Genomic DNA, 114,291 nt, shown 5'->3' with positions numbered 1-114,291 from the left:
TCGCCGATATGTCGTGCCTGTCAGCTTTATCCCGACCATAAGTGCAAGATCGCGGGCGCGGGCGCGGGCGCGGACGCGGGGGGGAGGGCGCGGGGAGGGGGAGGGTAGGGGTTAGGGGGGTGGGCTGGGGAGGCGGGGGCGGAAGGGGCGGAGGAGGCGGCCGAGGAGGCCGCGGAGGGTGCCGCGGCCGGGGCGGGCGGGTGCGCCGGCCAGCATGCGGGCCAGGGTGGCGCACTCCGGGTCGAGGCCGGGGGTGGCCAGCGCCAGGTGGGCGAGGGAGACGGTGACCGGTAACGGTCCTGCCCGGTCGCTGGCCGCAGCCGCGAGCCGTTCGGTGACCACCTGGGCCACGTCGGGTCGGATCGACGGGTCGACCCAGGCTGCCGTCACCAGGGCGAACAGGGCCGCTTCGGCGATCTCCGCGGCCTGGGCCAACTCCACCAGCACCTGCCGGCGGGTCGAGGAGGGCCAGGGTTCGTCGGTGCGGTGGTGCAGCAGGCCGAGGCAGGTCCACACCTGCACGCACCGTACCCACAGGGCGGGGTCCTGGCCGGAAAGCACCCGTCCCAGCGCGTTCTCCGGGGTCTCGGGCGGATGCGCCAGCAGGCCGAGCAGGTCGGTCAGGTCGAGGGTGGCCAGCGCCACCGCCGTGTCGTACGCGGCCGGTGGGTGTGGCCAGGCCAGGTGCGCCAGTTGGCGCAGCCGGCGGGTGGCTTCCGCCGACGGGGGCGGGGTGCCCGGACGTCCTGTCGACGGTTCGGCGCTGGTGAGGGGCAGGGGTTGGGGGCGGACCGTCGGTGGAGTCAGCTGCCCCAGCCACGGGCGACCACGGCAGCATTCGGCCAGATCGGCGTGCTCGTGCGAGTCGTCCGGGTTGTCGCGGATGTAGTCGGCCAGCGCGACCAGGTGACGGACGTCGCCGTCGCGCTGGAACCGCAGCCGGTGGGCGGTGTGCACCGCGCAGTCGAAGGACGGGTTGCGTGCCAGGGCCCGCTCGATCCAGCTCAGCGCCTCGTCCAGCCGGCCGTGATCGGCCAACGTGCCGGCGATGTCGGCGTACACCGCCAGGTCGTCCGGGTCGTGGTCGACGGCGCGGCGGAGTGCGGCGAGGCCCTCACGGGTCCGGCCGGCGCTGCGCAGCGCGTACCCGAGCCAGACCTCGCCCATCTTGGACGGTGCGGCGCGTACTCCCCGGCCGGCCCAGCGCACCGCGAGCGGCACCTCGCCCGCGCGCCGGGCCAGCGCGGACGCCGTGCCCAGCAGCAGGGCGTGCTCGGGGTGAATGGTGATCGCGTTGCGGGCGAGCGTGAGGTACGGCGTCAGGGCGGCCCGGTCGGACCGGGGCACCGGGTCCGGGGCGGCGGCGCAGACCTGCATCAGCACCCGGGCCACCTGGTCCGGGCCGATCCGCTCGGCCAACTCGGGGGAGGTGACCCAGGGTACGCCCGCCCAGTCCGTGCCGGGTGCGTGTGCGGCGGCGGCGACCAGCAGGTCGAGCCCTTCGGCCGGGCGACCGGCCGCGGCCAGCAGGTGTGCCCGGGCGACCACCGCCCCGACGAAGGTGTGATGGTGCAGCGGGAAGAGGTCCAGACCGCCGGAACCGCCGGCCGTGGCCACCCGGGCGAGCGTCTCGTGCACCTCGGGCAGGGTCGGCGCCCGGGCGAGCGCGTTCGCGACATGGTCAGCGGCACGCGTCAGGTCACCGGCGTTCAGGGCCTCTCGGGCCAGGGCCAGTTCCTCCGTCGCCGGCAACGCCCGATCGTCCGTTCCCTCGGCCACGTCGTCCTCTCACTTGTCGGTACCGGTTGGCGGTGCGGCCGAGTCAGCGTAGGTGACGGCATCGACTTTTGGTGATTGGCTGCGCGATCCTGCTCATTAAATTGCATCTGAACGCCTAAAGGTGCAAGACTGAGCAGGAAGCGCGCGAGTATCGCGCAGGGGAGGAGTTTTCGTGACGCGCCCAGGAATCGGCATGGCCGCCGACATCGACGAGCAGCCGGCGGGTTACGAGCGACTGCTCTCCGCCGAGTACGCCGCACCCATCGCCCGCGTGGCGGCAGCCATCGCCGAGCGCCGACCCCGGCACGTGGTCTTCACCGCGCGGGGCACCTCGGACCACGCCGCGCTGTACGGCGCCTACCTGGCCGAGATCCGGCTCGGCCTGCCGGCCGGTCTCGCCTCCCCGAGCGCGATCACCCTCTTCGGCGCCCGACCGGACCTCTCCGACGCGCTGGTCGTCGGAGTCAGCCAGAGCGGCGGCTCACCCGACCTGACCGAGGTGCTGCGGGTCGCCCGCGAGGCGGGCGCGCTCACCCTCGCGGTGACCAACGCGCCGGACTCCCCGCTGGCGGCGACCGCCGAACTCGGCGTGGACATCGCAGCCGGGCACGAGCGGGCGGTGGCGGCCACCAAGACGTACACCGCGGAACTGCTCGCCCTGCTGCTGCTGGTCGAGGGCATTCGGGCCGGCGACGGTGTGCTGCCCGAGGAGGAACGCCGGGCCGTGGCCGAGCTGCCCGAGTTGGCCGCCCGCACGCTGGCCGACCCCACCGCGAGCGAACTCGCACCGCGCTACCGGTTCGCCGGGCAACTGGTCACCACCGGCCGGGGGTACGCGTACCCCACCGCACGGGAAGCCGCGCTGAAGCTGATGGAGACCTCATACCTGCCGGCCCTGGCCTTCTCCGGCGCCGACCTGCTGCACGGCCCGCTGGCCATGACCGACCCGGACGTGCCGGTGCTGGCCGTGGTCGGTTCGGGCCCCGGCGGTCAGTCGATGGGCGAGGTGCTGCCCCGGTTGGGCGAGCGGCGGGCCGACGTGGTCGTGGTCGGCTCCGCCGAGGTCGCCGGCGCCACCCGGATCGCGGTGCCCGAGGTCGACGAGCGGTACGCCCCGCTGCTGGACATCCTGCCGCTGCAACGGTTGGCCCTAGCCCTGGCGCTGGCCCGGGGTGAGGATCCGGACGCGCCACGAGGGTTGAAGAAGGTCACCGCGACGATGTGACCGCTCGCATGGCACGCTGGGCGGCGTGTCCACGCTGCGCGACCTCGTCGAAGAGCACACCCGTCTGCGCCCGGCCGACATCGACCACCTGCACCGGATAGCGGGTGACTGGCAACTGCTGTCCGACCTCTCCTTCGCCGACCTGCTGCTCTGGGTGCCGGTGGACGGGGAGGGCGCCTTCCTCTGCGTCGCCCAGGTCCGTCCGACGACCGCGCCCACCGCCTACCAGGACGACCAGGTGGGGCGGATCGTCGGCGGGCCGGAAGTGGCGCACCTGGAGGTCGCCTACGGGCAGGGGCGGATCTGGCGGGAGGGCGACCCGGTCTGGTACGGCGACGTGCCCGCCCGGCACGAGGCGATCCCGGTCCGGCTGCGGGCCGCCGACGGTGAGTCCGGCGAGGTGATCGCAGTGGTGGGTCGCGACACCAACCTCTCCACCGCGCGTACCCCAAGCCAGCTGGAGCTGAACTACCTGACCACCGCCGACGACCTGGCCCAGATGATCGCCGACGGCACCTTCCCGCCGCCCCGGCATCCCGGCGAGACCACCTCGGCGCCACGGGTCGGCGACGGTCTGGTCCGGCTGGACGCCGGTGGCAAGGTCACCTACGCCAGCCCGAACGCGCAGTCGGCGTACCGGCGGTTGGGCTACGCCTCCCACCTGGTGGGCGAGGATCTCGCGGCGCTGAACCGCCGACTGGCAAGCGATCCGCTGGAGGGCACGGAGGCGGCCAACGGCATCCTCGCCGCGCTGCGCGGCGAGGCGCCACCCCGGCGGGAGATCGACGCCCGCGGCGCGACCATGCTGACCCGGGCCCTGCCGCTGATGCCCGCCGGAGTGCCGATCGGCGCGCTGGTCCTGGTCCGCGACATCACCGAGGTACGCCGCCGCGACCGGGCGCTGATCACCAAGGACGCGACCATCCGGGAGATCCATCACCGGGTGAAGAACAACCTCCAGACCGTCGCGGCCCTGCTGCGCCTGCAGGCCCGTCGGGTCGGCATGCCCGAGGCCAGGGTCGCGCTGGAGGAGTCGGTACGCCGGGTCGCGTCGATCGCCCTGGTGCACGAGACCCTCTCCATGTCCAGCGACGAGGCGGTCGAGTTCGACGGGATCGTGGACCGGGTGGCCAGCGCGGCGACCGAGGTGGCGGCGACCGAGGTGTCGGTCGGCATGCGGCGCGAGGGCAGCTTCGGCGTACTCCCCGCCGAGATCGCCACGTCACTGGTGATGGTCCTCAACGAACTGCTGCTCAACGCCGTCGAGCATGGTTTTCCGCCGGCCGACGAGGGCGGGCCGGAGCCGGTGCCGCAGGAACCACTGGCACCGCCGCAGGTCGTGGTCACCGCGCACCGGCTGCGCAAGACACTGCACGTCACGGTCGCGGACAACGGTCGGGGACTGCCGGCCGGGTTCGACTCCGAGGGGGGTGCCAAGCTCGGGCTGCAGATCGTCCGGGCGCTGGTCACCGGCGAACTCCGCGGCAGCATCGAGTTGCGTCCCGGTGCCGAGGGCGGCACCGAGGCCGTCCTCACCGTCCCTCTGGCCCGGGCTAGCGGGTGAGCAGGGCGACGGTGAGACCGGGGCGGGGCCAGATCCGCTCGACGCTGTAGGCGGCGCGCAGCGCGTCGCCCTTGGCACCGGGAACGGTGTCCAGCGGTCCGTCGCCCCGGCCGGCGACGACCAGCCAGACCCGGTGCACGTCGGTCAGGCAGTCGGCCGGGCGGTCGCACTCGGCGGCCCACAGGTCGCCCCGATGCTGCTGCCCCTCGGCCAGCAGCGCGTCGCGAGGTGTCTGTTCATGCAGGTGGTAGCGCACGCCGAGGTCGAGGAAGAGCCAACTGTCGCGGGGGTGGTAGACCACCGCGTCGCCGGCACGCTGGCCGGCGGCGATGATCTGTGCCGCGCCCCGGTAGTCGACGGTGGCGGTACGCGGCCACTCGTGCGTACGACGGAGCGCCACGTGGTCCGGCAGGCCGAGCAGGCCGGCCAGGCTCACCACGACGAGCGCGACCCGGAAACGCGCCGAGGCCAACGCGGCACCGGCCAGCAGACACCCGAACGGCACCACGAAGATCAGGTAGCGGGGCACCCACAGCGGGACGACAAGTCCGGCGGCGAACAGCAGCAGCACCGGCAGCAGCAGGCAGGCCACCGGCAGCGACGCGCGTCGACCGAGTCGTCCGGCGCCGAGTACCGCGAGCGCCACCAACAGGCCGCCCACCGCCGCGGTCTGCGCCAGCCCGCCGGGAAGCGCGGCCAGGTCGCCGAGCCGGGCGGTGTCGACCCAGTCGAGTTGCCGCTCCCGCTGCTCACGGGCGCGCAGGGCCAGCGGCGTGACCAGCACCGCCGTCGGCACCAGCGCGAGGAGGAAGGGCCCGAGCGGCCCGAGCCGGCCCGCCCGCCCGCGACCGGCTGGCGCGTAATGGGCCGGCGGGTGGCCGGCCGGAGCGTGGTCGGTCGGCGGGTGGCCGGCACCCGTCGGTGCGGCGGTTCGCGGCCGGTACGTGAAGACCACGACGGCGTGCGCGACGACAAGCGTCAACGCGATCAGGTGGGTCAGCCCGAGGGCGGCCGTCGCGACGGCGTACGCCACCCACCGACCCCGGCCGGGCCGGCGCAGGGCGTCGACCAGCAGCAGCGTGCTCAACAAGGCGAGGGCGGTGGCCAGGGCGTACGGTCGGGCCTCCTGTCCGTACCGGGCGGTGGCGGGCAGCACCGCGAAGAGCAGACCGGAGAGCGTGCCGACGCGGGTGTTCCACAGCCGTTGACCGAGTACGGCGGTGAGTCCGGCGGCCGCCGTCATCGCCAACGCGGACGGCAGCCGCAGTGCGGCCACCGTGTCGCCCGCGACCAGCAGCCAGTAGTGCATGAACAGGTAGTACGGCCCGGTCGCGGCGTCGATGGTGCCGGCGAGCCGGAACAGGCCGGCCACTCCGCGGCTGGCGGCGCTCCAGGTCGCCAGCTCGTCGCGCCACGGCTGTGCGGCGTCCAGCCCGACCAACGTGACGAACATGGTGAGGGCCGCCGGCACCAGCCACACCGGCAGCGAGCGCAGCCGCCACCCGGTGAGCCGTACGCCCGTCCCGGCGGTCGGAATCGACCTACCGGACAAATCACCCATGACGTGAGCCTGCCACACGGTCGTGCCCGCCGATGGCGGCAGCGATCGCCCGTGATGTGGGATCTCGCACGCACTCATTGGCCGGCCTGTCGGCGGTGTGGCAGCATGAGCCTCATGACTGCCGCCGTGGTACGCCGCCTCGTGGCTCGCCGCCACGTTGATTACGGCCGCGTGCGCAGCGCCATCTGTCCGGCCCACTGACGACGCCCGACCATTCTGCCTCGGGTACGCAGCGCGCCGGCCGCCCAAGACACCGTTGTCCACGGCCCCACCGGGAGCCGGTCGCTATGTCCGCGTACCCATGCGAGGCACCGCAGACAACGGAGGACGCCGCGATGGCGGTCAGCGACATTCCGGCCCGCACGGGGAACCTATCGGCGCGCCCGCCCCGGGCACCACGCCGTGCCCGCGGTGAGGGTCAGTGGGCACTCGGACACCGCGAGCCGCTCAACCCCAACGAGCGGATCAAGAAGGACGACGACCCGCTGAACGTGCGGGACCGCATCGAGAACATTTACGCCCATCGTGGTTTCGCCTCCATCGACCCGCAGGATCTGCGTGGCCGCTTCCGCTGGTGGGGTCTCTACACTCAGCGTAAGGCAGGGATCGACGGTGGTCGTACCGCCGTGTTGGAACCGCACGAGCTCGAAGACGAATACTTCATGCTCAGAGTGCGGGTCGACGGTGGTCAACTCGATCTGGCGCAGCTGCGGACGATCGCCGAAATCTCCCGGGATTTCGCCCGGGACACCGCCGACATCACCGACCGGCAGAACATCCAGTACCACTGGATCCGGGTCGAGGACATGCCGGAGATCTGGCGGCGACTGGAATCGGTCGGCCTGCAGACCACCGAGGCGTGCGGTGACTGCCCCCGCATCGTGCTGGGCAGTCCGGTCGCCGGGGTGGCCGAGGCGGAACTGGTCGATCCGACTCCCGCGATCGACGAGATCGTCGCGCGGTACGTGGGCGACAAGCAGTACTCCAACCTGCCGCGCAAGTTCAAGTCGTCCATCTCCTGGCTGGTGGACACCCCGTACGAGGCCAACGACATCGCCTTCCTCGGTGTCGACCACCCCGAGCACGGCCCCGGCTTCGACGTGTGGGTCGGCGGTGGGCTGTCCACCAACCCGATGCTCGCCCAACGGCTCGGCGTGTGGGTGCCGCTGAGTGAGGTGCCGGACGTCTGGGCCGGAGTGGTCGGCATCTTCCGCGACTACGGCTACCGCCGGCTGCGCCACCGGGCCCGGCTGAAGTTCCTCGTCGCCGACTGGGGCGTGACGAAGTTCCGCGAGGTGCTGGAGAAGGAGTACCTGGGCCGGACGCTGCTCGACGGGCCCGCCCCCCAGCTGCCGGACAAGCCGGTCGACCACATCGGCGTGCACCGGCAGCGGGACGGCCGCAACTACGTCGGCGCCGCCCCGGTGGTCGGTCGGGTCTCCGGCACCCAGCTCGCCCAGTTGGCCGACGTGGTGCAGGCGCACGGCAGCGATCGGGTGCGGCTGACGCCGTACCAGAAGCTGCTGGTGCTCGACGTGCCGCCGGAGCGTACGGAGTCCCTGGTCGCGGGCCTGCGCGAGATCGGCCTGGAGGCCCGCCCCTCGGCCTGGCGGCGCGGCACCATGGCCTGCACCGGTATCGAGTACTGCAAGCTGGCAATCGTCGAGACCAAGGCGCGCGGCGAGGAGCTGGTGGCCCGGCTGGAGCAGCAGCTGCGCGACTTCGACGCGGACATCTCCATCCACATCAACGGCTGCCCGAACGCCTGCGCCCGTACCCAGGTTGCCGACATCGGCCTCAAGGGGCAGCTGGTCACCGGGCCGGACGGCCGCCAGGTCGAGGGCTTCCAGGTGCACCTGGGTGGCGGGCTGGGCATGGCCGAGGGACAGACCGCCGGCTTCGGCCGCAAGCTGCGCGGATTGAAGACGACCGCCGACGAGCTTCCCGAGTACGTCGAGCGGCTGGCCCGGCGCTATCTGGCGGGCCGCACCGAGGGCGAGACCTTCGCCAACTGGGTGATCAGGGTCGACGAGGAGCAACTGCGATGAGCGAGGTGACGCGATGAGCAGCGAGACCCGTGCCGCACCGCTGTACTGCCCGTACTGCGGTGAGGAGGACCTGCGACCGAGCGAGACCGGGCACGGCGCCTGGGAGTGCCACGCCTGCGCCCGGGTGTTCACCGTCCGGTTCACCGGCCTGCTCTCCCGGGCGGTGCAGCGATGAGCGCGCTGGTTTCCGCCGCCGGCCTGGGGCTGGTCGGCACCGCACCGACTGCGACCAGCGGTGGGCGACGTGGCCCCGAGCAACTGCGGGAGCTGGCCGAGCGCGCCGGCCGGGAGTTGGAGGGCGCGCCCGCGCTGGAGATCGCCCGGTGGGCCGCGGAGACCTTCGGTGACCGGTTCTGCGTGACCAGTTCGATGGCCGACGCGGTACTGGCCCACCTGGTGTCCCGGGTGGCGCCGGGGGTGGACGTGGTCTTCCTCGACACCGGCCTGCACTTCCCGGAGACCCTCGCCGTCCGGGACGCGGTCGCCCGCACGCTGCCGGTCAACGTCCGCTCCATCCGGCCCCGGCTCACCGTCGGCCAGCAGGACGGCGAGTACGGGCCACGACTGTTCAACAAGTCGCCGGACGAGTGCTGCCAGCTGCGCAAGGTGGAGCCGCTGGAGCGGGCGCTGGCCGGATACGACGCCTGGGCCGCCGGGCTGCGGCGGGACGAGTCGCCGACCCGGGCCAACACGCCGGTGGTGACCTTCGACGCCCGTCGGGGCAAGGTCAAGGTCAACCCGATCGCGGCCTGGAGCCAGGCGGACGTCGATGCGTACATCGCCCGGTGGAACGTGCCGGTCAACGAGCTGTTCCGGCGCGGCTACGGTTCCATCGGCTGCTGGCCGTGCACCCGGCGGACGAAGGCCGGCGAGGACCCGCGGGCCGGCCGCTGGGCGATGTTCGAGAAGACCGAGTGCGGACTGCACCTCTGACCGACCAGGCAGAGGCACCCGCCGATCCGGCCCGGTCGGGCGACCGGGCCGGTGGCGTAGCTGCGTCCGCCGAGCCGGTGGTCCTGGTCGCTCACGGCAGTCGTGATCCTCGGGCGGCCGAGGCGATCCGGGGTCTGGCCCGGGCGGTCTCGGTCGCCCGGCCGGGGCAACCGGTGCTGGCCAGCTGGCTGGACCACACCGAGCCCGATCCGACCACGGTCCTGCGTGAGCTGGCTGCCGCCGGGCACTCCCGGGCGATCCTGGTGCCGCTGCTGCTCACCGCTGCGTACCACCGGCGGGTGGACATCCCCACGGCGGTGGAGGCTGCTCAGCGGTCCGGGCTGACGATCCGGGTGGACATCACCGATGTGCTCGGCCCGGTGGGCGACGAGGTGGACCCGGCGCTGCTGGCCGCGCTGCGACACCGGCTGGCCGAGGCGGATCCCGGCCGGTTCGACGCGCTGGTGCTGGCTGCGGCCGGCACCAGGGATCCGGCGGCGCGGGCGTCCGTGGGTCGGGTGGCCCGGGCCCTCGGTGCCGTCCTCGACATGCCGACCCGTGTCTCGTACGCCTCTGCGGCACCCCCGGCCGTCGACGTGGCGGTGCAGCGGCTACGGGCCGCCGGTGCGCAACGCGTCGCCGTGGCTGCGTACTTCCTGGCCCCCGGGCTGTTCCACGATGCGGTGACGACCGCGGCCCGTGCCGCCGGTGCCATCGCGGTGTCGGCCCCCCTGACCACTGCCCCGGACCTGGTGAACCTCATCCTCCACCGCCTCTCCCAACCACCCCACGCTCTTGTCGAGCATGAGGTCGACGGCAGTCGCTGATCTCTGAACCGCCGCTGAACGGGGGCCTGGGGGGTACGGGAGAGCAGGGGAGCAGCAGGACGCCCCGGCGGGCTTGGGGCCGGCCGGGGCGTCCTGGGTGTAGTCGGTCAGGCGGAGTGAGCGCGCAGCACCCGGAGGCCACCGCGCCGCTTGACAGCGCGCCGCTCCTCCTCGCTCATCCCGCCCCAGACGCCAGCGTCCTGACCGGACTCCAGCGCCCACTGCAGGCACTGGTCGGTCACGGAGCAGCGCCGGCAGACGGCCTTGGCCTGCTCGACCTGCAGGAGAGCCGGACCGGACGTCCCGATCGGGAAGAACAGCTCCGGGTCCTCGTCGCGGCAGACAGCATGGTGACGCCAGTCCATGGCGGCAACACTCCTCATTCTGGATGGGTGGCAGATGTTGCTGTTGGTGCTTTTCTTATATGCATCCGCAATGTCGACAGTGACGGTTTGCAACCATCAATTCGGCAATGCGTGAGCAGGCTGCTAGCTCCGGGACCTGCTGGAACGACTCAACCTGTTGAGCGTGTCCAGGACATGTCCCGGTAACTCAAGTTCGCTTGTGAATACTTTCACGAACTTACGCAATGTCAAGGGTGGCGCTCGGAAAAACTCCGCGCGGTGAGCAAGCCCACAACCCATTTGTCCGGGTTATGGATCACTCCAGGCACCCGGGCTTACCACAGTCGAGAATCAATATAGTACAGTCCGCCGGACAATGCTGACATTTCCGGCATCGTTCGGGGTGTCGCGGTCGTCACGCGCTGGGGGGCGCTGCGGCCAACTTCCACCCGGTGGTACCGGAGACCTAACAGATTACTCTGAGTGCGGCCGGAACGGAGGTGAATCTGACTTTTTCCCGCTCGCCAAGATAGTCCCCGTCGAGCTGGAACGCTTGCGGACGGCTCGCGACCAGCGTGAACTCCGCTACGTCATGACGCCGTACAAGTTGGCGACCGTGCGGATTGGGCGTGGCGGAGAGGAATTGCCTCACGGTGCGTGTTGTACTGGCGACGCCAAGCTGACGAAAGGCCAGTACGTCCAGCCCGAGATCGAACGACGCCTCCGGGTTCGGGTTGGCCTCCCGATCCCCGACGAACGTCCAGGGGGCGGTGTTCTGCACGATGATGCTCGCCAGGTCACCCTCTGTCGCCTCGCCCGGCTGCTCCAGCCGGATCGCCGGGTGTCGCCGTTCGGCACCGAGCAGGAACTGTGCGGTGAAGGCGCGGAAGTAGAGCCCCGGCGAGGGGACGCGGCCCCGGCGACGGGCCTCCTCCACCCGGTGGATGACCGCAGCGTCGAGCCCGAGCCCCGCGCAGAACGTGAAGTAGCGGTCGTCGGCGCGGCCGAGGCCGATAGTGCGGCGACGACCCAGCCGCAGCCCTTCCATGATCATGCTGGCGCCTTCGGCCCACTCCTTGGGCAGGCCCAGCGCCCGGGCGAAGACGTTCGTCGAGCCGCCCGGCACCGTCGCCAGGGCGGGCAACCGCTCGGCGGTGGGCGGCTGCCCGGCGACGCTGGTCGCCGTCATCAGCCCGTTGACCACCTCGTTGACCGTCCCGTCGCCACCGAGTGTGACCACGACGTCGACGCCCTCCACCGCGGCCTCTCTGGCCAGATTGGTGGCGTGGCCACGCCGGCGGGTGTACCGCACGGAGAGGTCGACTTCGCTGCGCAGCGCCCGGACCAGTACGTCCCGCGCGCGCTCGCTGGTGGTGGTGGCCTTCGGATTGACCAGCAGGACGGCCCGCATGGGCCGCACTGTACCGCGCGACGGCACGGGTATCGTGACCCGCGTGACCATCGACTCCAACCCGACCCCCGTCACGCTCCGTTGGGCGGTCCGGCTGCTACGCGTCGAGGCGGTCGCCGTCGGGCTGGTCGCCGCCTGGCTGATCGTGGCCGACCTCACGGCCAGTACCACCGACGTGACGTCGGCGTTGTTGGTCACGGCCTTCGCCATCGGTGCCGCGGTCGCGCTCTGGGCGTTGGGAAGCGCGCTGGTGCGCCACCGGGCCGGTGCCCGCGCTCCCGCCATCGTGCTTCAGCTCATGCTGCTGCCGATCGGCTGGTTCATGATCCAAGGCGGTCTGGGCTGGCTCGGGGTGCCGCTGATCGCGCTCGGGCTCGGCGTCACCTGGCTGCTGGTGAGCCCGCCCACGACCCGTGCCCTCGGATTCGAGTGAACCGGCCGTCACCAGCCTGACGCGCGGCGGGTGAGCAGAGAGATGGTGGCGCGGCCGTCGGTCGCGGTCGCCGACGCCGACGTGGTGAGCGCCGTGAGCACCTTCCACGCGAACGAGGACTCGGCGGGGAGCCGGGCGTCCCGCACGGTGGGCACGGTCACCTCGACGGTCAGCGCGTCCTCGGTGACCGCGAAGCGGCAGTCGAGTTCGGCCCCCCGGGGCGCGATGGCCAGCAGCATGGCGCACGCCTCGTCGACGGCGATGCGCAGATCCTCGATCTCGTCGAGCGCGAACTGCAGGCGGGCCGCGAGGCCGGCGGTGGCGGTACGGAGCACGCCGAGGTACCCACCGTCGGCGGGCACGGTGAGGTGCACGATGTCGTCGTCGGTCGTCGGTTGGCCGGTCAGTTGAGTCACCACTCATCCCCCCGGTCGGGGACTCTACCCGCTGAGTCGGTCATCCGGTCGACTCGCATCGTGTCGCCGACCGGCGGGCACCGGAATCAGCGGTCACGCACCTGGTCGCGGCGGCTGCACGCGCCGTCAACGGCGGCGTACGCCCGGTGCCGGAAGACGGAATTCGAGTTCCACGACGGCGTACGTCCAGTGCCGGAACGACGGAATCCGGGCGATGTGGCGGGGTGCGCGCTGCGCCGGGACGACGACGGCCGGCCCGCCCCGGAAGGGGTGGACCGGCCGTCGAGGGCGGGCACTCAGGCCTGCTTGGTCTCCCAGAAGATCTTGGAGATCTCGTCGATCTTCTGGAGCAGTTCGTCGGCCTTGGCCGGGTCGGTGGCACCCTTGGCACCGGCGGCCCCGGCCAGCTTGGTGGCCTCGTTGAACAGCTGGTGCAGGTGGGGGTACTTCTCGAAGTGCGGCGGCTTGAAGTAGTCGGTCCACAGCACCCAGAGGTGGTGCTTGACCAAGTCAGCCCGCTGCTCCTTGATCAGGATGGCGCGGGTCCGGAACTCCGGGTCGGTGTTGGCCTGGTACTTCTCGCAGATCATTTTCACCGACTCGGCCTCGATCCGAGCCTGGGCGGGGTCATAGACACCGCAGGGCAGGTCGCAGTGCGCGCTGGCGGTCAAGCGAGGCGCGAGGATGCGGGCAAGTCGCATCAGGATCCTCCATAGGACGTTTGCGATGATCCAAGACGACATTACTCCTGGACGAGGTCCCCGAGAGCGGTGGAGGCGAAACCGGTGTCCGTGCTGCGGTTGCGATGGCCACTGTCGCCCGTACTCGTGACCGGTCCCTCCATGTCGCCGACGCTGCGGCACGGCGACGCGGTGCTGGTCCGCCGCGGTGGTCGGGAGATCCGGCCCGGCGACGTGGTGATCGCCGTCTTCCGTAGCCGCCCTGACCTGCTGGTGGTCAAGCGCGCGGTCCGTCCGACCGACGGCGGGTGGTGGCTGTACGGCGACAACGACCTGGTCACCGACGACTCCCGGGCGTACGGGGTCGCCGACGTGCTCGGCCGGGTGGTGGCCCGGTACTGGCCCCGCCCCGGGCGGGTACCGCCTCGACCGTTATGACCCTGCCCACATACTGGGCCGCTCGACCCCACTATGCTCGGAAGCGCCCGGGTGACCCCCCGCACCACGCGCCGCCGCTCGTCGCCTCACCGTGCGCCCCGACCGGCTGGCCTCTGCTCGACAGAACCTGGAGTCACCATGCCTACGTCCACCGTGGACCCTGCTGATCCCGTCTTCCAACTGCACCGGGGCGGCAAGATGGCCGTCGTCTCGACCGTCCCGCTGACCAGCCGTGACGACCTCTCCCTCGCGTACACCCCGGGGGTGGCCCGGGTCTGCGAGGCCATCGCCGCGGAACCGGCGCTCGCCCACGACTACACCTGGGCGTCGAACACCGTCGCGGTCGTCACCGACGGCACGGCCGTACTCGGCCTCGGCGACATCGGCCCGCGCGCCGCGCTGCCGGTGATGGAGGGCAAGGCCGTGCTGTTCAAGCAGTTCGGCGGGGTCGACGCGGTACCGGTCTGCCTGGACACGCAGGACGTCGACGAGATCGTGGCGGTGGTCAAGGCGCTCGCGCCCTCGTTCGGTGGGATCAACCTGGAGGACATCAGCGCACCCCGCTGCTTCGAGGTGGAACGCCGACTCGACGAGGCGCTGGACATCCCGGTCTTCCACGACGACCAGCACGGTACGGCGATCGTCGTGCTGGCCGCCCTGCGCAACGCGGCCACCCTGCTCGACCGCAAGCTCGGCGACCTGCGGGTGGCGGTCAGTGGGGCCGGCGCGGCCGGGGTGGCGGTGACCAAGATGCTGGTGGCCGGGGGAGTGGACCCCGACCAGGTGGTGGTCTGCGACTCCAAGGGGATCATCTCCGCGTACCGCACCGGACTGACCGGCACCAAGGCGGAGCTGGCCGAGCTGACAAACGCCGACGGGCGGCAGGGCGACATCGCCCAGGCGCTGCGCGACGCCGACGTGCTGATCGGCGTCTCCGGCGGGCAGATCCCCGAGCACGCGGTGGCCGGGATGGCCCCCGGGGGGATCGTCTTCGCGCTGGCCAACCCCACCCCGGAGGTGCACCCCGAGGTGGCCGCGCGGCACGTCGCGGTGGTCGCCACCGGCCGCAGCGACTTCCCGAACCAGATCAACAACGTGCTGGCCTTCCCGGGTGTGTTCCGGGGCGCGCTGTCGGCACGGGCCACCCGGATCACCGACGCGATGAAGGTCGCCGCGGCCGACGCCATCGCCTCGGTGGTGGCCGAGGCGCTGACCCCGGAGGCGATCGTGCCCTCTCCGCTGGACCCGCGCGTCGCCCCCGCCGTCGCCGAGGCGGTCGCCGAGGCCGCCCGCCGCGACGGCGTCGCCCGCGCCTGAGGCGTAAGGAAGGTGCCCTTCTTAACGCCTCGTGCATAGGAAGGGCCCCTTCTTAACGGGCGCTCAGCTTGTTACCGTGCGGATCATGCGTGCCGCCTTCGCCTCCCGATTCGACGACGCCGACCCGCTCGCCGCGCTCACCGTCGGTGAGCAGCCCGAGCCGAGCCTGCCTGACGACAGCTGGGTGACGCTGCGTGTCACGGCCAGCTCGCTCAACCACCACGACCTGTGGTCGTTGCGCGGCGTCGGGTTGCGCGCCGAACAGCTACCGATGATCCTCGGCTGCGACGCGGTGGGCATCGACCCCGACGGCAACGAGATGGTCGTGTACCCGATCGTGCCGACACCCGGTGACCCGCGCGGCATGTCCATCCTCTCCGAGCACTTCCCGGGGACCCTCGCCGAGCGGGTGGCCGTACCCCGGTCGAATCTGCTGCCGCTGCCGGCGGGGCTGGCGGCGACCGACGCGGCGTGCCTGCCGACGGCCTGGCTGACCGCGTGGCGGATGCTCACCACCAAGGGCCGCGTCGATGAGGCCGAGGCCGTGCTGGTCCAGGGCGCCGGGGGCGGTGTGGCCACCGCAGCGGTCGCGCTCGCCGCCGCGATGGGCAAACGGGTGTACGCGACCAGCCGCGACGCCGCCAAGCGGGAGCGGATCGCCGAGCTGGGTGCGACGGCCTTCGAGCCGGGTGCGCGACTGCCCGAACGGGTCGACGTGGTGGTCGAAACCGTCGGAGCGGCCACCTTCGACCACTCCCTCAAGTCCGCCGCCCCCGGGGCACGGATCGTCGTCTGCGGCGCGACCGCCGGCCACGAGCCGAAGGTCAACCTGCGCCGGGTCTTCGCCATGCAGCTGGAGATCCTGGGCACCTCGATGGGCACCCCCGCCGACCTGGCCGACCTGCTCGCCTTCTGCGCCGAGCGGAACGTGCGACCGGTGGTGGACAGCGTGGTGCCGTTCAGCCGGGTCGCCGACGCCTTCACCCGCCTGCACTCCGGAGAGGTCTTCGGCAAGATCGTCATCGACCACGGCGCGTGACTCAGGCCGTGCTGGTGCGTGCCGGTGTGGTGGTGTGCTGCTGGGCGGTGTTCGGTGGTCAGGCGGGGATCCGTTCTCCGGTCACAGGTGGTTGTCGAGGGTGGCGACGTCGTCGCGGGCTGCGGCGCTGGCGATGCGCTCCTTCGCGTCGGCGTCGCCGTAGAGCGTCCAGCGCAGGAACTCGGTGGTGGTGTCGGCGACGACCCGTAGCGAGGTGCTGTTGCCCAGCAGGGCACGACCGTGGTCACCGTTGGGCAGGCTCAGCATCGCCTTCGGCCAGGGCACCTTGTCGTACACCGCCTTGCCCGCCGCGTACTCCACCACCTCGTCGGCCTCACCGTGCACGAACAGTTGCGGTGCCGCCGCACCCGCGAAGGCGGTCCCCACCCCCAGCGCGGTGCCGGCGAAGACGATCCCGGCGGTCAGCCGCTCGTCCCGCCCGGTGGTGAACAGCCCGATCGTGGTCACTCCGCCCGCCGAATGCCCGGCGGCAGCGACCCGGTCGGTGGCCAGCCGGCCGCGCAGCACGTCGCCGTCGCGGGCGTCCAGGGCGAGCACCTGGCTCAGCGCGTACGACACGTCGGCCGGCTGGTTGAGCACGTCGAGCACGTTGGGCTGGCCCGACCCGGAAGTGTGCGGGAACATCGGCGCGGCCACCACGAAACCGGCCGCCGCCCAGCGAGTCAGCAGCGCCTGGTAGTCCTTGGGCTGACCGCCCAGCCCATGGCTGAACATGACCACCGGGAACCGCCCGTCAGCCGCCCGAGCCGACTCCGTCGGCTTCCCACCCGCCCGGCCCGCCGCCGGATACCAGACCGTGATCGGAAGCGGCCGGTCGCCGTCCCGGTTGCGCTTGAGCTGTCGTACGCCGACCGCGAAGCTGTCAGCCGGCGCGTTACCGGCCGGAATCGCCGGAGCCGACGCGCTGGCCGAGGGCGCTGCCGTGGCCGTCGGCGTGTCCGTGGCACTCGTGGCTGTCGTGCCTGCCAGCGGGGCCGACTCGGGATCAGCGGAGCACCCCACCACCCCAGCCGCAACCAGTGCACCCACAAGCAGAACCGAAACCCCACGACGCCCCATGCCCCCGATTCTGCCCTCCCCATGCCCTCCCCACCCCATGCCCTCCCTCCCGACCCCTCCCCACCCACCCGCCCCCGCCTCGCACCCCGCGCACCCCGCTCCTCGTGGCGCGACCCGCCTCGTGTCGGCGATCTTGCACTTTCGGTCGCTGATACGCGCCTTTCGAGCGTTATGCGGCGACACAAAGTGCAAGATCGCCGCGCCTCGGCGGTGGACGGACGCCGTAATGCACCCCTCGCCCTGTGCTGCGCTTGCCCTGTGCTGCGCCCGCGCTGCGGTGCGCGTCGATCTTGCATTCTCGGTCGCTGATATGCCCTCTTTAGGGCTTATGTGGCGACGGAAAGTGCAAGATCGACGCGGGGCCGGGCAGGGCGGGAGGGGAGGGGCGGGGAGGGGCGGGCAGGGCGGGCGGGGTGGGGGGGTTAGGAGGGGTGGCGGGTTTCTAGGGTGGTGATGTTGGGGGGATGGGCGTGGGTGGGGAGGCGGCGGGCGGCCTGTTGGTCGCCGTAGAGGGTCCAGCGGAGGAAGTCGGTGGTGGCGCCGAGGACCTGGGTGAAGCCGGGGCGGCCGGGGATGAGGTACTCGCCGTGTCCTTGGCCGAGCAGGCTGAGGAAGGTGGACGGTCCGGTCGTACGGCGGTAGGCGGCATGGCCGACGCTGAGGGGTACCACCGGGTCGGCGGTGCCGTGCACGAAGAGCATCGGCGCGGGTGGCTCCGCGAAACCGCCCGCCATTCCGCCGCCGGCGATCACGATGCCGGCGCGCAGCCGGGCGGGGCGGCCGCTGGTGAACATGCCCGAGGTGGTGAAGCCACCCGCCGAATGACCGGCCGCAGCGATCCGCTGCACGTCGAGGTGGCCGGCGAGCGGATCGGCGGCCCGGCGGTCGAGCCGGACCAGGTGCCGGATCACCCGCCAACCGTCGGCGGGCTGGTGGCGTACGTCGGCGCGGGAGAACGTGGCGGCACCACGCCGGGTGTGCGGGTACGCCGGGGCGGCCACCACGAAACCGGCGGCGGCCCATCGGGCGGTCAGGCCGGCGTGCAGTTCGGGCAGGCTGGCCAGGCCGTGGCTGTAGAGCACCACGGGGAACCGTCCGTCGGCGATCCGGGTGCCCTGGGTCGGGTACCAGAGGGTCACCGGCAGCGGTCGGGCCGAGCCGGGGTCGACGACGAACGTCCGAACGCCGACCGCGTACGGCACCTGTGGGGCGGCACCGCTCGGTGCCGGCTGGCCGGGCGGGTCACCGGGCGGGGCGCAACCTGTCAGCCACGCCAGCAGCAACGTTACCGCCGACGCGGCGAACCGCCGTCTGATCATGCCCACGACATCACGGTAGAGCCAGCGATCACCCGTCCGGGTCCGGTTGCCCGGTGCCGTACGCGAGCCGTTCGGCCGACCAGCCAGGGCCGTCCGACCGGTCCGGCTTCGCTAAGGTTCCGGCATGGCTGAGAACTACACCGACCCCAGCGGCAACACCCAGGCATTTCGCGCCTTTGCCGCCGACACCGCCGACACACCGGCCGAGTCGTCCTCCCGCACCGGCCTGATCATCGGAGTGGCCGTGCTCGCGGTGCTGCTGATCGCCGTCGCCGGCTGGATCGCCCTCAGCTGACCTCGGACCGTCGCGCCCCGCTGATCCTCGGGCCGGTCAGGTGGCGTTGACGACTGCGCGGGCCGCTCGGGCGATTTCCCGCTCCTCGTCGGTGCCGATCACGCAGACGGCGACCTCGGCGCCGTCCGGCGAGATGAGGCGGTCGCCGCTGCCGGTGTTGCGGTCCGCGTCGACGGTGATGCCCAGCCGGGTGAGGCCGGTCAGTGCGGCGGCCCGTACCGGGGCGGCGTGTTCACCGACGCCGGCGGTGAAGGTGACCGCGTCCACCCGTCCGAGCAGCGCGTAGTACGCCCCGACGTATTCGGTGATCCGGCGGCAGTAGACGTCGAAGGCGAGCGTTGCCGCCTCGTCTCCGTCCGCCCGCCGGGCCAGCACCTCGCGCATGTCGTTGACGCCGGTCAGCCCGAGCAGGCCGCTGCGGTGGTTGAGCAGGTCGTCGATCTCGTCGACCCCCAGGCCACCCTCCCGGCGCAGGTGGAACACGATTGTCGGATCCAGATCGCCGCTGCGGGTGCCCATCACCAGGCCCTCCAGCGGGGACATGCCCATCGAGGTGGCGACGCTGCGGCCACCGGCGATCGCGCACGCGCTGGCCCCGTTGCCCAGGTGCAGGCTGATCGTGTTGACCTCGGCGTACGGGCGGTTCAGCAGTTCCGCCGTGCGCCGGGAGACGTACGAGTGCGAGGTGCCGTGGAAGCCGTACCGGCGCACGCCGTACCGCTGCGCGGTGTCACGGTCGATCGCGTAGGTGGCGGCGGACTCGGGCAGGGTGTGGTGGAACGCCGTGTCGAAGACGGCGACCTGCGGCACCTGCGGCAGTGCCGCGCGCGCCATCTCGATGCCGGCGAGGTTCGCGGGGTTGTGCAGCGGGGCCAACGGCACCAGGTCGGCGATGGCGGCCAGCACCGCGTCGTCCACAAGCGCCGGAGCGGTGAAGCGTCGGCCGCCGTGCACCACCCGGTGCCCGACGACAGTGAGCCCGCTCAGGTCCAGCCCGGCCAGGATCTGCCGGACCGCGGCGGCGTGGTCGGGCGGGCCGCCGTCGCGCTCGCCGACCCGTTCGACGGTGCCCTTGGTGAGCACCCGGTCGTCGTCGTACAGCCGGTATTTGACCGACGACGACCCGCAGTTGAGCACCAGCACCTTGCTCACGACGTCGCCCCGTTGTCGGTAAGCGTGGCGGCCTGGATGGCGGTGATCGCCACGGTGTTGACGATGTCCGGCACGGTAGCCCCTCGGGAGAGATCGTTCACCGGCCGGCGCAGACCCTGCATCACCGGCCCGACGGCCACCGCTCCGGCCGAGCGCTGCACCGCCTTGTACGTGTTGTTGCCGGTGTTGAGGTCCGGGAAGATGAAGACGGTGGCCCGGCCGGCGACCGTGCTCTCGGGCAGCTTCGTCGCCGCCACGGCCGGGTCGATCGCGGCGTCGTACTGGATCGGTCCCTCCACGGCCAGGTCGGGCCGGCGCTCGCGGACCAGCGCGGTGGCCTCCGCGACCTTCTCCACGTCGGCACCCGCGCCGGAACTGCCTGTCGAGTACGACAGCATCGCCACCCGGGGTTCGAGGCCGAACCGGGCCGCCGTGTCGGCCGACGAGATCGCGATGTCGGCGAGCTGGGCGGCGTCCGGGTCGCGGTTGACCGCGCAGTCGCCGTAGACCAGCACCCGGTCGGCCAGCAGCATGAAGAAGACGCTGGAGGCGACGGAGACCTCCGGCATGGTCTTCACGATCTCGAACGCGGGCCGGATGGTCGCCGCCGTGGTGTGCGTGGCGCCGGAGACCATGCCGTCGGCGTAGCCGGCCCACACCATCATGGTGCCGAAGTAGTTCGGCTGGGCCACGATGTCGTACGCCAACTCCACGGTGACGCCCCGATGGCCGCGCAGCTTCGCGTACGCCTCGGCGAACTCGTCGCGCCACTGGCTGTCGGCCGGATCCACCACCCGGGCCGTGCCGATGTCCACGCCCACCTCGCGGGCCCGACGGGCGACCTCGTCGGGGCGGCCGAGCAGGGTCAGGTCGGCCACTCCGCGCCGCAGCAGGATCTCCGTGGCGCGCAGGATCCGCTCGTCGGTCCCCTCGGGCAGGACCACGTGCCGGCGGCGACTACGCGCCCGGTCGATCAGGTCGTACTCGAACATCAGCGGGGTGACCCGGGTGGAACGGCTGACCCGCAACCGGCTGGCCAGCTCGGTGGTGTCCACGTGCGCCTCGAAGGCGCCGAGCGCGGCCTCCACCTTGCGCGGGTTGGCGGCGCTGGGTCGGCCCTCGATGCGGCTCGACGCGGCCACCGTGTGGAAGCTGTCGGTGGGCACCGAGAGTACCGCGAGGCGGGCGTTGAGCGCCTCCACCAGCTGCATCGCCCGGGGGTCGGGGGCCACGCCTAGGGTGAGCACCAGCCCGGCCAGCGACACCTGACCGGCCACGTGCGCCGCGCTCGCGGCCACCAGAAGATCGTCGCGGTCACCCGGCATGATCAGCAGAGCGCCCTCGGTCAGGTGTTCCAGCACGGTCGGCACGTGCGCCGCGCCGACCACGTAGTCGAGCACGTCGCGGGCGAGCGCGGTGTCGTCGCCGGCCAGTCGGGTGGCGCCGAGCGCCGCCGCCACCTCGGCCACCGTCGGCGCGGAAACGCTTGGCACCTCGGGAATCGCGTACGCGGGCACCGGCAGCCGGGGCAGTCGCATGCTGCCCGGCACCCGGTTGGCGAGCACGGCGAGCACTGTCGCGCCGAGGTCGACCACGTCGTGGTACGCCCCCCGGCTGGCCGCGGTGATCGCCGCCGGCTGCTGCCCGAACCCGTCGACCACGGGCACCACGACACTGCCGAACTCGGTGGCCAGCCGGGCGTTGAACGCCAGCTCGCGCGGCCCGGCACCGTCCCCGGCGTCGGCGAAGTCGCTGCCCACCACGACCATGGCCGGGAACCGTCGTTCCACGTCCCGGTAACGCTCGACGATCCGGCTGATCAGTTCTTCCCGCCGGCCGTCGGCGACGAGCGCGGTCGCCTCGGCGTACGTGGTGCCGGAGAGGTCGGCCACCGGCAGCCCGACCCGGTACCGCTCGCTGAGCAGGGCGAGGATCGGGTCCGGCCGGTCCGACGCGACCAGGGGACGGAACACGCCGATCTGGCCGACCTGGCGGGACAACAGTTCGGCCAGGCCCAGGGCGATGGTCGACTTCCCCCCGCCCGAGCCGACACTGGTCAGGTACACGCTTCGGGCCACGGAACTCACGCTACAAGATCCAGGTGGCTCCCGCCCGGGTCCTCGTACCCGGGCGGTCGGGCCCTCCGGCGGTGTGTCAGTCGTCGTCTTCGTCGTCGAGTCGAGCCAGCCAGGTGGCGAAGCGCTCGATCGGCGTCTCGAACTCCGGGTTCAGGTCGACGAAGTCCCGCAGCCGCTCGCCGAGCCACTCCAGGCTGACCTGCTCCTCGCCGCGCCGTTCGACGAGTTCCTCGATGCCCCGGTCGGTGAAGTACATCCGCCTACTCGCTTCCCTCACCGGTGTCGTACCGGTGCAAGCCGGCCGGTCCCGCCCCACCTTCAGATGGGACGGGACCGGGATGGTTCTCGTCAGGGTCGGGGAAGTGCCGCTTCGAGGAGCGCGACCTGCTCGACCTCGTGCATCTTCGCCGAGCCGACAGCCGGGGCGGCGGCAGCGGGGCGGGAGATGCGGCGCAGCCGTACGCCGTCGAGGTGCTCCAGCAGGTTGAGCGCCACGAACGACCAGGCACCCTGGTTGGCCGGCTCCTCCTGCACCCAGGCGAAGTCCTCGGCGTTCGGGTACTGGGCGAGAGCCGCCCGGATCTCCTCCACCGGCATCGGGTAGAGCTGCTCCAGCCTGATGATCGCGGTGTCGGTGACGCCGCGCTCCTGCCGGGCCTGGAACAGGTCGTAGTAGACCTTGCCCGAGCAGAGCAGCACCCGCTTGACCTGCTCCGGCGCCGGAGCGGCCGGGTCGGCCAGCACCGGGGCGAAGGTGCCGGTGGTGAAGTCGTTCACCGAGGAGACGCAGAGCTTGTGCCGCAGCAGCGACTTCGGCGTGAACACCACAAGCGGCTTGCGCTTGGGCGACAGCGCCTGACGGCGCAGCAGGTGGAAGTAGTTCGCCGGGGTGGTCGGGATGGCCACCCGCATGTTGTCCTCGGCGCAGAGCTGGAGGAACCGCTCCGGGCGGCCGGAGGTGTGGTCCGGACCCTGCCCCTCGTGGCCGTGCGGCAGCAGCAGGGTCACCGCGGAGCGTTGACCCCACTTCACCTCACCGGAGGAGATGAACTCGTCGATCACCGACTGGGCGCCGTTGACGAAGTCGCCGAACTGCGCCTCCCAGCAGACCAGGGCGTTGAGGTTCTCCACCGAGTAGCCGTACTCGAAGCCCATCGCGGCGTACTCGGACAGCAGCGAGTCGTGCACGAAGAACCGGGACCGCTCGCCGTCACCGGTGAGCGACTGCAACGGCAGGTAGTCGTCGCCGGTCTCGGCGTCGACGATGGAGGCGTGCCGCTGCACGAAGGTGCCGCGACGCGAGTCCTGCCCGGCCAGTCGGACGGTGACCCCGTCGTGCAGCAGGGAACCGAAGGCGATGATCTCGCCGAAACCCCAGTCGATGTTGCCCTCGACGGCCATCTTGGCCCGCCGGTCGAGCAGCTGCTGGATCCGCTTGTGCGGCGTGAAGCCTTCGGGCAGGTTGACGTGCGCCTCACCGATGGCCTTTATCACCGACGCGTCGGTGGCCGTGTCGACCTGCGGCTCCGGCTCGTCCTCGCGGGGCGGCCGGCTGAGCTGGCGCGGGGTGGTGGCCGCGTCACGGGTGGCCTTGAAGACCCGCTCCAGCTGGGACTGGTAGTCGCGCAGCAGCTCCTCCGCGTCTTCCACGGTGATGTCGCCGCGGCCGATCAGCTCCTCGGTGTAGAGCTTGCGGACCGAGCGCTTCGAATCAATGATCTTGTACATCTGGGGGTTGGACATCGAGGGGTCGTCGCCCTCGTTGTGCCCGCGCCGCCGGTAGCAGACCATGTCGATCACGACGTCCTTGTTGAACGTCTGCCGATACTCGAAGGCCAGTCGGGCGACCCGGACCACGGCCTCGGGGTCGTCGCCGTTGACGTGGAAGATCGGCGCCTGGATCATCCGGGCCACGTCGGTGCTGTAGAGGCTGGAGCGGCTGTACTCCGGCGCGGTGGTGAAGCCCACCTGGTTGTTGACCACCACGTGGACCGTTCCGCCGGTGCGGTAGCCGCGCAGCTGGGAGAGGTTGAGCGTCTCGGCCACCACACCCTGACCGGCGAAGGCGGCGTCACCGTGCACCGCCAGCGGCAGCACGGTGTAGCCCTCCAGCTTGAGGTCGATGCGGTCCTGCTTGGCCCGGACTATGCCCTCCAGCACCGGGTCGACCGCCTCCAGGTGCGACGGGTTCGCCACCACGGAGACCTTGACCGAGTGGTCGCCGTCGGGGGTGGTGAACTTGCCGCTCTGGCCGAGGTGGTACTTCACATCGCCGGAGCCCTGCGTGGAGCGTGGGTCCAGGTGCCCCTCGAACTCCGAGAAAATCTTCTCGTACGGCTTGCCGACGATGTTGGCCAGCACGTTGAGCCGGCCCCGGTGGGCCATGCCGATGACGACCTCGTCCAGGCCACCCTCGGCGGCGGACTCCAGGACCTCGCCGAGCAGCGGGATCAGCGACTCGCCGCCCTCCAGCGAGAAGCGCTTCTGGCCGACGTACTTGGTCTGCAGGAAGGTCTCGAAGGCCTCGGCCGCGTTGAGCCGGTTGAGTACGTGCTTCTGCTCGTCGGCCGGCGGCTTCTCGTACTTGCGCTCGACCCGCTCCTGGATCCAGCGACGCTCGGCCGGGTCCTGGATGTGCATGTACTCGATGCCGACCCTCCGGCAGTACGAGTCCCGCAGCACGCCCAGGATCGAGCGCAGCTTCATCCGCTGCTTGCCGGCGAAGCCGTTGACCGGGAAGGTGCGGTCCAGGTCCCACAGGGTCAGCCCGTGCTGGAGCACGTCCAGATCCGGGTGCTTGCGGATCTTGAACTCCAGCGGATCGGTGTCGGCCATCAGGTGACCGCGGACCCGGTAGGAGTGGATCAGCTCGTGCACCCGGGCGGTCTTGTTGATCTGGCCTTCGCTGTCGACCGCGACGTCGCGCATCCAGCGCACCGGCTCGTACGGGATGCGCAGCGAGGTGAAGATCTGGTCGTAGAAGCCGTGCTCGCCGAGGAGCAGCTCGTGCATGACCTTGAGGAACTCGCCGGACTGCGCGCCCTGGATGATCCGGTGGTCGTACGTGCTGGTCAGCGTGATGACCTTGCTGACCGCCAGCTCGGCCAGGGTGGCCTCGCTCATGCCCTGGTACGGCGCCGGGTACTCCATCGCGCCGACCCCGATGATCGCGCTCTGGCCCTGCATCAGGCGCGGCATCGAGTGCACGGTGCCGATGCCGCCCGGGTTGGTCAGCGAGATCGTGGTGCCGGAGTAGTCGTCCATGGTCAGCTCGTTGCGGCGGGCGCGCCGGACCACGTCCTCGTACGCCTGCCAGAACTGCCGGAAGTCCATCTGCTCGCAGCCCTTGATGGAGGGGACCACCAGGTTGCGGCTGCCGTCCGGCTTGGCCAGGTCGATGGCGATGCCCAGGTTGACGTGCTCCGGGCTGACCATCGTCGGCTTGCCGTCGACCTGGGCGTAGGAGTTGTTCATCTCCGGGTGCGCGACCAGCGCCCGGACCAGGGCGTACCCGACCAGGTGGGTGAAGCTGACCTTGCCACCGCGGCCCCGGGCCAGGTGGTTGTTGATCACGATCCGGTTGTCCACCAGCAGCTTCGCCGGGACGGCGCGCACGCTGGTCGCGGTCGGCACGGCCAGCGAGGCGTCCATGTTCTGGACGATCTTGGCGGCCACGCCGCGCAACGGGGTGGTCTGCGGACCGGTGGCGGTCGGCGCGGTCTTCGCCGGGGCGGCCTTGGCCGGCGCCTTCGCCGGTTCGGTCCGGGGCTGGGCCTTGACCGGCGCGGTCTTCGCCGGCGCGGTACGCGACTCGGTCTTGGCGGGCTCGGTCTTGACGGCCGGCTCGGCCTTGGCGGACTCGGTCCTGGTGGCGGTCGCGGCCTTGGCCGGGGCCGACTCCTTGCGGGCAGGCTCGGCGGCGCTCGTCGACCGGCCGGCGCCCTCACCGTCGCCCTTGGCCGCACCCGGCCCGGGCCGGTAGTCGGCGAAGAAGTCGTGCCAGGCCGGGTCGACGCTGCTGGGGTCGGCGAGGTAGCGCTGATACATCTCCTCGACGACCCACTCGTTCGGGCCGAAACCCGCCAGTGGGTTCTCCTGCGAAGTCTGCTGGGTCGACACGGCCGGTAATCGCCTCTTTCACGCGGGTTTGTGTGTCACGCGGTCGTCCGCCAGCGCCGGGACGGGCGCAGAGGACGGATCCCAGGCTACGCCGTGCCGATCGCCAAGGCATTTCCGCCTCCGCCGCGTGGCCCGATTCACAGAAGATGCTAGAAGTTCAGTTGGCCCCGCGTGTCCAGTTGCTGACGGTAACGGCCTGATGGGCCCGGTTGTCCGACCGTTCGCCGGTGCACCGGGCCCATCGTGGGACCGCTGAGACGGGTGGGTCGCACCCGTGAGCGTCAGGAGATGTCGCGCCGCCGGGTGAGCAGCAGGCCGACGATGCCGCTGGCCAGCGCGTAACCGACAAGCACGAGCGCGCCCACCCACCAGGGCGGGAACATCTCGCTCTCGCCCGGCGTGATCATGATCTGGGACGCGGCAGCCGGCCAGATCACCTGCCACTTGAGCACGGCCATGCTGTCCAGCCAGCTCGACAGCAGCAGGAAGAGCACGCCGATGACCTGGGTGCCGATCAGGTAGAGCACCGAGGCGGTGATCACCGCGCCCAGCTGGTTGGTGATCAGGGTGCCGATGCCGACGCCGAGCACGGTCCAGATGGCGTACGCCATCAGGTTGAGCAGCAGCGCCCGTTGGACCTCCCACTCGCCGAGCAGGGTGCCGTGGTCGTTGAGGGCCAGGAAGGCGGCCCCGGCACCGAGGTCGATCACCGTGGTGACCAGCCAGAACGCGAAACCGAGCAGGCTCGCCGCGATCAGCTTGCTGACGATCACCGCGGAGCGCCGCGGGGTGGCCAGGAAGGTCGTGGTCGCGGTCTGGTGGAAGAACTCGTTGGTGACCATCAGGATGCCGATCAGCATCACGAACAACAGGCCCAGGTACTGGCCGGAGGTGTAGAGGTTGGCCGCCTGGGCCGGAGCGGACGCGGCGTCGCCGGTGACCCCCAGCTCCTCGCCGCCGCCGTCGACCGTCGTGTTGAACAGCCAGGCGTTGAGCGGGAAGGCCATCGCGATCGACAGGAGCGCCCCGATGGCCAGCCACCACCAGGTGCTGGTCGTGCGGATCTTGAGCAGTTCGGAGCGGACCAGGTTGCTCATCGAATGCCCGCCTTTCCAGCCGTCAGCTCCAGGAACACGCGTTCCAGGTCGGGTCGTTCGGTGGTCAGCTCGTGCAGCTCGACACCGGCGGTCAACGCCACCCGGCCCACCGTCGGGGCGTCCACCCCGCCGATCAGCAGCACGCCGTGCTCGTCGGTCTGCACCGTGGCCGGCCCGTCGGCCAGCGCCGTGGTCAGCGCCTCCGCCTGCGGGGTACGCACCCGGACCCGGATGCTCTGCGCCATCGAACCGATCACCTGCTCGACCGGACCCTGCCGGACCAGCTGACCCGCCGCGATGATCACCACGTCGTCGGCGAGCAACTGCATCTCCGACAGCAGGTGGCTGGAGACCAGCACCGTACGACCCTCGGCGGCCAACGCCTTGAGGAACCCGCGCATCCACCGGATGCCCTCCGGGTCCAGACCGTTGGCCGGCTCGTCGAGGATCAGCACCCGCGGGTCACCGAGCATCGCCGCGGCGATGCCGAGACGCTGCTTCATGCCGAGTGAGTAGCCCTTGAACTTGCGCTTCGCCGCCGGGGTCAGGCCGACCAGCGCGAGCGCCTCGTCGGCCCGCTGCCGGGGCAGCCCGGCCGCGGCGCAGATCACCCGCAGGTGGTTGATCCCGGTACGGCCCTTGTGCGCGCTGGACGCCTCCAGCACCGCACCGACGTGCCGCAGCGGCTCGGTCAACTCCGGGTACCGGCGTCCGCCGATGGTCGCGGTACCGGCGGACGGGGTGACCAGGTTCAGCAGCATGCGCAGCGTAGTGGTCTTACCCGCGCCGTTCGGCCCGAGGAAGCCGGTGACCCGGCCCGGCGCGACCGTGAACGACAGGTTGTTGACCGCCAGCACGTTGCGGTACTGCTTGGTCAGGCCGGAAACCACGATCTGCGCGTCATTGGTGGGGCGTGACTGCCCGTCGGACATCATTCTCCTCCCGTGGCGCCGAGATGCGCCGTTGCACAGCGTGACGGTAGCGGTCAACCAAATCAATCGGGCGCACTCCGGAGATCGCCATCCGCCCCAGGCAGGAGTCGCCTCATCCCCAGGGACGACGGGATCGACAGTCTTTACTGGCGGCCGATCCAGGTGGCGCGGGCGTGACCGAGCAGGGCGCCGTCCGGCCCGTACAGGCTGGTGCGCACCAACGCCTTACGCCCCATGGCTTCCACCACCGCGCCGGTCACCACACACTCGTCGCCGGGCCGGGGCAGCGCCTCGACGTGGGCCGCGATCCGGCCCAGCACGTACGGTCGACCGGCCTCGATCACCGCCCAGCCGCCGGGGCAGTCCAGGGCGGCCCAGACCGTGGCGACGCTCACCTGCGCGGGTGCCTGGAACGGTGCCGCGGTCCGGCCGTCGGGCAGCCGCCCGGGGAAGATCCGAAGCCCGTCGAGGCGCTGCGGCCCGCAGACGTAGCAGCCGGGAAACGGGTGGTCGGTCAGGCCGGGGTACGCCGCCGAGGCGGCCCGCGCGGTCGCCGGATCGACCGGCGGCACGACGTCGTCGAGCTCCTCCGCCGGACGGAGTTGGGCGATCACCTCCCCATCCGGGTCGTGCACCTGGTCATCGGTCAACGTCAGCGGGGTGTCCAGCGGCGGCGGTCGGCGCAACGTCACCTCGACCGGGCGCTGCCCGCCGTACGCGGTGGCGAAGACGCCCGCACTCCAGCCGCCGTTGCCCGTGCCGGGCGGTCCGTTGAACCGCGCCTCGATGATCATCGGATTCCTCCCGCCGTACCGGCCGGTCGTCGGCCACCCGGGCAGCCTCGCACGACCCGCGCCGGGGCGGCGGAGGTGGGCCAGCGCCCGATCGCCGACCGGCGTTCACCGGATCGACACCGCCATCCACCAGGGCCGGCAACCCGCCGGGCGCTACACAGTGGGCATGGCCGCGCTACCCGCCGCGCAGGTGACTCTGACCACCAGCGGCTACGCCCTTTCCCTCGCCGACGACCACGACCAGGTCGAGGCCGCGCAACGCCTGCGTCACCAGGTGTTCGCCGCTGAACTGGGTGCCACCGGAATCACGGACCCGACCGGTCTGGACCGGGACGCCTTCGACCCCTACTGCGACCACCTGCTCGTACGGCAGGAGAACACCGGGGAGGTGGTCGGGACGTACCGGCTGCTGCCGCCGGGCCGGACCGTTCGCCGCTACGCCGAGGGTGAGTTCGACCTGACCGCACTCGACCCGTTGCGCGCCCATCTGGTGGAGGCGGGGCGCTCCTGCGTACACCCGGACCACCGCAACGGAGCGGTGATCAACCTGATGTGGGCCGGCATCACCCGCTACCTGCACCTGCGCAACCTGCGGTGGCTCGGCGGCTGCGCCTCGACGCCGGTGGCCGACGGTGGCCTCGCCGCCGCCGAGGTGTGGGCCCAGGCCCGGGCCCGGCACCTGGCACCGCCGCCGCTGCGGGTGCGCCCGCTGCGACCCTGGTTCGCCGAACCGGGCGTACCGCAGGAGCCGGTGGCCGCAACGGCCCGGCTGGTCCCCCCACTGCTGCGCGGGTACCTGCGGCTCGGCGCCTGGATCTGCGGCGAGCCGGCGTACGACCCGGACTTCGGGGCCGCCGACTTCTACGTACTGCTGTCCATGGACCGGATGAACCCCCGCTACCTGCGGCACTTCCTCGGCGAACAGCCGTGAGCACGGCGGCGCACCCGCTGTGGCGGCCGGTCTCCGGCTGTGGTCCGGACTGCCTGCCGCTACCCGGACACGCACCGACCGTGCCGCCGGCCCGGCAACTGGGGCGGGCCGTGGCCCTGCTCGGGATGCTCGGGCTCGGCATCGGGCTGGCGGCGGTGCTGCCGGTGCTGCCCGCCCGGGAGCGGCACGCCGCGACCCGTGGCTGGGCGCGGGCGACGGCGCGGGCCTGCGGCGTACGGCTGACTGTTCGGGGCAGGCTGCCCCGGCGTCGGGCGCTGGTGGTGGCCAACCACGTCTCGTGGTGGGACGTCCTGGCGATCCTCGCGGTCGCGCCGGCCCGACTGGTGGCCAAGCGGGAGGTGGGCCGCTGGCCGCTGATCGGCCTGCTGGTCCGCGCCGCGGGCACCCTCTTCGTGGACCGGTCCCGCCCCCGCAACCTGCCGGCGGCCGTGGCCCGGGTCGCGGCCGCGCTGCGCGCCGGACGGACCGTCGCGGTGTTCCCGGAGGGCACCACCTGGTGCGGCCGGCAGACCGGGTGCCGGCCGGTCACCGGCTTCCGGCCGGCGATGTTCCAGGCCGCGATCGACGCCGCGGCCCCCGTGGTGCCGGTACGCATCGGCTACTGCGACGCCATGACGGGCACCTCGACGAGTGTCGGGGCCTTCATCGGCGACGAGACCCTGCTGCGCTCGGTACGCCGGCTGCTGGCCGCCCGGCACCTGCAGGTCACCGTCGAGATCGGCGCAGCGCTGCACCCGGGCCGCGACACCGACCGCCGAGCCCTGGCCCGGGTCGCCGAATCCGCTGTCCACCTGGTGCCGGCCGCGGCGGGAGCGCCGCCCCGCACGGTCGACCCGGTGCCGGCGGCACACCGTCCGACACCGGCCCGGTTGCCGGCCGATCCGTCCGGTCGAGGGTTGTCCCTGGCAGCCTGAGCAGTGCACAGGCTTTTTTCAGGTACCGCCCAGCGCAGGCGCAGCGATGACGCGGATGATGGGCGGCATGGCGGCTACCCAGACCGAGGCGCGACTGCTCGTCGTCGAGGACGACCCCAACATCCTCGAACTGCTCTCCGCGAGCCTGCGCTTCGCGGGTTTCGACGTGGCCACCGCCACCAGCGGCAGCGCGGCGCTCAACGCGGCCCGTGACCACCGGCCCGACCTGGTGGTGCTCGACGTGATGCTGCCCGATCTCGACGGCTTCGAAGTGATCCGGATGATGCGCGAGGGCGGCACCCGTACGCCGGTGGTCTTCCTCACCGCCCGCGACGCCACCGACGACAAGATCCGTGGCCTGACCCTGGGCGGCGACGACTACGTCACCAAGCCGTTCAGCCTGGAGGAGCTGACCGCCCGGATCCGCGCGGTGCTGCGCCGCACCAGCACCGGTGAGCAGGCACCGGCCCGGCTCACCTTCGCCGACCTCGAACTGGACGAGGAGACCCACGAGGTCTACCGGGCCGGCCAGCGGGTCCAGCTCTCGCCGACCGAGTTCAAGCTGCTGCGCTACCTGATGCTCAACGCCAACCGGGTGCTGTCCAAGGCACAGATCCTCGACCACGTGTGGAACTACGACTTCCGGGGTGACGACAACATCGTCGAGTCGTACATCTCGTACCTGCGGCGCAAGGTCGACAACGTCGAGCCCCGGCTGATCCACACCCTGCGTGGGGTCGGTTACGTGCTCCGCAAGCCGGCGGCGTGAACGCGCTCCAGCAGGGCAAGAGCCGGCTGCGCGCGGTACCGCTGCGGGTCAAGCTGGTCGCGGCCGTCCTCGCCCTGGTCGCCGCCGCGCTGCTGGTGATCAGCTCGCTGACCACGTTCTTCCTGCGCAGCTACCTGGTCGGCGAGGTGGATTCGGAGCTGGCCACCGCCACCCGCAACATCGAGCAGGTGGCGGCCCTGGAGCAGCCCGAGGCGCAGATCCCCACCGACTACCTGCTGGCCACCACCGACCCGCGTACCGGCGCCGCCGACTGGGTCTTCTTCGACAAACGGCGCTTCACCACCGCCGACCTGCCCCGCTTCCCCCACGACGCGGCCGGATTCGATCACCTGGCCGGCGAGCCGCGCACCGCCCGGGCCCAGGGCAGCGAGGTGCGCTGGCGGGTTCTCTACACCCAACTGCCCAACGGACAGCGGGTCGCGGTCGCCCAGCACCTCATCGACGTCGATCGGGCGGTCACCCGGCTGGTCTGGATAGACGTACTTGTCGGTGGGGCGGTGTTGATCCTGTTGGCCTCCATCGGCGCGGCGATCGTCCGGACCAGCCTGAAACCCCTTGTGGAGATCGAACGCACCGCCGCCGCCATCGCCGGTGGTGACCTCAGCCGCCGGGTCCCCGACCCGGAGCACGGGCAACCCTGCCCCACCTCGGAACTGGGTCGGCTCTCCCGGGCGTTGAACGCGATGCTCAGCCAGATCGAGATGGCCTTCACCGCCCGTGCCGCCTCGGAGAGCGCCGCCCGCTCGGCCGAGGCCGCGGCCCGGGACGCCGCCGAGGCGGCCCGCGCCTCCGAGGCCCGGGCCCGCCGATCCGAGGAACGGATGCGGCAGTTCGTCGCGGACGCCTCACACGAGTTGCGTACGCCGCTGACCACCATCCGCGGCTTCGCCGAGCTGTACCGGCAGGGTGCCGGCCGCGCCCCCGAGCAGACCGCTGACCTGTTGCGTCGCATCGAGGACGAGGCCGCCCGGATGGGCCTGCTGGTCGAGGACCTGCTGCTGCTGGCCCGGCTGGACCGTGAGCGTCCGCTCTCCCTCGCCCCGGTCGAGCTGCCGGTGCTGGCCGCCGATTCGGTGGCCGCGGCCCGGGCGATGGCGCCGGATCGGCGGATCGAGCTGGACATCGCGCCCGGTTCGGGGCCGTTGGTGGTCCGCGGCGACGACGCGCGGCTGCGGCAGGTGATCGGCAACCTGATGACCAACGCGCTGCGGCACACGCCGCCGGAGGCGTCCGTGACGCTGCGACTGCGCTCCGAACCGGGCAACTTGGCGGTGATCGAAGTGGCCGACACCGGCCCGGGACTCACCCCGGATCAGGCGGAGCGGGTCTTCGAGCGCTTCTACCGGGCGGACGCCTCGCGGACCCGACGGGTGGGCGGAATCACCGGCACCGGGCTCGGCCTGGCCATCGTCGCCGCGCTGGTGACCGTGCACCAGGGCACCGTGGAGGTGACCGACACACCGGGCGGAGGTGCTACCTTCCGGGTCCGACTGCCGCTCGCCCCGGACATCGACGGCGAGCCCGAGTGACTTTCAGCGAACGCTCAGGCCAGGCTAAGGCGGAACGCAGAGCGATGGGAGAAGGTGGGGACATGACCGAGTACGAGTCCGACCCGCGCCGGCCGGCCCCCACCGACGCCGAGCCGTCGCATCCCGAGCTGCCCCGCGCCGAATACGCGCGGTCCGACTCCCCGACCGAGCCGGTGGTCGGCAGCAGCGCCGATCCCACCGCCGAGTCCCCGACCATCCCGGTCCATGCCGTCGAGACGTCTCCCGCCGGCAACCAGGACGCCGAGCCGACCATGGTGGGCCTGCCCGTCGCCGGCATGCCCCCACCGCCGCAGACCGGCCCGTCCAGCCCGGCTCCGGGTCAGCCCGCACAGGCCCCCGATCAGCCTGCACCGCAGGCTCCCGGTCAGCCCGCGCCGCAGGGACAGCCGGTCGCCGGCCAGCATCCCTGGGGTCCGGCCGGCTCGCAGCCGTACCAGCCCGGGTCGCGTTATCCCGCTGCGCCCTGGTACCCGGGCCAGTCCGGCTGGGCCGGGTCGCAGCAGCCCTCGCCGGGTGGGCACCCCGGCTACCCCGGCCAGCCGTCGGCCGGTTACCCCGGACAGCCGGGCGCGCAGACGGCCGGTTACCCCGGCCAGCTGCCGCCGTGGGCGGCACCGCAGCAGTCCGTCGCCGGGCCCCGGCCGGGCCGGATCGCCAAGTTCGTCGGTGCCGGCGTCGCGGTGTTCGCGCTGATGCTCGGCAGCGGTATCGCCGGCGGCACGCTCGCCCTGGCACTGAGCGATGGCGGCACGGTCACCCGCACCTTCTCCGCCGCTCCCGTGATCGACGGTGCTGATCTGCCGCGCATCGCCGCGGCGGTGCAGGACAGCGTGGTGTCGATCACCACCGGCAGCGGCGAGGGCTCCGGCGTGGTGCTCACCGCCGACGGGTACGTGCTGACCAACAACCACGTGATCGCCGAGGGCGGTGACACCGTACGGGTGATCTTCGCCAACGGCACCAACGCCCAGGCGGACGTCATCGGCACCGACCCGCGTACCGACCTCGCGGTGTTGAAGGCCAACGGGGTGAGCGACCTCAAGGCCGCCACCTTCGGCGACAGCGACGCGATGCAGGTCGGCGACCAGGTGCTCGCCCTGGGCAGCCCGCTCGGCCTCCAGGGCTCGGTGACCGCCGGCATCCTCAGCGCCCGGGACCGCACCATCCAGGCCGGCAGCGGTGACCGGCTGCCCGGTCAGGCGGTCAGCTCGATCTCCGGGCTGCTCCAGACCGACGCGCCGATCAACCCCGGCAACTCGGGCGGCGCCCTGGTCAACACCCGCGGCGAGGTGATCGGCATCAACACCGCGATCGCCACCGCCGGGCAGGGCAACACCGGCAACATCGGCGTCGGCTTCGCCATCCCGAGCAACAAGGCGAAGGACATTGCAGACAAGCTTCAGCGGCGTGAGAAGATCAGTCACCCGTCGCTCGGGGTGAGCGTGACCGGCACCAGCGACGGCGGGGCGCTGATCAACGCCGTCACGCCGGGCAGCGCGGCCGAGCGGGCCGGGCTGGAACGCGGTGACGTGATCACCCGGTTCGGCGACAAGGTGATCAATGACTCGAACGACCTCGTCGGTGCCGTACAGGCCGGCAAGGTCGGTGACCAGGTCGAGGTGACCTTCCAACGGAATGGTGCCGAGGCGACGGCAACCGTGACGCTCGCCGAAGCGTCATAGTCACAGACCTGCCTCCCTACCGGGCGGCGGGTGGCGCGGCCAAGGGGGTTGGTCGCGGCACCCGCCGCCCTTCCTTTCGCCCCCACCCCGACTGCTGTCTTCACCCGAGTGCTGTCTTCACCCGAATCGGGTGAGCCCGGCTCACCCCGGGTGCGGGCAGCGTTCGTGGAGAAGACCGCAGAGCCATGGGGGTGACATGACCGCCACCGCGTCCGCCGTACGGACCGACGACCAGATCCAGCGGGACGTCCTCGATGAACTCAGCTGGGACCCGCGCGTCCTCTCGACCGACATCGGCGTCACCGTGCACGACGGCGTGGTGACCCTTACCGGCCAGGTGGACGGGGCGGCGCGCAGGTGGGCAGCGGTACGCGGCGCGCAGCGCGTCCGTGGCGTACGGGCGGTCGCCGACGACATCGAGGTGATCCCGGTCGGACCGGTCCCCGTCACCGACGGCGCGCTGGCCATCGCGGCCGGCCGGGCGCTGGAGTGGAACAGCTTCGTGCCGGCACAGCGGCTGGACCTCACCGTCGCCAACGGTTGGATCATGCTGCGCGGCGAGGTGGAGTTCGGCTGGCAGCGGCGTACCGCCGAACGGGAGCTACGCCGCATCCGGGGCGTACGCGGGGTGACCAACCTGGTCGAGGTTCGGCCCTCCGCCCGCCCGGACGCCGACCGGACCCGCCGCGACCTGCAGCGGGCGTTGCTGCGCGGCATCGGCACCGAGCGGGTGACGGTCGAGGTGCACGGCGACACGGTGACCCTCAGCGGGGTGGTGCGTACCTGGTGGGAACGGGATCAGGCGGACCGGGTTGCCTGGTCGGCCGAGGGCGTCTGCGCGGTACGCAACGAGCTGCTGGTGGGCGGCTGAGCACCGGTCGTGTCCGGTTTGCCGTTACCCGGAAACGGGAAACCGCTTCGACCCCCCGGCCCGCGGAGTACGGCGGACCGGGCCGACGCCACAGACCGACGGGGAGGACTCGTGTCCCACAACCACGGTGCGGGCGAGCGCCAGTTGCGGATAGCGATGGTGGTGCCACCCTGGCTGTCGGTGCCGCCACCCGGCTACGGCGGGTTGGAACAGGTGGTGGCCAGCCTGGTGGACGCGCTTGTCGACCGGGGACACGAGGTGACGTTGATGGGTGCCGGTGGCGAACACGGCACCACTGGCGATTTCCTGGCCACCCTGGACGAGTTGCAGTACGACCGGCTCGGTGAGTCGCTGCCCGAACTGGCCCATCTGGCCCGGGTGAACCATCTGCTCAGCGCGGCCGACTTCGACCTGGTCCACGACCACAGCACGATCGGTCCCCTGGTCGCGGGGCGGCGCGACGTACCCACGCTGGCGACCGTGCACGGCAACCCGGTGGGGGAGTACGGCACCGTGCTCAGTGACACCGACCGGGGCGTCGGTCTGGTGGCCATCTCGCACGCCCAACGTCGGCTGAACCCGCGCCTGCCATGGGTCGGCACGGTGCACAACGCGATGGACATCGGCGACTTCCCGCGCAAGCAGCGACCCAGTCACGGGGCGGTGCTGTGGCTTGCCCGGTTCAGCCCGGACAAGGGGCCGGAACTGGCCATCGAGGCGTGCCGGGCGGCGGGACTGCCGCTGGTGCTGGCCGGCAAGTGCAACGAGCCCGCCGAGCGGCGTTACTACCACGAGGTCATCGTGCCGATGCTCGGACCGGATGTCACCGTCGTGCTCGACGCGGACCGGGAAGCCGTACTGCGGCTGCTGGTGGAGGCCCGTTGCCTGATCATGCCGATCCAGTGGGAGGAGCCGTTCGGCATCGTGATGCTGGAGGCGATGGCCACCGGTACGCCGGTGGTGGCGTTGAACCGGGGGGCGGTGCCGGAACTGGTCCAGCCGGGCGTGACCGGGCTGATCTGCGAGCGACCCGAGGAGTTGCCGGCGGCACTGGCCGAAGCACCGCACCTCGACCCGGCGGACTGCGTGGCCCACGTCGCGCGGACCTTCTCCATCGAGCGGATGGCGGCCGGCTACGAGGAGGTGTACCGCCGGTTCCTGGTGGCGGCGACGCCGCGGTCGGCGATGCGGGAACCAGCGCGGATCACCCCGGGCTGAACCGCCCGGTCAGACCCGCGCCGCACTCAGCGCGGTGATCGCCGCGTCCAACTGCCGGGCGTACGCCGGGCTCAGCCCTTCCTCCCGGAGCCGGGTGGCCACCTTCTCGCGCAGCCGGGCCACCCCGGGGCCGAGTTCACCCTCACCGAGGCTGACCGCACGGGTCAGATTGCGTACCTCGTTGCGCAGGTCGAGGCCGACGTCCTCGCGGATGCCGCCGTCGGCGAGCCCGGAGCCGATCAGGTCTTCGAGCCGGCTCGCCGCCTCGACCAGCGTGTCCCCGGTGGTTTGCGTGGGCGGTGCCACCGTCGGTGGCGGTGGTGCGGCAGGGCTCGACGCCGGTGGCGGCGACGGCTGCGGCTGGGCGCTCTCGGTGGGCGTGGTGGTCGGCTCGGGGGACTCGGTCGGCTCGGTGGTCGGCAGCGCGGCGGGTGGCTCGCTGTTCTTCGGCCACAACGCCGGCACCACCAGCGCCGCCCCGAAGAGCAGCACCAGGACCGCGAGGACCGGACGCAGCCACGACCGACCGTTGCTCGGCTCGTCGCCGGCGCGGGGGGCCTGGGCGTCCGTGGTGGAGCTGCCCGCCTCCGGTACGCCGACGACCGGCGCCCCGGTGGCCACTGCCACGGCCGACGCGTCGACGGCCGCCGGACCGGACCCGGCACCGCCGTGGGCGGATCCGGCGGGCGGCGGTGGCATGACCGCGGGCAGGGTGACCGTCGGGGCGAGCATCGTGATCGCCTGCGGATCGGCGGGCAGCATCTGCTCGCGCAGCACGGTGGCGACCTGGCGGGCCGTGGGCCGGTCGGCCGGGTCGCGGGACAGGCAGCGCAGGCAGATCTGGGCCACCACCGGCGGTAGCCCGGGCACCTCGGTGAGCGTAGGTGGCGGGCGGTCGGCCAGCGCCGCGCTCAGCTCCTCCCAGGTCTCCGCCGGGTACGGCACCCGGCCGGTCAACGTCTCGTGCAGCAGCACACCGAGCGAGTAGACGTCGGTGGCCGGCTGCGCGGGTGCTCCGTCGAGCCGCTCCGGGGCGACGTAGGCGGGGGTGCCGAAGGTGGCGCCGTCCTCGTCCTCGTCGGGGGCGCCGATGCGGGTCGCGATGCCGAAGTCGAGCACCTTCGCCCCGACCTGGGTCATCATCACGTTGGCCGTGGTGACGTCCCGGTGCACGATGCCGAGCCGGTGTGCGGCGGCGAGTGCGTCGGCGACCTGCGCGGCGATCTCCACCGCCTCCGGCCAGGGCAGCGGACCCTCGGTGAGCCGGAACTCCAGTTCCTCACCGGAGAGCAGTTCCATCACCACGAACGAGGTGATGGTGCCGTCCGGCGACACGGTCTCGCCGTAGTCGTGGACCGATGTCACGTGTGGATGGACGAGCTGCGCGGCGGCTCGTGCCTCCTCCCGGACCATGTCGCGGAACCGGGCGTCGGCGGCCAGCGACGGGGCGAGCACCTTCAGCGCCACCACCCGGTCGAGAACCTCGTCGTGGGCCCGCCAGATGACCGACATGCCACCGGCACCGATCTGGTCGATCAGCCGGTATCGGGTGGCCAGCAACCGACCGGGCTGCAGTGCTGGCTTCACGTTTTGCACCTGCCTCGTAGCGGGGAGCGGTATCAGGTTGCGCGAATGTTGCTGCGCTGTCAACGGTCTTGGACCGGCACCGGCTTCCGTACCAGGGTGAACGGGGTGCGGTCCGGGCGTGCCAGGATGAACGGCATGGCACGGGGACCGGTGGCGTTCGTGCTCGGCGGCGGGGGTGTGCTGGGCGCGGTCGAGGTGGGCATGTTGCGGGCACTGTTCCGGGCGCGGATTCGGCCGGACCTGGTGCTGGGTACGTCGATCGGCGCGGTCAACGGTGCCCTGGTCGCCGCCGACCCGTCCGAGGCGGTCACCGACCGGCTGGTTCGGCTCTGGGCCTCGCCGGAGGCCAGCGAGGTGTACGGCGACTCGGTCGCCCGACAGCTGCGACGCTTCGCCGCCCGTACCCATCTGCACTCGCCCCGACCGTTGCGCAAGCTGCTGGAGAACGAACTGGGCGCGGAGACCACCTTCGCCGACCTGTTGGTGCCCTTCCGCTGCTGTGCGGCGAACATCGAGCGGGCCGCCGAGCACTGGTTCGTCAGCGGCCCCGTGGTGCCCGCCGTGCTCGCGTCGGCCTCGGTGCCCGGGTTGCTGCCGCCGGCACGCATCGGGGACCAGCACTACGTCGACGGCGGGATCGTCAACTCGATCCCGATCGGCGAGGCGGTCGCGGCCGGGGCCACCCGCATCTTCGTACTCCAGGTGGGCCGGATCGAGCGGGCGCTGACCCCGCCCCGGCGGCCCTGGGAGATCGCCCAGGTCGCGTTCGAAATCGCCCGCCGGCACCGGTTCGCCCGGGAGATGGCCGCCCTGCCCGACGGGGTGGAGGTGCACGTGCTGCCGACCGGCGGCCTGGAGCCGCGCGACGACACCCCGTGGGCGTACCGGGACATGGCGGCGGTCGGCCGGCGGATCAGCCGCGCGTACGCGGCGTCCCGGCACTACCTGGCGAACCTGGAGCGCTGATGCCGCTTCCGCCCAGGTGGCTGCGCCGGCTGTTGCTGGCGCCCGGTGCGGTGCTGCTGGCCGTGCTGCTGGTGATCACGGTGCCGTTCTGGGCCCTGCTCGCGCTGGCCGTCTCGCCGTTCGTGCCCGGGCGGCTACGCCCGCTGCGACTGCTCTGGATCGGCTGCTTCTACCTGCTCTGGGACGCGGCGGCGCTGGTCTGCCTGTTCGCGCTCTGGGTGGCCAGCGGGTTCGGCGCCCGGGTGAACTCGCCCGCCTTCCAACGCGCCCACTACGTGCTGGCGGGCTGGTTCCTGCGGGTGTTCTTCTGGCAGGCCCGGTGGGCGCTGCGGCTGAGCATCGAGGTGGTCGGCACCGACCCGGACACCGCCCTGCCGGGCCGTCCCGAACTGGTCGTCAGCCGGCACGCCGGGCCAGGTGACTCGTTCATCCTGATCCACGCCCTGGTGAACTGGTTCCAGCGGGAGCCACGCATCGTCCTCAAGGACACCCTGCAGTGGGATCCGGCGATCGACGTGCTGCTCAACCGGCTGCCGAGCCGTTTCATCGCGCCCGGACAGGACGGTCGGGGGACGATCAGCGAACAGGTCGGCCATCTGGCCACCGGGCTGGATGACGATGACGCCTTCGTGATCTTTCCCGAGGGCGGCAACTTCACCCCGAGGCGTCGACTGCGGGCCATCGAACGGCTGCGGGACCGGGGACACCACCGGATGGCGGTGAAGGCGGAGGCCATGCGGCACGTGCTCGCCCCGCAGCCCGGTGGGCTGTTGGCGGCGCTGGATGCCGCGCCGGACGCGGGGGTCATCTTCGTGGCGCACACCGGGCTGGACAAGATGCTCACCGTCGCCGACGTGTGGCGGGAACTGCCGATGGACAAGCAGTTGGTGATGCGCTTCTGGTCGGTGCCGCCGGAGGAGATCCCGGCCGGGCGGCAACAGCGAATCGACTGGTTGTACGACTGGTGGAGTCGGATAGACGCGTGGATCGCCGCCAATCGCGACGGTGCCGCGTAGGGTTCGTGGATGGACCAGATCAGCGTGGTGACGACGGTGGTCGACGCGCGTTCGGTCGCGGACCTGCTGGCCGCCGCTGCGGTGGCCGGACGGCAGGCGGCCTGCGCACAGGTGGGCGGTCAGGTGGAGAGCACGTACTGGTGGCGGGGCGGGGTGGAGACCAGCACCGAATGGTCGGTGCAGTTCAAGACCGCACCGGACCGGGTCAACGCCCTGGTGGAGCAGATTCGCGCCAGCCATCCGTACGAGGTGCCGGAGATTCTGGTCAGTCAGGTGTACTGCGGTCACCCTGAGTACGCCGCCTGGGTGTTCGAGCACACCCGTCCCTGAGTATCCGGACTCTGGTGCGGCTGGCCGCGCGGGTCAAGGATGACTGCGTGACTGGCTACCCCTGCCCGGCGTGTGGTGCGCCGGCGAACCTCGCCTCGGGCTGCTCCGGATGCGGCCGGCCGCCGTACCCGGCCGCCGCCGAGGTGATCCAACTCGACCGTGAGATCGTCGAACTCGGCGCTGCGACGCGACAGGCGCGGGCGACGTACGAAGGGTTGGCCGGTCGGCTCCTGACGGCGCAGCGACGCCGCGCCGAGTTGGCCGCCGCGATCCGCACCGAGTTCCCGACGCCGACCCCTCCGGCCAACGTGGCCGGGGCGGTGCCGTCCGCTGCGAAACCGGTCGCGGTGCCGGCCGGGCCGGGCGGGGCGCTGCCGGCGGGGCCGGGCGGGATGCCGCCGGTCGGGCCAGGTGGGGCGGGGTCGGGCGGGTGGCCTGGCATGACGCCGGTCGACCCGGCGGCGCGGCCGGGTGGGGCGGAGGCCTCGACCCGTACCGTGCAGGGGTTGCTGTTCGTCCTGGGTGGACTGCTGCTGGGCACCGCGGCGACGGTGTTCACGGCGGTGGCCTGGGCGTCGGTGGGCGTCACCGGCCGGGCGCTGATCCTGCTGGCGCTCACCCTGCTGCTGCTCGCCGTGCCGCTTGTGGCGCGCTGGCGCGGGTTGCGGGGCACCGCCGAGACGTTCGCCGCCGTCGGGCTGCTGCTGGTGGTGCTCGACGGGTACGCCGCCTGGTCGGTGGACCTGTTCGGGGTGACCGCCTGGCCGGGCAGCCTGTACGCGGCAGTGGTCGCGGCCGTCAGCGCCGCCCTGGCCGCCGGGTACGCCCGGCTCAGCCGGCTGACCGTGCCGTGGTTCGCCGCACTGCTGGCCGGGCAGCCGGTGCTGCCGCTGGCCGTCGCCGAGGCGCGGCTCGGGCCGGGCGGGCTGGCGGTGGTCTTCGTCGGGGTGGCGCTGGCCGACCTGGCGGTGCTTGTCGCGCTGCGGCGGCCGAGGGACGTCGCGGGCGAGGGGGCCACGACGACCTCGGCGGTACGGATCGCCGGCCAGGTGACCGCCGGTGCCGGGTACGCCGTGGCGCTGCTGCTCGCCGCGGGCTGTGCGTTGGTGCCGCTGCTCGTCGGCCGGGCCGGCGGGGTGGCGGTGCTGGCCGGCGTACCGATGCTGCTGGTGGCGCTGGCCCTGCTCGGTGCGGCGCTGCTGCTCGGCGGTGCGGTTGCGCGGGCGGTGACGGCCGGTGCGCTGGTGCCGGTGCTCGCCCTGGCGCTGATCCGCCCGGTCGGGGAGCTGCGCGGATCGGTGGTGCTGGTGGCGGCGGCCCTGGTGGTGGCGCTGCTGGCCGGTGCGGTACGCCTGCTTCCCGCTGGCTGGCAGCCCGGTCCCCGGATCGGTGCCGTGCTGGTGGCCGCCGCCACGGCGACGCTGACCACGTTGTGGGCGGTGGTGCTGGCGGGCGCGACGGTGGGCCGCTCGTTGCCGCCGTGGCGGGGGGCCACGGCCGGGCCGGACTACCCCTGGGGCTGGCAGTTGCCTGTCGCGTTGGCGTTGACCGTGGCGACGCTGGCCTGGCTGCTGCCCCGGGTGGCCCAGCCGGCGATCGCGGTGATCGGCGTCGCCGCCACGACGCTCGCCCTGCCGGCGGCCTGGGCCGCACCGTGGCCGGTCGTGGTCGCTGTCGACCTGCTGGTCGCGGTGGCGCTGCTGGCGGTGTCGGTGGCCCGCCCGGTGGGCCGGGCGACGGTGCTGGCCTCGGCACTGGCCGGCGCCGTGCTGCTCGGGCACGGGCTGCTGGTCGGCCTGGCCGGCCCGGCGGGGGCGGGTGCGGCGTGCGCGGTGGTGCTGGTCGCCGGCCTCGGCGTGGCCGCGGTGGGTCGCCGGGGCGGGCCCGAGCAGCGCGTGGTGGCCGGGTTCGCGCTGCTCGCGGCGGTGCTCGTGGTGCCGGCCGGTGCGGCGGTCGCGCTGATCGGCGCCGGTGCACCGCCCTGGTGGCAGTCCCGGGCGGCACTGGCCGCCCTCGTACTGCCGGCGGTCGCGCTGGTCACCCTCCGGACACACTGGACCGACCTGCGGGCGTACGCCTCGACCGGGTTCGCCGTGGCGGCGACCCTGACCGGGCTCGTGTCGGTCGCCGTACCGGGTGACGAACCGTTGACCCTCTACGCGGCCGGTACGGCGCTGCTGGTCGCGCTGGCCGGGTTCCGGTCCCGTCCCTCGGTGGCGTTGACGGTGGCGGGTGTCGGGCTGGCCGCCGTGGCGGTGCTGGCCGCTGTCCCGGTGGCGCTGACCGCGCTGGTGACCCCGTACGGTCCGCCGCCCGCCATCTGGTCCGGCGCACCGGCGGTCCGGTCGGTGGTGGGCGCGGTGCCGGTGGGAGTGGCCCTGTCGGTGCTGGCTCTGGCGGCGGTACTGGCGACCTGGCCGACCGGTCGGGCCGGCGGCAGGTGGCGTCTGGCGGCGGCGGTGCTGCCGTTCGTGGCGCTGGCCGGGCCGGTGCTGCTGGTGGCCGCCCGGGCACCCTGGCCGGTGGTGCCGACCGCAGCGCTGTTCGGCGGCGTCGCCCTGCTGCTGGTCATCGCGGTGCGGCCGGTGGACGCCCCGTTCGTGGCGGTCGGCGTGCCGGTGGGGCTGGTGCTGATCGGGGCGGGACTGCTCAACCTCCAGGCCACCCGGGCCGGGACGCTCGCCGGGCTGGGTCTGCTGGTGGTGGCGGCGACCGTGGCGGGGGTGGCCGCCCGGCGGCATCTGGTGCGGCTGGCCGGCTGGCTGGTCGCGGTCGCGGCGGCGACCGGTCTCGCCATCACCGCCTCGCTGGCCGCCGGGCAGCCACTGCGGGTGGCGGCCTTCGCGGTGCTCGGCGTGGCCGCCGTCGCACTCGCCCTGGCCGCGATCGTTTCCGGCATCTCGGCGCTGTCGGGTCGGGTGCTGGACGCGGCCGCGCAGGCGGTGGCGCTGGTCGGGATCCTGCTCACCATCGGTGCGGCTCGGCACGCCGCCACGGTCTGCGTGCTCTGGGCCGTCGCGGTCGGGCTGCGGCTGCTGCGCCGGGGCGAGTCGACCGCGCGGCGGTGGGTCTTCGCCGCGATCTCCGCCGGCAACGTCCTGCTCGCAGTCTGGCTGCTGCTGGGGTCCGGTGGGGTGACGGTGCTGGAGGCGTACACCGTGCCGTTCGCGGTGTTGGCGCTCGGCGCGGGCACGGTGGTGTTGCGTACCCGACCGGGGTTGACCAGCTGGCTCGCGCTCGGCCCCGGTCTGGCCGCGGTGCTGTTGCCCAGCCTGGCCGCCGTGCTGTTCGGCGCGGACCCGCAACCGTGGCGGCGGTTGCTGCTCGGCGCGGCCGCGCTCGCCGTGACGCTGCTCGGGGCGATCCGACGCTGGCAGGCACCGGTGGTGCTCGGTGGGTCGACGCTGGCCGTGCTCGCCGTGCACGAGCTGGTACGCAGCTGGGACCTGCTGCCCCGGTGGGCCTACCTGGGCACCGCAGGACTGGCCCTGATCGCCCTCGCCACCACCTACGAACGCCGTCGCCGCGACCTGCTCCGCCTCCGCGCCACGGTCAGCCGCATGAGCTGAGTGGCCGATCTTGGTACGAAAGCGCCCCTCCAAGGGCACTTTCGTACCAAGATCGGGCGGCAGGGTCAGTTGAGTTGGGAGAGTTGCTCGGTCAGGTCCTTCGGGGCGTCCATCACCTCAGCGGCGGCGGGCGGAGTGATATCCGGCGTGGCCCCGAAATCGCCGAAGGCGACCGTGACGGCGCCGAGGCTCATGTCGACGTCGCTCAGGCGCAGGGTCAGTTCGGTCAGTCGCCCCTCGGCATCAATCTGCGCTTTGAAGGGCAGCGACCGGAGCGTTTCGGCCGTGGATTCCGGCAGCTCGGTCAGCGCGACGGACGAGGTGTGGGTGAGGTCGAGCGTGCCCGAAAAGTGTCCGGGCGCTTCGCGTCGTACCTCGACGATCTGTCCCACAAGCTTGCCAATCTCTCCCGGATCGCCATTCGGCATGATGTCCAGGCCGATGGTCGTCAGGACATCCGCTGAGGGCATCCGCAGCCAGCGGCCATCCCACAGGTCATCGAAGCGAAGGAACGCGCTGTCGTTCACGGCGGTCATCGCCCATCGGGTCACCTTGCCGTCGGCGGTCACCTCGGCGGTGACGGCGAAGTCGCCGGCCGCGGGGTCCACCGCTGCGGTGGCGGTGAAGAGCAGCGACAGACTGGTCCTGCCCATGGTCATCGTCGAGGTGGTCTGTCTGGTCAGCTCGGCTGCGGCGACCAGTACCGCGCGTGGGTCGGGCGGCAGGCTGGTGACCGTCGCAGCCGGAGGTGCCGGCGCAGCGGGAGCACAACCGGACAGGCAGAGGGGCACCAGCGCGAGTGCCGTACACACGGTCGCCAGCGTGCGGTTGCGCATGATGTGTCTCCATGTCCGGCCGGCGACCATCGTCTGATCCGGCGGTCAGTGTAGGGGTGAGGGCCGGCGGAGTTGTTGGTCGACGCCGTGCTGGCGGTCAACGGTAGGGTCTGGCCATGGCAGAGGTGCTCACCGCTGAGGCGGTACGAGACGAGCTGGGTGGGCTGGCAGGGTGGTCACAGGACCCGGCCGGGATCACCCGTACCGTGGAGCTGGCCAGCTTTCCGGACGCCATCGGGCTGGTCGACCGGGTCGCCGCCACGGCCGAGGAGCTGGATCACCACCCGGACATCGACATCCGCTGGCGCACCGTGACCTTCCGCTGCGTGACCCACTCGGCGGGCGGCGTCACCCGGCGGGACATCGAGCTGGCTCGGCGGATCGACGAGATCGTGGGAGGCACCCGATGAGGTTCGAGATCAGCAAGGTGCTGGACGCCATCGAGGGGCGGGTCTGCACCGATCCGCAGTTGGCCCGCGCGGTGGTCGACCTGGCCGAGATCATCCGTTACCAGGACCTCGACGGCGGACGTCCGGCCAGCACGTTGCGCCTCGGCATGGTCATCGACGCGCTGGCGCGCAGCCTGGAGGAGGACAACGTCCCGGTCTACGCGGTGGTGCACCGGGGGGTGCTCTCCGACGCCGACCTGACCTCCAACGAGCGGATGGTGGTCCGCCGCTGGGCCGACGACGGCCTGGTCGAGGTGCTCGACAACCCCGGTGACCGGATGCTTGAGGTGGCCGACCTGCTCGGCCTGCCGGTGCTCAGCCGGGTGCGCTTCGACGGCCTGCGCGGGCGGTTCCCCTGGCTGGTCGAGCAGCCCGGTCGGGTGGTCGCCCCGGTGCCGGGTGCCGGCGGACCGGTGTTCATCGCCCACGTCGGTGGCGGTCACACGCCGGTGGCCGGGCCGCCGTCGCCGGCCGCGGCGCAGCTGCTCGCCCGCGAATGGCGCTGCTCGGAGTCGGGCTGCAACCTGTTCGGGGGAGGTGGTGGCGGTGGCGCCTTCGCCGACCTGGCCCGGGTGGATCGTGCGCCGACCGGTCAGCCGCCACCGTCGCTGCGCAACGGCGTGCCGACCTGCCCCCGGCACGGCAGCCGGCTGCGCGACGCCGGACCTCGGCCGCGCAGCGAGGTCCTCGCGGTGCGCGTCGGTGGCCTGATCCGGCGTCGATTCGCGCTCACCGAGGAGCAGCCGGTGCTGGTCGGCCGGGCCCCGGAGGGCAGCGGCGGCATCATGCTCGGGCAGTGGCTCAACGACGAGGCCCGCCGCTGGATCAGCCGCAGCCACCTGCGGTTGGAGTTGCGTGGCAGCGACGTGATGGTCACCGACGTGAGCACCAACGGCTCCGGCATCCGTCCGGCCGGGTCGCTGGCCGACGCGGACCGCATCCCGCTGGCCCCGCAACAGTCCCGCGTGCTGGCCGGCGGCGACATGGTGGAGCTGTACCCGGGGGTGCAGATCGGCCGGCCGGCCGACCTGCCGTCGGGTGCGCCGTACAACCCCGACTCGGTGATGTCCGAGGCCCCGACGATGGCGATGCGCCTGCCCCGCTGAACCCGACGCCGTGACGCGGGTGGGCGCCCGGGACCTGGCACCCACCCGCGTCGGTACGGCTGCTCAGCCGGCCAGTACCGCCGCCAGCTGTGCGACCGCGTGGTCGATCTCCTCGGCGGTGATCGTCAGCGGCGGGGCGAGCCGGATCGTCGAGCCGTGGGTGTCCTTGGCCAGCACGCCACGCTCCATCAGACGCTCGCACGCCTCCCGGCCGCTCATCAGCGCCGGGTCGATGTCCAGTCCGGCCCACAGACCCCGACCGCGTACGGCGACCAGGCCCTTGCCGATCAGGGCGTGCAGCCCGGCGTGCAGCCGTTCGCCCAACTCGGTCGAGCGGCGCTGGAACTCGCCGGTGGCCAGCAACCGGACCACCTCGGTGGCCACCGCGCAGGCGAGCGGGTTGCCGCCGAAGGTGGAGCCGTGCTGGCCGGGCCGCAGCACGCCCAGCACGTCGGCGTTGGCCGCCACCGCGGAGACCGGCACGATGCCGCCGCCGAGCGCCTTGCCCAGCAGGTACATGTCCGGTACGACGCCCTCCTGCTCGCAGGCGAACGTGGCCCCGGTACGCCCCAGCCCCGACTGGATCTCGTCGGCGATGAACAGCACGTTGCGCTCGGTGCAGAGCTGACGCACCCCCGGCAGGTAGCCGGCCGGCGGCACCACCACACCCTGCTCGCCCTGGATCGGCTCCAGCAGCACCGCGACAGTGGTCTCGTCGACCGCCTCGGCCAACGCGGTCAGGTCGCCGTACGGGACGATCCTGAAACCCGGGGTGTACGGCCCGAAGTCCGCGCGGGCGTCGTCGTCGGTGGAGAAGCTCACGATGGTGGTCGTACGCCCGTGGAAGTTGCCCTCCGCGACCACGATGGTGGCCTGACCGGCGGGTACGCCCTTGACCTGGTAGCCCCACTTGCGGGCCACCTTGATGCCGGTCTCCACGGCCTCGGCCCCGGTGTTCATCGGCAGCACCAGGTCCTTGCCGCACAACGCGGCCAGCTCCCGGCAGAAGTCGGCGAACTGGTCGTGGATGAACGCCCGGCTGGTCAACGTCAGCTTGTCGAGCTGGGCGTGCGCGGCGGCGATCAACGCCGGGTGACGGTGGCCGAAGTTCAGCGCGGAGTAGCCGGCCAGGCAGTCCAGGTAGCGCCGACCGTCCACGTCGGTGACCCAGGCACCCTCGGCGGAGGAGATCACCACCGGCAGCGGGTGGTAGTTGTGCGCGGTGTGGCGCTCCGCGTCCTGCACCGCGGCGGGGGTCCGCAGCATGTCCTCGATCATCGGCTTGCCTTTCCCTGACGGAGTCGCAACGTGCAGCACTTCGGGCCACCGCCGGCCTTACGCAGCTCGGACAGGTCGACGCCGATGGTCTGGTAGCCCCGCTCACGCAGCTTCGCGGCGAGGCCGGTGGCCTGCTCGGGCAGGACCACGTGCCGGCCGTCGCTTACCGCGTTGAGGCCGAGCACCTCGGCGTCGGCCATGGTGGCGTGCACCGCGTCCGGGAAGAGTCGACGCAGCACGGCCTGGCTGCCGCGGGAGAACGCCTCCGGCAGGTACGCCACGGTCCGCTCGTCGAGCACGGTCAACGCGGTGTCCAGGTGGTAGAAGCGCGGGTCGACCAACTGCATGGTGATCACCGGGTAGCCGAAGACCTCCTGCAACTGGGCGTGCGAGGCGTGCGCGGTACGGAATCCGGTGCCGGCGAGCAGGTGGTCGCCGGCCAGCAGGATGTCGCCCTCGCCCTCGTTGACGTGCTTCGGGTCGTACATCTCGAAGCCGGCTTGCTCGAACCAGGCACGGTAGGCGGGGGCCTCGTCGGCGCGCTGCGGGTCGCGGAACTGCACCGCCATCGCCTTACCGTCGATCACGGTGCCGCCGTTGGCGGCGAAGACCATGTCCGGCAGACCCGGCACCGGAGTGATCTCCTCAACGGTGTGCCCCAGGTCCCGGTACACCTGACGCAGCCGCTCCCACTGCCGGACGGCGAGATCGGTGTCGACGGGGGCGGTCGGGTCCATCCACGGGTTGATCGCGTAGTCGACGGCGAAGTACGTCGGCCGGCACATCAGGAAGTGCTGGCGGGTGGCGTCCATCGTCATTGTCCTGCTCCCAGGGTCTCCGCGCGCCCTGACCACCGGCGGCCCACGGGCTGGCGCGTGGCTCAACCGTATGCGCCCCCGACCCGCATAATCCACCGCAGACCCTTGCAGAATGCAGCAGATCGTTGCGTCTGAAGACCTTGCGACGGCTGATCGTTGCGCCGACTACGTGATCGACTACCCTGCCCGATGTCCGCGCGCTCGGCGGCGCCGCCGTTTCGGCGTTGTGGGGGTGTCGGGTGGGTGGGAGACCGCCGTTTCGGCGAAACGGTGGCTGGGAGTGGCGGGATGGGCTGCGGACACACGTCAGGGGCGGCGAATGGCCGCCCCTGACGACATGTGTGTGCCCGGCTGGTGAACCACCAGAACTGGTCGGGCTCGCGGCCGGTTCCTCACCGGCCGGGCGCCGGTGAACCACCGGCGCGGCGAAATGTGCCCCCTAGAACCGATCCACAAACTGTGAATCAAGCCACTCACGCAGCCGGGTCACCGTGTCACCGTCGGTGTTCGGCCAGTCGTACTGCCCGGTCATCGCCAGCACGCCGAGCACCACCGCGCCGAGGCCGAAGGCGATCCCGAGCAGGGCGTCGGGCTTGCCGGCGACGTGCCGCCGCCGAGTGGCGATCAGGCCGAGCACGGCGAACACCGCGCCGAGGGCACCGATGCCGATGCCGTACCCGGCAAGCGTCCCGGTGAGTACGAACAGCAGGCCGGCGACCCCGACGATCAGGCCGACGGTGGCCAGCAGGCTGGGCCGCGGTCGCCGACCGGCAACCACCTGCGCCTCGTCCGCCGACTCCCGGCCACCGGTGCGCTCGACGCTGCCGTCCCGCTCACCGTCGAGCGGGTCACGCTCCGGGGCGCGCTCCAGATCGTCGGCGCGGGTCCGGTCGGTCACGCCGCTGCCGGCGATCACACCGGTGGCGGTCGCGCCGTTCCGGGCGGTCGCGCCGTTCCGGGTGGTCACTTCGGTGGGGGTGGTCGTGCTGGTGGGGGTAGCGGCGGTGTCGTTTCGGGTGGTCGTGCTGGTGGGGGTGGTGCGGCCGGTGGGCGGTACGGGGGTGGTGGCGCGGGCTCGGCGGGAGCCGTCGACGCCGGACCGGGCCGTGGCGGCTCGGGCAGCGGCCCGCTCGGTGGCCGGCCGATCGGTGCTGTCCACGGGGGCAGCTCCAGCGACGCCGCCGGTGGCAGCTCGGTCGGACGCCCGCTCGGCGGTTCCTGACCGGTCGGCGGCGGCCGGGTTGGCTGCCCGGGTGGCGGCTGTGTCGGCTGGGCGAGCGGCGGCCGGGTTGGCTGGGCGCTCGGCGGTTGCCGGGTTGGTTGGGCGCTCGGTGGTGGGGGCCGCTGAGCTGCTGCGGTAGGCCCCATCGTTGCGGTCGGTGGGCCGGGTGTCGGTGGCGACCGTGGCACCGCGTTCGGCGTCCTCGTCGAGGGTCGTCGCCGGTTCCGTCCGGCGGGACAGCGAAGGAAATCTCATGGCTTCACCTCCTGATCATGCGTGGCAGGCCCCCACCCCCCGACCACCCCACGCGCCAACACCCCCACACGTACCCAGCGACTCTTCAGGCAACACGCGAGAGGGCGCAGAGTTCAGCGGCGGGGGCGGGTGAAGGGGGAGAGGGCGGAGGTGAGCAGGGCCATGCGGCGAGGGCGGGAGACGAGCACCGGGCGGTCGCGTACGCACCGCACGAGGACCTCGACCGCCTGGTCGACCGAGATCATCATCGGCCGTACCGGTCCCTTTGCCATTTTGGTGTCCACGAAGCCGAACCGGACGGTGGTCACGCTCACGCCCTGTCCGCGCAGCGCCGCCGACAGCCCCATCAGGTACGACGACAACCCGGCCTTCGAGCCGGCGTAGCCGGGTGCGTCCCGGGAGACCAGCCGGTCGGCGAGGCTGGACAGCCCGATGAGGTGGCCGTCGCCGGCCGCCGCCATCCGCGGTACGACCGTGGACGCCGTGCGTACCGCGCCCATCAGGTTGACCTCGAAGGTCCGGGTCTGCGCGTCCAGGTCGGCCAGGTCGACGGGCTCGCCGATGCCGGCGGCGTACACGCAGAGGTCCACCCCGCCCAGCTCGTCGATCGCCTTGCCGAGCACCCCGGGATAGTCCGGCGCGGTCACGTCGACGGTGTGATGGGTGTACGTGGGGACGGCGATGGGGTTGTCCCGACGGGACAGCCCGGCGACCCGCCAGCCGTCGGCCAGCAGTCGACGGGTGAACGCCAACCCGATCCCGTCGCTGTTGCCGACCACCACCGCGCGCCGCACCCGATCCGTCATGACCCACCGTCCTTCTTCGCACCGGCGTGGCATCGCCGTCTCCGGCGTCCCGAGGCGCAATTGAACCAGACGTTCGGGCATGATCCTTACCGGCGAGTAGCGGCAGAGCACCTCCTTCGATTGCGGCCGTCAACAACATGCCCCTCCTGTCCGGTGAGTCGGGGTAGGGGCTGGCTACGCTTGGTGGTCGTGCCAGAGGGACACACGATTCATCGCCTGGCAGCTCGGCACGCCGAGTTGTTCGTCGGGGACAAGGTGCTCGCCACCAGCCCGCAGGGCCGGTTCGCCGAGGGTGCCGCGTTGCTCTCCGGGTCCGTCCTGGAGCAGACCGAGGCGTACGGCAAGCACCTGTTGCACCACTACGCCGGTGAGCGGATCCTGCACGTGCACCTCGGCCTGTACGGCAAGGTCACCGACGGTCACGGTGAGCCGCCGGAGCCGGTGGGGCAGATCCGGCTGCGGCTGGCCACCGACCGGCACTGGCTCGACCTGCGCGGCCCGACCGCCTGCGAACTGCTCACGCCACCCGAGGCGGCGGCACTGCGGGCCCGCCTCGGCCCCGATCCGCTGCGCGCCGACGCCGACCCGCAGCGGGCGTACGCCCGGATCTCCCGCAGTTCGACGCCGCTGGCGGCGCTGTTACTGGATCAGTCGGTGGTGGCCGGCACCGGGTTGATCTTCGTGACCGAGGCGCTGTTCCGCGCCGGGCTGTCGCCGACCCTGCCCGGCCGGGAGCTGACCCGCGCCGGCTGGGACGCGCTCTGGGTCGACCTGGTGGAGCTGATGACGCTCGCCGTCGGTACCGGTCGGATCGACACCGTCCGCGCCGAGCACCTGCCCGAGGCGATGGGGCGCCCGGCCCGCGTCGACCGGCACGGCGGTGAGGTGTACGTCTACCGCCGCCCCGACCAGCCGTGCCACGTCTGCGCCACCCCGATCAGCCGAGGCACCATCACCGCCCGCAACCTCTACTGGTGCCCCACCTGCCAGATGTAAGGAAGGGCACCTTGTTAACGCCTGCTGCATAGCAGGGGACCCCTGTTAACGTCTCATTCGAGCCAGCGGACCACCTCGACGTGGTCGGTGAAGACCTGGCCGCCGTCGATGCTCCAGGCCATCGTCTGGCCGATCGTCCAACCGCGTACCCGCTCACGGTCCAGACCCAGTTCGGCGCTGAGCCTGTCCAGTCGGCGGCGCACGGCCGCCCGCGAATGGCCCAGTTCCGCGCCGCGCACCATCGGCACCACCGAGAACTCCCGTTCGCCGACCAGCGGCTTCGGGTCGATCACCAGCCATGGTTCGCGCTCGGCCCGCAACACGTTGGCGGCGTGCAGGTCCTGGTTGACCAGTACCTGCTCGCCCTGGCTGCCGGCCAGCCCGGCGAGCAGGTCGAGACTGGCGTCGAGCAGCCGCCGCTCGTACGGCCGTCCGGCGCGCTCCCACGTGATCGGCAGCCGGGCCGTCCAGCCGGCGGCTGCCTGCGCCAACGACATGAACGGCTGACCGGCCGGCACCCAGAGGCGGGGGAGCAGCGCCACCACGGCGTCTAGCGCTTCGTCGAGCGGTAGCGCGTGCAGCGGGGTTCCGGGGTGACAGCGTTCCACCAGCAGGGCCCGCAACTCGGGGTCGTGGGCGAGCAGCCGGATGGCGCCGTCGCCGTTCCAACGGCGTAGCGCGGTCGCCTCGTGCTCGCTCTCCGCGTCGGGGAACTGCAACTTGAGCACTGCCCGGGTGCCGTCGGGCAGGTCCACCGGCACCGCCAGCGAAGCGAAGGCGTACCCGAAGGGCGGCCCGACCCGCAGCGACCAGCGCCGGGCACAGGCGGCCAACCGGCCCGGTAGTCCGGCCAACCATTCCGGGCCGCCCGGCACGCCGTGCAACCAGGTCAACCCGTCGGGAATCCGCAGCGCACCGGTCACTGGTCCATCCTGGCCGATCCCGACCTGCCGTCCCACCTCGACCAGCCCGCGACCGGCCACCGGCGCCAGGCGGTAGCCGCACAAGAAACGCTCAGCGGGCGAGCGCGTCGACCGCCTTGCGGGCGGCGACCAGCACCGGGTCCCAGGCCGGGGAGTACGGCGGGGCGTAGCCGAGATCCAGGGCGGTCATGTCGTCCACCGTCATCCGGTTCCACAACGCCACGGCCAGTGTGTCGATCCGCTTCGCCGCCTCGGACCAGCCGACGATCTGCGCCCCGAGCAGCCGGCCACTGGGCCGTTCGGCGATCAGCTTGACCGTCATCGGGCGGGCGCCCGGGTAGTAGCCGGCCCGGTTGGTCGACTCGGCGATCACCGAGACGAACTCGAAGCCGGCGGCCAGCGCGTCCCGCTCGCGCAGCCCGGTACGCCCCACCTCCAGGTCGCAGACCTTGGTCACGGCGGTGCCGATCACCCCGGCGAAGGTGGCGTACCCGCCGCCGATGTTGATGCCGGCGACCCGGCCCTGCTTGTTCGCATGGGTGCCGAGCGGCACGTGCACCGGCATCCCGCTGACCCGGTGCAGCGTCTCCACGCAGTCCCCGCCGGCCCACACCCCGGGCACCCCGGCGACCCGCATCTGACGGTCCACCCGCAGGCCACCGGTCGGACCGATGGGCAGGCCGGCGGCCTCGGCGAGCGCGGTGTTCGGGCGTACGCCGAGCCCGAGGACGACCACGTCGGCCGGGATCGAACCCGCGTCGGTCCGTACGGCGTCGACCCGACCGTCGTGCTCGGACAGCCCGGTGACCTGCACCCCGGTACGGATGTCCACGCCCAACCCGCGCATCGCGTCGGTGACCAGCCGGGCCATGTCCGGGTCGACGGTGGACATCGGCTGTTCGGCCCGCTCGACCAGGGTGACGGACAGGCCGCGCAGCACCAACGCCTCGGCCATCTCCACCCCGATGTAGCCGCCGCCGACCACCACCGCCCGCTTCGGCGGCGGGTCGGCGTCCAACCAGCTGCGCAGCGCCGATCCGTCGTCGAGCGTCTGCACCCCGAACACCCCGGCGACGTCGGTCCGCGCCCAGTCCGGCGTGGTCGGCACGGCTCCGGTGGCGTACATCAGGATGTCGAAGGGTTCGCGGATCTCGCGGCCACCCGTCAGGTCCACCGCGGTCACCTCGCGGCGGTCCAGGTCGATCGCGACGACCTCGTGCCGCAGGCGTACGTCGATGCCGAACTTCTCCCGGTGCGTCGCCGGATCCCGGGCGATCAGCTGATCGCGGTCGGGCACCAGACCACTGATCCAGTACGGGATCCCGCACGCCGAGTACGACGTGAAGTGTCCCCGCTCGAACGCGACGATCTCCAGGTCGTCCCGACCCCGGCTGCGCCGGGCCTGCGCGGCTGCCGCCATCCCGGCGGCGTCGCCGCCGATGACGATCATTCGTTCCGCCACGGCAACCCTCCTGTCAGGCCGAGGGCTCGCCCCGGGTCTGTCGCGCCACCTGCGCCACCACATCCTGCAACCGTCCGGTACGGGCGTACGCCATTCGCTGCCGCGCCGCGCCGGTGCCGTGCTCGCGCAACCCTTCCAGCAGCCCGGTCACCTCGGCATGGTCGCCGTGCCGTTCCAGGGCCGGGCCGAGCCGCCCGATGAGTTGGTGCAGCAGGTCCCAGGCCGGTCGCAGTTCGCCGTTTGTCGGATCGACCGCCGAACCCTCCAGCCCGTCGTGGGCGGCTCGCCAGTGCGCGCCGACCAGCAGATGATGGTCGGTGGGCAGGGGCGGCCGGCCGGCGGCGATGTCGTCCAACGAGGTCGCCACCAGACCGCGGACCAGGGCGGCGACCAGCACCGCGTCGTCCACCGTCGGGCAGACGTCACCGATGCGCAGCTCCACCGTCGGGTACTTGGCCGACAGGCGGGCGTACCAGTAGAGCATCCCCTCGTCGAGCATCACGCCGCTGGAGATCAGCTGACGGATCAGCCGTCGGTAGTGCTCGTGCGAGGCCAGGTACGGCGTCGGCGCCACCGACGGCCACCGCTCCCACTCGATCGACCGCCAGCTGGCGTAGCCGGTGTCCTCGCCCCGGCTGAACGGCGAGTTGACGGTGATCGCGTGCAGGATCGGCAGCCAGGGGCGTACGTGGTTGAGCACCTGCACGCCGGTGTCGGGGTCGGGCACCCCGACGTGCACGTGCATCCCGTTGTTGCCCGGCCCGGGGACGAGCAGGCGGTACCGCTCCACCATCCGGTCGAAGCGGGGCTTGTCGACCACCGGCGGCACGGGACCGTCGACCGGTCCGGTGCCGATCGCGAGCAGCTGTGCCCCGGCCCGCTCGGCGGCGTCGGCGAGGGCGGCGCGCAGCAGGCCGAGAGAATGCCGGATCGAGGAGAGCTCCACCCCGGGTGGGCTGCCGATCTCGATCTGGCTGGTCTGGAACTCGCGCTCGACCTGCCCGCGCAACTCCGGCGGCACCTGCTCCATCACCTCGTCGACGGCGGGCACTGCCGCCCCGGTCTCCGGGTCGACGAGCAGGAACTCCTCCTCGACGCCCACCGTGAGCAGGTCGTTCTGTTCCGCCGCAGGGTGCGGAGCCACCGCAGGCTGCCTGGCCATCGCCATCACCGTCCCGCCTCAGCCGGGCGGTCGGGTCCGCACCGGGTCGAGGCGGCAATTACCCGCAGTACCGGTTGCCGGAAACGCCGTCCGCGCGTGGCGCACGACTCGTCCGGTCCGGGTGCGGTCGGCCGGGCCGACAGATCGACATTGACAACTGTCCGGGCGGGACGTACAACTCCCTGAGAGAGCGCTCTCTCACCCGTCCCCGTAGAGAGGCAACGCCATGACACCTACCCCGGCGGCTGCTGCCGCCCCGCCCGCCAGACGCCGGCTGACACTGGCGTTGGCCGTACTCGTCACCGCCACCACCGGCCTGGCCGGGCTCACCGCGACCGCCGACGCCGCCGTACCGCCGACCCCGTCCGGCTGGAGTCTGGTCTGGAGCGACGACTTCACCGGCGCCGCCGGCACGCTCCCGTCCGGCAGCAACTGGATCATCGACACCGGCACCAGCTACCCGGGCGGCCCGCCGAACTGGGGCACCGGCGAGATCCAGACGTACACCAACAGCACCGCAAACGTCAGCCACGACGGTGCCGGCAACCTGCGGATCACTCCGTTGCGCGACGGCGCCGGCAACTGGACCTCGGCCCGCATCGAGACCGTGCGCAGCAACTTCAAGGCCCCCGCCGGTGGGGTGCTGGCCATCGAGGGCCGCATCCAGATGCCAAACGTCACAGGTGCCGCCGCTTCCGGCTACTGGCCGGCGTTCTGGGCGCTCGGCTCGCCGTACCGGGGCAACTACCAGAACTGGCCGGGCATCGGCGAGTTCGACGTGATGGAGAACGTCAACGGGCTCAACACGGTGTGGGGCGTGCTGCACTGCGGCGTCGCGCCCGGCGGGCCGTGCGACGAGTTCAACGGCATCGGCGCGTCCCGGGCCTGCCCGGGCAGCACCTGCCAGTCGGCGTTCCACACCTACCGCTTCGAGTGGGACGCCTCGATCAGCCCGCAGCAGCTGCGCTGGTACGTCGACGGGCAGCTCTACCACACGGTCAGCCAGAGCCGCGTCGGTGAGCCGTACTGGTCGCAGATGACCAGCCATGCCGGCTACTTCCTGCTGCTCAACGTCGCGATGGGCGGGGCCTTCCCGAACGGGGTGGCCGGCAGCGCCACGCCCACCTCGGCGACCGTGCCGGGCCGGCCGATGCTCGTCGACTACGTGGCCGTCTACACCCGAGGTGGCGGCAGCAACCCGCCGCCGACGACTCCGCCGCCGAGTGGCGTGCGCGACGCGTACGCGACAATCCAGGCCGAGTCGTTCAACGCCCAGAACGGCGTGCTCGTGGAGGCCTGCTCCGAGGGCGGACAGAACATCGCCGCGCTGCGCAACGGCGACTGGGTCCGCTACGACAACGTCGAGTTCGGCTCCAGCGGGCCGCGTGACTTCGTGGCCCGGGTCGCCTCCGGCGCGGCGAGCGGGGTCAGTGGCCTGGTCGAGGTGCGGCTGGACAGCCCGACCGGTACGCCGATCGGCAGCTTCGCCATCGCCAACACCGGCGGCTGGCAGAGCTGGCGGTCGGTGCCGGGCAACGTGTCGTCGGTGACCGGGCGACGCACCGTGTACCTCACCTTCAGCAGCGGCCAGCCCAACGACTTCGTCAACGTCAACTGGTTCCACTTCCGTCGCTGAGGTGTAAGGAAGGGCCCCCTGTTAACGCCTCCGGTAGAGCAGGGGGCCCTTGTTAACAACCCTGCGCCAGCTCTGGACATAAATAGTTAAGACTCTTAATAATGAGCATCAGGTCGACGTCTATGGATGTCCTTTCCGGTCGGGAGGCAGGCATGAAACGGTCCAGAGCCCTGGTGTTGTCGGTGGTCGGCGCGTTGGCCACCGCCCTGGGAGTGGTGTGGCTGGCGCCGGCCGCGTACGCCGCCGGAGTCACCGCGAGCTTCGTCAAGACGTCCGACTGGGGGACCGGCTGGGAGGGCAAGTACACGATCACCAACGGCGGCACCGCCACCGTCAACGGCTGGAACCTCGGCTTCGACCTGGCCGCCGGCACCACGGTCGGCACCTACTGGGACGCACTACTGACCTCCAGTGGCCAGCGGCACACCTTCACCAACCGATCGTGGAACGGCACCATCGCCCCCGGCGCGTCGGTCTCCTTCGGCTTTTTGGGCAGCGGCTCCGGCGTACCGTCGAACTGCCGTCTGAACGGCGCGGCCTGCACCGGCGGGACCACCCCGACCACGCCACCGCCCACCACGCCTCCCCCGACGACCCCACCGCCGACGAGCCCGCCGCCGGTGACCGGGCTGCCGAAGCACATCCTGACCGGCTACTGGCACAACTTCGACAACCCGGCGGTCGAGCTGCGACTGCGTGACGTGCCCGCCGAGTACGACCTGGTCGCGGTCGCCTTCGCCGACGCCGCCGGCACGCCCGGCGCGGTCGGCTTCGCCATCGACCCGGGCCTGTCCGCCTCGCTGGGCGGCTACACCGACGCCGACTTCTCCGCCGACGTACGCACCCTCCAGAGCCGGGGCAAGAAGGTGATCATCTCGGTCGGCGGGGAGACCGGCCGGGTGGTGGTCAACAGCTCGGCGTCCGCGGTGGCCTTCGCCGACAGCGTGTACGCGCTGATCCAGCGGTACGGCTTCGACGGTGTCGACATCGACCTGGAGAACGGCCTCGACCCGACCTACATGGCGCAGGCGTTGCGCTCGTTGCGGGCCAAGGTGGGCAGCTCACTGATCATCGCGATGGCGCCGCAGACCATCGACATGCAGAACCCGGCCACCAGCTACTTCAAGCTCGCGCTGGACATCAGGGACATCCTGACCGTGGTGAACACCCAGTTCTACAACTCCGGGGCGATGCTCGGCTGCGACAACAACGCCGCGTACGCCCAGGGGACGGTCAACTTCATCGTCGCGCTGGCCTGCATCCAGTTGGAGGCGGGGCTGCGGCCCGACCAGGTCGGGCTCGGCCTGCCGGCCGGTCCCGGGGCGGCCGGTGGTGGCATAGTCGCGCCCAGCGTGGTCAACGCCGCCCTGGACTGCCTGACCCGCGGCACGAACTGCGGCAGCTTCCGCCCCCCGCGTACCTACCCCGCCCTCCGTGGTGCCATGACCTGGTCCATCAACTGGGACGTCACCCACAACACCTCCTTCGCCCGCACCGTCTCCCCCCACCTCCGCACCCTCCCCTAACCACACCCACCCTCCCGCACCCTCTGCGCCCCACCCCGCTCCTTCTACTCCCCGCGATCTTGCACTTTCGGTCGCCGTTACGAGGCTTAAGGTCGATATGACCCGACAGGAAGTGCAAGATCGGCGGGCTCGGTCCCCGGCAGGCGCAGCCCTGCCGCCCACCCCGCTCCCCGCGATCTTGCAGTTGTGGTCGCCGTTTCGAGGCTTAAGGGTTGGTATGCCCCGACGGAAAATGCAAGATCGCGGGGGCGGGGGCGGGGGCGGGGGCGGGGGTGGGGAGGGGAGGAGGGGTTGGGGTTAGGGGTGGGTGGGGGTGCGGGGGTGGGTGCGGCGGCGGTGTTTTTTGAGGGCCCAGGTGGCGAGCATGAGGGCCAGAATGGCCAGGATGCCGTAGTCGAACCAGGAGCTGTACCGGTCAATCTGGTTCCAGCGGGTGCCGAGGGCGTAACCGAGGCCGATGAAGAGGCCGTTCCAGAGGGCGCTGCCCACCGTGGTGAGGGTGACGAACTCGACCAGCGGCATGCGGTTCGCGCCGGCCGGGATCGAGACCAGGCTGCGGACCACCGGGGCCATCCGGCCGAAGAAGACGGCCCAGCGACCGTACCGCTCGAACCACCGGTCGGCCTTCTCCAGGTCGTCCAGGTCCACCAGGGGTAGCCGGTCGAGCCAGCGTTTGAGTCGGTCCTCACCGACGGCGGCGCCGAGCCAGTACAGCACCAGCGCGCCGAGCACCGAGCCGACGGTTGCCGCGACGGTCACCACCACCACGTTGAACCGGCCCTCACCGGCGAGGTAGCCGGCCAGCGCCAGGACGATCTCGCTGGGGATCGGCGGGATGATGCTCTCCAGGGCGACCAGCAGGGCGACACCCAGCGGGCCGGCCGCCTCGATCACCCCGGCCACCCAGCCGGTCAGCCCGCCGACCTGGCTGGGGTCGACATCCTGGGCGAGCGCCATGGTGCTGCCTCCACGGGTAGTCGGCGTGCCGACGTTCCTACCCGCTGGCACGCCGGTGAACACCAGGCGGCAGCGTCCCTCACTCCGGTGGGTGCAGCGTCGCGTCGGCCGGGCCCTGTCGCCAGCCACTGAAGCGGACGGTCAGGCCACCTCGGCTGGGCGAGCAGCAGTACGGCCCGGCGGCTGCCGGTGCGTCCCCGTCCAGCGGGGCGAGCCGGACCAGTTGCCATGGCTCGCCGGCCGGCCGGGCTCGTACGATCAGTGCGTCAGCGACCCGGCTGACCCGTACGGTCACCTCCCGGCCCGCCCACTGCGGCACCGGGGCCACCGACCAGTCGGAGAACTCGTTTGTCACCACCGCGCCGATCTGTGGTTGGCCATCGCTGATTTCCACACCGGTCTTCACCCAGTTCCGGTCGTCCACCCGCACCAGCACCCCGGCCTGGTCGAACTGTTCGGCGTAGTCGAGCCGGAAGTCCACCTCCACCGCGCTGCCGACCGGGAAGTCCACGAGCAGGGCCGGCGCGTAGTCGTGCACGAACCCGTAGCCGGTGTGGCGCCACAGGTCGCTATCCGCCTGCGGCTCCACGCTCAAGCCGCCGTCGGCGTCCTCGACCGCCCGCACCGGCTGTTGGTGCCAATTGCCGCTGGACCACTCGATGCTCTGCACCACGGCACCGTAACGGTTCGCCCGGGTTTGCCATCGCCGCGCCCCGGAGAAGGTACGGGGACATGTCTGACAGGTGGTACTCGGAGGCGGTCGTGTACTGCCTCGACATCGACACGTTCGCCGATTCCGACGGCGACGGGGTGGGTGACTTCCAGGGGCTGATCGGTCGACTCGACTATCTCGCCCGGCTCGGGGTCACCTGCCTCTGGCTCAACCCCATCCATCCCTCACCCAACGAGGACGACGGGTACGACGCGACCGACTTCTACAACGTCGACCCACGACTCGGCACGCTCGGTGACTTTGCCGAACTGCTGCACCAGGCGAGCAACCGGGGCATCCGGGTGATCATCGACCTGGTGGTCAACCACACCTCGAACCAGCATCCGTGGTTCATCTCCGCACGGTCGTCGCCGGACTCGCCGTACCGTGACTGGTACATCTGGTCCGAGCACGAACCGGCGGACCGGCACCAGGGCATGGTCTTCCCCGGCGAGCAGCACGAGACCTGGACCTACGACCGTACCGCCAAGGCCTGGTACTACCACCGCTTCTACAAGTTCCAGCCCGACCTGAACATCGAGAACCCGCAGGTACGGGCGGAGATCAAGAAGATCACCTCGTTCTGGCTCCAGCTCGGTGTCTCCGGCTTCCGGATGGACGCGGTGCCGTTCATCATCGAGCGCACCGAGCCCGGCAATCCGAACTCGCCCAAGGACTTCGACTTCCTCACCGACCTGCGCCAGCACGTGCAGTGGCGGCGCGGCGACGCGGTCCTGCTGGCCGAGGCGAACGTCGAGCCGGATCAGCTGCCGGCGTTCTTCGGTGACGGCAGCGGCTCGGGCAACCGCATCCACATGCTCTTCGACTTCATGCTCAACGGTCGGTTGATGCTCGCCCTGGCGCGGGAGGACCCGGAGGTGATCATCGAGGCGCTGCGGGACACCCCGAAGCTGCCCACCGGTGGGCAGTGGGCGACCTTCCTGCGCAACCACGACGAGATCGACCTGTCCCGGCTCACCGCCGACCAGCGCAACGACGTGCTGGCGAAGTTCGGGCCGGACGAGAACATGCAGCTCTACGGCCGGGGCATCCGCCGTCGGCTGGCCCCCATGCTCGGCAACGACCGTCGGCACATCGAGTTGGCGTACTCGTTGCAGTTCTCGCTGCGCGGCACCCCGGTGTTGCGCTACGGCGAGGAGATCGGGATGGGGGAGGACCTGACGTTGGAGGGGCGCGACGCGATCCGTACCCCGATGCAGTGGTCCTATCAGGAGAATGCCGGCTTCTCCACCGCCGAGCCGGAGAAGCTGATCCGCCCGGTGATCGACAAGGGGGAGTACGGCTACCAGCACGTCAACGTCACCGCCCAGCGCAAGGACCCGCGTTCGCTGCTGGGCTGGTTCGAGCGGATGATCCGTACGCTGCGGGAGGCACCGGAGACCGGTTCGGGCAGCACCAGCCACATCGACGTACCGATGCCCCCGGGTGTGCTGGCGCACCGCGCCGACGGGCCCACCGGGACGATGGTCTTCCTGCACAACCTCGGCACCGAAGATGTCGAGGTCGACCTGAGCATCCTGGCCGACGAGGCGGAGTTGCCGATCGACGTGCTCAGCGACCGCAACTACCCCGAGGTCGGCAAGCTCGACCGGCTCAAGCTCGCCGGGCACGGCTACCGGTGGATCCGGCTGCGCCTGGGTCACGAACGCTAGGCACGGCCCGGCCCGCGTCGGCTCTTTCGTCGCGGGCCCGGCTGCGGCGTACGACTGCGTTACGCTCCTTCGATCGAGCCACAAGTTACCGGGAGGTAATCATGTCGGAGGAGCCCCGCGTCGCCATCGTGACCGGAGCCGCGCGCGGCATCGGCGCGGCGACCGCCCGCCGGTTGGCGGCCGACGGCCTGGCCGTCGCCGTGGTCGACATCGAGGAGTCGGCGACGAAGGAAACCGTGGACGCGATCGGCTCGGCCGGGGGCCGGGCGCTCGGCGTCGGCGCCGACGTGTCGGACCGGGCCCAGGTGGAGGCCGCCGTCGAGCGGGTCGTCGCCGAGTTGGGCGCCCCGACCGTGCTTGTCAACAACGCCGGTGTGCTCCGGGACAACCTGCTGTTCAAGATGACCGACGCCGACTGGGACACCGTCCTGGGCGTACACCTGCGGGGTGCCTTCCTGTTCAGCCAGGCCGCGCAGAAGCACATGGTCGAGGCGAAGTGGGGTCGGATCGTCAACCTCTCCAGCACCTCCGCGCTGGGCAACCGGGGGCAGGCGAACTACGCGGCGGCCAAGGCCGGCATGCAGGGCTTCACCAAGACCCTCGCCATCGAGTTGGGGCCGTTCGGGGTGACCGTCAACGCGGTCGCGCCGGGCTTCATCGTCACCGACATGACCGCCGCCACCGCCGCCCGCATGAAGATCGACTTCGAGGCGATGCAGAAGCACGCCGAGGCGGAGATCCCGGTCCGGCGGGTCGGCCGGCCCGAGGACGTGGCCCACACCATCTCGTTCCTGGCCAGCGAGGGCGCGTCCTTCGTCTCCGGCCAGGTCATCTACGTCGCCGGCGGCCCCCGGGACTGACCCCGGCGGCTGTTAAGAAGGGTCCCTTCCTATGCATCAGGCGTTAAGAAGGGGCCCCTCCTTACCGGGTCCGGTAGAGCCAGGCGAGGCCGAGGACGGGCAGCAGCAGCGGAATGTAGCCGTAGCCGCTGCCGAAGCCGGACCAGACCGTCTCGTCCGGGAACAGGTCGGGCCGTACCAGGCTGAACGCGCCCACGCCCACCACGCCGACCAGTTCGACGGCGCAGCAGGCCAGCGCGACGCGACGACCGGCGTGTCCGGCCCGGGCCAGACCGACCGCCGCCACGATGTAGACCACCGCGGCGAGCGCGGAGAGCAGGTACGCCAGCGGCGCCTCGTCGAGCCGGGTGACGATCTGCAGGGTGGCGCGACTGGTGGCGGCGATGGCGAAGATCAGGTAGACCGCGATCAGCAGCCGGCCGGGACCGGTGTTGGTCCGCACCGGCTGTTCGGTACGCGTCTCAGCCACCGAGCACCTCCCAGGTCTGCTGGAGTCGTACCACGACCACCGGGGTGACCAGGCAGATCGCGCAGACGATCGCCGAGCCCCAGCGGGTCGGCTCCATCCTGGCCAGCACCCCGGCCAGGGGCGGCAGGCAGACGAGCGTCACCAGGTAACCGAAGAAGGCCCCCGGTTCACCCGGCTGGTCGCCCCCGGCGAGCGCCACACCGGCCAGCACCGCCAGGGCGAGCAGCGCCAGTTCGAGTACGCCCAGGCCGATCAGCTGAATCCGGTCCGGTGCCCGGTGCCGCAGCGTGGCGATCAGCGCCCACACGGCGACCAGCAGCGACAACACGATGGCGGCGACGGCCACTACGCCGTCGACCGGTGACCCGGCGGCGTTCATCCGACTCGTCCGGTGCTGGTTCCGATCACCGGCCCACTCTACTAACCCGCGTAGTAAGACCAGCCGGCACGGCGGGCGTACGTTCGGTGTGCCGCAGCGGCAGCGGTTAGCGTGGGCGCAGACGAGGCTGGAGGTACGGGTGATGCGGTTCGGGTTGTTCGGTACGGGTCACTGGGCGGCCCAGACGCACGGGGCGGCACTTGACGCACACCCGAGGGCGGAACTGGTCGGTGTGTGGGGCCGCAACCGGGACCGGGCCGCCGCGCTGGCCACCCGCTACGGCGTACCGGCGTACGACGAGGTCGACGCGTTGATCGAGGCGTGTGAGGCGGTCGCCGTCGCGCTGCCCCCGGACGTGCAGGCGGAGATCGCCGTACGGGCCGCCACCGCCGGGCGTCACCTGCTGCTGGACAAGCCGCTCGCGTTGACCGTCGCCGACGCCGATCGGGTGGTCGACGCGGCGGCCGACTCGGGCGTGGCGTCGGTGGTCTTCTTCACCGCTCGGTACCAGCCGGAGGTGGCCGGCTTCGTCGCCGCAGCGGCGGCCGCCGGTGGCTGGCAGACGGCGAACGTGATCCGGTTCGCCTCGATCTTCCAGCCCGGCAGTCCGTACGCCCAGTCGCCCTGGCGGCGCGAGCGCGGCGCGCTGTGGGACATCGGCCCGCACGCGCTGGCGATCTTGCTGCCGGTGCTGGGCCGGGTGACCCGGGTGGCCGCCGGCGACGGGCCGGGCGGCCTGGTGCACCTGCTGCTGACCCACGACGGCGGTGCCACCAGCAGCGTGTCGCTCACCCTGGACGCCGCGCCGGCGGCGGTGGCCGCGGAGTTCACCTTCTACGGGGACAACGGCGTCGAGACCCTGCCGTCCGGCGGCGCGAGTTCGGCGACCGCCTTCGGGGTGGCGATCGACCAACTGCTCGCGGAGGTCGACGCCGGCACCCGCGATCACCGATGCGACGTACGCTTCGGCCGCGAGGTGGTGAGTGTGCTCGCCGCCGCCGAGACCGCCCGTGCCCAGGGCACCGTCATCGACCTGCCGGTCCGCTGATCAATGGCCCCACGGGGCGGGCAGGGCGTCGGACAACTCTGCGGCGGAGCCGATCTGCTCCACCGGCAGGGCCCGTACGGCCTGCAACTGCTCGGTGCTCGCGCCGTTCTCCTGGCACCAGCGGATCAGGTCCTCGCGGGAGACGGGATAGTCCAGCCCTGCGAGATAATCCGGCAGGGCACCACCGCGGTCGGTCATGACCTCCGCTCTACCCACCCAACCGGGTCGGCACACCACCGGAAGGCCCTCGCGTTTGCCCGTCCGGGTGCCGGGTAGCCGCAGGCATGCTGGTACAGCGGCTCGGTGCGCCGAGCGACCTCGACCCGTTGCTGGAGCGAGCCCGGGACGCTCGGGTGGTGATGATCGGGGAGGCGACGCACGGCAGCCACGACTACTACCGCATCCGGGAACAGCTCACCCGGCGGTTGATCGCCGAGTGCGGGTTCGACTTCGTCGCGGTGGAGGGCGACTGGCCGGACTGCGACCGGGTGCACCGCAGTGTCATCGGCGCGGCGGGTGGCGCGGTCGAGCCGCAGGTCGCGTTGGAGCGCTTCGAACGCTGGCCGACCTGGATGTGGGCCAACGCCGAGGTGGCCCGGTTCTGCAGTTGGCTGCGGGCGTGGAACGTGGAGCGGGCCGAGGCGTCCCGGGTCGGCTTTCACGGCCTGGACGTCTACAGCCTGTGGGAGTCGATGCAGGCGATCTTCGACTACCTGGGCGAGGAGGACCCGGCGTCGCTGGAGGCGGCGCAGGACGCGTACCGGTGCTTCGAGCCGTACGGCAAGCGGGTCGAGGAGTACGGCATGGCCAGCCGGTTCGTCTCGGCCCGCTGCGAGCAGGAGGTGGTGCGGCTGTTGGCGCGTACCCGGCAACTGGCCGCCGCCGACGGCGCGGACGCCTTCTCGGCCTGGCAGAACGCGGAGGTGGTGGCCGGCGCGGAGCGTTACTACCGGGAGATGGTCGCCGGTGGTCCGGGGTCGTGGAACGTGCGCGACAGCCACATGGCCGACACGCTGGATCGGCTGCTGGAACGCTACGGGCCGGACGCCCGGGGGGTGGTCTGGGCGCACAACACGCACATCGGTGACGCGCGGGCGACCGACATGGCCGCCGACGGGATGCTCAACATCGGCCAGTTGGCGCGGGAACGGCACGGTGCCGATGAGGTGGTGCTGATCGGTTTCGGCAGTTGGCGGGGATCGGTGATCGCGGCGCCGAGGTGGGGCTCGCCCGCCGAGGCGATGGTCGTACCGCCGGCCCGGGTCGGCTCGGTGGAGGACCTGCTGCACCAGCTCATGCCGAAGCGGGCGGTGCTGGTCTTCGGCGGCCCGGACCAGCCGGGCTGGGTCACCGAGCCGCTCGACCATCGGGCGATCGGCGTGGTCTACGACCCGTCCTTCGAGTCGTGGGGCAACTACGTGCCGACCCGCCTGGGACAGCGGTACGACGCGTTCATCTGGTGCGACGAGACGACGGCGCTGCATCCGCTGCCCGCGCTCACCACGCCCGGCGAGATGGAGACGTACCCGGCGGGCGTGTGACGGCCTGCCGGGTACGCGCTGGCGTTAACAGGGGCCCCCTGCTATGCGCGAGGCGTTAACAGGGGGCCCTTCCTTACACCGTCGCCTTGTTGTCGAGGGTGGCTCGCAGCTTCTCGCCCTCGATGTCGACGTTCGGCAGCCCCCGGTCCAGCCAGCGCGGCAGCCACCAGGCAGCCTTGTCGAGCAGGGACATCACCGCCGGGACGATGGTCATCCGGACCACGAAGGCGTCGATCGCCACGCCGACGGCCAGCGCGAAGCCCATCGACTTGATCACCGGGTCGTCGAGGAAGACGAAGCCGCCGAAGACCGAGGTCATGATCAGCGCGGCGGCGGTGACCACCCGGGCACCGTGGCCCATCCCGTTGATGGTGGCCTGCTGGGCGGTGTCACCGTGCACGAAGTCCTCCCGCATCCGGGAGACCAGGAAGACCTCGTAGTCCATGGCCAGGCCGAACAGGATGCCGATGAGCAGGATCGGCAGGAAGCTGATCAGCGGGCCCGGGGTGTCCAGGCCGACCAGGTCGGCCAGGTGACCCTGCTGGAACACCGCCACCGTGAGACCGAAGGTGGCGGCCACGGTGAGCAGGAAGCCCAGCGCCGCCTTGACCGGCACCAGCAGCGAGCGGAACACCAGCATGAGCAGCAGGATCGACAACCCGACCACCAGGCCCAGGTAGACCGGCATCGCGTCGGAGAGCTTCTCCGAGATGTCGATGCCGACCGCGGTCACGCCGGTCAGCAGGACGTCGGCGCCCGGCACGTCGGCGACGGCGGCCCGGATGTCGTGCACCATCGTCTCGGTGGCCGGGTCGGTCGGGCCGGTCTGCGGGATGACCCCGAGCAGCGCCGTCTTGCCGTCCGGGCTCAGCTGCGGCGGTGCCACCGCCAGCACGTTCTCGGTGCCCTGGACGAGGTTTGTCACCTGCGGGATGGCCGCGGTGGTGGCCTGCGCGTCGTCGCCGGCCACGACCACCGCGAGGCGGCCGGTGAAGCCGGGACCGAAGCCCTCGGTGATCAGGTCGTTGGAGACCCGGGCGGGGGTACCGGCCGGGGCGGTACCGGCGTCCGGCAGGGCCAGCCGCATGTCCGACGCGGGCAGCGCGAGCAACCCGAGACCGATGACGCCGACCAGGATCACCGGAATGCGGAACCGGGTGATCAGCCGGGCCCAGCGGAACCCGAAGGCCGAGCGGTCCTCGCCGGCCAGGGTGGCCGCCTCCGGTGCCGCGTGGTCGGTGGAGGCGCTGCCGGCGCCGTCGGCGATGCGGGAACTGTCCTCGGTCGTCACCGCGACGGAGGAACGCAGCCGCCGGGGCAGCACCCGGCCACCGGCGAAGCCCAGCAGGGCCGGCTGGAGCGTGATCGCCACCAGCACCGCGACGGTCACCGTGCCGGCGGCGGCCAGACCCATGACGGTCAGGAACGGGATGTTCACCACGGCCAGGCCGGCCAGGGCGATGACCACGGTGGCACCGGCGAAGACCACCGCCGAACCGGCGGTGCCGACCGCGCGACCGACCGCCTCGTCGGCGGGTAGCCCGTCGAGCAGGTTCTGTCGGTAACGGGAGGTGATGAACAGCGAGTAGTCGATGCCGACGGCCAGGCCGAGCATCAGCGCCAGGATCGGTGCGGTGCTGGTCAGTTCGACCACGCTGCTGAGCGCGAACAGGCCGGCCATGCCGACACCGACGCCGATCAGCGCGTTGAGCATGGTCATGCCGGCGGCCACCAACGAGCCGAAGGTGATGATCAGGACGACGAGGGCCACCGCCACACCGATCGCCTCGGTGGAGCCGACCTCGGGCTCGGCGTTGAGCACCTCACCACCGGGGGCGACCTGCCAGCCCTCGGCCTGCGCCTGGGTGCCCACCTTTTCGTAGGCGTCGCGTTGTTCGTCGGTCACCGTGTCCACGCCGCCGCTGAACTGCACCTGGATCAGCGCGTACTGGCCGTCGGGGGAGACGGCGCCGACCTGGAACGGGTTCACCGCGCCGACCACGCCGGGCACGGCGGTGGCCTCCTCGGTGACCTTCTGGACGACCGCCTGACCCTCGGGCGTGCCGAGTTGGCCGGGGTTGGGGGCCTTGACGGCGATCGTGCCGGTCGCGCCGGCGGCTGCCGGGAACTGCTCGGCGAGCAGGTCGATGGCGCGCTGGGACTCGGTGCCGGGCATGGAGAAGTTGCTGGCCGTCGGGCCGCGCAGGGTCGCTGCGGCCAGGCCGAGCGCGACGAGTACGACGAGCCAGATCGCGGCGACGAGTCGCCGCCGGCGCATCGAGCCCCGGCCGAGCCGGTAGAGCAGGGTCGCCATGAGGTCCTTTCCCTCAATCGTGGATGGTGGGACGGGTCAGCGGGCGGGCTCCAACGCCCGCCGCAGCAACGCCAGCAGGGCGTCGCGCAGTTCGTCGTCGGGTACGTCGGCGAACTCGCCGCAGGTCTCGGCGATGCCGGCGACCAGCACGAACGCGGCGACCCGGGCCGAGGGACGCTCGGACCGGGCGGCGAGCGCGTCGAGCAGCCGTTCGGAGATCTGCTGGATGTGGGTGAAGCCGGGCTGTTGCAGCAGGTTCGGGAATTCGCCACGGAGCAGCGCGATCTCGGCGCGGAAGCGGACCGCCAGGTCCACGAAACCCTCGGCGGCGGCCCGCTGGGCCCCCTCGGGGTCCGACTGGGCCACGATCCGTTCGTCGAGCGTCCGCAGCGCCTCGATCGCCGGGGCCATCAGCTCGGTGAGGATGGCTTCCTTGTTGGCGAAGTGGTAGAGCACGGCCGCCTTGGAACAGCCCACCTCGCTGGCGATGTCCTGCAAGGAGGTGCCCCGGTAGCCGGTGACGCCGAACCGTCGCGCCGCGGCGGCCAGGATCTCGTCGTGGGTCTGCGGGGCGGGGCGAGCCATGGCCACCAGCATGCCTGACCGATCGGTCAGGGGCTGACCGAACGGTCAGATTCGTGGTGTTCGCCACAGGCCACCGTCGGTGGATTGGATCTGCGCCGATACGTCCGGGCTGCCGAGAATCACCACCATGACCAACACTCCGGCGGTCCGGGCGGCCGCCCTTCGTGCCCTGCATCGGCCCGGCGACCCGCTGGTGCTGCCGAACGCCTGGGACGTCGGTTCGGCCCGCGCGGTGGTCGAGGCCGGCTTCGGCGCGGTCGCCACCGCCAGCGCGGCCGTCTCCCAGTCACTCGGGTACGCCGACGGCGAGGGCACTCCGTTGGGGGAGATGTTCGCTGCCGTGTCGCGGATCACCCGCGCGGTGACCGTGCCGGTCACCGCCGATCTGGAGCGGGGGTACGGGCTACCCCCGGTCGAGCTGGTCCAGCGGCTGCTCGACGCCGGGGCCGTCGGGCTGAACCTGGAGGACTCCGCACCGAACGACGGTGCGCTTGTCGACCCGCAGGAGCAGGCCGAACTGCTGGCCGGGGTACGGGCCGCAGCCGACGCCGCCGGGGTGCCGATCGTGATCAACGCGCGGACGGACGTCTTCCTCCGCAAGCACGGCGAGCCGGCCGGACGACTCGACGAGGCGATCCGTCGAGCCCGGCGCTACCTGGCGGCCGGCGCGGACTGCGTCTACCCGATCATGCTCGCCGACCCCACCGAGCTGCGTACCTTCGTCGAGGCGGTGGCGGCACCGGTGAACGTGCTGGCCCGCCCGGCGGCACCGGTACCGGCCGAGCTGGCCGCCCTCGGCGTGGCCCGGATCAGCTACGGTCCCGGCCTGTACGCGGCCACCCACGCGCACACCGCCCGGCTGCTCGCCTCGATCGCCGGCGGCGGCGGGCTCGCCTGAGCGACACGCCGGCCGGCGACGGGTGGCGTTGCGGTTGACCGGCGGGCATCGAGCCGCGATGGTGGTCGGGTGAGCGGGGCAGCCGACGAGACCCGGGACGGGGTGCCGCTGACCAACCTGGACCAGGCGTTGTTCGACGGGTCCGGCGCGGTCAAGCGGGACCTGGTCGACTACCTCGACGCAGTGGCCGACCGGATCGTGCCGCAGTTGCGCAACCGGCCGCTGTCGGTGGTCCGGGTCCGCCCGGGGCAGCCCCCGTTCATGCAGAAGAACCTGCCCCGATACACCCCGGACTGGGTACGGCGGGTGCCGATCTGGGCCGAGGCGTCCCGGCGGGAGATCGCGTACGCGCTCTGCGACGACCGCCGCACCCTGCTCTGGTTCGCCAACCAGCGGGCGGTCGAGTACCACCCCACCCTGGCCACGGCCGACGACCTGAGCCGCCCCACCCATCTGGTTCTCGATCTCGACCCGCCGGAGGGCGACAGCTTCGCGGTCGGGGTGGCCGCGGCCCTGCTGGTCCGGCAGGCGCTCACCGATGCCGGGCTGGCCGGCGCGGTGAAGACCAGCGGCGCCAAGGGCATGCACGTCTTCGTCCCGGTCGCCCCCGGCCCGGACGCCGAGCAGTTGGCCGCCGCCACCCGGGCGCTGGCCGCCCGGGCGCAACTGTTGGATCCGGCGCTGGCCACCACCGCCTTCATCCGCGAGGACCGCGACGGCAAGGTCTTCATCGACCCCACCCGCACCGGCGGCGCGACAGTGGTCTCCGTCTACAGTCCACGGCTGCGTCCCGGCGTACCGGTCTCCTTCCCGGTGCCCTGGGCGGAGGTGGAGTCGGTGACGCCGGCGGACTTCACCATCCGTACCGTCCCGGGTCTGCTGGCCCAGGGCGATCCCTGGGCGGACCTGATGCCGCCACCGCAGTCCCTCCCCGCCGACCTGATCGAGGAAGGGCGGGCCATTCCGGTGCCCCGGGTGCAGGCCATGCACGAGGGCCGCCGCCGCGCCCGCGCCCGCCGCGCCGAGGCCGACTGAACCGCCGCGCGCCGCGCTCGCCGCGTGCAAGCCCACTGAGCCGGCACGTCGGCCGGTGCCCGCCGCGCCGAAAGCCTGCGGACATGGCGGTGCGCCGGACCGTGGGTACGGTCCGGCGCACCGGGGGTCGAGCAAGGTCAGAGCATCCAGCGGTTGCGCTGCACGAAGGGCAGCTGCGCCCAGCGCCGGCCGAGACCCCAGGTGTGTCCGGCGTACGCGGCGGCCAGGACGACAAGCACCACGGCGTACATCAGGTGGGAGTCGACAACCGGGTTGGTCGAACCGGTCGGGTCGCCGGCGGCGTTGAACCGGGCCAGCGGGAAGTCGGCCAGCCACATCAGCGCCATCATCAGGCTGCCCGAGGCGGCCGCGATGCGCAGGCCGACGCCGGCGAGCAGAGCGACACCGATGGCGGCCAGACCGACCATGAACAGCAGGTTCGCCCACCAGGCGCCCGCGATCGAGTGAGCGATCGACTGGAACGGCCCGACGTCGACGTTGGCCAGGAAGCCCTTGGTCGGGGAGCCGCCGTTGATCCAGGCCCGCTCGGTCGGGGTCGAGTAGCCGAGGCCGAACATCTTGTCCAGGAAGGCCCAGCCGAAGATCAGGCCGGTGGCGACCCGCAGCACGGCCAGGGCGCGGGCGGCGGTGGTGGTCAACATCGAGCCGGGCATCTCCGCCCGCTCAAGGGGCCGCTCGATCGAACGCTGGGTGTTGTGGTGGATGGTCATCGTTGCCTCCGGTGTCTGTTTCCGTCACCACTACTGTCGCCCCGGAGGCGGCGCCGCCGCGCGGGCCGGAACACCCCAAGCCACCGGGACCAAGGTCCCGACCTGAGGGGGTACGTTCAGCCCCGGCTCCGTACCGCCGTGGTGGCGGTAGGCGGCCAGCGGAGCGCCGAACCTGCGCGCCGGTAAGGTTCTGGCGTGCACATCCGGTTCGACGTCCCCGCGGATCCCGCCTATCCGGGCCGGGTGGCCGCTGCGCTCAGCGGTGACCGGCTACGCAGGTACGGCTACGCAGGCGCGGTGCTCACGGCGGTCGGGACGATCGGGTTCGTCGCCTCGCGGGGGACATCCTGGGGTGAGCTGATCTCGCCGTTCTGGGTGACGATGGCCGTGGGTGGCCTGCTGGCGATGCTGTACTGGCCGTGGTTGCAGTTGCGGGCTCGACGCCGCTCCAGCGGCTACGCCGTGGACGGCAGCTACGACATCACCGATGAGCAGATCCTGATGCGCAGCGGTACGGAGTCCGGGGGCATCGCCTGGGACGGCGTCGCTCGGGTGAAGGGCACCCCGGATTTCTGGATCGTGTACGTCGGCGGGATGCCGGCGACAGTGATTCCCCGCTGGCTGATGTCCGCCGCGGACGCCGAGACGTTGCGCGCCTTCATGACCGAACGCGGGCTGCTTCAGGCGCGGTGAGCCACCGGTCCGGCCTTGACGGGTTGGTACGGTGCGGGCTGTGCAGCCCACCCGGATCGGCTCCTACCGCATCGAGCGGCTGCTGGGGGTCGGCTCTTTCGCCACGGTCTGGCTCGGGTACGACGAGTCGCTCGACGCGCGTGTCGCGATCAAGGTGCTGGCCGAGAACTGGAGTCACGACCTGCGGGTACGCGAACGGTTCCGGCAGGAGGCTCGACTGCTGTGGCGGCTTGACCACGAGCGGCTGGTCAGCGTGCACGCGGTGGGCGAGCTGGACGACGGTCGGCCGTACGCGGTGCTGGCCTGGGCGGACGGCGGTAGCCTGCGCGACCGCCTCGCGGACGGACCGTTGCCGGCAGCGCAGAGTGTCCGGCTGCTGCGCGAGGTGGCCGCGGGTGTGGCGGTGCTCCACGACAGCGACGTCGTGCACCGGGACATCACCCCGGGCAACGTGCTGTTCCGGACCCGCGCCACCGGCGAGGAACAGGTGCTCATCGCGGATCTCGGCCTGGCCAAGGCGCTCGCGGCCGCGTCCGGTCTGACCGCCCGGGCCGGTACCCCCGGCTACATGGCGCCGGAACAGGACGATCCGCTGGCGATCGTCGACGCCCGTGCCGACGTCTACGGCCTCGGCCGTCTCGGTGTCACGCTGCTGGCCGTGCCCCGGGAGGGGCAGCCGACGGCAACGACGTTCCGGTTGCGGCCGGAGGTGCCCGCGGCGGTCGCGGCGGTGTTGCGTACCGCGACCGCTGCGGTCCCGGCCGATCGGTACCCGGACGCGGCGGCTTTCGGCACAGCGCTCGACAAGGCGCTCGCGGCGCCGTCGAAGGTGGCGGAGCCGGACGTTCCCACGCCGCCCCGGCGTCGCCTGGCGATGGTGAGCGCGCTGGCCGCCGTCGCCTGTCTCACGCTCGCGGGCACCGTCGGCGGGGCGGCCTGGGCGTGGTCTCAGCGGGGTCCGCAGACCGGCACGGACACCAGTGGGCGGGTCAGCGTCACCCTGCCGGACGGTTGGCGGGTCGCCGGTTCCGGCTGGTCAGGGCAGCGCAACGCCGCCGGCGGACTGGAGCCGGCGATGCTGATCTCGCCCGACCCGGACCGCTGGGCGTCGGACCCGGGCGTGCCGGGTGCGTTCGTCGGGGCGTCCGCTGCGCTGGCAGCCGAGACCACCCCGCGCCGGCTCGTCACCGATCGGGAACACGCCCAGTGTGTGGCGTCGGGGGTGCGGACCACCCGCCAGGCGGGCATCGACTGGACGGTGGCGTCGTTCACCGGCTGCTCTTCCGGCAAACCGGAGGTCATCGAGGCCGCTGGGCTCACCCCGGACGGCGGCAGGCTGGTGTATGTGCAGGTCGCGCCCCCGGCAGGCGGCGGGACGAGCTTCGTCGACTCGCTGCTCGCCGGGGTGCGCGTGACCGGGTGACTCAGGGCAGCGGCACCGGGATTCGGACCTGCTTGCCACCGAGGCGGCCCCACTCGATCTCGACCTGGCCGGAGTCGGGGATGTCGAAGACGAGGTACTGGCGGTCAGTGGCCCCGGCGGCGACGTTCGTGGTGCCGCCCAGCTCGGGGTAGTCGCCGAGCCGGTCGCCGTCGACGATCAGGTGGACGTCACCGCCGCTGCCGGTGGCGATGAAGCAGCCGCTGCGGTCGGCCGGCCCGGTGACCGCGAGCCCGAGGTGAAGCTTGAGCCGACCGGCCTCGGCCTGCTTGGTGGTGTGCGACCGGCCGCCCTCGTCGAAGCCCACCCAGTGGGCCAGGTACGCCTTCTCCACCTCGACCGTCAGCGGACAGCCGCTGTTGCCGGTGAGCACGGTGCCCGGCGAGGCCACGGTGATCGCCTTCGGGTATTCCGGCGTCGGCAGGTCGCCGATCAGTGGCAGACGCTCCTGCCGGTGACCGGCCGGGCCGAACACCAGCGAGGCACCCTCCAACGTTGCCCCGGCGGGCAGTTCGAAGGCGTACCACCCGGTGGCGGTCGCACCGGGAGCGATCACGTCGGTCGCCGGGCTGCCCGAGGAGTCGAGCGGGACCAGTTCGTCGTCGGCGAGCGCCAGAAAGACGCCGTCCTGGACGAGGAAGGTGGTGAAGTTGAGCTGGTTGGCGACCTTCACCGCGAGGTACGCGTAATGGGCATCGCCGTACTCGGGGGTGCCGGTCGTGTCGCCGTAGCTGCGCGGGGTCTGCGGGGACACCTCCACCCCGGTCACGGTGATCTCGGCGTTCAGGTACGAGATCGACCGGGGGGTGAAGCCCGCCAGCGGGGCGGGCGCATCCGGCGTCGGCGACGGCTCGGGCTCGGCATCGAGGTTGGTCGCGGCTTGTTGACCGTCGAGCGGGGCGACAGGCTCCTCGGTGGCGCATCCGGCCGCGAGCACCGGGATGGCCACCGCCAGAGCGATGGCCTGGGAGAGACGCCGGAGGGGTCGGCGAGGCATGCGGTCATCTCCTTGGGTCAGTGGATCTTCATAGTGTTGGTCCTCTGCCGTGTCGGGATTGTTCGGGCTACCCGCTGTGACCTGGCCCTCAGCATGATCAGGAGTCGTTGGAGCGCGGCCCGGCGTCGGTGAGTCGGGCGCGCAGCCGGCGTCGCCCCTCGTGAATGCGGGACTTCACGGTGCCTTCGGGCAACCCCAGTAGTTGGGCGACCTCGCGGTAGCTCAGCCCCATCACGTCCCGCAGCGCGACCGGCTCCGCGAGGTCGGTGCCGATGGCGTCGAGCCCCTCCAACAGGTCCAACCGGGTACCGGCGATCACGCTGGTACGAGCGGGGTCGGCCCGCTCCGGGGGCAGCGCACGTGCGGTCTCGACCATCCACCGACGTCGCAGCGCGTGATAGGTCGAGCGGGATCGGTTGGCTGCGACCCGGTAGAGCCAGGTCCGGAAGGACGACCGCCCGTCGAACGACCCGATGCCGGTGGCCAGCGCGAGCAGCGTGTCCTGGCAGGCTTCCTCGGCATCCTCCCGGTTGGGTAGGAACCGCCCGCAGAGCCGCAGCACCTCCGGCCGCACCTGGGCGAGCAGCGCCTCCAGCGCGTCCCGGTCTCCGCCGGCGGCGGCTCGCGCCGTCCGTTCGACCGCATCATGATCATCTGGCATCAGGGCAGTGTATGAGCCGCTGTTGAGCAGGGCGAACGCCCTCTGAAGAGTCGACGTGCAGGCGCTGTGGTCGCAGACACGACCAGGCCGGAGAGACGACTAAGGCCGCTGATCGGGCTTCCCCGGAGTCAGCGGCCTTCGTGTGCTTGTCACATCTGGTGCCCCCGGCAGGATTCGAACCTGCGCCCCCGCCTCCGGAGGGCGGTGCTCTATCCCCTGAGCTACGGGGGCTCAGCGACTGGAGAAGACTAGCAAACTCCTCCTGGGATCGCCGAATCGGTACACCCGGCCGTCGGCGGCGTGGCTGGCGGTCGGTTGTCCACGCGTGTCGAGACCGACCCGACCTTCGGGCCGCCCTGGTCGGTCGAGGTTCGGGTCAGGCGGCCGCGGTGCGGCCGCAGCTCGGCAGCGGGTGCGGCACGATGCGCCGGGGCAGCCGGCGGGGCCATTCGTTGCGTGCCCAGGAGCCGTCCACGATCAGGTGTACGGTCCGCTGCTCGGCGCCGCTGAGCCGCAGGACGAAGTCCCGGGGCAGCGCCGGGTCGAGCGTCGGTGTGGTGATCATGAACCGGACCCGTCCCCGGGACGAGACGGCGGAGATCACATCGGCGGCCGGCATGGTGCCCCGCAGCCGCACCCGGCCGAGCCAGTAGACCTCGGCGAGGTGCTCCTGGGCAGCCCGGGTGATCGCCGGGTACTCGCTGCGCACCCAGCGCTCGACCGCGCCGACGCAGAGGCCGCAGGCCCGCTCGCGGGGCTCGCGGGGACCCAACCCCCAGGCCCGCAGGTACGCCCCGACCGCACCGTTCTCCATGGTCAGCCCGAAGTGCTGCTGGATGAGGGCCTGCAGGCTCTGTCGGGTCCACAGCTCCTCGTCGAGGCCGAACTCGTCGGGGTGGACGCCCCGCAGGGTGTCGATGAGTTCCAGCTCCTGTTCGCGGCTGAGCGATCCCGGCTCACCCTGCCGCTGTCCGCGACGGACGGCTGCCACCGTCCCGTCACCGCCGATGGTGTGGCGCCGGCACCAGCTGGTGACGGAACGCCGTGCGTCTCTGAGTGCAACCCCCACGTCCTGGACAACGAGCGCACTTCTCTCTAAGTAACCCCTAGAGGGAAAATCGGTCGTATGCCACCAAGCCATGACGGAGGGCCTGATACCGGGTGCCTTGCGGCGGAGGTGTCGACCGGGGTCGACGTTCACCAGCTGGAAAAACGGTGCCGCCCCGCTCGACGTCGAGCGGGGCGGCACCGGTCAGGCGCGGGTGACAGGGGTCAGCCGACGCCCTGCTGGAGCTTCCGCAACTCGTTGATCTCCTTCTGCTGCCCCTGCTTCATCGACTGGGCCATCCGGACCACCTCGGGGCGGTCAGTGGCGTCGAGCACCCCGTCGGCCATGTGCACGCCGCCGATGTGGTGCTTGATCATCAGGTCGAGGAAGAGGCGGTCGACCTCGGCGCCCTGGGCCTCGTGCAGGCTGGCGATCTCCTCGCGGGTGGCCATGCCGGGCATCAGGCCGTTGGCGTCCACCGTGACCCCGTCGGGCATCCACTCCATGGCCGGCCGGGAGCCGGTCGGCAGCAGGTCCCACTCCTGCAGCCAGCGCTGCATGTGACCGATCTGGGCCTGCTGGGTCAGGGCGATGTCGTACCCGATCTGCCGCACCGCCGGATCCTGGCCCTTGGCGTACGCGACCATGGCCATCTCCACCGCCTGGGCGTGGTGGCGGGACATGTCCCGCGCGAACCCGGCCTCGGCCGACGTCTCGCCCGGCGTGCGCCCGGCATAGAGCGTGGCGGCCGTCCAGCCGATGCCGAGCAGCAGCAACGCCGTCATGGCCAGGGTAAGGTAGCGCAGCATCGGGGACCCCGGCCGTGGCTCGGCCGAGGCGGCCCGCTCCTCGACCGCCGTCTCCTGCACCGCGCTGGGCATGTCAGCCGCCCATCGACGGCTGGAGGTCACGCGGCTCCGTGCCGGTGCCGGTGGTGTAGTTGCCGGCCGAGCAGGTGGCACCCGGCTCGACCGTGGCGTTCTGCGCCAGCGTGGTGGCGAACTCCTTGATCCGCGGGTCGTCCGCGTTGTCGACCTTGAGCTGGTAGCCCCACGCCTGGATCGAGACCGGCTTGTCGAGGCCCTCGTACGGGCTCATCATCATGAAGTCGTTGCCGCGGACCACGTCGGCCAGCTTCTCCACGTCGGCGGCGGGCAGGTCGGGGCGGTAGGTGAGCCAGATCGCACCGTGCTCCATGCTGTGCAGGGCGTGCTCGGCGGCGATCGGCGCGTCGTAGACGTCACCGAGGCAGCGCTGCCAGGTGTTGTTGTGCGGGCCGCCGACCGGCGGGCTCTGCGCGTACTCCTGCTTGCCGGACCGGTGTTCCGAGTTGGAGATGGCCTCCGGGTCGGTCTCGCGGAAGTTGACGATGCCCTCGATCTGCGCCGCCTTCTCCTCCCAGGTCTGGGCACCCCGGATGGCCGCCCAGGCGCCGTACCCGATGATCGACGTGGCGAGCACGCCGACGGCGACGAAGAGGGCGATCGGGCCCCAGGAGCGGCCCTGGCTGACCTTGACGGGGGTGATTGGCTTGCGTGGTCCCTTACCGCCCCCACCAGCACGTTTGGGTGTCGCCGGCTTGGTGGAAGCGGCCTTGGTGTCGGCGGCCGGCCGGCCCGCCGCCGGCTTCTTGCCGGTGCTGACCACGGTCGGGCGCCGCTGCGGGCCGCCCGGGGTGCTGATGCTCATCGGTCCTCGTCAGGTCGGTCGGTCAGGGGATCCGGCGGCCCAGCCCCCGATGCCGGGTCGCCGCCGCGGAGGCCGAGTCTACCCCCGATAACATGGTTCGGTGACTCCCGCAGAACTCGCCGAAGCTGTCCTAGCCGCCGCTCACGCCGTCTTTGCCGACCGAGGCCTGGACCGCTCGGCGCTGCCGGAGCAGACGACGGTCGAGCGACCGCGTAATCCCGATCACGGCGACTACGCCTCGACGCTGGCGCTGCAGCTGAGCAAGAAGGTGGGCGTACCGCCGCGCGAGCTGGCCGGCGACCTGGCCGCCAAACTCGGCAGCACGCCGGGGATCAAGTCGGTGGAGATCGCCGGTCCGGGCTTCCTGAACATCCGGCTCGACGCCGCCGCCGCGGGCCAGCTGGCCCGCACGATCGTGACCGCGGGCGAGGAGTACGGCCGGGGTGACGTGCTCGCCGGCCTGAAGATCAACCTTGAGTTCGTCTCGGCCAACCCGACCGGCCCGGTGCACATCGGCGGGGTCCGGTGGGCGGCGGTCGGCGACGCGTTGAGCCGGTTGCTGCGCGCCGCCGGCGCGGACGTCGGCACGGAGTACTACTTCAACGACGCCGGCTCCCAGATCGACAGGTTCGCCCGCTCGCTGCTCGCCGCGGCCAAGGGGGAGCCCGCCCCGGAGGACGGCTACGGCGGGGCGTACATCGCCGAGATCGCCAACGAGGTGACCGCCCGTCGGCCGGAGGTGCTGTCGCTGGACGAGGACGCCGCCCAGGAGGTCTTCCGGGTCGAGGGCGTCGAGCTGATGTTCGCCGAGATCAAGTCCTCACTGCGGGACTTCGGGGTGGAGTTCGACACCTACTTCAACGAGAAGGACCTGCACGACCGGGGTGAGCTGGAGCACGCCCTGAACCGGCTGCGGGAGCAGGGGCACATCTTCGAGGCCGACGGCGCCACCTGGCTGCGTACCACCGACTTCGGTGACGACAAGGACCGGGTGCTGCGCAAGTCCAACGGCGAGTGGACGTACTTCGCCGCGGACTGCGCCTACTACCTGGACAAGCGCGAGCGTGGCTTCGACCGGGTCGTGATCATGCTCGGCGCGGACCACCACGGCTACATCGGCCGGATGAAGGCGATGTCCGCCTGCTTCGGCGACGACCCGGCGCAGAACCTGGAGATCCTCATCGGCCAGCTGGTCAACCTGGTCCGCGACGGCGCGCCGGTGCGGATGAGCAAGCGCGCCGGCACAGTGATCACGCTGGAGGACCTGGTCGACGCGATCGGCGTGGACGCCTCCCGGTACGCCCTGGCCCGCTACTCCAGCGACTCCCCGATCGACATCGACATCGAGCTGTGGACCCGGGCCACCCGCGACAACCCGGTCTACTACGTGCAGTATGTGGCCGCCCGGACGGCCAGTGTCGGGCGTAACGCCGCCGAGGTCGGGCTGACCCGGGGCGACGTCGACGCGTTCCGGCCCGAGCTGCTCGACCACGACAAGGAGAACGAGCTGCTCAAGGCGCTCGCCGAGTTCCCCGCCGTGGTCGCCGCCGCCGCCGAGCTGCGCGAGCCGCACCGGGTGGCCCGCTACCTGGAGGACCTGGCCGGGGCGTACCACCGGTTCTACGACAACTGCCGGATCCTGCCGCGCGGTGACGAGGAGGTCACCGACCTGCACCGGGCCCGGCTCTGGCTCAACGACGCCACCCGGGTGGTCATCGCCAACGGCCTGCGCCTGCTGGGCGTCTCGGCCCCGGAGAGGATGTAATCGCTACATGCGTGCTCATGAGGCCGGTGCGCTGCACGGCGACATCGGCAACCGGGGGCCGGCCTGGCTGCGTCCCCCGGCCGACGTCAACGCCCTGATGCCGCAACTGTGGCCACGCAACACGGTACGCGGTGACGACGGCGACCTGGTCGTCGCGGGCCTGCGGGTACGCGACATCGCGGCCGAGTTCGGCACCCCGGTCTACGTACTCGACGAGGGCGACCTGCGCTCGCGCTGCCGGGACTTCCGGGCGGCCTTCCCCACCGAGGACGTCTACTACGCCGGCAAGGCGTTCCTCTGCCGGGCAGTGGTCCGGATGATCGCCGAGGAGGGCATGTTCCTCGACGTGTGCAGCGGTGGTGAGCTGGCCGTGGCGCTGGCCGCGGGGATGCCGCCGGAGCGGATCGGCTTCCACGGCAACAACAAGTCCGAGGCGGAACTGCGGCGGGCGCTGGACGCGGGCGTCGGCCGGATCATCGTCGACTCGTTCGCCGAGATCGACCGGTTGACCGCGCTGGCCCGGGAGCGGGCGGTCCGCCCGAGGGTGCTGATCCGGGTCACCGTCGGTGTCGAGGCACACACCCACGAGTTCATCGCCACCGCCCACGAGGACCAGAAGTTCGGCTTCTCCCTCGCCGGCGGCGCGGCCATCGCCGCCGCCCTGCGGATCCTCGACGAGGGCGTGCTGGAGCTGCGCGGGCTGCACTCGCACATCGGCTCGCAGATCTTCGACACCAGCGGGTTCGAGGTCTCCGCCCGTCGGGTGCTCGCCCTTCAGGCGCAGATCCGCGACGCCCGTGGGGTGGAGTTGCCCGAGTTGGATCTCGGTGGCGGTTTCGGCATCGCGTACACCAGCCAGGACGACCCGGCCGCCCCGCACGACCTGGCCAAGCGGCTGCGCAAGATCGTCGACTCGGAGTGTGCGGCGGAGCAGTTGGCCGTACCGCACCTGTCGATCGAGCCGGGCCGGGCGATCGTCGGCCCGGCCGTGTTCACGCTCTACGAGGTGGGCACGGTCAAGGACGTCGATGGCATCCGGACGTACGTCAGCGTCGACGGCGGGATGAGCGACAACATCCGCACCGCCCTCTACGACGCCTCGTACTCGGCCACCCTGGCCAGTCGGGCGAGCACCGCCGAGCCGATGCTCGCCCGCGTGGTGGGAAAGCATTGTGAGTCCGGGGATATCGTGGTGAAGGATGAATTCCTGCCCGCGGACGTGCAGCCCGGAGATCTTGTCGCGGTGCCTGGCACAGGTGCCTACTGCCGCAGCATGGCCAGCAATTACAACCACGTACCCCGACCCCCCGTGGTCGCGGTACGCGACGGCCAGGCCCGGCTGATCGTCCGGCGGGAGACCGAAGCTGACCTGCTCGCCTTGGATGTGGGATGAAACAACCTGTGCGCCTGGCCCTGCTCGGCTGTGGCACCGTCGGTGCCGAGGTGGTCCGGCTGCTGCACGAGCAGTCCGCTGACCTCGCCGCCCGGATCGGTGCCCCGCTGGAGATCGCCGGCATTGCCGTACGCCGGATCGGTCGTGACCGAGGTGAGCTGCCGGTCGACCCGGCGCTGTTCACCACGGACGCGCTCGGTCTGATCAAGCGCGACGACGTCGACGTGGTGGTCGAGGTGGTCGGCGGCATCGAGCCGGCGCGCAGTTGGCTGGTGGAGGCGCTGCGGGCCGGCAAGAGCGTGGTCACCGCCAACAAGGCCCTGCTCGCCGAGGACGGCGGTGCGCTGCACGACGCGGCGGTCGAGGGCGGCGGTGACCTCTACTACGAGGCGTCCGTGGCCGGTGCGATCCCGCTGCTGCGCCCGCTGCGCGAGTCGCTGCACGGGGACCGGATCACCCAGGTCACCGGCATCGTCAACGGCACCACCAACTTCATCCTCTCCGCCATGCACGCCACCGGCGCCGGCTTCGCCGAGGCGCTGGAGGAGGCGACCGCGCTGGGGTACGCCGAGGCCGACCCGACCGCCGACGTGGAGGGCTTCGACGCGGCGGCCAAGGCCGCCATCCTCGCCTCGCTGGCCTTCCACACCCGGGTCGGCGCGGCCGACGTGCACCGGGAGGGCATCACCGAGGTCACCGCCGCCGACGTGGCCAGCGCCAAGGCGATGGGCTGCACCATCAAGCTGCTCTGCATCGCGGCCCGGAGCACCGACGCGCAGGGCCAGGAGTCGGTCAACGTCCGGGTGCACCCGGCACTGATCCCGCTGACCCACCCGCTGGCCAGCGTCGGTGACGCGTTCAACGCGGTCTTCGTGGAGGCCGACGCGGCCGGTCAGCTGATGTTCTACGGGCGGGGTGCCGGTGGCGCGCCGACCGCCAGCGCGGTGCTCGGTGACGTGGTGGCGGTGTCCCGCAACCGACTCGCCGGGGTCCGTTCGGCAAGCGAGTCCTCGTACGCGGCGCTGCCGGTGCGACCGATGGGGGAGGCGCTCACCCGCTACCACATCAGCCTCGACGTGGCCGACCGTCCGGGCGTACTGGAGGCGGTGGCCGGGGTGTTCGCCCGGCACGAGGTCTCCCTCGCCACCGTGCGGCAGGGCCCGGCGGGCGGTGGCAACGGCGACGCGGTACTGGTGATCGTGACCCACGTGGCACCGGACGCGGCGCTCGCTGCCACCGTCGACGAGCTGCGCGGTCTGGAGATCGTCCGGTCGGTGACGAGCGTGCTGCGGGTCGAGGGCGGCTTCTGAGCACGCGGCTCGCGATGGCGACCTGACCCGACCTGACCTGGCCGTACGGCCGCTGCCGGGTGGTCGGGTCGGGCTGGTTGACTGGTGGGGTGGCCTGCGTGTCCCGCCAGGTGGGTGGGCGTGGGTGCGCCGACAGGAGGTCGGCACGGCCGCGCGAGGCTGGTAGTGGCCGACACGGCAGACTTTGAGACGAGGAGAACGACATGTGGCGGGGCCTGATCGACGCCTACCGGGACCGACTGCCGGTCACCGACGCCACGCCGGTTGTCACGCTGCACGAGGGGAACACCCCGCTGCTGCCCGCGCCGGTGCTCTCCGCCCGGCTCGGTTGTGACGTCTACCTCAAGGTGGAGGGCGCGAACCCGACCGGCTCGTTCAAGGACCGTGGCATGACGATGGCCGTCTCCAAGGCGGTCGAGGCCGGCAACAAGGCGATCATCTGCGCCTCCACCGGCAACACCAGCGCCTCCGCCGCCGCGTACGCGGCCCGTGCCGGGGTGACCTGCGCGGTGCTGGTGCCGCAGGGCAAGATCGCGTTGGGCAAGCTGGCCCAGGCGCTCGTGCACGGCGCGAAGCTGCTCCAGGTCACCGGCAACTTCGACGACTGCCTGGCGCTGGCCGCCAAGCTCGCCCAGGACTACCCGGTGGCGCTTGTCAACTCGGTAAACATCGACCGGCTGCACGGCCAGAAGACGGCGGCGTTCGAGATCGTCGAGGCGCTCGGCGACGCGCCGGACATCCACTGCCTGCCGGTCGGCAACGCCGGCAACATCTCCGCGTACTGGATGGGCTACACGGAGGACGTCGCGGCCGGCAACGCCACCCGCACCCCCCGGATGTACGGCTTCCAGGCCGCCGGTGCCGCGCCGATCGTCACCGGCCAGGTGGTGCCCGAGCCGTCGACCATCGCCACCGCCATCCGGATCGGCAACCCGGCCAGCTGGACGAAGGCCCTGGACGCCCGGGACGCCTCCGGCGGCCTGATCGACGCGGTCACCGACCGGGACATCCTCGCCGCGTACCGGCTGCTGGCCCGGGAGGTCGGTGTCTTCGTCGAGCTGGGCAGCGCGGCCAGCGTGGCGGGTCTGCTCCAGCAGGCCGCCGCCGGCCGGGTGCCGGCCGGCTCCACAGTCGTCTGCACGGTCACCGGCCACGGCCTCAAGGACCCGGAGTGGGCCATCTCCACCGCCCCCTCCCCGGTCACCATCGCCAACGACCCCCTGGCCGCCGCCCGCTCCCTAGACCTCGCCTGACCCCCGCCCTCCCGGCTCTCCCCACCCCCACCCCGCCCGCCGCGTTGATCAAGAAGTTGGCGTCGTGGCCGGCGGCGTTCCCGACGCAAGCCTCTTGATCAACTGCTCAGGTGGGGCGTGGTGAAGGGGCCGGGTCCAGGCTGGCGGCCGGTGTTCACCCGGCGTTGCTCGACGGCGACGAGGTGTATCGGGATCTGGTGACATCGTTGCGAATCGGTACCGCCCCGGAAATCGACGGACGGATCGGGTCGGGCACACTGCTCGTGCCCCACGACCGTCTCCCCCAGGAGTGAGTCACGCCGATGTCGCTGCTCGCCAGATTCAGCCTCGCCAACCGGGGGCTGGTAGCCCTCATCGCGGTGGTGACCACGGCGTTCGGTGCGTACGCCGTGCCGTCGCTGAAGCAGCAACTCCTGCCCTCGCTGGAGTTTCCCGCCGCCTTCATCGTCGCCTCGTACCCCGGTGCCGCGCCCGAGGTCGTCGAGTCCCAGGTCACCGAGCCGATCGAGAACAGCCTGCGGGGCATCCCCGCGTTGGACACGGTCACCTCCACCTCCCGCGAGGGCCTGACCACCATCACCGTCCAGTACGAGTTCGGTACCGACCTGGACGACGTGGTCAGCAAGATGCAGACCGCGCTGAACCGCACCCGGCTGCCCGACGGCGTCGACCCGCAGGTCTTCGCGGGCAGCACCGACGACCTGCCGGCGGTGGTGCTGGCCGCGTCCGGCGGCGGTGACGAGCGGGAACTCGCGTCGAAGCTGCGGGACGTCGTGGTGCCCGAGTTGGCGGCGATCGAGGGCGTACGTGGCGTCGAGTTGACAGGGGTCCGCGACGAACTGGTGGTGATCACGCCGGATCCGGCGAAGCTGGCGAAGGCGAAGGTGCAGCCGACCGCGATCACCACCGCGTTGAAGGCCAACGGGGTGGCGGTACCGGCCGGTGCCGTGCTGGACGGCGAGCGCAGCCTTCCGGTGCAGGTCGGTGCCCCGCTGACCACGTTGGACGAGTTGCGGGACGTGATCGTCGCCCCGCCGGTCAAGAAGGCCGGTCCGGTCCGGCTCGGTGACGTCGCCACGGTCGAGGAGCAGCTGACGCCACCCACCGCGATCACCCGTACCAACGGCCGGGAGAGCCTGGGCATCGCGGTCACCGCCGACCCGGACGGCAACGCGGTCCAGATCTCGCACGCGGTCGCCGACCGGCTCGACGACCTGCGCGGTGCGACCGGGGCCGAGCTGACCGTGGTGCTGGACCAGGCGCCGTTCGTGGAGAAGTCGATCAAGACGCTGAGCACCGAGGGCCTGCTGGGTCTGATCATGGCCGTGGTGGTCATCCTGGTGTTCCTGCTGTCGATCCGGTCCACGATCGTCACCGCGGTCTCCATCCCGCTGTCGGTGGTGGTCGCGCTGCTCGCCCTCTGGATCGGCGACTACTCGCTCAACCTGCTCACCCTCGGCGCGCTGACGGTGGCGGTCGGCCGGGTGGTGGACGACTCGATCGTGGTGCTGGAGAACATCAAACGGCATCTGACGTACGGCGAACCGAAGCGGGAGGCGATCCTCACCGCTGTCCGCGAGGTGGCCGGGGCGGTCACCGCGTCCACCCTCACCACGGTCGCCGTCTTCGCCCCGATCGCCCTGGTCGGCGGCTTCGTCGGGCAGCTGTTCGCGCCGTTCGCGATCACGGTCACCGTGGCGCTGCTCGCCTCGTTGCTGGTGTCGCTGACGGTGATCCCGGTGCTGGCGTACTGGTTCCTCAAGCCGGTTGCCGGTGCCGACGGCGAGGCGATCCGACGGGCCGCCGAGGAGCGCGAGCTGCGCAGCCCGTTGCAGCGGGCGTACCTGCCGGTGATCCGGTTCGCCACCGGCCGGCGGGCGTACCGCTGGGCCACGTTGGCCGTGGGCGTGCTCGTGCTCTTCGGCACCTTCGGTCTGGCCCGGCAGTTGGAGAGCAACTTCCTCGACGACTCCGGTCAGGACACCCTCAACATCCGGCAGGAGTTGCCGGTGGGCACCGGGCTGGCCGGCACCGACGCCGCCGCCCGCCGCGTCGAGGCGGTGCTGGCGGACACCCCGGGCGTCGAGTCGTACCAGGTCACCGCCGGGGGTGGGGACAGCCCGTGGACCGGCAGTGCCGGCAACAACGTGGCCAACTACGCGCTGCGGCTCGACGGCGAGACCGACGCCAAGGCCATGCGTGGCATCCTGCGCGACCGGTTCACCTCGCTCGGTGCGACGGCCGGCGAGATCACCTTCCCGGCCGGTCAGGGCGGCGCGTCCGCCAACGAACTGGCGGTCATCGTGCGCGCCGCCGACCAGGAGACGCTGGCCACCGCCGCCGAGCAGGCCCGGGTGGCACTGGCCGGCATCTCCGGCGTCGAGGACGTCTCGACCACCCTCGCCCAGCAGGTGCCCCGGGTGGACGTCGCGGTCGACCGGGTCGCGGCCAGCCGGGCCGGGCTCACCGAGGCGGCGGTCGGCCAACTGGTGGCGCAGTCGTTCCGGGGCACGCCGGTGGGGCAGGTGACCATTGAGGGCGGCAGCCGGGACGTGGTGCTGCGCCTGTCGGCGAAGCCGCCGCTGACGGTGGACGAGCTGAAGGCACTGCCGGTCGGCCCGGTCAAGCTCGGCGACATCGCCGAGGTCACCGAGACCGAAGGGCCGCAGCAGGTACGCCGGATCGACGGCGAGCGCAGCGTCTCGGTGACCGGTACGGTGACCGGCTCCGATCTCGGCGCGATCAGCACGGAGTTGCAGCAGCGGCTCGACGCGATCGACGTACCGGGGGCCACGTTGACCCTGGGCGGTGTCAGCGCCGAGCAGCGGGAGACCTTCGCCGATCTGGGCCTGGCCGTGCTGGCCGCGATCGCGATCGTGTTCCTGATCATGATGGCCACGTTCCGTAGCGTGGTGCAGGCGTTGATCCTGCTGGTCTCCATCCCGTTCGCGGCCACCGGGGCGGTCGCCCTGCTGCTGGCCACCGGGACGGCGTTGAGCGTGCCGGCGCTGATCGGCGTACTCATGCTTGTCGGCATCGTGGTGACAAACGCGATCGTGCTGCTCGACCTGGTGAACCAGTACCGGGCGCAGGGGATGGGCGTACGGGAGGCGGTCGTCGAGGGTGGACGGCACCGGTTGCGCCCGATCCTGATGACCGCCATCGCCACCATCTTCGCGTTGACGCCGATGGCCTTCGGGCTCACCGGCGAGGGTGGCTTCATCTCCCGGCCGCTGGCGATCGTGGTGATCGGCGGACTGCTCAGCTCCACCCTGCTCACGCTGATCCTGGTGCCCACCCTCTACGCGATGGTGGAGGACACTAAGCAGTCGGTGCGCAGTTGGCGGGCGGGTCGTTCCGGTGGCGCCTCCGACTCCGGTCCAGCCGTGTCGGACACCGACGCGACGAAGCCGGACGGCGAGCAGTCGCCCACCACCGAACGCGCCACGCAGGGGCCGGCGGCGACCGACAAGCGCCCGGCGCAGAGCCGTCCGGTGCCGGCGGCGCCGTCCGGCGCGCTGGTGGACGGCACCGACCAGTTCGAGGTGCTCCGGCTGCCCAAGAGCCGCAACTCACCCTTCCCACCCGCGGAGTAACGGCCCGACAGCACCAGGCCCGACGCCCCCCGGCAACCGCTGGGGGCGTCGGCGTCCTGCGGCCCGTGCGTACCTCTGAACCCGTGCGTACCTTCGACCCCGGCCGTATCTCGGCGGTGGTCCTGGTTACGCGATCGTGGCGTATCTCCGTCGATGTCCGCGCCGCGACTCAGTCGGCGACGCCTGCCAGGTATGGTCCGCCTCGTGACGTCCACCCTCTCGGTCCTCACTCGCAACCGGAACTTTCGCAATCTGTTCCTGGCCGAGTTGGTGGTCTTCGGTGCCGACTGGTTCGTGATGGTGCCGTTGCTCGTCCTGCTGCCGAAGCTGACCGGTAGTGGCGTGTGGGGCGCGCTGGTGCTGGCTGTGGACACCGGCATCGTGGCGTTGCTGCTGCCGTACACCGGGACCATCGCCGACCGGTTCGACCGCCGCAAGATCATGATCATCTCGAACGGTGCCGCGCTCGTCGGTGTGCTGCTCCTGCTCGGCGTACGCAGCGCCGGTACGGCCTGGCTGGCGATGCTGGGCATCGGCGTGGTCGCGGTGGCCAAGGCGTTCTACTCCCCGGCCGCACAGGCCGCCCTGCCCAACGTCCTCGAACCGGAGGAGTTGGCCGCGGGTAACGCGGTGGCCGGATCGGCCTGGGGCACCATGACCATCGTCGGCGCCTCACTCGGCGGTGTGCTCGCCGCCGCCACCGGCCCGTACGTCTGCTTCTGGGTGGCCGCGGTCGGCCTGGTGATCGCCGCGGTCCTGGCCGGGCGCATCCGCCGGCCGTTGCAGGCACCCCGCGACAAGAACGCGCCGGTGCCGCAGACCTGGACGGCGATCCGCGAGGCACTGGGCTACATCGGGCACCGCCCACGGGTGCTGGCCCTGGTCACGGTGAAGTCGGCGGTCGGGCTGGGCAATGGCGTCCTGACCGTCTTTCCCCTGCTGGCCGGGCTGTACGGGGTCGGCCCGCTGGGCGCCGGCCTGCTGTTCGCGGTACGCGGCGCGGGCGCGCTGGTCGGCCCGATCCTGATGCGTCGGGTGCTGACCAACCGGGCCTGGCTGCTGCCGGGGCTGGCACTGTCCATGTCGGCGTACGGGCTGGCCTACCTGGGCACCTCCGTGGTGTCCTGGTTCCCGTTGGTGCTGATCCTGGTCTTCGTGGCGCACTTCGCCGGTGGCAGCAACTGGGTGATGTCCAACTTCGCGTTGCAGGGCGAGGTGCCCGACCGGTTGCGCGGCCGGGTCTTCGCCACCGACATGATGCTGGCGACCCTGGCCATCTCGGTCAGCCAACTCGTGGTCGCCTCCGTCATCGACGTGGTGGACGAACGGGTCGTGCTGGCCAGCTGCGGCCTGGTCACGTTGACCTACGCGATCGGCTGGCGGCTGGCCACCCGACGGCTCTCGCTGGCCGCACCGGAACCGACCGTCGCCGAGACCGGCACCCGGTAGACCCACGCGGCACCCGTCCGCCACCGCGAGTCGGTGGGAGGCGCCTGCGAGTCGGTGGAAGACCAGTGCGCTTCGGCCGGCGTAGAGCCTTCGAGCAAGTGTGTACGGGCGCGAGGTGCGTCTCAGGGGTCGGGCATCCGCGCCGAACCGCGCTGGTCGAGCCCTAGCATGGGCGGCGTGCCGACCACATTCGCCGCCGGCCCGGTCCGGGTCCGGGTCCCCGCCACCAGCGCGAACCTGGGGCCCGGCTTCGACGCGCTGGGGCTCGCCCTCGCGCTCCACGACGACGTGGCCGCCGAGGTGACCACGAACGGCGTGACCGTCTCCGTGGCCGGTGAGGGCGCCGGTGACCTGCCGTGCGACGACAGCCACCTGGTGGTACGCGCGATGCGGGCGGCCTTCGACGAACTCGGCGGGCAGCCGTGCGGGTTGGCGGTGGAGTGCGTGAACCGGATCCCGCAGGCCCGCGGGCTCGGCTCCTCCTCGGCCGCCATCGTCGCCGGGGTGCTGCTGGCCCGAGCCCTGGTGACCGACGGGGCCCAGCGACTCGACGACGACGCCGCGCTGCGGTTGGCCGCCCGGATCGAGGGCCATCCCGACAACGTGGCGCCCTGCCTGCTCGGCGGGTTCACCCTGGCCTGGACGGAGCCCTCCGGCGCGCGGGCCGTGTCGTTGCCGGTGGCCGAGGGCGTACGCCCCACGGTGCTGGTGCCCACCGAGCGTGGCCTGACCGCCTCCGCCCGGGCGGCGCTGCCGGCGACCGTGCCGCACAGCGACGCCGCGCTCAACGCCGGCCGGGCGGCCTTGCTGGTGCACGCGTTGACCACGCAGCCGGATCTGTTGCTGCCGGCCACCGTCGACCGACTGCACCAGGATTACCGGGCGGCCTCGATGCCCGGTACGGCCACCGTGGTCCAAGCGTTGCGTGCGGCCGATGTGCCGGCCGTGGTCAGTGGGGCGGGACCGACCGTGCTCGCCCTGTCTGACCTGCCCGAAGGGTTCGAGGCGGGAACAGATTGGCAGATTCTGCGGTTGCCGGTAGACGTGCGCGGGGCACAGGTCGAGCAAGGTAGACTCGGACACGCGGAGCGGGACCCTGTTGCCGCAGGTCGCAAGAGTTGATTACGCTCTAGACTTAGCACAGCCGCGAAGCATGCGATCTCCTGCGGGTCGGCGCACCCCCGAAGCTTTCGGCGGTAAGCCCGTCACCCCTGCCTAGGCCACGCCGCACCGCAGTCTTCACTGGTCGCCGCAGACGGCGAAGCCCCGCTCACCGCTTTCCTGGTGGGTCGGGCGACCGACCGGCTGCTGTGTCACAGACTCCCGCGAAGCGTCATGCGAGGCGGGTGCACCGAGGCCGCCCGGCCACCTGTAGTTCGATTCCGGGCAGTCCCGGCCTATCGAGGGAAGGAATCCATTGAGCGACACCACCGACGTGACGTCGGATGTTTCCAACGTCGCTGGCGATGCCACCACCGCTGCTCCTGCCCGCCGCCGGCGCAGCGGCACCGGCTTGTCGGCGATGCTGCTGCCGGAGCTCCAGAGCCTGGCTGCGTCGCTCGGCATCTCGGGGACGGCTCGCATGCGCAAAGGCGAGTTGATCAGCGCGATCACCGAGCGGCAGGGCAGCGCCGCGGGCGCCCCTCGACCACGGGCCGAGGTCGCGGCGGCCGCTGCGCCCGCTCGCGAAGAGGTCCACGCCGAGGTACGCGAGACGGGTGAGCGGCCGGAGGCCGGGCGCCGCGCCGCCGAGCAGCCAGCGGCGAGCGTGGAGACCGAGGGCCGTACCCGGACCCGGCGCACGCGGGCCACCGCCGTGGCGGAACCGCGTGCCGAGGAGGCCGCCGCCGAGACCGGCGAGCGGAGCGAGGGCCGGACCAGCCGCGCTGCCGAGCGTGGCGGTGAGCGTGCTGCGGAGCGTGCCGAGCGTACGGCCGATCGCAGCGGAGAGCGTGCGGAGCGCGGTGAGCGTGCCGCCGAGCGCGGCGATCGTGCCGAGCGCGGTGACCGTGCCGAGCGTGCGGAGCGCGGTGACCGTGCCGAGCGCGGTGAGCGTGCCGAGCGTGGCGCCGAGCGCGGTGAGCGTGCCGAGCGCGGTGAGCGTACGGAGCGCGGAGACCGTGGTGAGCGTGCCGCCGAACGCGGCGAGCGCGGGGACCGTGGCGAGCGCGGGCAGCGTACCGAGCGGGACAACAACACCGACGACGATGACGAGAACGGCGGCCGGCGCAGTCGGCGTAGTCGCTTCCGGGACCGTCGGCGGGGCCGTAACGAGCGCGGTGAGTCCGGCGGCGAGGGCGGCGGCCGTGAGCCGCAGGTCGGCGAGGACGACGTGCTCGTGCCGGTGGCCGGCATCGTCGACGTGCTCGACAACTACGCCTTCGTCCGGACCACCGGCTACCTGGCCGGCCCGAACGACGTGTACGTGTCGATGTCCCAGATCAAGAAGTACGGCCTGCGGCGCGGTGACGCGATCACCGGTGCGGTGCGGGCAGCCCGGGACGGCGAGCAGCGTCGCGACAAGTACAACCCCCTGGTCCGGCTGGACACCATCAACGGGATGGAGCCGGACGAGGCCAAGCGGCGGCCGGAGTTCTACAAGCTCACCCCGCTCTACCCGCAGGAGCGACTGCGGCTGGAGACCGAGCCGCACATCCTGACCACCCGGGTCATCGACCTGGTCATGCCGATCGGCAAGGGGCAGCGGGCGCTCATCGTCTCGCCGCCGAAGGCCGGTAAGACCATGGTGCTGCAGGCGATCGCGAACGCGATCACGCACAACAACCCGGAGTGCCACCTGATGGTGGTGCTGGTCGACGAGCGGCCCGAAGAGGTCACCGACATGCAGCGTTCGGTGAAGGGCGAGGTCATCGCGGCCACGTTCGACCGTCCGCCGCAGGACCACACCACGGTCGCCGAGCTGGCGATCGAGCGGGCCAAGCGCCTGGTCGAGCTGGGCCACGACGTGGTCGTACTGCTCGACTCGGTGACCCGGCTCGGTCGGTCGTACAACCTGGCGGCGCCGGCCAGCGGCCGGATCATGTCGGGTGGTATCGACTCCACCGCGCTGTACCCGCCGAAGCGCTTCCTCGGCGCGGCCCGCAACATCGAGAACGGCGGCTCGCTGACCATCCTCGCCACCGCGCTGGTGGAGACCGGTTCGATGGCGGACACGGTCATCTTCGAGGAGTTCAAGGGCACCGGTAACGCGGAACTGAAGCTGGACCGGAAGATCGCCGACAAGCGGACGTTCCCGGCCGTGGACGTCAGCGCCTCCGGCACCCGCAAGGAGGAGATCCTGCTCGCGCCGGAGGAACTGGCCATCGTGCACAAGCTCCGCAAGGTGCTGCACTCGCTGGACTCGCAGGCGTCGCTCGACCTCCTGCTGGACCGGCTCAAGCAGTCCCGCACGAACATCGAGTTCCTGATGCAGATCGCGAAGTCGACGCCGGGGGAGTAGTTCCACCGACGAAGATCGACGGAAGGGGCGCGGCCGATCGGCCGCGCCCCTTCCGTGTAGCCACCCCGGTCCTCGTCGGCACCCCGGTCGCGCGAGCAGGGCGTCTCCGCACGCCGCTCGTACACCTGGGTCCTGCCCCTTTGCTCTGCTTCACCCCACGCACCGAAAACCGGTCGAAAACGATGCGTCGGTTGAAGCAGAGCAAAGGGGCCAAGGAGGTGGGTATCTCCGCCGAGCGGTGCGCGCGGCTGAGGGGCCGGCGGAGGGGGTGGAGCAGCCGGGGGTGGAGTCGCCGGAATCGAGCCGGTGGGATGGATGCGGCGGGTGGAGGAATGCTGCGGGCGGGGGGCGGGAATGCGTACGGATGGCCTGATGTTGCTACCGGCGACCAGCTGGCGTGGCCCGATTCCGGGGCCCGCCGAGGGCCATGGCAGACTGGTCAATCGGCCACCGGTTCCGGTTCACGCCCCTTGATCGGCGCGCAGCGGCGCGCCAGGGCGACCCGGCGACCACGACGAGAGGACCGAGGCGACATGAAGCAGAACATCCACCCGGAGTACGTGACCACCGAGGTCACCTGCTCCTGCGGCAACACCTTCAGCACCCGCAGCACCGCCAAGGGCGGCTCGATCCACGTCGAGACCTGCAGCGCCTGCCACCCGTTCTACACCGGCAAGCAGCGCGTCCTGGACACCGCTGGTCGGGTCGCGAAGTTCCAGCAGAAGTACGCCAAGGTTCAGGCCAAGAAGGCCAAGTAGCTCCTGGTCCGACGCCCGCGTCCGGTTCTCGCCGGACGCGGGCGTCGTCCGTCTGTTCCCGCCTGCCGCCACCGTCGAAGGAGCGATGCCCCGCATGAGCAGCGAGCGCCTGGCCCGGCTCCTCGACGAGTACGCCGAGCTGGAGAAGCGGCTGGCCGACCCGGCCATCCACGCCGACCAGGGCACCGCCCGGCGGGTCGGCCGGCGGTACGCCGAGCTGGTCCCGCTGCACAAGGCCGCCGCGGAGCTGGAACAGGCCCGGGCGGATCTGGCCGCGGCGCGGGAGCTGGCGGCCGAGGACCCGTCCTTCGCGGCCGAGGCCGAGACGCTCGCCGCGGAGCTGCCCGCGCTGGAGGAACGGCTGGCCGAGCTGCTGATCCCGCGCGATCCGCACGACGCCAAGGACGTCATCGTCGAGATCAAGGCCGGCGAGGGCGGCGAGGAGTCGGCCCTGTTCGCCGGCGATCTGCTGCGGATGTACACCCGGTACGCCGAGCGACGCGGCTGGCTCACCGAGGTGATCGACGCCCAGGACTCCGACCTCGGTGGGGTCAAGGACGTCTCGCTGGCCATCAAGACCAAGGGTGTTCCCGAGGGCGGCAACGGCGTGTGGTCCCGGCTCAAGTGGGAGGGCGGCGTCCACCGGGTGCAGCGGGTGCCGGTCACCGAGTCGCAGGGCCGCATCCACACAAGTGCCGCCGGGGTGCTGGTGCTGCCGGAGGCCGAGGAGGTCGACGTCACCATCGACCCCAACGAGCTGCGGATCGACGTGTTCCGCTCGTCCGGGCCCGGCGGCCAGTCGGTGAACACCACCGACTCGGCGGTACGCATCACCCACCTGCCCACCGGCATCGTGGTGTCCTGCCAGAACGAGAAGTCCCAGTTGCAGAACCGGGAACAGGCGATGCGGATCCTGCGGGCCCGGTTGCTCGCCGCCGCCCAGGAGCAGGCCGACGCGGCCGCCTCGGACGCGCGTAAGGCCCAGGTGCGCACGGTCGACCGGTCGGAGCGCATCCGCACCTACAACTTCCCGCAGAACCGGATCACCGATCACCGAATCGGTTACACGGCGTACAACCTCGACCTGGCGCTCGCCGGCGAACTCGACGGCGTGCTGGACGCGCTCAGCGAGGCCGACCGGGCCGCCCGGCTGGCCGGCGATCCGGAACTCGCCCGCCGCTGAGCCTGCTCAGGCTGCCCAGCCCACTCAGGCGCTGCGGGGGCGATCCTTGGCCCGCAGCATCTCCCGGTCGGCCGCCTCGAAGGCGGCGCCGAGGGCGTCCCGCTGCCCCGGACCACCCGGAGCGACCTCGGAGAACCCGATGCTGACCCCGACCGGGGTGCCGGGCACCAGCGACTCCCAGTCCTCGGTGCGGATGGCGGCGTCGATGCGCCGGGCCACCTCGGCGGCCTCGGTCATCCCGGCGCCCGGCAGCACCACCACGAACTCGTCGCCGCCGTAGCGGGCCACGAAGTCACCCCGACGCATCACCCGGTTGATCACCCCGGCGATCCGCTGGAGGACCAGGTCCCCCGAGTGGTGCCCGTGTCGGGTGTTGACGGCCTTGAAGCCGTCCAGGTCGCAGACGCCGATCACCACCCGCTCGCCCCGGGCGACCACTGCCGCGATGTAGCGCTCCAGCCGGCGGCGGTTCGGCAGCCCGGTCAGCGGGTCGGTGAGCGCCTCACCCTCGAAACGGGCCGCCTCGCGGCGCATCTCCTCATGGTCGATGCGGGCCGCGATGCCGTCGATGTAGACGTCGCGGAGCCGGTCGTGACGCTGGGCGGCGAGTCGGAAGGCCAACCGGTCGGCCCGGTGCGCGCCCGCGTGGTCTCCGGCCCGACCCAGCGCGATGCTGCGCAGCCGGGCCGGCTCGGCGGCACCGAGGGTTTCGGCGCTGACCTGCACGCTGCCCAACCGGGTGACCGCCTCGATCGGGCGGCCGTCGGCGATGGCCAGGCAGACCTGGCCGAGTTGGCGCATGTCGCGGGCGCGGGCGCTGTCCGCCCCGTGCCCGAGCAGCCGGGCCGGGTCGGCGCCGCGGACGGTCTCGACGACGTCGCCCAGGGCGGCTCGCCGGGCCCCGGCGTAGCCGTAGGCGGCGAGGCTGCTGGGGCGCAGCCGGTCGGCGGTGCCGGTGGCGATGAACCGGTCGAGGTCGGTGGCGATGTCCCGCAGCACCCGCAGGCAGCCGTCACCGTCGCCGGTGTGGTCGAGGGCCACCGCGTTGCGCAGCCGGATGCCCGGGGCGGCGAACGTTTCCTCCGGGATGCCGGCGGCGTTACCGAGTTGCCGGGCCCGTTCGATCGCACCGAGGGCGTAGCCGTGGAAGCTCAGGTAGGAGTAGGCCATGGCCAGGTCGTGCCAGCCCCAGGCGGTGTCCCGATCCGGGTCGTCCACCGCCCCCAACGCGCGGGCGGAGCGCACCAGGTGGGTGACGCAGCGGTCCAGCGCGCCCTGGTGGTGTGCGGCGAGCGCGGCCAGCGCGTTGAGGTGCCCGTGCAGGTAGGGCTCGGCGAGATCGCGTACCGCGGCGGACGCCTCTTCGATGGCCCGGGTGTACTCGGCCGTGCGGCCCAGGTTGATCAGCGCGGAGAGGCGCTGCACCAGCGCATCGGCACGGGCGTGGGGAGCGCTTGTGGTACGCAGCACCTGCTCCAGGATCGCGTACGCCTCTGTGGAGCGGCTCACCTCTTGGAGCGCCCGCGCCTTTTTCAGGGCGTCAACCTGGTCGTCGACCCGGTCGAGCCAGCCCACCCGCGACCTCCTGTCGGTGCGCCGCTGCACCTGCTTTTGCACGTGCACCGCGACGATTCATGATTATGGCGTGACCACCGAGCCGCAATACCCGTCCGAAGGTACGAGACGACACCGCCCGTCTCCGCTGGTGGCCGTCGCGGCCCGGGAGCTGCTCGCCGCCGGGGTGACCTCGGCCCGGGTGGAGGCGGAGCTGCTGGCCGCGTACGTGCTCGGGGTGCCGCGGGGCCGGTTGGCCATCGCCGACGGTTTCACCGACGAGCAACTGGATCGTTACCGAGCGCTTGTGGATCGGCGGGCACGGCGGGAGCCGCTGCAGCACCTCACCGGTAACGCGGCCTTCCGGCATCTGGAGCTGGCGGTCGGACCGGGTGTCTTCGTCCCGCGCCCGGAGACCGAACTGCTCGCCGGCTGGGGGATCGAACAGGCCCGTCGGGCGGCCCGACCCCGGCCGTTGGTGGTCGACCTGTGCAGCGGGTCCGGGGCGATCGCGCTGTCGGTGGCCCAGGAGGTGCCGGACGCCCGGGTGGTCGCGGTCGAGCGCTCGTCGGCCGCGCTGGCCTGGCTGCGGCGCAACGCCGCCGACCGGGCTGCGGCGGGGGACCGGGCGATCGAGGTGGTCGAGGCGGACGTCACCGACCCCGACCTGCTGGCCGGGCTGGTCGGTCAGGTCGACGTGCTGCTGTGCAACCCGCCGTACGTGCCGCAGGCGGTGGCCGTACCGCCGGAGGTGGCCGGGCACGACCCGGCGGAGGCGGTGTTCGGTGGGGCGGACGGCCTGACCGTCATCCGTCCGGTGATCGAGCGGGCGGCGACGCTGCTGCGGCCGGGCGGTCAGCTCGGCGTGGAACACGACGACACGCACGGCGCGGCGGTGCCCGAGCTGCTTGCCGAGGACGGTCGCTACACCGCGATCAGCGCGCACCGGGATCTTGCCGGGCGGGCCCGGTTCGCCACCGCGTCCCGCCGTGCGGACCACCCGGCAGCCGGTCCGGCCGGCACGTGGCAGACTGACTCCTCGTGATGCTCTACGACTGCCGGTCAATGGCCGACCGGGACCGCGGCATCGCTGCGGCCATCGAGGCGGTCCGCAACGGCGAGTTGGTGGTCCTGCCGACCGACACGGTCTACGGGATCGGCGCGGACGCCTTCACCCCGTACGCGGTCAGGGCCCTGCTGGACGCCAAGGATGCCCCGCACTCGCCGCCGCCGGTGCTGATCGGTTCCCGGCACACCCTCGACGGCCTGGTCTTTTCGCTGCCGACCGCGGCGCGAGACCTGGTGGAGGCGTTCTGGCCGGGCGCGTTGACGATTCTGGTGCAGCACTCGGCGAGTCTGCGCTGGGATCTCGGCGACGACAGCGGGGTGGTGGCGGTACGGATGCCGCTGCATCCGGTGGCGCTGGAGGTGCTGCGCGAGACGGGCCCGATGGCGGTCGCGTCGGCGAACAAGTTCGGCCAGCAGCCCGCGCTCACCGCCGACGAGGCGCGTGACCAGCTCGGGTACTCGGTGCGGGCGTACCTGGAGGCGGGACCGGCCGTGGATCCGGTGCCCAGCACGATCGTGGATCTCACCGGTGACGTGCCGGTGCTCGTCCGGGAGGGCGGCATCGGGCTGGCCAAGCTGCGCGAAGTGGTTCCGGAGCTGCGCGAGAGTCAGGTGGCGTAGATGCCCCCGTTCACCGTCCTGCACGTCTGCATGGGCAACATCTGCCGCTCGCCGATGGCGGAGCGGCTGCTCGTCGTCGCCGTACGGGAGCGGTTGGTCCGGCGCGACGTCGACCCGGCCCGCGCCGACGAGGTGCTGCACAGTCACAGTGCCGGCACGGGCGGCTGGCACGCCGGTGAGGAGATGAATCCGCCGGCCGCGCGGCAGGTGGTCAACCGGGGCGGCAGCACCGCCGGGTTCGCCGCCCGCAAGCTGCGCTCGGATCACATCGACGCGGCGGATCTGGTGTTGACCGCCACCGCCGACCAGCAGGAGTACGTGGTGGCGCTGCGTCCGGACGCCGCGTCGCGCACCTTCGTGCTTGGCGAGTTCGGCCGGATGCTGGCGACACTGGATCCGGCGACCTTGCCGGCCGCCGAGGCGACGCCGGAGGCGGTGCACGCCCGTGGGGTGGCGCTTGTCGAGGCGGCACACGCGGCCCGTCAGGGCAGCGCGTTGCTGCCCGGCGACGACCTCGACGATCCGTGGGGCCGTGGTGACCAGTGCTTCACCCGGGTGGCGGACGAGATCGAGGAGACCGTTCAGCCGCTCGCGGCGGCATTGCTGCCCTGATCGGTGAATTTCCTCCGTATTCGGGGGAAAGGGCGGCGTACGGGGTGAAAAGCGCCATTCTGAGAGGGTCCTGACGGCTCCTGCGGGGAGAGCTGATGACCCGGGCGTTGCTGCCGAAAGTGTTTACCGTCCTGTTGGCCGGCGCGCTGGCCGGTCTGGCGCTGGCGGTGGCGGCGCTGCCCGCCGCGCTGGTGTACGGCATCGGTCTCTCGGCGCTCTCCGCGCCGTACGCGGACCTGCCCAACACGCTGCGTACGCCGCCGACCGCCCAGCGGTCCAACCTGTACGCCAACGACGGCACCACGCTGATCACCTCCTTCTACCAGGAGGACCGGGTGGACGTGCCGCTGGACGAGGTGGCGCCGGTGATGCGCCAGGCGATCATCGCCGCCGAGGACGCCCGTTTCCACGAGCACAGCGGGGTCGACCTGCGCGGCATCCTGCGGGCCTTCACCGTCAACCGGCGCGACGGCACCACCCGGCAGGGCGCCTCCACGCTGACCATGCAGTACGTCCGCAACGTGCTGAGCAACGATCCCCGGCTCAGCGAGGCGCAGCGGGCCGCCGCCACCGAGGTGAGCACCGCCCGCAAGATCCAGGAGATCCGGTACGCGCTCGCCCTGGAACGGGAACTCACCAAGGACCAGATCCTGACCCGGTACCTCAACATCGCCTACTTCGGTGCCGGCGCGTACGGCATCGCCGCCGCCAGCAAGCGCTACTTCTCGGTCTCGCCGGCCGAGTTGACGCTGGCGCAGGCCGCGCTGCTGGCCGGGTTGGTGCGTTCGCCGCACACCGACGACCCGATCCACGGCGACGCGGACAGCGCGACGGCCCGCCGGGGGTACGTCCTGGACCGGCTTGTCGAGTCCGGCCAGGTCCCGCCCGACGTGGCACAGCGCGCCCAGGCCGAGCCGTTGAACCTGCGCCCGAGCGAGACCCCGAACGACTGCACGGCGGTGCCCGAGGGTCACAACGACTGGGGTTTCTTCTGTGACTGGTTCACCCGCTGGTGGAACGACCAGCGGGCGTTCGGCAGCACCGTCGACGAGCGGCAGCGCACCCTGCGCCGGGGCGGCTTCACCATCGTCTCCACCCTCGACCCGGCGGTGCAGCGCTCCACCACCGAGCAGGTGCGCCGGGTCTACTCGGCGCAGGCCCGGTACGCGATGCCGACCGCGGTCGTCCAGCCGGGCTCCGGGCGGGTGCTGGCCTTGTCGGTGAACCGGACCTACAGCGTGGCGGCGAACCCGTCCGGGCAGAAGAACCACCCGAACACCGTCAACCAGCTCGTCGCCGGCGGCGGCACGATCGTCGGCTACCAGGGCGGCTCCACGTTCAAGCTCTTCACGCTGTTGGCCGCGCTGGAGGCCGGGCTGCCGTTGAACACCGTGTTCGACGCGCCGGACCGGATCCTCACCAGGTACCAGATCAGCGGCGAGACCAGCTGCGGCGGGTACTGGTGCCCGGAGAACGCCAGCGCGGCGATGAGCGGCGAGCATGACATGTGGACCGCCTTCGGGCAGTCGGTCAACACCTACTTCGCCTGGCTGACCGAGCAGGTCGGTGCCGACCGGGTGGTGGAGATGGCCGAACGGCTCGGCATCGTGCTGCGGGCCCAGGACGACGCCCAGTTGGCCCGGCACGGGGCACGTGACTGGGGGCCGTTCACGCTCGGCGTGGCCGCCACCACCCCGCTGGACCTGGCCGGGGCGTACGCCACGGTGGCGGCGGAGGGGATCTGGTGCGCCCCCACCCCGATCACCTTGATCACCGACGCCACCGGACGGCGGGTCGGCGCCGGGCAACCGGACTGCCGGCAGGTGCTCGACGTGGACGTGTCCCGCGCGGCGGTGGACGCGGCCCGCTGCCCGGTCGGTGACCAGTCGATGTACCACACCTGCGACGGCGGCACGGCCACCCGACTGCGTGGCCAGCTCAATCGGCCGGTGGGCGGCAAGACCGGCAGCTCCGAGCGGTACGCCACGGAGACGGTGGTCGCGTTCACCCCCCAGTTGGCGGTCGCCGCGATGGCGGCCAACCCGGACGATCCCCAGGACGCGGTGGGTCACGCGGTGCAGCGGGCGATGGTGGACTCGGTGGGGGAGATCCTCGCCTTCGCCCTGCGGGACCAGCCGGTCCGCGATTTCGTGCCGCCCAGCGACACGACGGCCTGGCGGGTCACCGGCGAACGCACCGGCAACTGAGCCTGAGCCTGACTGTTAAGAAGGGGCCCCTGCTCTACAGAAGGCGATAAGAAGGGGCCCTTCCTTACCGCTCGGCGCGGCCGGTGATGTTGCGGGCCATACCGCCGAAGACCAGGGCGTGGAACGGTGCCACCGCAGCCCAGTAGGCGTGCCCGGCCAGACCGTGCGGCAGGAAGACGGCGCGCTGCCGGTAGCGGACGCCACCGTCGTCGCCGCGTTGCACCCGCAGTTCCAGCCAGGCCCGGCCGGGTAGCCGCATCTCGGCGCGCAGCCGCAGCAACTCGCCCGGCACGATCTCCTCGACCCGCCAAAAGTCCAGCGCCTCGCCCACCCGCAGCTGGTGCGGGTGGCGTCGACCCCGGCGCAGTCCCACCCCGCCGACCAGCTTGTCCAGCCAGCCGCGTACCGACCAGGCCAGCGGGAACGAGTACCAGCCGTGCTCGCCACCGACGCCTTCGATGACCTGCCACAGCGCCTCCGGTGAGGCGGCCACCGGCCGTTCCCGTACGTCGGTGTAGGCGGTGCCGCCGCTCCAGTCGGGGTCGCTGGGCAACGGCTCGGCAGGTGCGTTCGGTCCGGCTGCCGTGGACCAGCAGGTCTCCACCTGGGCGTCGCGGACCTTGGCCAGGGCCAGTTCGACGGCCTCGTCGAAGCCGGTCAACCCGCCCGGCGGGTCCGGCAGGTACGCCGCGATGTCGTGCTCGTGCGCGACGGCCTCGTGGATCAGGCTGGCCACCAGCGGCCGGGCCAGCGCGTTGGGTACCGGGGTGACCAGCCCGACCCAGTACGACGAGAGCGTCGGAGTCAGCGGGCGGACCGGCAGCAGCAGCCGGCGGGGCAGCCCGGCGACCCGGGCGTAGCGCTGCATCATCTCGCCGAAGGTGAGCACGTCGGGGCCGGCGATGTCGAAGCCCCGGTTGACCTCGGCCGGCAGGCTCGCGCAGCCGACCAGGTAGTGCAGCACGTCGCGGACCGCGATCGGCTGGATCCGGTTGGCCACCCAGCGGGGGGTGACCATCACCGGCAGCCGCTCGGTCAGGTAGCGCAGCATCTCGAACGACGCCGACCCGGAGCCGATGATCACCGCGGCCCGCAGCACCACCGTCGGCACCCCGCTGGCCTGCAGGATCCGCCCCACCTCGCTGCGCGAGCGCAGGTGCGCCGAGGTGGCCGGGTCGTCCGCCGCCGGCTCCGGACCGCCCAGATAGACGATCCGGCGTACGCCGGCAGTCCGGGCCGCGGTGGCGAAGTTCGTGGCGGCCTGCCGGTCGGTGGCCTCGAAACCGGCCTGCCCGAGCGAGTGCACGAGGTAGTACGCCACGTCGACACCGTCGAACGCCGCAGGCAGGGTCTCCGGCCGACTCAGGTCCGCCTCGGCGATCTCGACCTGCCCGGCCCAGGGCACGTCACGCAGCCGTCCGGCCCGTCGGGCCAGGCAGCGCACGTCGTACCCCTGTGCCAGCAGGCGGGGCGCCAGACGTCCGCCGATGTAACCTGTCGCGCCGGTGACCAGGCATCTCACGGCTTCCAGTCTGCGGCCCAATAGACTCTTGCGCTGTGGAGACCGCGACAGGCACCTTCTGGGGGCCGGATTTCGAGCAACTGAGCACCAGCGATCCCGAGATCGCGGAGGTGGTGCTCGGCGAACTCGACCGGCTGCGTACCGGCCTGCAACTGATCGCCAGTGAGAACCTCACCTCGTCGGCGGTGCTGGCCGCGCTGGGCTCCACGCTGACCAACAAGTACGCCGAGGGTTATCCGGGACGGCGTTACTACGGTGGTTGCGCCCAGGTGGACCGGGCCGAGGAGATCGGCATCGCCCGGGCGAAGGACCTCTTCGGCGCCGAGCACGCCAACCTCCAGCCGCACTCGGGGGCGAGCGCCAACCTGGCCGCGTACGCCGCGCTGGTGCAGCCGGGGGACACGGTGCTGGCGATGGAGTTGCCGCACGGTGGGCACCTGACCCACGGCAGCCGGGTCAACTTCTCCGGCAAGTGGTTCCAACCGGTCGGCTACACCGTCCGGCGGGACACCGAGCTGATCGACTACGACGAGGTACGCGACCTCGCCCTGACCCACCGGCCCAAGATGATCATCTGTGGCGCGACGGCGTACCCCCGACTGATCGACTTCGCGCTGTTCCGGGAGATCGCCGACGAGGTCGGGGCGTACCTGATGGTGGACGCGGCGCACTTCATCGGGCTGGTCGCCGGGCAGGCCGTGCCCTCACCGGTGCCGTACGCCGACGTGGTCTGCGCCACCACGCACAAGGTGCTGCGTGGACCGCGCGGCGGCATGATCCTCTGTCGGGAGTCGCTGGCCGAGCGGATCGACAAGGCGGTCTTCCCGTTCACCCAGGGCGGCCCGCTGATGCACGCCGTCGCGGCCAAGGCGGTCGCCCTGCACGAGGCGGCCCAGCCGGAGTACCGGCGCTACGCCGCCCAGGTGGTGGCAAACGCTCAGGCGCTGGCCGACGGGCTGGCCGCCGAGGGCATGCGCCCGGTCTCCGGCGGCACCGACACCCACCTGGCGCTGATCGACCTCCAGGAGACCGGGGTGACCGGGGCCGAGGCCGAGGCGCGGTGCGACGCGGCGACCATCACGCTGAACAAGAACGCCATTCCGTACGACCCGCACAAGCCGATGGTCGCCTCCGGTATCCGGGTGGGCACCCCGTGCGTCACCACCCAGGGCATGACCGAACCACAGATGCGGCAGGTAGCGGAGTTGATTGCCCGAGCGGTACGCGCTGATCCGTCGGCTCCGGGCGGGGCGGACGTACTGGCCGGGGTCGCCGCCGACGTGGCCGAGCTGGTCGCCGATCACCCGGCGTACGCCCGATGACCGCGCCGCGTGCCGGTGAGCCCGGCCTGTCGACGACCGCGCCGCGGGCGGGGGAGCCGGGTGCGATCCGGGCCCGGCTGCCGCACCTGCGCCTGCCGCTGCTCGCCTGCGCCGCGCTGGCGGTGGTCGCGGTGCCCGTCGCGGCCTGGCTGCGCGGGCCGACCAGCGCGGCCGGAGTGGCCGCCGGCATCGCCCTGGTGATCGTCAGCTATCTGATCTCCAGCTTCTCGGTGGCCTGGGCCGACGCGGTGCACCCGAAGCTGATCATGTCAGTGGGCTTGATCACGTACGCCACGAAGATCGTGATTCTGGGCGTGGCGATGGCGGCGGTCGCGGCCACCGGTTGGCCCGGACTGCCGGATATGGGCGTGGCCATCATCGCGGCCGTGGTGGTATGGACCGGGGCTCACCTGACCTGGGCGCTGCGCACCCCGCTGCCCACCGTGGACCGTTCGGTCGACCACTGACCGTACGGTTGGTTCTCTCCGGGCGTTTCGTGGTCCTGTTCCGGTGGCCGGACAGGAGTACTCTTACCCGAGGCTCGACCCGCCGGCTCCCAACGCCCGCACGCTGCTCGCAGTGTGGGGGGTGCCGCACACTCGTGAAACTCCCGGCTGATAGTGTTCGCCACGTCATGGCCGACAACCCTCACCGCAAAAGCTCCGACGAACACTCGTCGGAAGGCGCAGCCGGATCCGTCGTTGGTTACCTGCTCGCCGGCATCGTGGTGTGGGGATTCCTCGGCTGGTTGGCGGGGGAATTCCTCGGACTGCCGACCGGCATCGGGATCGCCGTTGGCATGATGCTCGGCGCAGCCGGAGCGATCTACCTGATCATGAAGAGGCTCAGTGCCTGAGTGCCGGCACGCGCGGGTCTGTCGAGTGCGGAGGATGACACGGTGAGCGGACAGCTTGTCGCCGCAGAGGGCCTTCCCTGGCCCCCCAGCGTCGGAGACTTCTACCCGCCGGATCTCGCCGGTCCGTGGGTCACGAAGTTCACGCTGATGATCTGGCTGGCCGTCGGGCTTCTGATCATCTTCTTCATGGCCACCTACCGGAACCCGAAGCTCGTGCCGAGCAAGGGTCAGTGGATGGCCGAGTCCGTCTACGGCCTGGTCCGGGACAACATCGCCCGCGAGCAGATGGGCAAGGACGGCATCCGGTTCGCGCCCTACTTCACGGTGTTGTTCTGCTTCATCGTGGTGACCAACCTCTTCGGCATCGTCCCTGGGTTGCAGATCTCGCCGAACTCGCACATCGCCTTCCCGATCGTGCTCGCTGTGATCACCTACGTGATGTACCTCTACATCGGCGTCCGTAAGCACGGTCTGGGTAGCTACCTCAAGCAGACCCTGATCATCCCGGGCGTGCCGTGGCCGATGCACTTCCTGCTGATCCCGATCGAGTTCCTGCAGAACTTCATCAACCGGCCGGTCACCCTGGCAGTGCGACTCTTCGCCAACATGTTCGCCGGCCACCTGATCCTGCTGGTGTTCACCGTCGGCGGCTTCGTGATGCTCGCCTCGGACAACCTGTTCATCCAGGTCTCGTCGATCGCCGCCTTCCTGATGGCCATCCTGATGGCCTTCTTCGAGGTGCTGGTCGCGCTGTTGCAGGCATACGTCTTCGTCACCCTGACCGCCAACTACATCGGCAGCTCGCTCGCCGACGAGCACTGACCACAGACTTCGGCGGGCCGCCCGGCCCGACCAGAGCTTCCGGTACGACCGCGTACGCGTGAGGGATCACGCGTCTACTAGGAGGAATACCAGCAATGGACGTTATTGCCGCCATCGAGGGCAGCGTCAACACCATCGGTTACGGTCTCGCCGCCATCGGCCCCGGCATCGGTGTCGCCCTGGTCTTCGCGGCCTACATCCAGGCCAGCGCCCGCCAGCCGGAGTCCGCCGGCTACAACCGCACCTGGCTGGTCCTGGGCTTCGCGCTGGTCGAGGCGCTCGCCCTGTTCGGCCTGGTGCTCGCGTTCGCAGTCTGACACCTCGCCCGACGCGACCCGGAGGTCTGACATGAATCTCGCCGCTGAAGGCGTGGAGCACCACCCGCTCGTGCCGATCTGGCAGGAGCTTGTCGTCGGGTCGATCGCGTTCGCCCTGCTCTGCTTCGTCCTGATGAAGTTCGTGCTGCCGCGCATGGAGACGATGTACCAGGCGCGGGTCGACGCGATCGAGGGCGGCCTCAAGCGTGCCGAGGCTGCTCAGGCCGAGGCGAACCAGCTGCTGGAGCAGTACCGGGCCCAGCTCGCCGAGGTGCGTACCGAGGCGGCGCAGATCCGGGACGACGCCCGCGCCGACGCCGAGTCGATCCGTACCGAAATCCTGGCCAAGGCCCGGGAAGAGTCGGACCGGATCATCGCCGCCGGCCGGGAGTCGCTGGCCGTGGAGCGGCAGACCATCGTGCGCGAGCTGCGCGCTGAGGTCGGCGGCCTCGCGGTCGACCTGGCCAGCCGGATCGTGGGCGAGTCGCTCGCTGACGAGGCCCGACGCAAGGGCACCGTCGAGCGGTTCCTCACCGACCTCGAGAGCGCGGGGGCCCGCTGATGCAGGCCGCCAGCCGGGAGTCCTACGCCACCGCCCTGGCGCGGTTGGAGGAGTACATCTCCCGCGCCGAGCCGTCGGCGGTCGCCGCCACCGGTGCCGAACTGCTCGCCGTGGCGGACCTGCTGCGGCGGGAGGTTCGGCTGCGCCGGGCACTGTCCGACCCGGCCCGTGCCGGTGCGGATCGGACCGGGCTGCTGACCTCGGTGCTCTCCGGCAAGGTCGGCGCGGACACGCTCGACCTGCTCGGCACGCTTGTCGCCGGCCGGTGGTCGGCGCCGTCGGAGCTGCTCGACGGTGCCGAGCGCCTCGGCGTGCAGGCCCTGCTGGGCAGTGCCGACCGGGCCGACGAACTGGGCGAGGTCGAGGACGAGCTGTTCCGCTTCGGCCAGGTGGTCGCCGCGGACCCGCAGCTGTCCAACGCCCTGTCCGACCCGAACGCGCCGGTGGCGCAACGGGCCGAGCTGGTCGGGATGCTCCTGACGGGCAAGGCCCGCCCGGCGACGGTGCGACTGGTCGAGGCGGCCCTGGCCGGCTTCGGCGGCCGGTCGTTCTCCACCGCGCTGTCCCGGCTGGTGGAGTTGGCGGCGGAACGGCGGGACCGGCAGGTCGCGTACGTGACCGTCGCGGCACCCCTCAGCGAGGACGAGGAACGTCGGCTGAGTGACCGGCTCGCGGCCATCTACGGTCGCGCGGTCGCCGTGAAGCTTACGGTTGACCCGGCGATCCTCGGTGGAGCGAGCGTCCGGGTGGGTTCGGACCTGTACGACGGGACGATCCTGCGCCGCCTCAACGAGACCCGTAACGCGCTCGCGAAGCGCTGACCAGCACCCCGCGAAGCGCCCGGAAACGACAGTCGACCCGAGGACCGGTCGGTACTAGGTATCCCGGGCCCCTGATACTTAAGGAAGCAGAGGATGGCCGAGCTGACCATCTCGACGGAGGAGATCCGCGGCGCGCTTGAGCGCTACGTCTCCTCCTACTCGCCCGACGTCTCCCGTGAGGAGGTCGGCACCGTCGCCGACACCGGCGACGGCATCGCCCACGTCGAGGGCCTGCCCTCGACCATGACCAACGAGCTGCTGGAGTTCGAGGACGGCACGCTCGGCGTGGCGCTGAACCTCGACGTCCGGGAGATCGGTGTCGTCGTCCTCGGCGACTACTCCGGGCTTGAGGAGGGGCAGCGCGTCAAGCGCACCGGCCGGGTGCTGTCCGTGCCGGTCGGCGACGCCTTCCTCGGCCGCGTGGTCAACGCGCTCGGCCAGCCGATCGACGGCCTCGGCGAGATCGCCGACGAGGGCTACCGCGAGTTGGAGCTCCAGGCTCCGAACGTGATGGCCCGGCAGTCCGTCTTCGAGCCGATGCAGACCGGCATCAAGGCCATCGACGCGATGACCCCGATCGGTCGGGGCCAGCGGCAGCTGATCATCGGCGACCGGAAGACCGGCAAGACCACGGTCGCCCTGGACACCATCCTCAACCAGCGCGAGAACTGGGCCACCGGCGACCCGAAGAAGCAGGTCCGCTGCATCTACGTCGCCATCGGCCAGAAGGCCTCCACCATCGCCTCCATCAAGGGGCAGCTGGAGGAGGCGGGCGCGATGGAGTACACCACCATCGTCGCCTCCCCGGCGTCCGACCCGGCGGGCTTCAAGTACCTCGCTCCGTACACCGGCTCGTCCATCGGGCAGCACTGGATGTACGGCGGCAAGCACGTTCTGATCGTCTTCGACGACCTGAGCAAGCAGGCCGAGGCGTACCGGGCCGTGTCGCTGCTGCTGCGTCGCCCGCCGGGCCGTGAGGCGTACCCGGGTGACGTCTTCTACCTGCACTCGCGGCTGCTGGAGCGCTGCGCGAAGCTCTCCGACGAGATGGGCGGCGGCTCGATGACCGGCCTGCCGATCATCGAGACGAAGGCCAACGACATCTCGGCCTTCATCCCGACCAACGTCATCTCGATCACCGACGGCCAGATCTTCCTGGAGACCGACCTGTTCAACCAGGGCGTCCGGCCGGCCATCAACGTCGGTACCTCGGTCTCCCGGGTCGGTGGCGCCGCGCAGATGAAGCCGATGAAGAAGGTCTCCGGTTCGCTGCGGCTGAACCTCGCCCAGTTCCGTGAGCTGGAGGCCTTCGCGGCCTTCGCCTCGGACCTGGACAAGGCCTCCCGCGCTCAGCTGGACCGTGGTGCCCGTCTGGTCGAGCTGCTCAAGCAGCCGAACTACTCGCCGTACCCGGTGCAGGACGAGGTCGTCTCGGTCTGGGCCGGTACCGAGGGCAAGCTGGACGACATCCCGGTCGGTGACGTGCGGCGCTTCGAGACCCAGTTCCTGGAGTACCTGCGGCGCAAGCACAACGCCACGCTCCAGGCGATCGCCGACAACAAGTGGGACGACGAGATCATCGCCGCCCTCGACGCTGCGGTGACGGAGTTCAAGAAGGGCTTCCTCGGCCGCGAGGACGAGCGCACGGTCAACGAGGCGCCGGCGGAGCCGCTGGAGGGCGAGTCCGAGCACGAGACGGTCACCCGCTACAGCGGCGGTGCTCCGGCCGAGAAGCGTTAGGGTCGGGCCATGGCGGCGCAGGTACGTGTTCTTCGTCAACGCATTCGCTCGGCGAAGGGGATGAAGAAGATCACCAAGGCGATGGAGCTCGTGGCGACGAGCCGGATCGCCAAGGCCCAGGCCCGGGTGGAGGCGTCCCTGCCGTACGCCCGCGCCATCACCGGCGTGCTCACGGCGCTGGCGTCCAACGCGCGGATCGACCACCCGATGCTGACCCCGCGCGAGCGGGTGCGGCGGGCGGGCGTGCTGCTGGTAACCGCCGACCGGGGTCTGGCCGGCGGTTACAGCTCCAACGCCATCCGGACGGCGGAGTCGCTGATCGCCCGGTTGCAGGCCGACGGCAAGGAGCCGGTGCTCTACGTCATCGGTCGCAAGGGTGTCTCGTTCTACCGCTTCCGCAACCGGCCGATCGAGGCCAACTGGACGGGCTTCTCGGAGCAGCCGTCCTTCGCCGACGCCCGCGAGGTCGGTGAGACGCTGATCAAGGCGTTCGTCGCCGGTGCGGACGACGAGGACGGCGGCCCGGGTCCCGACGGCGTACGCGGGGTGGACGAGTTGCACATCGTCTACACCGAGTTCAAGTCGTTGATGACCCAGAACCCGGTCACCCGGATCATCGGCCCGCTCCAGGTCGAGGAGCGGCCCCGCTCGGAGGCGGCGCCCGGCGTACTGCCGGACTACGACTTCGAACCGGACCCGGAGGCACTGCTCGACGCGTTGCTGCCGAAGTACATCAACACGCGGATCTACGCGGCGTTGCTGGAGTCGGCGGCCAGCGAGTCGGCGGCCCGTCGGCGGGCGATGAAGAGTGCCACCGACAACGCCGAAGAGATGATCGACAAGTACACGCGTGAGATGAACTCGGCCCGCCAGGCCGGGATCACCCAGGAGATCAGTGAGATCGTCGGCGGCGCTAACGCGCTGGCCGCGTCGGGAAGTGAAGTGTGATGACTGCCCCAGTAGAGACCAAGACGGCCACCGGTCGCGTGGTCCGGGTCATTGGCCCGGTCGTCGACGCCGAGTTCCCGCGCGACGCCATGCCGGACCTGTTCAACGCCCTGCACGTGAACGTGACCCTCTCCGGCGGCGAGAAGACGCTGACCCTGGAGGTCGCCCAGCACCTGGGTGACAACCTGGTCCGCGCGATCTCGATGCAGCCCACCGACGGTCTGGTCCGGGGTGCCGAGGTGAGCGACACCGGCTTCCCGATCCGGGTGCCGGTCGGCGACGCGGTCAAGGGCCACGTCTTCAACGCGATCGGCGAGTGCCTCAACCTCACCGAGGGCGAGACCATCCAGGCTGACGACCACTGGGGCATCCACCGCAAGGCCCCGGCCTTCGCGGACCTGGAGCCGAAGACCGAGATGCTGGAGACCGGCATCAAGGTCATCGACCTGCTCGCCCCGTACGTCAAGGGTGGCAAGATCGGCCTGTTCGGCGGTGCCGGCGTGGGCAAGACGGTGCTCATCCAGGAGATGATCACCCGAGTTGCCCGTAACTTCGGTGGTACCTCGGTCTTCGCCGGCGTGGGTGAGCGCACCCGTGAGGGCAACGACCTCATCCACGAGATGACCGACTCCGGCGTCATCGACAAGACCGCGCTGGTCTACGGCCAGATGGACGAGCCGCCGGGCACCCGGCTGCGGGTCGCTCTGTCCGCGCTGACCATGGCAGAGTACTTCCGGGACGTGAAGAAGCAGGAGGTGCTGCTCTTCATCGACAACATCTTCCGCTTCACCCAGGCCGGCTCCGAGGTCTCCACCCTGCTGGGCCGGATGCCCAGCGCGGTGGGTTACCAGCCGACCCTGGCCGACGAGATGGGCGAGCTCCAGGAGCGGATCACCTCCGTCCGGGGCCAGGCCATCACCTCGATGCAGGCGATCTACGTGCCGGCGGACGACTACACCGACCCCGCCCCGGCGACCACCTTCGCCCACCTGGACGCGACCACCAACCTTGAGCGGTCGATCTCCGACAAGGGCATCTACCCGGCGGTGGACCCGCTGGCGTCCTCGTCGCGGATCCTCGCGCCCGAGTTCGTCGGCCAGGAGCACTTCCAGGTGGCCAGCGAGGTCAAGCGGATCCTCCAGCGGTACAAGGACCTGCAGGACATCATCGCCATCCTCGGCATCGAGGAGCTCTCCGAGGAAGACAAGATCACGGTCCAGCGGGCCCGGCGGATCGAGCGCTTCCTGTCGCAGAACACCTACGCGGCGGAGCAGTTCACCGGCGTGCCGGGCTCGACGGTCCCGATCAAGGAGACCATCGAGGCGTTCCGGAAGATCAGCGAGGGCGAGTACGACCACTTCCCCGAGCAGGCGTTCTTCATGTGCGGTGGGCTCGACGACCTGGAGAAGAAGGCCGCCGAGCTGATGAAGGGCTGACCCTTCGGTCAGATCGCATGAACGAGACAGGCCGTCCCGGTTAACCCCGGGGCGGCCTTTCGTTCATCTTTGGCACGTACCATCGCCGCTGCCCGGTTTTCCGTGGTCGGCGATCACGACCTCCGCGAGATACCGTCTACTCCACGCTCATGCGCCGATGAGCGGTGACTGTGTTCAACCATTCGGATGTGCGGACCCGTATCCCCTGCGGGGACGCGACGAACGGAGATGCTCGTGGGTAAGGCCGGCAGACGCGGCAAGCGTGGTGGGCGACCGTCGATCTGGCGCGGTGTCCCGGTCTGGGCCAGGTTCTGCACCATCTTCGGCGTGGTGCTGATGATGCTCAGTGGCACGTCCCTTGTGGGTGCCGAGGCGTTGATGGCCCGCTACGAGGGTGCCATCGGCAAGGCCGACCTCTTCGGCGACCAGGCGGCCGGTGCCAGCGAACGCAAGAGCGACATCAAGGGGCCGCTCAACATCCTGCTGGTCGGCATCGACCCGCGAAACGACAGGACCGCACCGCTGGCCGATGCGATCATGGTCCTGCACGTGCCGAAGGAACTGGACCGGGCGTACCTCTTCTCGCTGCCCCGCGACCTCTACGTCGAGATCCCGGCGTACCCCAAGGCGGGCTTCAACGGCAGCACGTCCAAGCTGAACGACGCGATGTCCTTCGGCAGCCGGGTGCCCGGAGGCGGCAAGCCGGATGCGGCGCGTGGCTTCGAACTGCTCGCCACCACCGTGCAGAACGTGACCGGGATCAAGCGCTTCGACGCCGGAGCGATCATCAACTTCTCCGGCTTCCAGAAGATCGTCGACGCCATGGGCGGCGTCACCATGAACATCGAGCGGGAGGTCCGCTCCGAGCACCGCGAGCCGAACGGCAAGCACCGTAAGGGCAACCCCAACGGCGAGGGCTACATCGGGCCGCAGGCGGTCTACCCGAAGGGCAAGCAGCACCTGAGCGGCTGGCAGGCGCTGGACTACGTCCGTCAGCGGTACCCGGAGAACGGCGTGCCGGACGGCGACTACGGCCGGCAGCGGCACCAGCAGCAGTTCGTCAAGGCGATGGCCGGCCAGGCGTTCAGCGCCGACGTGGTGACCAACCCGGTCAAGCTGGACCGGGTGCTGCGGGCGGCCGGTGAGTCGCTGATCTTCAGCGGTCGGGGGCACAGCGTGGTCGACTTCGCGTTGGCGCTCAAGGACATCCGGCCCGGCAACATCCAGATGATCAAGCTGCCGGGTGGAGGCATCTTCAACAACAGGGGTGGCTACGTCGGCGAGCGTTTCGAGCCCGAGGTGGACGACTTCTTCGTCGCGCTGGAGCGTGAACTGCTCGATCCGTTCCTGCTCGAACATCCCAAGCTGGTCAACAAGGGCTGAGGAGTGGTGCAGCTCTCGGTACCCGCGTGAAGAACAACTCCGGGACGCTACTAGACTTTCCCCAATCCGCCTCAGCAAGGAGACAGCGTGGCAGAGCAGCTCAACGTCCAGCTCGTGGCCGTAGAGGAGAAGGTCTGGTCCGGCAAGGCCGAGATGGTCATGGCCCGGACGACCGAAGGTGAGCTGGGTGTGCTGCCGGGGCACGCGCCTCTGCTCGGCCAGCTCGCCGAGCCCGGCCAGGTACGCATCAAGCTCCCCGGTGGCGAGCAGGTCGCCTACGAGGTGTCCGGCGGCTTCCTCTCCGTGAGCGGGCAGGGCGTCACCGTGCTCGCCGAGAGCGCCACCCCGGCCTCCGCCGCTTCGGGTAACTGAGCCGACCCGCCGATGGAGATCGTGGAAGGGATCGGAATCGGCTTCGCCGTGATTGTCGGCGCGATTCTGTTCCTCTTCATCCGGCGGGCAGTGGTCACCAGAAGCGGAGGCATCATCCGGCTCAGCGTCCGGACCTCCACCATGCTCGACGGCCGCGGCTGGTCGCCCGGCTTCGGCAGGTTCGTCGGCGACGAACTCCGCTGGTACCGGATGGTCAGTTTCGCAGTACGCCCCAAGCGGGTGCTCTCCCGCGACGGGCTGAGCGTGGAGCGACGGCGGTTGCCGGAGGGCCAGGAACGACTGGCCATGCCGGCGGACTGGGTCATTCTCCGCTGTACGAGTCGACACGCTCCGGTCGAGATCGCCATGGCACGATCCACCCTCACCGGATTCCTTTCCTGGCTCGAGGCCGCTCCTCCGGGGGCGGTCTCGCCACGTCTGGCCCCTCAGCAGGACTGGCCCGCCGCCTGACCTGGACTGCCTGAAGGGCCGTCGGGCGCAGTCTGGCCACGGGGTGGACTTAGCCTGTTTGTTCTGGCTACCTGTGGACGGTGTGCCGCGTTTGGCCCGTCGGCAGGCCGGCTCGTCGCCTGACCTCGATCGACCGCCCGCGCGGCCGTCAGCTGTCGTGCTGTCCTGGCCTTGGGTCGTCTTGGCCTTGGGCTGTCTTGGCCTTGGGCTGTCTTGGCCTTGAGTCGTCTTGGCGTCGGGTCGTCCTGGCCTTGGACTGTCCTGGCGTTGGGCTGTCCGGACCTCGGGCGGGATTTGTTTGTTACTTTGCCCGTCTTGGGGTGTTTGGCGCTGAAGTTGGCGCAGCGATGGCCGTGGGGGTGTGCCCGGCGCGCGATGATCGACACCGTTACGGCGAGATGGCGGTATCCCACCGCGCTGGACCCCGCCGTTTCGGCGAAACGGTGCGTGCCCGCCGTCGCCGCCGCGGGCGGTGCGTGGTATGTCCCGGTCTGGCGTGCGGGCGTCCGGGGAGTGATGGCGGCCAGCGGGTCGTTGGACGTACCTGACCGGCTGACGAAGGCTGCGGTGCCGAGCGGATGGCTCCGTGAGTGGGCCGACCTCCGGGAGGTAGATGGTCAGCCCTCGGGAATGGTGGTGGCCGGCGGGTCGTTGTGCATGTCTGACCGGCCGATGAAGGCCCCCCGGAGCAGGCCAGATGGCTTCGCGGTTGGCCCGGCCCCCGGGAATGATGGTGGGTGGTCGGTCGTTGTACATGGTCCCGGCGCCGCGAAGGTGTCCCCCCGGGGCCCCGCGATGGGTCCCGGCCCCGCGTGTGAGCCGGTGAACCTCCCCCCTTGTTCTTTCAGCGCCTGACGGCGTTTGCATGCACCCGTCCCCCGTGGTGTGTGTCTACCCCCGAATGGAGCTTTCCTCATGAACTCGATCTTCCGTAAGAGCATGCTGGGTGTTGCTGGTC

Annotated in this window: 101 protein-coding genes and 1 tRNA gene; 62 read left to right on the top strand and 40 right to left on the bottom strand. The window is 71.5% G+C overall.

Annotation, left to right across the window (positions count from 1 at the left end):
- Positions 1 to 111: 111 nt before the first annotated feature.
- Positions 112 to 1,779, bottom strand: a complete 1,668-nt coding sequence (locus EG812_RS07045) for a tetratricopeptide repeat protein (protein ID WP_126711166.1) — start codon at positions 1,777 to 1,779, stop codon at positions 112 to 114.
- Positions 1,780 to 1,972: 193 nt separating this feature from the next.
- On the opposite strand from EG812_RS07045, the gene EG812_RS07040 reads away from it, so the two are divergent.
- Together EG812_RS07040 and EG812_RS07035 are read left to right on the top strand one after the other, a co-directional pair.
- Entirely contained in the window at positions 1,973 to 3,004 is a 1,032-nt protein-coding gene (locus tag EG812_RS07040) for an SIS domain-containing protein (RefSeq protein ID WP_126711444.1), read from the top strand.
- A 25-nt stretch (positions 3,005 to 3,029) separates the two neighbouring features.
- The gene (locus EG812_RS07035) at positions 3,030 to 4,568 is read left to right on the top strand and encodes a sensor histidine kinase (protein ID WP_126711165.1); all 1,539 of its coding nucleotides are present in this window, start codon (positions 3,030 to 3,032) and stop codon (positions 4,566 to 4,568) included.
- On the opposite strand, the gene EG812_RS07030 is transcribed toward EG812_RS07035, so the two are convergent.
- A complete protein-coding gene (locus tag EG812_RS07030) occupies positions 4,558 to 6,021 on the bottom strand; it encodes a glycosyltransferase family 39 protein (protein WP_126711443.1) in 1,464 nt (487 codons plus the stop codon). The two genes, EG812_RS07035 and EG812_RS07030, sit on opposite strands and share 11 nt — an antisense overlap.
- A 443-nt stretch (positions 6,022 to 6,464) precedes the next feature.
- Between EG812_RS07030 and EG812_RS07025 the strand changes: the two genes are divergently transcribed.
- From EG812_RS07025 to EG812_RS07015, 4 genes are all read left to right on the top strand, one after another.
- Positions 6,465 to 8,177, top strand: coding sequence for a nitrite/sulfite reductase (locus EG812_RS07025; RefSeq protein ID WP_126711442.1), 1,713 nt, complete (start codon positions 6,465 to 6,467; stop codon positions 8,175 to 8,177).
- A 13-nt stretch (positions 8,178 to 8,190) separates the two neighbouring features.
- Positions 8,191 to 8,352, top strand: coding sequence for a hypothetical protein (locus tag EG812_RS29255; RefSeq protein WP_199180354.1), 162 nt, complete (start codon positions 8,191 to 8,193; stop codon positions 8,350 to 8,352).
- Positions 8,349 to 9,110, top strand: coding sequence for a phosphoadenylyl-sulfate reductase (locus tag EG812_RS07020; RefSeq protein ID WP_013735726.1), 762 nt, complete (start codon positions 8,349 to 8,351; stop codon positions 9,108 to 9,110). Before EG812_RS29255 ends, EG812_RS07020 begins: the two co-directional genes overlap by 4 nt.
- Positions 9,111 to 9,187: 77 nt before the next feature.
- Positions 9,188 to 9,937: a sirohydrochlorin chelatase gene (locus EG812_RS07015; protein WP_126711441.1), complete on the top strand. Its 750-nt coding sequence runs from the start codon at positions 9,188 to 9,190 to the stop codon at positions 9,935 to 9,937.
- Positions 9,938 to 10,044: 107 nt separating this feature from the next.
- Here EG812_RS07015 and EG812_RS07010 read toward each other — a convergent pair whose 3' ends face one another.
- Positions 10,045 to 10,302, bottom strand: a complete 258-nt coding sequence (locus EG812_RS07010; RefSeq protein ID WP_007072794.1) for a WhiB family transcriptional regulator — start codon at positions 10,300 to 10,302, stop codon at positions 10,045 to 10,047.
- Between the two features lie 445 nt (positions 10,303 to 10,747).
- The gene (locus tag EG812_RS07005) at positions 10,748 to 11,692 is read right to left on the bottom strand and encodes a diacylglycerol/lipid kinase family protein (RefSeq protein WP_013735724.1); all 945 of its coding nucleotides are present in this window, start codon (positions 11,690 to 11,692) and stop codon (positions 10,748 to 10,750) included.
- 43 nt (positions 11,693 to 11,735) lie between these two features.
- Here EG812_RS07005 and EG812_RS07000 point away from each other — a divergent pair, with 43 nt between their 5' ends.
- Positions 11,736 to 12,125, top strand: coding sequence for a hypothetical protein (locus EG812_RS07000; RefSeq protein ID WP_126711164.1), 390 nt, complete (start codon positions 11,736 to 11,738; stop codon positions 12,123 to 12,125).
- A gap of 8 nt (positions 12,126 to 12,133) precedes the next feature.
- On the opposite strand, the gene EG812_RS06995 is transcribed toward EG812_RS07000, so the two are convergent.
- Together EG812_RS06995 and sodN are read right to left on the bottom strand one after the other, a co-directional pair.
- Positions 12,134 to 12,541 (bottom strand): ATP-binding protein, encoded by a 408-nt coding sequence (locus EG812_RS06995; protein ID WP_013735722.1) that lies wholly within the window; start codon positions 12,539 to 12,541, stop codon positions 12,134 to 12,136.
- Between the two features lie 296 nt (positions 12,542 to 12,837).
- Positions 12,838 to 13,242, bottom strand: coding sequence for a superoxide dismutase, Ni (sodN, locus tag EG812_RS06990; protein ID WP_013735721.1), 405 nt, complete (start codon positions 13,240 to 13,242; stop codon positions 12,838 to 12,840).
- Between the two features lie 69 nt (positions 13,243 to 13,311).
- Between sodN and EG812_RS06985 the strand changes: the two genes are divergently transcribed.
- The 3 genes from EG812_RS06985 (at position 13,312) to EG812_RS06975 (ending at position 16,015) form a co-directional block, all read left to right on the top strand.
- Positions 13,312 to 13,659 (top strand): S26 family signal peptidase, encoded by a 348-nt coding sequence (locus EG812_RS06985; protein ID WP_013735720.1) that lies wholly within the window; start codon positions 13,312 to 13,314, stop codon positions 13,657 to 13,659.
- A gap of 138 nt (positions 13,660 to 13,797) precedes the next feature.
- Complete coding sequence (locus tag EG812_RS06980) at positions 13,798 to 14,976, top strand: NAD(P)-dependent malic enzyme (protein WP_126711163.1); 1,179 nt, start codon at positions 13,798 to 13,800, stop codon at positions 14,974 to 14,976.
- A gap of 76 nt (positions 14,977 to 15,052) precedes the next feature.
- Complete coding sequence (locus EG812_RS06975; protein WP_086011304.1) at positions 15,053 to 16,015, top strand: zinc-binding dehydrogenase; 963 nt, start codon at positions 15,053 to 15,055, stop codon at positions 16,013 to 16,015.
- An 81-nt stretch (positions 16,016 to 16,096) separates the two neighbouring features.
- On the opposite strand, the gene EG812_RS06970 is transcribed toward EG812_RS06975, so the two are convergent.
- Together EG812_RS06970 and EG812_RS06965 are read right to left on the bottom strand one after the other, a co-directional pair.
- Positions 16,097 to 17,095: an alpha/beta hydrolase family protein gene (locus EG812_RS06970; RefSeq protein ID WP_126711162.1), complete on the bottom strand. Its 999-nt coding sequence runs from the start codon at positions 17,093 to 17,095 to the stop codon at positions 16,097 to 16,099.
- Positions 17,096 to 17,517: 422 nt separating this feature from the next.
- On the bottom strand, positions 17,518 to 18,414 hold the full coding sequence (locus tag EG812_RS06965) for an alpha/beta hydrolase family protein (RefSeq protein WP_126711439.1): 897 nt from the start codon (positions 18,412 to 18,414) through the stop codon (positions 17,518 to 17,520).
- 124 nt (positions 18,415 to 18,538) lie between these two features.
- Here EG812_RS06965 and EG812_RS29250 point away from each other — a divergent pair, with 124 nt between their 5' ends.
- The gene (locus tag EG812_RS29250; protein ID WP_199743827.1) at positions 18,539 to 18,709 is read left to right on the top strand and encodes a hypothetical protein; all 171 of its coding nucleotides are present in this window, start codon (positions 18,539 to 18,541) and stop codon (positions 18,707 to 18,709) included.
- Between the two features lie 36 nt (positions 18,710 to 18,745).
- On the opposite strand, the gene EG812_RS06960 is transcribed toward EG812_RS29250, so the two are convergent.
- The 7 genes from EG812_RS06960 to EG812_RS06930 all read right to left on the bottom strand — a co-directional run bounded on the left by EG812_RS06960 (position 18,746) and on the right by EG812_RS06930 (position 28,881).
- Entirely contained in the window at positions 18,746 to 19,861 is a 1,116-nt protein-coding gene (locus tag EG812_RS06960; protein ID WP_126711161.1) for an acetate/propionate family kinase, read from the bottom strand.
- On the bottom strand, positions 19,858 to 21,948 hold the full coding sequence (gene pta, locus EG812_RS06955) for a phosphate acetyltransferase (protein WP_126711160.1): 2,091 nt from the start codon (positions 21,946 to 21,948) through the stop codon (positions 19,858 to 19,860). The genes EG812_RS06960 and pta overlap by 4 nt, the downstream gene beginning before the upstream one ends.
- Positions 21,949 to 22,015: 67 nt before the next feature.
- A complete protein-coding gene (locus EG812_RS06950; RefSeq protein WP_013735712.1) occupies positions 22,016 to 22,195 on the bottom strand; it encodes a DUF6104 family protein in 180 nt (59 codons plus the stop codon).
- Positions 22,196 to 22,287: 92 nt separating this feature from the next.
- Complete coding sequence (locus EG812_RS06945; RefSeq protein ID WP_126711159.1) at positions 22,288 to 26,058, bottom strand: multifunctional oxoglutarate decarboxylase/oxoglutarate dehydrogenase thiamine pyrophosphate-binding subunit/dihydrolipoyllysine-residue succinyltransferase subunit; 3,771 nt, start codon at positions 26,056 to 26,058, stop codon at positions 22,288 to 22,290.
- 281 nt (positions 26,059 to 26,339) lie between these two features.
- Positions 26,340 to 27,155: an ABC transporter permease gene (locus EG812_RS06940; RefSeq protein WP_013735710.1), complete on the bottom strand. Its 816-nt coding sequence runs from the start codon at positions 27,153 to 27,155 to the stop codon at positions 26,340 to 26,342.
- A complete protein-coding gene (locus EG812_RS06935; RefSeq protein WP_013735709.1) occupies positions 27,152 to 28,087 on the bottom strand; it encodes an ABC transporter ATP-binding protein in 936 nt (311 codons plus the stop codon). Before EG812_RS06935 ends, EG812_RS06940 begins: the two co-directional genes overlap by 4 nt.
- A 143-nt stretch (positions 28,088 to 28,230) precedes the next feature.
- A complete protein-coding gene (locus EG812_RS06930) occupies positions 28,231 to 28,881 on the bottom strand; it encodes a hotdog fold domain-containing protein (RefSeq protein WP_013735708.1) in 651 nt (216 codons plus the stop codon).
- Positions 28,882 to 29,047: 166 nt separating this feature from the next.
- On the opposite strand from EG812_RS06930, the gene EG812_RS06925 reads away from it, so the two are divergent.
- From EG812_RS06925 to EG812_RS06895, 7 genes are all read left to right on the top strand, one after another.
- Positions 29,048 to 29,812 (top strand): GNAT family N-acetyltransferase, encoded by a 765-nt coding sequence (locus EG812_RS06925; protein ID WP_126711158.1) that lies wholly within the window; start codon positions 29,048 to 29,050, stop codon positions 29,810 to 29,812.
- On the top strand, positions 29,809 to 30,747 hold the full coding sequence (locus EG812_RS06920) for a lysophospholipid acyltransferase family protein (RefSeq protein WP_126711157.1): 939 nt from the start codon (positions 29,809 to 29,811) through the stop codon (positions 30,745 to 30,747). Before EG812_RS06925 ends, EG812_RS06920 begins: the two co-directional genes overlap by 4 nt.
- Positions 30,748 to 30,814: 67 nt before the next feature.
- Positions 30,815 to 31,516 (top strand): response regulator transcription factor, encoded by a 702-nt coding sequence (locus EG812_RS06915; protein WP_043725686.1) that lies wholly within the window; start codon positions 30,815 to 30,817, stop codon positions 31,514 to 31,516.
- Complete coding sequence (locus EG812_RS06910; RefSeq protein ID WP_126711156.1) at positions 31,513 to 33,066, top strand: HAMP domain-containing sensor histidine kinase; 1,554 nt, start codon at positions 31,513 to 31,515, stop codon at positions 33,064 to 33,066. Before EG812_RS06915 ends, EG812_RS06910 begins: the two co-directional genes overlap by 4 nt.
- A gap of 62 nt (positions 33,067 to 33,128) precedes the next feature.
- Entirely contained in the window at positions 33,129 to 34,769 is a 1,641-nt protein-coding gene (locus tag EG812_RS06905; protein WP_013735703.1) for a trypsin-like peptidase domain-containing protein, read from the top strand.
- Between the two features lie 196 nt (positions 34,770 to 34,965).
- Entirely contained in the window at positions 34,966 to 35,640 is a 675-nt protein-coding gene (locus EG812_RS06900; protein ID WP_126711155.1) for a BON domain-containing protein, read from the top strand.
- A 156-nt stretch (positions 35,641 to 35,796) separates the two neighbouring features.
- Positions 35,797 to 36,858, top strand: coding sequence for a glycosyltransferase family 4 protein (locus EG812_RS06895; RefSeq protein ID WP_013735701.1), 1,062 nt, complete (start codon positions 35,797 to 35,799; stop codon positions 36,856 to 36,858).
- 9 nt (positions 36,859 to 36,867) lie between these two features.
- Here the strand turns inward: EG812_RS06895 and EG812_RS06890 are convergent, their stop codons facing one another.
- Complete coding sequence (locus EG812_RS06890) at positions 36,868 to 38,445, bottom strand: serine/threonine-protein kinase (RefSeq protein ID WP_126711154.1); 1,578 nt, start codon at positions 38,443 to 38,445, stop codon at positions 36,868 to 36,870.
- Between the two features lie 135 nt (positions 38,446 to 38,580).
- Between EG812_RS06890 and EG812_RS06885 the strand changes: the two genes are divergently transcribed.
- Genes EG812_RS06885 through EG812_RS06870 form a run of 4 tightly spaced genes read left to right on the top strand, consistent with a single transcriptional unit; the run spans position 38,581 to position 44,326 of the window.
- Complete coding sequence (locus EG812_RS06885; RefSeq protein WP_013735699.1) at positions 38,581 to 39,411, top strand: patatin-like phospholipase family protein; 831 nt, start codon at positions 38,581 to 38,583, stop codon at positions 39,409 to 39,411.
- A complete protein-coding gene (locus EG812_RS06880; protein WP_013735698.1) occupies positions 39,411 to 40,427 on the top strand; it encodes a 1-acyl-sn-glycerol-3-phosphate acyltransferase in 1,017 nt (338 codons plus the stop codon). Before EG812_RS06885 ends, EG812_RS06880 begins: the two co-directional genes overlap by 1 nt.
- Before the next feature lie 9 nt (positions 40,428 to 40,436).
- On the top strand, positions 40,437 to 40,757 hold the full coding sequence (gene cutA / locus EG812_RS06875; protein ID WP_126711153.1) for a divalent-cation tolerance protein CutA: 321 nt from the start codon (positions 40,437 to 40,439) through the stop codon (positions 40,755 to 40,757).
- A gap of 47 nt (positions 40,758 to 40,804) precedes the next feature.
- Positions 40,805 to 44,326, top strand: coding sequence for an SCO7613 C-terminal domain-containing membrane protein (locus EG812_RS06870; protein ID WP_233579416.1), 3,522 nt, complete (start codon positions 40,805 to 40,807; stop codon positions 44,324 to 44,326).
- Positions 44,327 to 44,391: 65 nt separating this feature from the next.
- Here the strand turns inward: EG812_RS06870 and EG812_RS06865 are convergent, their stop codons facing one another.
- Positions 44,392 to 45,162 carry a hypothetical protein gene (locus EG812_RS06865; RefSeq protein WP_126711151.1) on the bottom strand — a complete coding sequence of 257 codons (771 nt, stop codon included), beginning with the start codon at positions 45,160 to 45,162 and terminating at the stop codon, positions 44,392 to 44,394.
- A gap of 116 nt (positions 45,163 to 45,278) precedes the next feature.
- On the opposite strand from EG812_RS06865, the gene EG812_RS06860 reads away from it, so the two are divergent.
- Together EG812_RS06860 and EG812_RS06855 are read left to right on the top strand one after the other, a co-directional pair.
- A complete protein-coding gene (locus tag EG812_RS06860) occupies positions 45,279 to 45,572 on the top strand; it encodes a 4a-hydroxytetrahydrobiopterin dehydratase (protein ID WP_013735694.1) in 294 nt (97 codons plus the stop codon).
- On the top strand, positions 45,569 to 46,717 hold the full coding sequence (locus tag EG812_RS06855) for an FHA domain-containing protein (RefSeq protein WP_126711150.1): 1,149 nt from the start codon (positions 45,569 to 45,571) through the stop codon (positions 46,715 to 46,717). Before EG812_RS06860 ends, EG812_RS06855 begins: the two co-directional genes overlap by 4 nt.
- A gap of 63 nt (positions 46,718 to 46,780) precedes the next feature.
- On the opposite strand, the gene rocD is transcribed toward EG812_RS06855, so the two are convergent.
- From rocD to EG812_RS06830, 4 genes are all read right to left on the bottom strand, one after another.
- A complete protein-coding gene (gene rocD, locus EG812_RS06850) occupies positions 46,781 to 47,995 on the bottom strand; it encodes an ornithine--oxo-acid transaminase (RefSeq protein WP_126711149.1) in 1,215 nt (404 codons plus the stop codon).
- Positions 47,992 to 48,807 carry a dimethylargininase gene (gene ddaH, locus EG812_RS06845; protein WP_199743841.1) on the bottom strand — a complete coding sequence of 272 codons (816 nt, stop codon included), beginning with the start codon at positions 48,805 to 48,807 and terminating at the stop codon, positions 47,992 to 47,994. Before ddaH ends, rocD begins: the two co-directional genes overlap by 4 nt.
- A gap of 445 nt (positions 48,808 to 49,252) precedes the next feature.
- Positions 49,253 to 50,290, bottom strand: coding sequence for a DMT family transporter (locus EG812_RS29910; RefSeq protein ID WP_286047690.1), 1,038 nt, complete (start codon positions 50,288 to 50,290; stop codon positions 49,253 to 49,255).
- A gap of 113 nt (positions 50,291 to 50,403) precedes the next feature.
- Positions 50,404 to 51,096: an SDR family NAD(P)-dependent oxidoreductase gene (locus tag EG812_RS06830; protein WP_013735689.1), complete on the bottom strand. Its 693-nt coding sequence runs from the start codon at positions 51,094 to 51,096 to the stop codon at positions 50,404 to 50,406.
- Positions 51,097 to 51,285: 189 nt separating this feature from the next.
- Here EG812_RS06830 and EG812_RS06825 point away from each other — a divergent pair, with 189 nt between their 5' ends.
- Positions 51,286 to 52,092 carry an Fpg/Nei family DNA glycosylase gene (locus EG812_RS06825; RefSeq protein WP_126711147.1) on the top strand — a complete coding sequence of 269 codons (807 nt, stop codon included), beginning with the start codon at positions 51,286 to 51,288 and terminating at the stop codon, positions 52,090 to 52,092.
- A 53-nt stretch (positions 52,093 to 52,145) separates the two neighbouring features.
- Here the strand turns inward: EG812_RS06825 and EG812_RS06820 are convergent, their stop codons facing one another.
- The 3 genes from EG812_RS06820 to EG812_RS06810 all read right to left on the bottom strand — a co-directional run bounded on the left by EG812_RS06820 (position 52,146) and on the right by EG812_RS06810 (position 55,645).
- A complete protein-coding gene (locus tag EG812_RS06820) occupies positions 52,146 to 53,015 on the bottom strand; it encodes an aminoglycoside phosphotransferase family protein (RefSeq protein WP_233579414.1) in 870 nt (289 codons plus the stop codon).
- A gap of 91 nt (positions 53,016 to 53,106) precedes the next feature.
- Positions 53,107 to 54,477, bottom strand: coding sequence for an FAD-dependent oxidoreductase (locus tag EG812_RS06815; RefSeq protein ID WP_126711146.1), 1,371 nt, complete (start codon positions 54,475 to 54,477; stop codon positions 53,107 to 53,109).
- A gap of 13 nt (positions 54,478 to 54,490) precedes the next feature.
- Positions 54,491 to 55,645 carry a carboxylate-amine ligase gene (locus tag EG812_RS06810; protein ID WP_013735685.1) on the bottom strand — a complete coding sequence of 385 codons (1,155 nt, stop codon included), beginning with the start codon at positions 55,643 to 55,645 and terminating at the stop codon, positions 54,491 to 54,493.
- 220 nt (positions 55,646 to 55,865) lie between these two features.
- Here EG812_RS06810 and EG812_RS06805 point away from each other — a divergent pair, with 220 nt between their 5' ends.
- Together EG812_RS06805 and EG812_RS06800 are read left to right on the top strand one after the other, a co-directional pair.
- Positions 55,866 to 57,275, top strand: coding sequence for a carbohydrate-binding protein (locus EG812_RS06805; RefSeq protein ID WP_126711145.1), 1,410 nt, complete (start codon positions 55,866 to 55,868; stop codon positions 57,273 to 57,275).
- Positions 57,276 to 57,427: 152 nt separating this feature from the next.
- Positions 57,428 to 58,801 (top strand): chitinase, encoded by a 1,374-nt coding sequence (locus EG812_RS06800; RefSeq protein WP_126711144.1) that lies wholly within the window; start codon positions 57,428 to 57,430, stop codon positions 58,799 to 58,801.
- 297 nt (positions 58,802 to 59,098) lie between these two features.
- Here the strand turns inward: EG812_RS06800 and EG812_RS06790 are convergent, their stop codons facing one another.
- Positions 59,099 to 59,758, bottom strand: a complete 660-nt coding sequence (locus EG812_RS06790; RefSeq protein WP_126711143.1) for a DedA family protein — start codon at positions 59,756 to 59,758, stop codon at positions 59,099 to 59,101.
- A 79-nt stretch (positions 59,759 to 59,837) separates the two neighbouring features.
- Complete coding sequence (locus tag EG812_RS06785) at positions 59,838 to 60,428, bottom strand: DUF1349 domain-containing protein (RefSeq protein ID WP_126711142.1); 591 nt, start codon at positions 60,426 to 60,428, stop codon at positions 59,838 to 59,840.
- Between the two features lie 62 nt (positions 60,429 to 60,490).
- On the opposite strand from EG812_RS06785, the gene EG812_RS06780 reads away from it, so the two are divergent.
- Both EG812_RS06780 and fabG read left to right on the top strand, forming a co-directional pair.
- On the top strand, positions 60,491 to 62,143 hold the full coding sequence (locus EG812_RS06780) for an alpha-amylase family protein (protein WP_013735680.1): 1,653 nt from the start codon (positions 60,491 to 60,493) through the stop codon (positions 62,141 to 62,143).
- A 101-nt stretch (positions 62,144 to 62,244) separates the two neighbouring features.
- On the top strand, positions 62,245 to 63,003 hold the full coding sequence (gene fabG, locus EG812_RS06775; RefSeq protein WP_013735679.1) for a 3-oxoacyl-ACP reductase FabG: 759 nt from the start codon (positions 62,245 to 62,247) through the stop codon (positions 63,001 to 63,003).
- A gap of 61 nt (positions 63,004 to 63,064) precedes the next feature.
- Here the strand turns inward: fabG and EG812_RS06770 are convergent, their stop codons facing one another.
- Together EG812_RS06770 and EG812_RS06765 are read right to left on the bottom strand one after the other, a co-directional pair.
- Positions 63,065 to 63,472, bottom strand: a complete 408-nt coding sequence (locus EG812_RS06770; protein WP_013735678.1) for a hypothetical protein — start codon at positions 63,470 to 63,472, stop codon at positions 63,065 to 63,067.
- Positions 63,465 to 63,851: a hypothetical protein gene (locus tag EG812_RS06765; protein WP_013735677.1), complete on the bottom strand. Its 387-nt coding sequence runs from the start codon at positions 63,849 to 63,851 to the stop codon at positions 63,465 to 63,467. Before EG812_RS06765 ends, EG812_RS06770 begins: the two co-directional genes overlap by 8 nt.
- A gap of 142 nt (positions 63,852 to 63,993) precedes the next feature.
- On the opposite strand from EG812_RS06765, the gene EG812_RS06760 reads away from it, so the two are divergent.
- Positions 63,994 to 64,899, top strand: a complete 906-nt coding sequence (locus tag EG812_RS06760; RefSeq protein ID WP_126711141.1) for a Gfo/Idh/MocA family protein — start codon at positions 63,994 to 63,996, stop codon at positions 64,897 to 64,899.
- Here the strand turns inward: EG812_RS06760 and EG812_RS06755 are convergent, their stop codons facing one another.
- Complete coding sequence (locus EG812_RS06755; RefSeq protein WP_013735675.1) at positions 64,900 to 65,097, bottom strand: DUF2795 domain-containing protein; 198 nt, start codon at positions 65,095 to 65,097, stop codon at positions 64,900 to 64,902.
- Between the two features lie 86 nt (positions 65,098 to 65,183).
- Here EG812_RS06755 and EG812_RS06750 point away from each other — a divergent pair, with 86 nt between their 5' ends.
- Positions 65,184 to 66,440 (top strand): erythromycin esterase family protein, encoded by a 1,257-nt coding sequence (locus EG812_RS06750; protein ID WP_013735674.1) that lies wholly within the window; start codon positions 65,184 to 65,186, stop codon positions 66,438 to 66,440.
- 73 nt (positions 66,441 to 66,513) lie between these two features.
- Here EG812_RS06750 and EG812_RS06745 read toward each other — a convergent pair whose 3' ends face one another.
- Together EG812_RS06745 and EG812_RS06740 are read right to left on the bottom strand one after the other, a co-directional pair.
- Entirely contained in the window at positions 66,514 to 68,754 is a 2,241-nt protein-coding gene (locus EG812_RS06745) for an MMPL family transporter (RefSeq protein WP_013735673.1), read from the bottom strand.
- 36 nt (positions 68,755 to 68,790) lie between these two features.
- On the bottom strand, positions 68,791 to 69,339 hold the full coding sequence (locus EG812_RS06740; protein WP_043725659.1) for a TetR/AcrR family transcriptional regulator: 549 nt from the start codon (positions 69,337 to 69,339) through the stop codon (positions 68,791 to 68,793).
- A gap of 127 nt (positions 69,340 to 69,466) precedes the next feature.
- On the opposite strand from EG812_RS06740, the gene EG812_RS06735 reads away from it, so the two are divergent.
- Together EG812_RS06735 and EG812_RS06730 are read left to right on the top strand one after the other, a co-directional pair.
- On the top strand, positions 69,467 to 70,237 hold the full coding sequence (locus EG812_RS06735; RefSeq protein ID WP_126711140.1) for an isocitrate lyase/PEP mutase family protein: 771 nt from the start codon (positions 69,467 to 69,469) through the stop codon (positions 70,235 to 70,237).
- A gap of 69 nt (positions 70,238 to 70,306) precedes the next feature.
- Complete coding sequence (locus EG812_RS06730; protein WP_126711139.1) at positions 70,307 to 71,272, top strand: DNA polymerase domain-containing protein; 966 nt, start codon at positions 70,307 to 70,309, stop codon at positions 71,270 to 71,272.
- Between the two features lie 137 nt (positions 71,273 to 71,409).
- On the opposite strand, the gene EG812_RS06725 is transcribed toward EG812_RS06730, so the two are convergent.
- On the bottom strand, positions 71,410 to 71,946 hold the full coding sequence (locus EG812_RS06725; RefSeq protein ID WP_232510911.1) for a DoxX family membrane protein: 537 nt from the start codon (positions 71,944 to 71,946) through the stop codon (positions 71,410 to 71,412).
- Between the two features lie 252 nt (positions 71,947 to 72,198).
- Between EG812_RS06725 and EG812_RS06720 the strand changes: the two genes are divergently transcribed.
- Entirely contained in the window at positions 72,199 to 72,696 is a 498-nt protein-coding gene (locus tag EG812_RS06720; protein WP_013735668.1) for a YcxB family protein, read from the top strand.
- A 40-nt stretch (positions 72,697 to 72,736) separates the two neighbouring features.
- A complete protein-coding gene (locus EG812_RS06715; protein ID WP_013735667.1) occupies positions 72,737 to 74,119 on the top strand; it encodes a serine/threonine-protein kinase in 1,383 nt (460 codons plus the stop codon).
- Position 74,120: 1 nt separating this feature from the next.
- Here the strand turns inward: EG812_RS06715 and EG812_RS06710 are convergent, their stop codons facing one another.
- The 6 genes from EG812_RS06710 to EG812_RS06685 all read right to left on the bottom strand — a co-directional run bounded on the left by EG812_RS06710 (position 74,121) and on the right by EG812_RS06685 (position 78,532).
- Complete coding sequence (locus tag EG812_RS06710; RefSeq protein WP_013735666.1) at positions 74,121 to 75,134, bottom strand: hypothetical protein; 1,014 nt, start codon at positions 75,132 to 75,134, stop codon at positions 74,121 to 74,123.
- Between the two features lie 97 nt (positions 75,135 to 75,231).
- On the bottom strand, positions 75,232 to 75,795 hold the full coding sequence (locus EG812_RS06705) for an RNA polymerase sigma factor (RefSeq protein ID WP_013735665.1): 564 nt from the start codon (positions 75,793 to 75,795) through the stop codon (positions 75,232 to 75,234).
- A gap of 156 nt (positions 75,796 to 75,951) precedes the next feature.
- Positions 75,952 to 76,026 (bottom strand) — tRNA-Arg (locus tag EG812_RS06700).
- Between the two features lie 145 nt (positions 76,027 to 76,171).
- Complete coding sequence (locus EG812_RS06695) at positions 76,172 to 76,864, bottom strand: winged helix-turn-helix domain-containing protein (RefSeq protein WP_043721798.1); 693 nt, start codon at positions 76,862 to 76,864, stop codon at positions 76,172 to 76,174.
- A 203-nt stretch (positions 76,865 to 77,067) separates the two neighbouring features.
- On the bottom strand, positions 77,068 to 77,724 hold the full coding sequence (locus EG812_RS06690) for a DUF305 domain-containing protein (RefSeq protein WP_013735663.1): 657 nt from the start codon (positions 77,722 to 77,724) through the stop codon (positions 77,068 to 77,070).
- 1 nt (position 77,725) lies between these two features.
- A complete protein-coding gene (locus tag EG812_RS06685; RefSeq protein WP_013735662.1) occupies positions 77,726 to 78,532 on the bottom strand; it encodes a thioredoxin-like domain-containing protein in 807 nt (268 codons plus the stop codon).
- A gap of 100 nt (positions 78,533 to 78,632) precedes the next feature.
- Here EG812_RS06685 and argS point away from each other — a divergent pair, with 100 nt between their 5' ends.
- The 10 genes from argS to prfA all read left to right on the top strand — a co-directional run bounded on the left by argS (position 78,633) and on the right by prfA (position 94,699).
- Entirely contained in the window at positions 78,633 to 80,297 is a 1,665-nt protein-coding gene (argS, locus tag EG812_RS06675; protein WP_013735661.1) for an arginine--tRNA ligase, read from the top strand.
- Positions 80,298 to 80,304: 7 nt separating this feature from the next.
- Positions 80,305 to 81,690, top strand: a complete 1,386-nt coding sequence (lysA, locus tag EG812_RS06670; protein ID WP_013735660.1) for a diaminopimelate decarboxylase — start codon at positions 80,305 to 80,307, stop codon at positions 81,688 to 81,690.
- A gap of 8 nt (positions 81,691 to 81,698) precedes the next feature.
- Positions 81,699 to 83,000, top strand: a complete 1,302-nt coding sequence (locus tag EG812_RS06665) for a homoserine dehydrogenase (protein ID WP_013735659.1) — start codon at positions 81,699 to 81,701, stop codon at positions 82,998 to 83,000.
- Positions 83,001 to 83,203: 203 nt separating this feature from the next.
- Positions 83,204 to 84,253, top strand: coding sequence for a threonine synthase (gene thrC / locus EG812_RS06660; RefSeq protein WP_013735658.1), 1,050 nt, complete (start codon positions 83,204 to 83,206; stop codon positions 84,251 to 84,253).
- A gap of 302 nt (positions 84,254 to 84,555) precedes the next feature.
- The gene (locus tag EG812_RS06655; protein ID WP_126711138.1) at positions 84,556 to 87,849 is read left to right on the top strand and encodes an efflux RND transporter permease subunit; all 3,294 of its coding nucleotides are present in this window, start codon (positions 84,556 to 84,558) and stop codon (positions 87,847 to 87,849) included.
- Between the two features lie 204 nt (positions 87,850 to 88,053).
- Positions 88,054 to 89,298 carry an MFS transporter gene (locus EG812_RS06650; RefSeq protein ID WP_043725652.1) on the top strand — a complete coding sequence of 415 codons (1,245 nt, stop codon included), beginning with the start codon at positions 88,054 to 88,056 and terminating at the stop codon, positions 89,296 to 89,298.
- A gap of 177 nt (positions 89,299 to 89,475) precedes the next feature.
- Positions 89,476 to 90,420 (top strand): homoserine kinase, encoded by a 945-nt coding sequence (gene thrB / locus EG812_RS06645; RefSeq protein WP_232510857.1) that lies wholly within the window; start codon positions 89,476 to 89,478, stop codon positions 90,418 to 90,420.
- Positions 90,421 to 90,715: 295 nt separating this feature from the next.
- Positions 90,716 to 92,758: a transcription termination factor Rho gene (gene rho / locus EG812_RS06640; RefSeq protein ID WP_013735653.1), complete on the top strand. Its 2,043-nt coding sequence runs from the start codon at positions 90,716 to 90,718 to the stop codon at positions 92,756 to 92,758.
- A gap of 533 nt (positions 92,759 to 93,291) precedes the next feature.
- Positions 93,292 to 93,516, top strand: a complete 225-nt coding sequence (gene rpmE, locus EG812_RS06635) for a 50S ribosomal protein L31 (protein WP_013735652.1) — start codon at positions 93,292 to 93,294, stop codon at positions 93,514 to 93,516.
- A gap of 94 nt (positions 93,517 to 93,610) precedes the next feature.
- Positions 93,611 to 94,699, top strand: coding sequence for a peptide chain release factor 1 (gene prfA / locus EG812_RS06630; protein ID WP_013735651.1), 1,089 nt, complete (start codon positions 93,611 to 93,613; stop codon positions 94,697 to 94,699).
- Between the two features lie 24 nt (positions 94,700 to 94,723).
- Here the strand turns inward: prfA and EG812_RS06625 are convergent, their stop codons facing one another.
- Positions 94,724 to 96,274, bottom strand: coding sequence for a GGDEF domain-containing protein (locus EG812_RS06625; RefSeq protein WP_013735650.1), 1,551 nt, complete (start codon positions 96,272 to 96,274; stop codon positions 94,724 to 94,726).
- Between the two features lie 70 nt (positions 96,275 to 96,344).
- On the opposite strand from EG812_RS06625, the gene prmC reads away from it, so the two are divergent.
- The 4 genes from prmC (at position 96,345) to EG812_RS06605 (ending at position 100,761) form a co-directional block, all read left to right on the top strand.
- Positions 96,345 to 97,298 carry a peptide chain release factor N(5)-glutamine methyltransferase gene (prmC, locus tag EG812_RS06620; protein ID WP_169804623.1) on the top strand — a complete coding sequence of 318 codons (954 nt, stop codon included), beginning with the start codon at positions 96,345 to 96,347 and terminating at the stop codon, positions 97,296 to 97,298.
- The gene (locus EG812_RS06615) at positions 97,298 to 97,942 is read left to right on the top strand and encodes an L-threonylcarbamoyladenylate synthase (protein WP_013735648.1); all 645 of its coding nucleotides are present in this window, start codon (positions 97,298 to 97,300) and stop codon (positions 97,940 to 97,942) included. The genes prmC and EG812_RS06615 overlap by 1 nt, the downstream gene beginning before the upstream one ends.
- Positions 97,943 to 98,554, top strand: coding sequence for an arsenate reductase/protein-tyrosine-phosphatase family protein (locus EG812_RS06610; RefSeq protein WP_013735647.1), 612 nt, complete (start codon positions 97,943 to 97,945; stop codon positions 98,552 to 98,554).
- A gap of 95 nt (positions 98,555 to 98,649) precedes the next feature.
- Complete coding sequence (locus EG812_RS06605; protein WP_013735646.1) at positions 98,650 to 100,761, top strand: transglycosylase domain-containing protein; 2,112 nt, start codon at positions 98,650 to 98,652, stop codon at positions 100,759 to 100,761.
- Positions 100,762 to 100,825: 64 nt separating this feature from the next.
- On the opposite strand, the gene EG812_RS06600 is transcribed toward EG812_RS06605, so the two are convergent.
- Positions 100,826 to 102,283: an SDR family oxidoreductase gene (locus EG812_RS06600; RefSeq protein WP_126711137.1), complete on the bottom strand. Its 1,458-nt coding sequence runs from the start codon at positions 102,281 to 102,283 to the stop codon at positions 100,826 to 100,828.
- 35 nt (positions 102,284 to 102,318) lie between these two features.
- Between EG812_RS06600 and glyA the strand changes: the two genes are divergently transcribed.
- From glyA to EG812_RS06535, 13 genes are all read left to right on the top strand, one after another.
- Entirely contained in the window at positions 102,319 to 103,605 is a 1,287-nt protein-coding gene (gene glyA / locus EG812_RS06595; protein ID WP_013735644.1) for a serine hydroxymethyltransferase, read from the top strand.
- Complete coding sequence (locus EG812_RS06590; RefSeq protein WP_013735643.1) at positions 103,602 to 104,072, top strand: hypothetical protein; 471 nt, start codon at positions 103,602 to 103,604, stop codon at positions 104,070 to 104,072. Before glyA ends, EG812_RS06590 begins: the two co-directional genes overlap by 4 nt.
- Positions 104,073 to 104,239: 167 nt before the next feature.
- Positions 104,240 to 104,461, top strand: a complete 222-nt coding sequence (locus EG812_RS06585; protein WP_013735642.1) for a hypothetical protein — start codon at positions 104,240 to 104,242, stop codon at positions 104,459 to 104,461.
- A complete protein-coding gene (gene atpB, locus EG812_RS06580; RefSeq protein WP_081476197.1) occupies positions 104,462 to 105,283 on the top strand; it encodes a F0F1 ATP synthase subunit A in 822 nt (273 codons plus the stop codon).
- 95 nt (positions 105,284 to 105,378) lie between these two features.
- Positions 105,379 to 105,600 carry an ATP synthase F0 subunit C gene (gene atpE / locus EG812_RS06575; RefSeq protein WP_013735640.1) on the top strand — a complete coding sequence of 74 codons (222 nt, stop codon included), beginning with the start codon at positions 105,379 to 105,381 and terminating at the stop codon, positions 105,598 to 105,600.
- A gap of 31 nt (positions 105,601 to 105,631) precedes the next feature.
- Complete coding sequence (locus EG812_RS06570; protein WP_013735639.1) at positions 105,632 to 106,162, top strand: F0F1 ATP synthase subunit B; 531 nt, start codon at positions 105,632 to 105,634, stop codon at positions 106,160 to 106,162.
- Positions 106,162 to 106,983, top strand: a complete 822-nt coding sequence (locus EG812_RS06565; protein ID WP_013735638.1) for a F0F1 ATP synthase subunit delta — start codon at positions 106,162 to 106,164, stop codon at positions 106,981 to 106,983. Before EG812_RS06570 ends, EG812_RS06565 begins: the two co-directional genes overlap by 1 nt.
- A gap of 93 nt (positions 106,984 to 107,076) precedes the next feature.
- Positions 107,077 to 108,723, top strand: a complete 1,647-nt coding sequence (gene atpA, locus EG812_RS06560; RefSeq protein WP_013735637.1) for a F0F1 ATP synthase subunit alpha — start codon at positions 107,077 to 107,079, stop codon at positions 108,721 to 108,723.
- A 9-nt stretch (positions 108,724 to 108,732) separates the two neighbouring features.
- On the top strand, positions 108,733 to 109,671 hold the full coding sequence (locus tag EG812_RS06555) for a F0F1 ATP synthase subunit gamma (protein ID WP_043721794.1): 939 nt from the start codon (positions 108,733 to 108,735) through the stop codon (positions 109,669 to 109,671).
- Positions 109,671 to 111,107 (top strand): F0F1 ATP synthase subunit beta, encoded by a 1,437-nt coding sequence (gene atpD, locus EG812_RS06550; protein ID WP_013735635.1) that lies wholly within the window; start codon positions 109,671 to 109,673, stop codon positions 111,105 to 111,107. Before EG812_RS06555 ends, atpD begins: the two co-directional genes overlap by 1 nt.
- A gap of 228 nt (positions 111,108 to 111,335) precedes the next feature.
- Positions 111,336 to 112,490, top strand: a complete 1,155-nt coding sequence (locus EG812_RS06545) for an LCP family protein (protein ID WP_013735634.1) — start codon at positions 111,336 to 111,338, stop codon at positions 112,488 to 112,490.
- An 87-nt stretch (positions 112,491 to 112,577) separates the two neighbouring features.
- The gene (locus EG812_RS06540) at positions 112,578 to 112,862 is read left to right on the top strand and encodes a F0F1 ATP synthase subunit epsilon (protein WP_013735633.1); all 285 of its coding nucleotides are present in this window, start codon (positions 112,578 to 112,580) and stop codon (positions 112,860 to 112,862) included.
- A gap of 12 nt (positions 112,863 to 112,874) precedes the next feature.
- Complete coding sequence (locus tag EG812_RS06535) at positions 112,875 to 113,333, top strand: DUF2550 domain-containing protein (RefSeq protein WP_013735632.1); 459 nt, start codon at positions 112,875 to 112,877, stop codon at positions 113,331 to 113,333.
- The last annotated feature ends 958 nt before the right edge of the window (positions 113,334 to 114,291 follow it).

Source organism: Verrucosispora sp. FIM060022 (assembly GCF_003977705.1).
Taxonomy (GTDB): Bacteria; Actinomycetota; Actinomycetes; order Mycobacteriales; family Micromonosporaceae; genus Micromonospora; species Micromonospora gifhornensis.
This window is presented reverse-complemented; position numbering and strand designations above follow the sequence as displayed.

What these genes read in the sequence shown, in the direction of transcription:
- EG812_RS29250 (WP_199743827.1), top strand. Translation starts at nt 18,539, where the DNA reads ATGGCTGAGAACTACACCGACCCCAGCGGCAACACCCAGGCATTTCGC.
- atpA (WP_013735637.1), top strand. Translation starts at nt 107,077, where the DNA reads ATGGCCGAGCTGACCATCTCGACGGAGGAGATCCGCGGCGCGCTTGAG.
- EG812_RS29255 (WP_199180354.1), top strand. Translation starts at nt 8,191, where the DNA reads ATGAGCAGCGAGACCCGTGCCGCACCGCTGTACTGCCCGTACTGCGGT.
- EG812_RS29910 (WP_286047690.1), bottom strand. Translation starts at nt 50,290, where the DNA reads ATGAGATTTCCTTCGCTGTCCCGCCGGACGGAACCGGCGACGACCCTC.
- cutA (WP_126711153.1), top strand. Translation starts at nt 40,437, where the DNA reads ATGGACCAGATCAGCGTGGTGACGACGGTGGTCGACGCGCGTTCGGTC.
- EG812_RS06705 (WP_013735665.1), bottom strand. Translation starts at nt 75,795, where the DNA reads ATGCCAGATGATCATGATGCGGTCGAACGGACGGCGCGAGCCGCCGCC.
- atpD (WP_013735635.1), top strand. Translation starts at nt 109,671, where the DNA reads ATGACTGCCCCAGTAGAGACCAAGACGGCCACCGGTCGCGTGGTCCGG.
- EG812_RS06940 (WP_013735710.1), bottom strand. Translation starts at nt 27,155, where the DNA reads ATGAGCAACCTGGTCCGCTCCGAACTGCTCAAGATCCGCACGACCAGC.
- EG812_RS06725 (WP_232510911.1), bottom strand. Translation starts at nt 71,946, where the DNA reads ATGCCCGGCTCGATGTTGACCACCACCGCCGCCCGCGCCCTGGCCGTG.
- EG812_RS06590 (WP_013735643.1), top strand. Translation starts at nt 103,602, where the DNA reads ATGACCGCGCCGCGTGCCGGTGAGCCCGGCCTGTCGACGACCGCGCCG.
- EG812_RS06810 (WP_013735685.1), bottom strand. Translation starts at nt 55,645, where the DNA reads ATGGCGATGGCCAGGCAGCCTGCGGTGGCTCCGCACCCTGCGGCGGAA.
- lysA (WP_013735660.1), top strand. Translation starts at nt 80,305, where the DNA reads ATGCGTGCTCATGAGGCCGGTGCGCTGCACGGCGACATCGGCAACCGG.
- EG812_RS06745 (WP_013735673.1), bottom strand. Translation starts at nt 68,754, where the DNA reads ATGGCGACCCTGCTCTACCGGCTCGGCCGGGGCTCGATGCGCCGGCGG.
- thrC (WP_013735658.1), top strand. Translation starts at nt 83,204, where the DNA reads ATGTGGCGGGGCCTGATCGACGCCTACCGGGACCGACTGCCGGTCACC.
- EG812_RS06605 (WP_013735646.1), top strand. Translation starts at nt 98,650, where the DNA reads ATGACCCGGGCGTTGCTGCCGAAAGTGTTTACCGTCCTGTTGGCCGGC.
- atpE (WP_013735640.1), top strand. Translation starts at nt 105,379, where the DNA reads ATGGACGTTATTGCCGCCATCGAGGGCAGCGTCAACACCATCGGTTAC.
- EG812_RS07020 (WP_013735726.1), top strand. Translation starts at nt 8,349, where the DNA reads ATGAGCGCGCTGGTTTCCGCCGCCGGCCTGGGGCTGGTCGGCACCGCA.
- EG812_RS06765 (WP_013735677.1), bottom strand. Translation starts at nt 63,851, where the DNA reads ATGAACGCCGCCGGGTCACCGGTCGACGGCGTAGTGGCCGTCGCCGCC.
- EG812_RS06970 (WP_126711162.1), bottom strand. Translation starts at nt 17,095, where the DNA reads ATGGGGCGTCGTGGGGTTTCGGTTCTGCTTGTGGGTGCACTGGTTGCG.
- EG812_RS06980 (WP_126711163.1), top strand. Translation starts at nt 13,798, where the DNA reads ATGCCTACGTCCACCGTGGACCCTGCTGATCCCGTCTTCCAACTGCAC.
- EG812_RS06740 (WP_043725659.1), bottom strand. Translation starts at nt 69,339, where the DNA reads ATGGCTCGCCCCGCCCCGCAGACCCACGACGAGATCCTGGCCGCCGCG.
- EG812_RS06895 (WP_013735701.1), top strand. Translation starts at nt 35,797, where the DNA reads ATGGTGGTGCCACCCTGGCTGTCGGTGCCGCCACCCGGCTACGGCGGG.
- EG812_RS06905 (WP_013735703.1), top strand. Translation starts at nt 33,129, where the DNA reads ATGACCGAGTACGAGTCCGACCCGCGCCGGCCGGCCCCCACCGACGCC.
- EG812_RS06930 (WP_013735708.1), bottom strand. Translation starts at nt 28,881, where the DNA reads ATGATCATCGAGGCGCGGTTCAACGGACCGCCCGGCACGGGCAACGGC.
- EG812_RS07010 (WP_007072794.1), bottom strand. Translation starts at nt 10,302, where the DNA reads ATGGACTGGCGTCACCATGCTGTCTGCCGCGACGAGGACCCGGAGCTG.
- EG812_RS06710 (WP_013735666.1), bottom strand. Translation starts at nt 75,134, where the DNA reads ATGCCTCGCCGACCCCTCCGGCGTCTCTCCCAGGCCATCGCTCTGGCG.
- EG812_RS06860 (WP_013735694.1), top strand. Translation starts at nt 45,279, where the DNA reads ATGGCAGAGGTGCTCACCGCTGAGGCGGTACGAGACGAGCTGGGTGGG.
- EG812_RS06545 (WP_013735634.1), top strand. Translation starts at nt 111,336, where the DNA reads ATGCTCGTGGGTAAGGCCGGCAGACGCGGCAAGCGTGGTGGGCGACCG.
- ddaH (WP_199743841.1), bottom strand. Translation starts at nt 48,807, where the DNA reads ATGGACGCCACCCGCCAGCACTTCCTGATGTGCCGGCCGACGTACTTC.
- EG812_RS06830 (WP_013735689.1), bottom strand. Translation starts at nt 51,096, where the DNA reads ATGACGGATCGGGTGCGGCGCGCGGTGGTGGTCGGCAACAGCGACGGG.
- EG812_RS06690 (WP_013735663.1), bottom strand. Translation starts at nt 77,724, where the DNA reads ATGCCCAGCGCGGTGCAGGAGACGGCGGTCGAGGAGCGGGCCGCCTCG.
- EG812_RS06535 (WP_013735632.1), top strand. Translation starts at nt 112,875, where the DNA reads ATGGAGATCGTGGAAGGGATCGGAATCGGCTTCGCCGTGATTGTCGGC.
- EG812_RS06790 (WP_126711143.1), bottom strand. Translation starts at nt 59,758, where the DNA reads ATGGCGCTCGCCCAGGATGTCGACCCCAGCCAGGTCGGCGGGCTGACC.
- EG812_RS06755 (WP_013735675.1), bottom strand. Translation starts at nt 65,097, where the DNA reads ATGACCGACCGCGGTGGTGCCCTGCCGGATTATCTCGCAGGGCTGGAC.
- EG812_RS06805 (WP_126711145.1), top strand. Translation starts at nt 55,866, where the DNA reads ATGACACCTACCCCGGCGGCTGCTGCCGCCCCGCCCGCCAGACGCCGG.
- EG812_RS06615 (WP_013735648.1), top strand. Translation starts at nt 97,298, where the DNA reads ATGCTCTACGACTGCCGGTCAATGGCCGACCGGGACCGCGGCATCGCT.
- EG812_RS06760 (WP_126711141.1), top strand. Translation starts at nt 63,994, where the DNA reads ATGCGGTTCGGGTTGTTCGGTACGGGTCACTGGGCGGCCCAGACGCAC.
- EG812_RS06915 (WP_043725686.1), top strand. Translation starts at nt 30,815, where the DNA reads ATGGCGGCTACCCAGACCGAGGCGCGACTGCTCGTCGTCGAGGACGAC.
- EG812_RS06685 (WP_013735662.1), bottom strand. Translation starts at nt 78,532, where the DNA reads ATGAGCATCAGCACCCCGGGCGGCCCGCAGCGGCGCCCGACCGTGGTC.
- EG812_RS07040 (WP_126711444.1), top strand. Translation starts at nt 1,973, where the DNA reads ATGGCCGCCGACATCGACGAGCAGCCGGCGGGTTACGAGCGACTGCTC.
- rpmE (WP_013735652.1), top strand. Translation starts at nt 93,292, where the DNA reads ATGAAGCAGAACATCCACCCGGAGTACGTGACCACCGAGGTCACCTGC.
- rocD (WP_126711149.1), bottom strand. Translation starts at nt 47,995, where the DNA reads ATGATCGAGGACATGCTGCGGACCCCCGCCGCGGTGCAGGACGCGGAG.
- EG812_RS07005 (WP_013735724.1), bottom strand. Translation starts at nt 11,692, where the DNA reads ATGCGGGCCGTCCTGCTGGTCAATCCGAAGGCCACCACCACCAGCGAG.
- prfA (WP_013735651.1), top strand. Translation starts at nt 93,611, where the DNA reads ATGAGCAGCGAGCGCCTGGCCCGGCTCCTCGACGAGTACGCCGAGCTG.
- EG812_RS06925 (WP_126711158.1), top strand. Translation starts at nt 29,048, where the DNA reads ATGGCCGCGCTACCCGCCGCGCAGGTGACTCTGACCACCAGCGGCTAC.
- EG812_RS06780 (WP_013735680.1), top strand. Translation starts at nt 60,491, where the DNA reads ATGTCTGACAGGTGGTACTCGGAGGCGGTCGTGTACTGCCTCGACATC.
- EG812_RS06965 (WP_126711439.1), bottom strand. Translation starts at nt 18,414, where the DNA reads ATGATCAGACGGCGGTTCGCCGCGTCGGCGGTAACGTTGCTGCTGGCG.
- EG812_RS06880 (WP_013735698.1), top strand. Translation starts at nt 39,411, where the DNA reads ATGCCGCTTCCGCCCAGGTGGCTGCGCCGGCTGTTGCTGGCGCCCGGT.
- EG812_RS06900 (WP_126711155.1), top strand. Translation starts at nt 34,966, where the DNA reads ATGACCGCCACCGCGTCCGCCGTACGGACCGACGACCAGATCCAGCGG.
- EG812_RS06735 (WP_126711140.1), top strand. Translation starts at nt 69,467, where the DNA reads ATGACCAACACTCCGGCGGTCCGGGCGGCCGCCCTTCGTGCCCTGCAT.
- fabG (WP_013735679.1), top strand. Translation starts at nt 62,245, where the DNA reads ATGTCGGAGGAGCCCCGCGTCGCCATCGTGACCGGAGCCGCGCGCGGC.
- EG812_RS06865 (WP_126711151.1), bottom strand. Translation starts at nt 45,162, where the DNA reads ATGCGCAACCGCACGCTGGCGACCGTGTGTACGGCACTCGCGCTGGTG.
- EG812_RS06565 (WP_013735638.1), top strand. Translation starts at nt 106,162, where the DNA reads ATGCAGGCCGCCAGCCGGGAGTCCTACGCCACCGCCCTGGCGCGGTTG.
- EG812_RS06750 (WP_013735674.1), top strand. Translation starts at nt 65,184, where the DNA reads ATGCTGGTACAGCGGCTCGGTGCGCCGAGCGACCTCGACCCGTTGCTG.
- EG812_RS06800 (WP_126711144.1), top strand. Translation starts at nt 57,428, where the DNA reads ATGAAACGGTCCAGAGCCCTGGTGTTGTCGGTGGTCGGCGCGTTGGCC.
- EG812_RS06935 (WP_013735709.1), bottom strand. Translation starts at nt 28,087, where the DNA reads ATGTCCGACGGGCAGTCACGCCCCACCAATGACGCGCAGATCGTGGTT.
- EG812_RS07030 (WP_126711443.1), bottom strand. Translation starts at nt 6,021, where the DNA reads ATGTTCGTCACGTTGGTCGGGCTGGACGCCGCACAGCCGTGGCGCGAC.
- EG812_RS06855 (WP_126711150.1), top strand. Translation starts at nt 45,569, where the DNA reads ATGAGGTTCGAGATCAGCAAGGTGCTGGACGCCATCGAGGGGCGGGTC.
- EG812_RS06885 (WP_013735699.1), top strand. Translation starts at nt 38,581, where the DNA reads ATGGCACGGGGACCGGTGGCGTTCGTGCTCGGCGGCGGGGGTGTGCTG.
- EG812_RS06610 (WP_013735647.1), top strand. Translation starts at nt 97,943, where the DNA reads ATGCCCCCGTTCACCGTCCTGCACGTCTGCATGGGCAACATCTGCCGC.
- EG812_RS07025 (WP_126711442.1), top strand. Translation starts at nt 6,465, where the DNA reads ATGGCGGTCAGCGACATTCCGGCCCGCACGGGGAACCTATCGGCGCGC.
- EG812_RS06950 (WP_013735712.1), bottom strand. Translation starts at nt 22,195, where the DNA reads ATGTACTTCACCGACCGGGGCATCGAGGAACTCGTCGAACGGCGCGGC.
- EG812_RS06570 (WP_013735639.1), top strand. Translation starts at nt 105,632, where the DNA reads ATGAATCTCGCCGCTGAAGGCGTGGAGCACCACCCGCTCGTGCCGATC.
- sodN (WP_013735721.1), bottom strand. Translation starts at nt 13,242, where the DNA reads ATGCGACTTGCCCGCATCCTCGCGCCTCGCTTGACCGCCAGCGCGCAC.
- EG812_RS06555 (WP_043721794.1), top strand. Translation starts at nt 108,733, where the DNA reads ATGGCGGCGCAGGTACGTGTTCTTCGTCAACGCATTCGCTCGGCGAAG.
- EG812_RS06585 (WP_013735642.1), top strand. Translation starts at nt 104,240, where the DNA reads ATGGCCGACAACCCTCACCGCAAAAGCTCCGACGAACACTCGTCGGAA.
- EG812_RS06655 (WP_126711138.1), top strand. Translation starts at nt 84,556, where the DNA reads ATGTCGCTGCTCGCCAGATTCAGCCTCGCCAACCGGGGGCTGGTAGCC.